This window comes from Sphingomonas sp. SP2 (assembly GCF_058313385.1).
In genome coordinates, this window is record NZ_JBZFLD010000001.1 from 1504467 (window position 1) to 1616395 (window position 111929).

The window sequence follows — 111929 nt, forward strand, 5'->3', positions numbered from 1 at the left end:
CGTCGGCGAGCGCCTTTACCAGCGGCGTTCCCGACTTGTAGTCGATCACCGCATCGGCCCCGAGCGACTTGACGAATTCGACCTTCTCGGGACCGCCGGCCGAGCCGATCACGGTCATGCCCTTGGCCTTGGCGATCTGCACCACCGCCGAACCGACCGCGCCGGCTGCCGCCGAGACGAAGACGATGTCGCCAGCTTTGGCCTGGGCCGCGTCGAGGAGGCCCCAATAGGCCGTGCCGCCCGTGAGGCCGAGATTGCCGAGAAAGGCCTGCGGCTCGACACCGGGGATCGTCGGAAGCTTGTTGAGGGCCGCGGCCGGAAGCACCGCTTCATCGCGCCAGCCCATCATGTGGAGCACGCGATCGCCCGGCTGGAAGTCGGGCGAGCGGCTCTCCACCACCTCGCCGACCGCGCCGCCTTCGAGCGGCTCGCCGACCTGGAACGGCGGGACGTAGCTCTTCACGTCATTCATCCGCCCGCGCATGTAGGGGTCGACGGAAAGCCACTGGTTGCGCACCCGCACCATGCCGTCCTCGAGCGCGGGGAGGGCGACCTCGCGATGCTCGAAATTCTCGCTGGTCGGCATGCCCGAGGGGCGGCTCTTGAGGTGCCAGGCGTGCGGCATAATTCCAGGTCTCCTGTCTCGTCCCGGCGCAAGGGCCGGAAACTGCCATCTTCAACATTGCGCATGTGAGGGAGCCGGACGCCGGGTCAAGTCCGTAGCGCGACAAAAGAGAAAGGCCCGGCCACCTTTCGGCAGCCGGGCCTTCCCGCATCGATCAAGCGCGCTGACGCTTACTTGGTCTCGCTGCTGTCCTCGTCGTAGGTGCCCGAGAAGCTCTTATCGAGCATGTGCGGGCCATCATCCTGCGTCGAGGACGCGCCGGTGGTCGAGGTCGCCGTGGTCGACATCGACGAGGCCGAGGCCTGCTGGCGCTGACGATCGTCATTCGAGCCGCCGAACAGGCCACCGCTGGCGCCATATCCGCGATCCTCGTCGCGCTCTTCCTGGAGACGCGAGCGAATGCTGTCCTTGGTGCCGGTCAGATAGACCTTCCCGTCCTCGACCCGGTCGAGCAGGCTGCAGGTGAAGCTGCGGTGGACGCCGCCAGCCTCGGGATCATTCTTGGTCAGGATGATCTTGTCGCCGCGGACCTTGTCGACGGTACCGATGCGCTGTCCGCTCTCGTCGACCACCTCGGCATGCTCGCTGATCTCGCCGAGCATCTGGCGCTTGGTCTGGCGGGTCGTGCGGAAGCTCGAGAATTCGTTCTCGAAACGGCTCTGATGCTCGCGGCGATATTCGTCATAGTCGCGGTCGAGATCCTCGATCTGGCGCTGGCGCCAGCTCGAATAATGATCGTCATGCGTGCCACGGCCCATGCTCGACTGACCCTGGCTTCCGCCAAACAGCGAGGAGCTGCTGCGCTGGCCATAGTCGCCGCCCTGGTCCTGGAAGCGATCCTGGCGACCGAACTGCTGCTGGCCATAATCCTGGCTGCCCATACCCGAGCCGCCCGAGGTGCCGCGACCATAGTCACCGGTCATCGGCCGATAGCGGTCGCCACCCTGGCTCTGATAACCACGGCTCTGCTGGTCGTCGCGGTTGCGGTCGATGCCCTGGTAAGAGCTGCTGCTCCCGCCGAGATCGCCATAATCCTGACCCTGGCGCGAATAATAGTCCTGGCCCTGGCTGCCATAGTCGCCACGGCCGAAGCCGCCGCTTTCGCCGCCGCCCTGGCCATATTGATTGCGATAGTCGCCCTGGTCACGGCCCCGGCCCATGCTCGACGACTGGCCGCCGCCGAAGAAGGCCGAGCGGTCGCTCCTGCCGAAGCGATCGTCCTCGCGGCCGGTGCGCTGGCGGCTTTCGCTTTCATCGTAGGCGCGCGGCTCGTAGCCACGGCTGTTGCTGCTGCCCCAGCCACCCTGGCCGGCGCGATAGCCGCTGTCGTTCGATCCGTAGCCGCGCGGCTGGTTGCTGCTCTGGCTCCCGTAGTGACGGCTGCTGTCGCGATGGGCATAGCGATCATCCTGGTCCCGGCGCGAGCCCGAGGATTCGTCGCCGAACCAGCTCGACACTTCGTCAGCCGCGCGCTGGAAAAAACCGCGTTCGTCACGTTCGCCGCTGCGATAATCGCGCTGGCGGTCGTCACGGTAGCCGCGGTTCTCGTCGCGGCTGTCGTACCGATCGTAAGCCATGAATACTCCTCCATCTGCATCCGCCAAGGGGGAGGGCGGGATGCGACTAACAAACGTCAGGAGAAGGGTGGCGTTCCGGGACCGAAGGGCCAGGGCCGGCATCGCAGAGCCGAAACGAGGTGCGTACGAGGTCAGGTGAAAAGCGCGTTGCGCTTCGTCTTAAGCGCGGCTAGGAGGCGCCTCGCAACCGGTGCGGGGCTGTAGCTCAGATGGGAGAGCGCTGCAATCGCACTGCAGAGGTCAGGGGTTCGATTCCCCTCAGCTCCACCAGCCGCACCGGTGCAGATCCCCGACATTCCTGACGCAAGCTGACCGGCCCTTTGGCCCGTTGGAACAGACGTGGTCCCGGGGCCGTTCGTCTCGCAACCACCTTTTCTTGCGAGCAACATCATGGCGACGCGTTTCCAGTCGGCCCTTTCAGGGTCGCAATTCTACAATGAAGTCTTCCAGCGGGCGCTAAGCCACTGGAACCGCGAACGGCTCGCGCCGTCATTCCCCGGCGGCGACAGCGCGTCTCGGATCGATCGCGACGCACGGATGCAGCGGCTCGAGCTTGGCTTCCTCGAAGACCTGCGCGCCGAGGTACGGGACGAGGCAGCGCTCGCCCCGACCGACGCCGAGGGCTTCATCGAATGGTTCGAGGCGCTCGAGAAGACGGGTCCGGGGCAGCATGACCGCCTGTTCAACTGGCTCGAAAGCGACGCCGACATCGATGCGCTGAAGCTGTTCCTGACCCAGGAAGCGGCGGGCGAGGCCGGGTTCGACGACCTCGTCGCGCTGACGCAGGTAAAGCTGCCCGACCGGCCGAAGATGGAGCTTGCCCGCAACTATTGGGACGAGATGGGCCGCGGCAACATGAAGGGCATGCACGGTCCGATGCTCGACTATGTGGTCGAGACGCTCGGGCTAAAGCCCAGCATTGCCACCACCTGCTGGGAAAGCCTTGCGCTCGCCAATGCGATGACCGGAATGGCCGCGAACCGCGATTATGCCTGGCACAGCGTCGGTGCGCTGGGCGCGATCGAGCTGACCGCCCCGGCCCGCTCGGCGGCCGTATCCAAGACGATGCGCCGGCTCGGCTTCGAGGCGCGCCTCCGCCGCTATTTCGACCTCCATGCCGTGCTGGACATCAAGCATAGCGAGGAATGGAACAAGGAAGCGATCCGGCCGCTCGTCGAGGATCCCGATCAGGGCCCGGCGCGCGCGACCGCCATGGCCGAGGGCGCGCTGATGCGCCTGAAGTGCGGCGAGCGCTGCTTCGAGCGCTATCGCGACATGCTCGGCGTCGACTGACGCTTCGACCGGCGAAGGCAGTGCTTGGCGCTCCCTTCGCCAGCGGCTACCCGCCCCCGATGACTTTCCAATCCGAACCGCTCGCTGCGCTCCTCCAGGAACTGGACAATGAAGGCTATGCCTTCACCACCGTCACTCCGGCGACCCATGCAAGGGTCATCGGGCGGCGGCGCGGGGAGCAGGCGCAGGACATTCGCGACGCGCTTGGCTGGAGCCTGCCCTTCGTCCCTGACCTGTTGCCGCACGACCTTGTCGAGATGCTCGAGGAGGGCGGGGCCCTGGTCCGCGCCAACGGGCTGTGCCGAAGCCTGGTCCGCGTCTCGTCCCTGAGCGGGCGGCTGTTTCTCCACTCGGCCTTTCCGACCGATGCGGAGGACAGCGTCTTCTTTGGTCCGGACACCTATCGCTTCGCGCGTTTCGTCGAGACGGAAGCCGCCGACCTCGAGCCTGTGAGGACGCTGGTCGATCTCGGCGCCGGGAGCGGCGTTGGCGGGATCAGCGCGGCGGGCCTGCTCGAGCCCGAGCGGCTGGTTCTTGCCGACATCAACGAGGCGGCGCTGATCCTTGCCGAAGCCAATGCGCTCGCGGCCGGGATGAAGGCCGAAATCGTCAATGGCGGTCTCGATGCCGTGCAGGGGGAAGTCGACCTCATCATCGCCAACCCGCCCTTCATCGCCGACGCCAAGAAGCGCGACTATCGTGACGGTGGCGAAATGCTGGGTGCGGGTCTGTCGCTCGACTGGGCACGGCAGGCGCTGAAGCGCCTCTGCCCCGGCGGGACGATGCTGATGTATACCGGTAGCCCGATCATCGGCGGCGACGATGCGCTCCTGTCGGCCCTCGCCGAAGTCGCCGAGGAGGCCGATGCGTCGCTTCGCTACGAGGAACTGGATCCCGACATCTTCGGCGAGGAACTCGACCAGCCGGCCTATGCCGAGGCCGGAGCCGAGCGGATCGCGGCGGTCGGCGTCGTGATTCGCTGCCCTCAGGCAGGCTGAAGCGGAAGCTCGAGCCGGGCGAGGGTGCCGCTTGCGCCCGCCGAAGCGAGGGTGAAACGACCGCCGAGCTGACCGGCGAGCATGGTGGCGATGCGAAGGCCGAGGCTTTCGCTGCCATCGAGGGTGAAGCCGGCGGGCAGGCCGTGGCCATTGTCCTCGATCTCGACCGCAAGACCGCGATTGGTCATCGGCTCGACCCGGATCATCAGCTCGGGGTCCGCGCGGCCGCCGCTGAAGCCGTGCTCGATCGCGTTGGCGATGGATTCGGCAACCACCAGCGCCAGCGGGATTGCGGCTTCGGGGGCGAGCGACATGCTGCTGTGACCGCTGACCGAGTGGCGCACGGGCACGTCGCTGCTGGTCTCGATCACGTCGCGGGCCAGCTGATCGAGGAACATCCGGAGGTCGAGCCCCGAGCCTGACGGATCGTAGAGCTGGCGGCTGATCCGACCCACGGTCTGGAGCCGGCGCGCGGCTTCATCGAGCGCCGCGCGGGCGTTGACGTCGGACAGCTGGCGGCGCTGCACCGTCAGCAAGGCGGCGACCATCTGCAGGTTGTTCGAGACCCGGTGCTGGAGCTCGCGAAACAGCAGCTCACGGGTTTCCGCGAGCCGGGCATTGGCTTCGCGCTCGACCATCAGCAGGCGATTGGCGCGCTGCATCCAGTGGACCAGAGCGATCTCGGTCGCGGTGATGAAGACGTAGAAGGCCATCGCGATCTGGCCGTTATGCTCGAGCGCGAAGCTCTTCGCCGGGGGCACGAACCAGTACCAGGACGCCAGGCCGGACGAGATTGCGGTGAGGATCCCGGCCCGCGTTCCGAAGATGAAGGCGGCGAGGATCACAACCGGAAAATAGGTTAGGAACGGGAAGCCCGGCGGAAGCTGGCTGTCGATGAGCGTCCGCAGCACGGTCGCGAGGCCCGAGCCCGCGAGTGCGACGAGGATGTCGCCGACAAGACCGATACGGGCGAGGGGATAACGTTCGGTCCAGCGACCCTTGTTCGTAGAAGCTGGCAAATCCGTCACGATAATCGTCCTAACGTTCCGGTCGCGAAAAGGAAGCAAGACCGCGAAAAAGGCCTCGCAGGTCACCCTACGAGGCCTTTTCCGACCATAAGCTTAACCGCTTTCGCGGGAGCCGCTGGTTAGTCGTCGCTGCCGCCGGTCAGGAAGGCCGGGGCGAATTCGGGCGCGGGACCGTCGTCGCGGTTGCCGCCACCGTCGCGGTCGCGGCGGGGGCCACGATCGCCGCGGTCGCCACGATCACCGCGCGGGCCGCGATCACGGTCGCCGCCTTCACGGCGGGGGCCACGGCCCTCGCGGCGGCGGTCGCCACCACGATCGCCACGATCACCACGGGGGCCACGGTCGCCACCTTCACGCGGCTCGCGCGGGGGACGGGTGTCCTCCAGCTCTTCGCCGGTTTCCTGGTCGACGACGCGCATCGACAGGCGGACCTTTCCGCGATTGTCGACTTCGAGCAGCTTGACCTTCACTTCCTGGCCTTCGGTCAGGATGTCGCGGACGTTCTCGACGCGCTCGTTCTTGATCTCCGAGACGTGAACCAGGCCATCCTTGCCCGGCATGAAAGTCACGAAGGCGCCAAAATCGACGATCGAGGCGACCTTGCCGGTGTAGATGGTGCCCGGCTCGGGCTCCTGGGTGATACCCTGGATCCACTTCCGGGCTGCTTCGATCTGCGACAGGTCCGACGAGCTGATCTTGATCAGGCCCTCGTCGTCGATGTCGACCTTGGCGCCGGTGGTGGCGACGATCTCGCGGATCACCTTGCCGCCGGTGCCGATCACTTCGCGGATCTTGTCCTTCGGGATCTGCATGGTCTCGATGCGCGGCGCGTGAGCGCTGAGCTCGGTGCGGGTGCTGTCGAGCGCCTTGGCCATCTCGCCGAGGATGTGCGCGCGGCCGTCCTTCGCCTGGGCGAGGGCGACCTGCATGATCTCCTTGGTGATGCCGGCAACCTTGATGTCCATCTGCATCGTGGTGATGCCCTGGTCGGTGCCGGCGACCTTGAAGTCCATGTCGCCGAGGTGATCCTCGTCGCCGAGGATGTCGCTGATGACCGCGAACTTCTCACCCTCGAGGATGAGGCCCATGGCGATGCCGGCGACCGGACGCTTCAGCGGAACGCCCGCGTCCATCATCGACAGCGAGCCGCCGCAGACGGTGGCCATCGACGACGAGCCGTTGCTCTCGGTGATGTCCGAGAGAACGCGGATCGTGTAGGGGAATTCCTCGCTGGTCGGCAGCATCGGGTGAAGCGCGCGCCAGGCGAGCTTGCCGTGACCGACTTCGCGGCGACCCGGCGCACCGAAGCGGCCCACTTCACCGACCGAATAAGGCGGGAAGTTGTAGTGCAGCATGAAGCGCGAATAGCTGAGGCCGTCGAGGCCGTCGATCATCTGCTCGGCGTCCTTGGTGCCGAGCGTGGTGGTGCAGATCGCCTGCGTCTCGCCGCGGGTGAACAGCGCCGAACCGTGCGTGCGCGGAAGGAAGCCGACCATCGCCTCGATCGGACGGACGGTCTTGGTGTCGCGACCGTCGATGCGGCGGCCTTCCTCGAGGATGGCGGTACGGACGATGTCCGCTTCCAGCACCTTGACGAGCTTGGCGGCGACGAGCTGCTCCTGCGGCTCCGCCTCGGCGAAGGCTTCCTTGGCCTTGGCGCGGGCGGCGTTCAGGAGGTCCGAACGCTCGGCCTTGGCAGTGACCTTATAGGCGGCCGCAATGTCGGCGCCGATGAGGTCCTTGAGCTTGGCCTTGGTCGCAGCCTTGTCGTCGGCCTGCTTGAGATCCCACGGATCCTTGGCGGCCTTCTCGGCCAGGTCGCAGATCGCGTTGACGACCTTCTTGGCAGCTTCGTGCGCGAACACGACGGCGCCGAGCATGACCTCTTCCGACAGCTCCTTGGCTTCGGACTCGACCATCATCACGGCGTTGCCGGTGGCGGCGACGACGAGGTCGAGGTCACCTTCCTTGGTCTGCTCAGGGGTCGGGTTGAGGATGTATTCGCCGTCCTGGTAGCCGACGCGGGCGGCGCCGATCGGGCCCATGAAGGGAACGCCCGACAGGGTCAGGGCAGCCGAAGCGGCGCACATGGCGACGATGTCGGGCTCGTTCTCGCCGTCGTAGGAGAGGACCTGCGCGATCACGAGGACTTCGTTGTAGAAGCCTTCCGGGAACAGCGGGCGGATCGGACGGTCGATCAGGCGGCTGGTCAGCGTTTCCTTTTCGGTCGCGCCGCGCTCACGCTTGAAGAAGCCGCCCGGGATGCGCCCGGCAGCGGAGAACTTCTCCTGATAGTGAACCGTCAGCGGGAAGAAGTCCTGGCCCGGCTTGACGCTCTTGGCCGCGGTGACGGCGCAGAGGACGACGGTTTCGCCCATGGTGGCAAGCACGGCGCCGTCGGCCTGACGGGCAATGCGGCCGGTCTCGAGCTTCAGCGTCTTGCCGCCAAGATCGACTTCTACGGTGTTGATATTGAACATGTTGATTCCTTTGTCCCGCCGCCGGATGCGGACGGGTGCAGCTTGGCCGACAAGCCGGTCGGCCAACGGTCGGGGCGTTGATGGTTCAGCCCCAGAACGCCCCGCCGGATTGCGGGAAGTCCATGTAAGCGAAGGGCGCCGCGTGGGCGCCCTTCGTGAAACTGGTTACTTGCGGAGGCCGAGGCGCCCGATCAGGTCGGTGTAGCGCTGGGCATCTTCCTTCTTGAGGTAGGCCAGCAGGCTACGCCGCTTGTTGACCATCATCAGCAGCCCGCGGCGGCTGTGATTGTCCTTGGCGTGGCTCTTGAAGTGGTCCGTCAGCGTCTGGATACGGCTGGTAAGGATCGCAACCTGAACCTCGGGCGAACCCGTGTCGGTCTCGTCGCGGCGGTATTCCTTGATCAGCTCGGCCTTGCGCTCGGCAGTGATCGACATCGTCCATTCTCCTGTATCAAAGGTTGAACCCGCGCACGACACGATCCCCTTCGACCAAGGCGACGGGGGTCTGACCCTCGACGGCAAGGTGGAGACCGCTTGTGGGCGGAACCCGCGAAAGTCGCTGACCATGTCGGATCAGGCGCGCTTCCTCGGGGGTGACGGGAAAGGCCGGGATGTCGTCCAGCCCTGCTTGCAATGGCAGTAAAGCCCCGTCGAGCGAGCGCGCCTTAGCGCAATCGTCCAGAAAGTCCAGTGATATCGCCTGTGCGAGGGAGAAGGGACCGGCCTTGGTCCGCCGCAGCATGGTGACGTGCCCGACCGTGCCGAGCGCAAGCGCGATGTCGCGCGCGAGGCTCCGGATATAGGTGCCCTTGGAGACGGTCGCGGCGAGGGTGGCAGAGCTTTCGTCCGCGGCGAGGAGGTCAAGCGCGTGGATCGTCACGGCGCGACGCTTCAGCTCCACCTCCTCGCCAGCGCGGGCGAGGTCGTAGGCCCGCTGGCCGTCGACCTTCAGCGCCGAATAGGCGGGGGGCACCTGCTCGATCGGGCCGGTGAAGCGCGGAAGTATTGCCGCGACCTCGGCAGGCGAGGGGCGGACCTTGCTGGTGACAATGACCTTGCCTTCGAGATCGAGCGTGTCGGTCTGCTCACCGAAACGGACGGTGAAGTCATAGGCCTTGGTCGCATCGAGCATGCGCCCGGCAAGCTTGGTCGCCTCGCCCAGCGCGATCGGAAGCACCCCGCTCGCCAGCGGGTCCAGGGTGCCGCCATGGCCGACCTTGGTCTTCGCTTCGCCCGCCTGGCGAAGCGCGCGCTTGACCGCGCTCACCGCCTGGGTCGAGCCGAGGCCGAGCGGCTTGTCGAGGATGATCCAGCCCGAACGGTGGACGAGAGGCGATGCGGAGGCCATATGGTCGCGCGTTAGCGCAGGCGGACCGGGAAACAAGGCACAGTGCTGAAGCGGGCGATCACCCATCCCCTCGTCCGCCGCCTGACGGTCCGCGAATATGTGCCCCTCGGCGCCTGGCTCGGAACCTGGGCGATGCTCGGGCTTGCCATCGGCCATGCCGACGCCGTCCGAATGTTCGCCGCCAACACCTTCGTCCAGGCGATCCGCAATCTTTGCGCGATGGAGATGACCGCGACGCTTGCCCGGCGCGTGGGGTTGCCGGCGCTGTTCGGCCCCTCCTTCCGGCGCGCGCTTCGGATCGACGGCTTCGTCCTCCTCGGCTGCCTGACCGTCGTCGGGCTCTTGGCTGGCTTTCTCTGGTGGCGCGGCATGACTGTCGCGGCCGGGTCGCTGGCGCTGATCGCGGCCGGGATCCCGGCCCGCAATCCCGGCGGCATCCTCGTGATCCGAAAGGACCGCGAAATCCCGTGGCGGCTCGGTGCCTCGGCCATGTCGGTGCTCGGCATGCTGCTTGTCTGGCAGCTCGGCGGAAGCTGGTGGGAGGCGGCGCTGGTCATTGCCGCGCGCGACTGGGCCGGGCTGCTCGCTACGGCGCTCTTCGCACGGCCCCGCCAGCCAGCGGTGGAGCCCGCCACCGAAGTCCTGCAATTTGCCGAAGTGGCTGCCCGGACCGAGGCCGCCGCGCGCAAGCGGCTCACCTACCGGATGGCAAAGTCGGTGCTCGGCGGACTGCTCGGACCGTTCGGGACCGTCCTCGCGCGGACGGGCAGGGGTGCCCGGATCGATGCCCGGATCAGCCGGATGATCCCGCGCCACCGAGGTGGAATGATCGTCCTCACCCTCGTCAGCAGCGGAATCGCGCTCTTCTTCCTGGTCGTGGCGCGCGAGCCCTCGACCCTTGTGCTCGCCTCGGCAGCGGCGCGCATCGGCGCTTCGGGCGGAAGCGCGCTCCTGTGGTGGAACTATGCCGCGGCGGTGACCGACGACGAGGACGACGACGACGATTGAGCTTCCTCGGCGGCACGGAGCCGCGCGAAGAAGTGACGTCGGCACATGGCGACATAGCGGTCGTTGCCGCCGATCTCGGTCTGCTGGCCCTGCGCCACGGCCCGGCCCTCCTGATCGAAACGAAGGTTCATTGTCGCCTTGCGCCCGCATTCGCAGACGGCCTTGAGCTCGACGAGCGCGTCGGCCAGCGCAAGCAGCGCGGCGCTGCCCGGGAACAGGACGCCCTGGAAATCGGTGCGAAGCCCGTAGCAGAGAACGGGTAGATCTAGCTCGTCCGCGAGGCGGCAGAGCTGGAGCACCTGCGCTTCGGTCAGGAACTGGGCCTCGTCGACCAGGATGCAGTGCACTCGGCGGCGGGTCAGCTCCGACCCCACCGCCTCGAACAGGTCGGTGGCCGCGTCGAACGAGGTCGCATCGGCTCCGATGTCGAGCCGCGACGCGATGCGACCCGCGCCGGCGCGGTCGTCGAGCGCGGCCGTCCACAGCATCGTCTCCATGCCGCGTTCGCGATAGTTGAAGTCGGCCTGGAGCAGGGTGGTGGATTTCCCCGCATTCATCGCCGCATAGTAGAAATAGAGCTTGGCCATGGCCCGCTTGTACCCCGGCCAAGGCCGGGGTCCAGTTCACTTCTTGGCAGCAGCCTTTCCGCCCTTCTTGCCAAGCTCGGCCTGCGCGGCCGAAGAGTTGCGGGGGTTCTTCTTTCCCTCGTGGGCGGCCTTGGCATTGGCCTTCTGCGCGGTCGCGCTCCCGTGGCCCTTCTTCTCAGTCATGAGCATGTTCCTCGATTGATTCGGGATGCTCAACGAAGAAGCGGGAGCCTCGCCCCTACCGACCTTCGGCCAGCCATTCCTCGCGCAGGATGGAGAAGACCACGGTGTCGCGGACATGGCCTGTCCAGGTGATACGCTCGGCCCGGAGAACGCCTTCGCGGATCGCGCCAAGCTTGGCGACCGCCGCCTGGCTGCGGCCGTTGCGGCTGTCGACGCGAAGCTCGACCCGGCGGTATCCGCAGCCAAAAGCGCGGGCGAGCATCATGTCCTTGACCCGGCGGTTGAACCCGGTGCCGCGGACGGCCGGGCGAAGGTAGGTTCCCCCGATCTCGAGCGCCCCGCGCTGTTCGTCGATGGCCAGAAAGCTCGACATGCCGGCGAGGGCATCGCCGTCGAACAGGACGAAGGTGACCATGTCCGGCCGCGCGAGAAAGCCGTCGAGGCTGGCGTCGAAGCGGTCGGGAGCAAAGCTCATCGGGTAGAGCTGCCAGATGTCGCGGTCCTCGGCGCAAACCGCCTTGAGCCCGGCTCGAAGATCCTCGGTGAAGGGCAGGGCGGAGCAGCGGTCACCCCGCATCGGGGCGCCGAGCGCGCTCACTCCTCGCCGAGGTCCTGGCTGACGTGCGGGCTGCGGAGAAGAGAGTCGATTTTGCCGCCCTCGTCGAAGCTTTCGTCGGCGAGGAACTTGAGCTTCGCGGCATATTTGGTGTTCACCCGCCGCGCGACTTCGCCCTGGAGATAGGCGGTGTTGGTGCGAAGCGCCTTCAGCACCACCTCTTCATCCTGTCCGAGCAACGGTTTCACGAACACGGTCGCATGACGCAGGTCAGGGCTCATCCGTACCTCGGTGACGCTGACGAGATGGCTCTGCAGCGTTGCGTCATGGACGTCGCCACGTGCCAGCACTTCGCTGAGCACGTGGCGAACCTGCTCGCCGACCCGCAGGAGCCGGACCGAGCGCCCTTCCGAGGACTCGTTGCGCTTCATGGCCTAGAGGGTACGCGCCCGCTCTTCGACCTCGAACACTTCAAGGTTGTCGCCAGCCTTGATGTCGTTGGTGTCGGCCAGGAGCACACCGCACTCGAGGCCGGCAATGACCTGGGCCACGTCGTCCTTGAAGCGCCGCAGCGAGCTGATCGTCGTCTTGGAGACGATGACGTCGTCGCGGGTGAGGCGGGCATGGAGACCCTTGCGGATCGCACCCTCGAGGACGAGCAGACCGGCGGCCTTGTCGCGCTTGCCGGCCGGGAAGACTTCCTGGACCCGGGCGCGGCCGACGACGGTCTCGATGATCTCGGGACCGAGGTTGCCGGCCATGGCTTCCTTGGCCCAGTCGGTGAGGTGATAGATGACGTCATAGTAGCGCAGCTCGGTCTTGTTCCGCGCCGCGACCTCGCGCGCCTTGGCGTTCGGACGAACGTTGAAACCGATGATCGGCGCGCCCGTCGCGCTCGCCAGAGTGACGTCGCTCTCGGTGATCGCACCCACGCCGGAGGACAGGATGCGGACCTTGATCTCGTCGGTCGAGATGCGGTTCAGCGCATTGACGATCGCCTCGGCCGAACCCTGCACGTCGGCCTTGATCACCAGCGGGAATTCGATGGTGGTCGAAGCCTTGTTGGCGAACATGTTCTCGAGACTCATCGGCGCAGCGGTGGTCCGCTTGCGATCGAGCACGCCCTGGCGATAGGCCGCGACCTCACGGGCACGGGCCTCGTTCTCGACCACGGTCAGCTGGTCGCCCGCACTCGGCACCGAGCTGAGGCCAAGGACCTCGACCGGCATCGACGGACCGGCGGTCTTCACCTGGCGACCATGATCGTCGATCATCGCCCGGACCTTGCCGCTGGCGGCACCGACCACGACGACATCGCCGACCTTGAGCGTGCCGCGCTGGACCAGCACGGTCGCCAGCGAACCGCGGCCCTTGTCGAGCTTTGCCTCGATCACGGTGCCCTCGGCAGCGCGATCGGGATTGGCCTTGAGCTCGAGGATTTCGGCCTGGAGCGCGATGGCATCAAGCAGGCCGTCAAGGTTGGTGCCCTTGAGCGCCGACACTTCGACATCCTGCACGTCACCGCCGAGCTGCTCGACCACGATCTCGTGCTGGAGAAGCTCTTCGCGGACGCGCTGCGGCTTGGCGTCGGGCTTGTCGATCTTGTTGATCGCAACGATCATCGGCACGCCGGCGGCCTTGGTGTGGTTGATCGCCTCGATCGACTGCGGCTTGAGGCCATCGTCGGCGGCGACCACCAGCACCACGATGTCGGTGACGTTGGCGCCACGGGCGCGCATCTCCGAGAAGGCTTCGTGGCCCGGGGTGTCGAGGAAGGTGACTTCGCTCCCGCTCGGCACCTTCACCTGATAGGCGCCGATATGCTGGGTGATGCCGCCGGCCTCGCCCGAGACCACGTTGGCGCCGCGGATCGCGTCGAGCAGCGAGGTCTTGCCGTGGTCGACGTGGCCCATGATGGTCACCACTGGGGGACGGGGGAGCAGGGTCGCATCGTCATCGACGTCGGCCGCGGTGTCGATGTCGACATCGCTCTCGCTGACGCGCTTGATGTTGTGGCCGAACTCGGTGACCAGCAGCTCCGCCGTATCCTGGTCGATGACCTGGTTGACGGTGACCGGGGTGCCCATCTTGAACAGGGCCTTCACCAGATCCGCGGCCTTCTCGGCCATGCGGTTGGCGAGCTCGCCGACGGTGATGCCTTCCGGCACGACCACGTCACGGACCTGCTTCTCGCGCGGGCCCGACTGGGCGTAGCTGCGCTTTTCCTTCTCGCGGGCGCGGCGAAGCGCGGCGAGGCTGCGGGCACGGTCGTTGTCGCCGGCAAGCGCACGGCTGACGGTCAGCTTGCCCGAGTGACGGCGATCATCGCCGCGCTGTCCCGGCCGGGCCGGACGCGCAGGCTCGGGCCGGCGCGGGCTCGACGACGCACCGCCGCCCGAAGGCGCGGACGACGAGGACTGCGACGCCTGCGGCTGGGTCTGGGGCGCAGCGGGCTGCGGCTTGGGCGCGGGCGGCGGGGGACGCCGCACCGGCTGGAACATCTGGCCACCCGGACGCACCTGAACGGTCCGCGGCGCGGGCTCGGGGGCGGGAGCAGGGGCTTCGGGCTCGGCCGGGGCGGCGGCAGCAGCGGCCGCGGCAGCATCGGCGGCCTCGGCCGCGCGGGCCTGCTCCTCGATCCGGCGCTTGGCGTCTTCCTCAGCCTTGCGCGCGGCCTCTTCCTCGGCCTTGCGATTCTCTTCGGCGCGACGCTTCTGGTCCTCGGTCGCATTGACCTTGGCCTGCTCCTCGCGGCGGCGCGCATCCTCGAGCGCGGCCATGCGGGCTTCCTCCGCCTCGCGGAGGAGGCGGGCCTGCATTTCCTTGCGCGCGGCAATGTCGTCGGCCGACGAGCGGCGCGGCGCAGCCGGCGCGGGGGCCGGGGCAGGGGCGCGTTCGGGTGCCGGGGCCGGGGCGGCGGCCTGGGCCTCGGGTTCAGGGGCAGCAGCCGGCGCTTCCCCGGGGCGACCAAGGATTCGGCGCTTCTTCACCTCGACCACGACGGTATTCGACCGCCCGTGGCTGAAGCTCTGCTTGACCTTGCCAGTCTCCACCGTGCGCTTGATGCCCAGCGGCGGCCGGGTACCCAGCTTCGGCTTGTCGGTCTGGTCGCTCATAAAGTCCTTTGTCTACTCAATCGTCAGCCGAGCGTGTGCCCGCAGCGTCGTCGCCGCGGCCTAGCCCAGCAGGTCCTACAATGAAAGCGCGCCAGCGGTTCAGCGCTTGGGCAACGCGGCTGGCAGCTCCCGGGTCGGTCAGCGCGACATGTACCACATTTTCGCGGCCCAACGCCATGCTCAACATGGTGCGCGGGACCGGGATTTCCAACCCGTGGCGGTGACCAAGTTCCTCGGCGCCGCCGACCCGCCATGCCTGGTCGAGCTTGCGGCGGCCGTCAGCGCCCGCATCCTGCGCGTAGAGAAGCAGCCGGACCTTGCCCATCCGCGCCGCTTGCTCGACCCGGTCGGCGCCGTTGATCAGCGTTCCCGACCGGGCTTCCATGCCGAGCCGATCGAGAGTCGCGCGGGCCAGCGCCTGCTCGATCTTCTCGGGAAGGTCGGGTGAAATCGCGACGCCTTGCGTCCGGAAGGCCCGGCTAAGCGCGCCCTTCAATTTCCCCTTGGCGATCGCGGTCTCAAGCTCGGCCCGGCCGACCCCGATCCACGCGCCCCGGCCCGGCGCCTTGGCGCGGACGTCGGGATGGACTTGGCCGTCGGGCCCGAGGACGAGCCGGATCAGCTCCTCGCGCGACGCCGTGCGGCGGGTGAGGACACAGCTGCGCTCAGGATCATTCCCCTCCCGCTCGCGGGAGGGGTTAGGGGAGGGCATGTCCTCGTCCGAAGGAGTGCCGACAGGCCCTCCCCCGGCCCCTCCCGCAGGCGGGAGGGGAGAAGAAGGGTCCGCTAGCGCGTCATTGCGAGGAATCCGCATCGGCGGCCTCCTCGGTCTGCGGCGCGTCGCCCGACGGCGATGCGGCCTGATCCTCGTCCTCGAACCAGTGGGCACGGGCAGCCATGATGATCTCGTTGCCCTGCTCTTCGTTCAAGCCATATTCGGCCAGAATCCCGCCCTTGTCCTGCTCGCGCTGCGGCGCGTTCTCGGCACGGCGACGCGGCTCCGGCCGCTTCTTCTGGATCAGCTCGTCGGTGGCGAGATCGGCGAGGTCGTCGAGCGTCTTGATACCCGCCTTGCCCAGCGTCACCAGCATCTGCTCGGTGAGGTGCGGAAGGTCGGCCAGCGCGTCCTCGACGCCGAGGCCCTGACGCTCCTCGCGGGCCGCCGCCTCACGCCGCTCGAGCGCTTCGCCGGCGCGGCTCTGGAGTTCGCCCGCGATGTCGTCGTCGAGACCCTCGATCAAGGCGATCTCGTCGGCTTCGACGTAAGCGACTTCCTCGAGGCTGGTGAAACCTTCGGCGACCAGCAGCTGAGCGAGCGTCTCGTCGACGTCGAGCTCGTTCTGGAACATCTCCGAGCGCTCGATGAATTCCTTCTGGCGCTTCTCGCTGGCATCGGCCTCGGTGAGGATGTCGATCTGCGAGCTGGTCAGCTGGCTGGCGAGACGCACGTTCTGGCCGCGACGGCCGATCGCAAGGCTCAGCTGGTCGTCGGGAACGACCACCTCGATCCGGCTCTCCTCCTCGTCGATCACGACGCGGGCGACGGTCGCCGGCTGCAGCGCGTTGACGACGAAGGTCGCGGTGTCCTCGCTCCACGGAATGATGTCGATCTTCTCGCCCTGCATCTCCTGCACGACGGCCTGCACGCGGCTGCCCTTCATGCCGACGCAGGCGCCGACCGGATCGATCGAACTGTCGTAGCTGATGACGCCGATCTTGGCGCGGCTGCCCGGGTCGCGGGCGGCGGCCTTGATCTCGATGATGCCGTCGTAGATTTCGGGCACTTCCTGCGCGAACAGCTTCTTCATGAAGTCCGGGTGCGCGCGGCTGAGGAAGATCTGCGGGCCGCGGGTCTCGCGCGCAACGCGCAGGATGAGGCTGCGGACGCGGTCGCCGACGCGGTGCATTTCGCGCGGAATCTGCGCGTCGCGGCGGATGACGCCTTCGGCGCGGCCGAGGTCGACCACCACGTGGCCGAACTCGACCCGCTTGACGACGCCCGTGATGACTTCGCCGACGCGGTCCTTGAATTCTTCATACTGGCGCTCGCGCTCGGCGTCGCGGACCTTCTGGAAGATGACCTGCTTGGCGGCCTGGGCGGCGATGCGGCCGAACTCGATCGGGGGCAGCGGATCGACGATGAAGTCGCCGACCGCGGCATCACCCTTGAGCTTCTGCGCGCCCTTGAGGTCGATCTGCTTGTAATAATCCTCGACGTCGCCCTCGACCACTTCGAGAACCCGCCACAGGCGCAGGTCGCCCGACTGCGGGTCGAGCTTGGCGCGGATGTCGTTCTCGGCGCCGTAGCGGGCGCGGGCGGCGCGCTGGATCGCGTCCTCCATCGCCTCGATGACGATGCCGCGATCGATCAGCTTCTCGCGCGCGACGCTGTCGGCGATGGCGAGCAGCTCGGCCTTGTTGGCCGTGGGCGCGGAGGGAGCGGCGGTAGCCATGATGGTCAGTCTTCCTCTTGGGTCAAAAGTTCGTCGGCGCCCTCGCCGGGCGATTCGATGATGTCGTCGGCGCCCTGCGCGGACAGCGGCATGGTGGCGGCGATCAGCCGGTCGGTCAGCAGCAGCTTGGCCGAGTCGATCGCCTCGAACGGGATCGGGCGCGTGCCCCGCGAGCCCGAGATCAGCACGGTCTCGCCCTCGACGCCCTCGATGTCGCCGGTGACCTGCTTCGCCCCGTCGACCTCGCGTGCCAGCCGCAGCCGTGCCTCATGGCCCTGCCAGTCGGTGTAATCCTTGAGCCGGGTCAGCGGCCGGTCGATCCCCGGCGAGCTCACCTCGAGCCGGTAGGCGCCTTCGATCGGGTCCTTGCCCGCTTCTTCAAGCGCATCGAGCTTCTCCGAGATCCGGCGCGACAGGGCTTCGCAGTCGGCAAGGTCGAGCTGCCGCGTGTCGGGCCGCTCGGCCATGACCTGAAGCGTCGGATCGGACTTGCCGCCGATCATCGCGACTCGCACGAGGTCGAAGCCGAGCGCCCTAGCTTCGGTTTCGATCAATGCGGTCAGTGCGGCGTCCATGCGGGTCCTATCAGGTCAAACCCCCTCGGACCGCCGCGGAAACCCGGGCAGCCTCGCCAGCATCAGCGATGTGAGGAGGAAGCCTGCATATAGGCAAGTGCTGCGAGGGAAGCAACCTCGCGCAGGGTCGAAGTCAGTGGGCGCGAAACACCCAGTATCGGTTCAACAGAAAACTCAAACACGGTGTTGCTACCATCATCAACGGTACGGGGGCGATGGCTGGGAGACCCATGCGGCTGACAAGCAGCCAAATCCACAAATTGTTGATTGCGAATGCGATCGTCGCCGCCACGAGGAAGCGGGAAAGCTGAAGTGCCTCGCTATCCTTGCGCCCACCGCGAAAGCTCCAGCGGCTGTGTATGACATAGCCGGCGATAAGGCCGCACGCCGTACTGCTGATATTGCTGACATATGGATTGAGGCTTTGCAGCACGAGCGTCGAATAGATGGTGGCAGCGAATTGCGTTACGAGAAGGCCTGCAAGGGCGTAGCGGATCAACTGCCTGACCGCCGGCTGAGCGAGCAAGGCCTCCAACCTGCGCCGAATGGTGGAGCGGAGCGCGGATCGGATCATGAGACAGCGATGTCGGCCGCTTCCAGCAGAGTGCGATGCCGGCCCCCATTCAACGCATCACTACGGAGGCAGTCCTCGCTCCTGAACAATGGCGACTTCGACCACCCCATCTTGTTGAGACGGAACAATAGCGCGGTCCACAGGACACCGAAGCCATAGGTGCAGCTTCGGCGAAAGTTGATGCTTGAAGCTTCCTCGAAATACCGGGTTGGGCAGCTGATCTCCCCGATCTGCAATCCCTTCCACATGGTCTGGGCAATCATCTGATTGTCAAAGACAAAATCGTCCGAGCAAGTGCGCAGCGGAAGCAGCTCGAGCGCGCGCCTGCTCCAGGCTCGATATCCCGTATGATACTCACTGAGCTTGGCGCCCATCAGGAGATTCTGAATGGCAGTGAGGATCCGGTTGGCGACATATTTGTAAAGGGGCATGCCCCCTTCAAGGGCGCCATTGCCGAGGATGCGCGAAGCGAAGACGGCATCATAGTGACCGGACGCGATCATTCCTGCCATCGCCGGGAGCAATTTCGGACTGTATTGATAATCGGGATGCAGCATGACGACGATGTCAGCGCCGCGATCCAGAGCTAGCTGGTAGCAGGTCTTCTGATTTCCACCGTAGCCGCGGTTCTCGGGATGCTCGGCTGTGTAGATGCCGAGCCTTCGCGCAATGGCGGAGGTCCCGTCCCGACTCCCGTCGTCGACAAGGATGACATCGTCGACAATCGTGAAGTCGATTTCAGCATATGTGCGCTCGAGCGTTCTTCCGGCGTTATACGCCGGCAGTACGACCGCAATCTTTTGCCCGTTGATCACCAGCATGTCCCCCTGGTGGTGCGAGTCTTCACGTCGCAACGGTCATTTATCTAACGTTTAAAGCCCTCTATGCAAAGCGCGATAAATGGGCACTAATCCCGATCTGGATCAGTGCGGGGGACGATGACGCGCTTCCTAAAGTCTTTGGCCGGCCAACCCTTGCTGCTGCAACGATCTGAAGCACCATCGGCTCGCGCGAGGGCCAGCCTATTCCTGCTCTGGCTCATGGCGACCTTCTGGCTCGCGGCGCATCATGTTCCGTGGCGGGACGAAGCGCGAGCCTGGGCCCTGATGAAGATGGCGAGGGGCTGGACCGACCTTTTCGCCGTCGTCCAAGGGGAGGGCCATCCGTTCCTCTGGTACATCATGTTGCGGGCGGGCCACCTGCTTAGTGACAGCAAAATGGTGCTGCCTGCCGTCGGATTGCTGGTCGGCATTGCCGCTGTTGCGGTGCTTGTGTTCCGTTCGCCGTTCCGCCTGCTTGCCTTGGCGATCATGATCTTCAGCCTGTCGCTTGGGTACGAATATGTCGTTGTTAGCCGTAACTACGGAATCACGGCGCTGATCATCTTCGCGCTGGCGGCGAGTTGGCAAAGGACACGCGATAGTTGGTTGCTGGGGCTGGGCCTGCTGCTACTATGCAATACGAACGTTCCGAGCCTCTTTCTTGCTGGCTCCCTGTATCTCTATCGAACGCTCGAATTGCGAGCTGAGCGAGTCCCTCTGTGGTCGGGGCCTTGGCGCAGATGGCTCTTGAACGGATTTCTTCTCGGCCTTGGCGCACTCCTCTGTTTTGTCGCGGTCTACCCTCCAGCGCATGATGCCGCCGTTTCGGAGATGGGAAAGGAGCTCAACGCTACCAATTTGTTCATGGCGTTGATCAGCAGCAGGCGGGCGTTCATCGATTTCGGGCTGGGGCAGAGCGCACCTTGGAACCTGCCGATCCTCCTTGTCAGCCTACTGATCTTCGCACGGCAGCCTAAGGCCCTTGTCGCGGCCCTGACCTGCCTGCTCGGGCTGAAACTCTTTTTCTACTTCATCTATCCCGGCTACTATCGACACTCCTCCCTATTCTTCCTGCTCATGATTTCGCTGGTGTGGATCGAAGCATCAAAACGAGGTCGAGAGGGCACTGAACCAGCCAAATCCCCGCTTGCGATTGGAAGCTGGGCATTCCTGTTCCTTCTCAGTCTTCAGACGGCGCTCTACGTGCGAAAGCCAGTTTACGGCGCGCTTACAGGTGTACCCCTGAGCCGGGCCGCAGACTTCGCCGAGCTGCTCAAGCGGCCCGACCTCCGCGACGCGATCGTCATGGTCGACCCCGACACGCTGGGAGAATCAATTGCCTACCAGATTGATAGCCCGGTGTGGCTGCTTCGCCAACAGCGCCTCGGCACGGTGTCGCCTCTGTCCTCGGCCGGCATAGAGGTCCTGACGCTCGATACGATTCTTGCGCAGGCAAAGCGACTTCATGATCGAACGGGCAAGCCGGTCGTGATCGCGCTCATGCTGCCAATCGACTATGTAAAGACCCCGAGGAAGTGGGATCTCATCTTTGGCAAATCCACACTGATCACAAAGGATGGCGTCATCCGCTTCAATCGCGAGACCCGGCGCATTGCAACGCTGCGTAGGGCGGCGATTGACGAAGTCTACGACGTTTACGTCTTTCCGCGCTAACCGCCGAGGCCGCGTTCCTCGGCGCGGATGCGGATGGTGAGGGCGAGGGCGTTGAGCAGGGTGAAGATCAGCGCCACCTGCCATAGTCCGAAGACCAGCGGCAGCACGGCGATCTCGCCAATCACGACCAGATAGTTGGGGTGGCGCACGAAGCGGAAGGGGCCGCCGGTAACGAGGGGGGCGCCGGGCAGGACGATGATCCGCGTGGTCCAGCGCGGGCCGAGCGTGCGCAGCACCCACAGGCGGCCGAGCTGAAGCAGAACGAACACCCCGAACAAGAGCCAGTGGATCGGCTGACCCGGTGCGAGCCAGAACAGGCTTGCGAGCCAGCCTGCATGAACCGCGACGATCAGCGGGTAATGCCCCGGGGCGACCTCATAGGCGCCGGCGGCAAGCAGCCGCGCGGTGTTGCCCCTCGCGATGACCAGTTCGGAAAGGCGCTGGAGAAGGACGAAGAAAAGGATCGCGAGCTGCGGCCAGTGCGGGGTCATGCGCGCTCCAGGGTCAGCGCGGCGCAGGTGAAACCGGGGCCGAAGGCGGTGAGCAGGGTGCGGGGAGGAAGGCCCCGGGCAAGGAGGCGCTCGAGCACGAACAGGACGGTCGGCGCGCTCATGTTGCCATGGTCGCGGAGCACCTCGCGCTCGAGGTCGAGCGTTCCCTCGGGGAGGGCGAGCGCTTCCTCGATCGCGGTAATGACCTTGGCGCCGCCCGGATGCGAGCAGAGCCGGTCGATGTCGCCGCGATGAAGGCCAAGGTCGCCAAGGATGGAATCGACCGCGTCGGCCAGCTCGGCGGTGACGAAAGGCGGAATGGCCCGGTCGAAGACCACCGCCAGCCCGGGATCCTCGACCCGCCAGCCCATGATCCCGAGCGTGTCAGGCCATTGCCGCTCGCCCGCCCCGGTGATGGTGGCGAGCCCGGCGCCTTCGGTGGAGACGACCGCTGCCGCGGCGCCATCGCCGAACAGAGCGGTGGCGACCAGGGCCGCCGGATCGTCGGTGTCGAGGCGGATCGAGATGGAACAGGTCTCGACCGTCACGAAGAGATAGCGCTTGCCGGGTTCGGCCGCCGCGAGACGTCCGGCTAACGCGAGCCCGCTGACCCCGCCGGCACAGCCCAGACCGAAGACAGGGATACGCCGGACGTCGGCGCGAAGGCCGAGCCGCGGTCCGACCCGGGCTTCGAGGCTGGGAGTGGCAATGCCGGTCGTGGAGACCGTGACGACCCCGTCGATGTCCGACGGGTCCAGCCCCGCATTGGCGATCGCCTTTGCGGCAGCCTCCTCGAACAAACGTTCGGCGGCATCGAGGTAGAGCGCATTGCGCGACATCCACCCCTGTTCCTCGCCATACCATTCGACCGGCGCGACGATCGCGCGTTCGGCGATCCCGGCATTGTCAAATACGCCAGACAGGCGATCGAACAGGGCCTTGCGACCGGCAAAGAGCTCCCGCCCGAGCGCCTTGGCTTGGTGCTGGGTCACTCGAAAGGGGGGAAGGGCAGTGGCGAGACTGAGGATTTTGGCGGGCTGCACCGGGCGGATTGCTTCCTATATGGACGGCGATGGTCGGACGCCCGATCACGATAACCGTTGGAGATACGTAAGGATGCTGTTCAAGGCTTCGCAAGCGGTATTGGGATTTGGTCTAGCACTGGCCTCCTGCGGTTCCGCAGCGCTTCCGACCGAGGATCGCCCGGCAACTGGGGGCAAGCCCTTCCAGGTCGCCGCGGTGGCGAGTTTCGACACGCCCTGGGCGATGACCTTCCTTCCCGGCACCAAGACGGCGCTGGTCAGCGAAAAGGATGGTCGCCTGTGGACCGTCGATACCGCAAGCGGCGCCAAGACCGCGGTGGCAGGCGTTCCGACCGTCAAGGTCGCCGGCCAGGGCGGGCTCGGTGACGTGGTGATCGGTCCCGAGGGTCGTATCTATCTGAGCTTCGTCGAGGCGGGCGCGGGCGGTACCAGCGGTGCCGCGGTCGGCTACGGCCGTCTCGATCGCGACGCGGCCAAGGGCAGTTACAGCATCGCCGACTTCAGGGTGATCTGGCGCCAGGACCCCAAGGTCAGCGGCGGCGGGCACTTCTCGCACCGGATCGCCTTTGGCCCCGACGGGGCGATGTACCTGACGTCGGGCGAGCGGCAGAAGGGCACGCCGGCGCAGGACTTCGACAAGAACCTCGGCAAGGTGCTCCGCCTGACTCCGGAGGGCCAGCCCTTCCCGGGCAATCCCTGGGCGAGCAAGGGCGGCGTCGCGGCGCAATTCTGGAGCATGGGGCACCGGAACCTGCTCGGGATCGCCTTCGCGCCGGACGGCAAGCTGTGGGAGCATGAGATGGGGCCGCAGGGCGGGGACGAGGTCAATCTCATCCTGCCGGGCAAGAATTATGGCTGGCCCTTGGTCTCGAACGGGTCGGACTATGGCGGCGGCGACATCCCCGACCATCCGACTCGCCCCGAGTTCGAACAGCCGAAGGTCTGGTGGAACCCGAGCATCTCGCCGGCCGGGCTGGTGGTCTACACCGGCGACCTTTTCAAAGACTGGAAAGGCGATCTGCTGCTCGGCGCCCTTTCGGGACAGTCGCTGATCCGGGTCGATGTGACCGGCGATCAGGCGAAGAAGGCGGAGCGCTGGGACATGGGTGCCCGGATTCGTGAAGTGGAGCAGGGGCCGGGCGGCGAAATCTACCTGCTCGAGGACAATGGTCGGATGCTTCGGCTGACGCCGGCCTGAATCGAAAGCCCCTCTCCCGGTGGCGGGAGAGGGGCCGAAAGGCGACTTAGTAGGTCTTCTTGCCGCGCAGCGTGTTGAGGATGGCGAGGCCGATGACTCCGGCTGCCGCGGCAGTGGCGATCGGCTGCTTCATCGCAATGTCGCGAACCTGGCCGATGCCCTTGCGAACGGTTCCGGCGACCTGGTCGGCGATGCCGTCCTGCTGCAGGGCCGGATCGTTGGTGGCCTGGCCGAGGCCTTCCTTGATCTGACCCTTGAGCTGGGTACCCGAGCCCGAAAGCGTGTCGACGTTCATGCTTGCTGTTCCTTCTGGAAGTTGAGTTCGGGGAAGAAACGCAGCGATCGCCGGTCAGGTCCGTCGATAGCGCAAGTAGTAGGGTCGGCGGCCTTCGCGGCGGCTCTTTGCGCCATAGCGCGTCTCGATCCAGCCCGACGGCGGATCGAGGAAATCGGATGGCTTCTCGGCCAGCCAGTCGAAGGTTTCGCCGTGCCGCTGCATCACCGTCAGCGCCCATTCGAGATAGACCGGATGGTCGGTCGCGATCCTCAGCTCGCCGCCCGGGCGAAGCTTGTCCGCGAAGAGGCCGACCGGGCCGTCATTGACCATCCGCCGCTTGGCATGACGCGCCTTGGGCCAAGGGTCGGGGTGCAGAAGATAGAGCATGAACAGGCTGCCGTCGGGCACACGGCGAAGCACCTCGAGCGCATCGCCCATGTGCAGCCGAACGTTGCGCAGCGGCCCGTCGCGGACATGGCCGAGCGCGGTCGCGACCCCATTCAGGAAGGGCTCGGCCCCGACGAAGCCATGATCCGGCAGGAGGTCGGCGCGATGGGCGAGATGCTCGCCCGAGCCGAAGCCGATCTCGAAATGAAGCGGCCGGTCGTCGCCGAACAGGATGCGCGAGGTGATCGGTCCCTCGGCGGGAACGTCGATCTGCGGAAGAAGAGTGTCGATGAGCTCCTGCTGGCCCTGGCGAAGCTTGTGTCCGCTCGAGCGGCCGTACAAGCGATTGAGGGTCAGCGGGTCACCGGACTTGAAGGCTGTCATGGGATACGCCTTTAAGAGCCTGCGTTGCGTCTTCAACAGGTGAGGGAATCAGTTTTCATGTCCGGCGATCATCCGCGCTCCACCGCCCAGGTCGGCGGACACCCGCTCCACCCCCTGCTGATCCCCTTTCCGATCGTCAGCTTCATCGGCGTCCTCGTCACCGACATCATCTTCCTGTCCGCCCGGCAGGACGGGTGGGCGACGGCCGGTGACTGGCTGCTCGGAATCGGCTTGGTCACCGCGCTCATCGCGGCAAGCGCGGGCTATGCCGATTATCGCGGGGACGAACGCATCCGGCGGATCGGGCAGGCGACCCGGCACATGATTGCCAATATCGTCGTCGTCACGCTCGAGGCAGTGAACCTTGCGGTCCGGCTGACCGGCGGGAATGAGCAGGTGTCGAGCCTCGGCATCTGGCTCAGCGCGATCTCGGTCGCCGTGCTCGCTTATTCGGGGTGGCTTGGCGGCGAGCTCGTCTACCGGCACGGGATCGGCGTTCGTAACCCCGAGCAGTCGGCTGAGGCGAGCCCGGGCAACAAGTTCAGCCGCGATCGCCGCTGACGGGACTAAAGCACTAGCAACCGGGGGCTGGGGCGGACCGTTTCCGCCCCATGTCCTTTACCCAACTCGATCCGCAGCTCCCGCTCCATATCGTCGATCGCGGCAAGGGAGTCGCCGTCGCCGTCATCGATTACGGGCCGGAGTTCGACCTGCTCTGGGTCGTTGCCATGGATGATGGCGGCGAAATCTGGTGCGTGCCCAATCCGCAGGTCCGGATGCAGGCCAACTGGTCGATGGGGCGGCGCGCCGCGCCCGCGACCGGCAGTGGCAAGATCGCCAAGCTGCCGGTCGCTGCGACGGTTTAGGCCGAGGCCAGCGCCTTCAGCTCGTCGACGAGGTCGGTCCGCTCCCACGGGAACAGCTCGCCCTCGGCCTTGCGCCCGAAGTGGCCATAGGCGGCCGTCGGCTGATAGATCGGCTTGTTGAGGCCGAGCAGGGTACGGATACCGCGCGGCGTCAGGCGGCCGAGACGGTCGATGCCGCTGATCGCCTGCTCGAGCCGGTCGTCGCCGACGGTGCCGGTGCCGTGCGTGTCGACATAGAGCGAGAGCGGCTCGCTGACGCCGATCGCATAGCTCAGCTGGATGGTGCAGCGCGTGGCAAGGCCGGCCGCGACGATATTCTTGGCGAGGTAGCGCGAGGCATAGGCCGCCGAACGGTCGACCTTGGTCGGATCCTTGCCCGAGAAGGCGCCGCCGCCGTGGGGTGCCGCGCCGCCGTAGGTGTCGACGATGATCTTGCGGCCGGTAAGGCCGGTGTCGCCATCGGGGCCGCCGATCTCGAAGCTGCCGGTCGGATTGATGTGATAGACGGTCTCGTCCGACAGGAGGTCGGCCGGAATGACCTCGGCGATCGCCTTCTTCACATAGGCCTTGAGCTCGGCCTCGTTGGCGCCTTCGTCATAGCCCTTCTTGTGCTGGGTCGAGACCACGATCGCCGTCGCGGCGACCGGGCGGCCGTTGGCGAAGCGAAGCGTGACCTGGCTCTTGGCGTCGGGCTCTAGGAACGGCGCCACGCCAGAGTGGCGGTCGTCCGCCAGCTTCTCGAGGATCTTGTGGCTGTAATAGAGGGTCGCCGGCATGAGGTCCGGGGTCTCGTCGCAGGCGAAACCGAACATGATGCCCTGGTCGCCCGCGCCCTCGTCCTTGTCGGTGCCGGCATCGACACCCTGCGCGATGTGCGCGGACTGCGGGTGGAGGTTGTTCTCGAAGCGGAAGGTGTCCCAGTGGAAGCCGTTCTGCTCGTAGCCGATCCGCTTCACGGTGCCGCGAACCGCAGCCTCGATCTCTTCCTTGACGCCATCGGCCCAGTTGCCGGCTTCGTCCATGATGCCCTTGCCGCGGATTTCACCGGCGAGGACGACGAGGTCGGTGGTGCAGAGCGTCTCGCAGGCGACGCGCGCTTCCGGGTCCTTCGAGAGGAACAGGTCGACGACGGCATCGCTGATCTGGTCAGCAACCTTGTCGGGATGGCCTTCGGACACGGATTCGGAGGTGAAGAGGTACGAGTTGCGCATGGGTCTCCAGGTCGCCGAGAGGCGGAATCGGGATATAAAGAAAGCTTTATATGTGGCGCCTGTAGCGGCCTCGGGCGTCGATGCCAACCGCGATTGCGAGCAGCAGGAAGGCCAGCGCGAGCGGGATGACATTGCCGTGCCGACTGAAGAAGGTGGGGGCCGCCGGAGCGGGCAGCTCGGTGTCGATGACGCCAGCGGTGCGCCACGGAAGCGAGTTCAGCAGGCGGCCGTGGGCATCGACCACCGCGCTGATCCCGGTCGGGGTCGAGCGGATGATCGGAAGACCTTCCTCGGTCGCACGAAGCCGAGCCTGGACGAGATGTTGCGGCGGCCCCCACCGGCCGAACCAGGCATCGTTTGACGGATTGAACAGGAAATCGGGGCGATTTGTGCGATCGACAACCTCACCCGAGAAGATGATCTCGTAGCAGACCTGAAGGCCCATCTGTCCCCAGCCCGCGAGGTCGAGCGTCCGCGGCCCCGGACCGGGAAGCGTGTCGCCGACCCCGGGCGCGAGCTGGGACAGGCCGATCGCGCTGAGGAGCGGCCGCATTGGCAGATATTCGCCATAAGGCACGAGATGTGCCTTGTCGTAGCGCCCGAGGATCCGGCCCTGCGGATCGATCGGCATGACGCTGTTTGTGCTGCCGGTGACCCGTCCCTGCCCGTCGACCGTCAGCGCAAAGGCGCCGGTAACGAGGAGATCGCCTGGCCGGAGCAGGCTCGCCGCCCGCGCCGCCGGCGGGAGCGCGATCGCCATCAGGCGCGGATCGGTCGGTGCGGCCTGGAAGGGGACCGGTACGGCGACCTCCGGCCAGAACAGAAGGCGCGGAGAGGTGCCGCCGTCCGACAGCTTGGCCAGGCGCTGGAAGGCTTCCTCGTCGAGCCCTTCGCGCCACTTGTCCTCCTGCCCGATATTGGGTTGGACGACCCGGATCGGGCGGACCGTGGCCTTGCGGCCTGACCCGTCGAAATTCGTCAGCGGCTCGTTGATTGGTGCAGCCGGGAGCGCCAGCAGGAGGAGGCTGGGAACCGCGAAGGCGAGGGCATTCGCGCTTCGCCGCTGCATCGCGAGGAGAAGCGCACCGCCGAGAATGACGACCAGCGCCGACAGCCCGTAGGTGCCGATGAAGACGCTGCTCTTGCGCCAATAAGTGTCGACCAGGGTCGCGCCGACCGGATTCCACGCGAAACCCGTGAACATGGTCGCGCGCAGCCATTCGGTGATCGCGAAAGCGCCGGCCGCGGCGAGGACGAGCGCCGGAAGCGACCGTTGCCCGAACCGCCACGTCACGCCCGCGGCGATCGCCGGATAGACGGCAAGATAGAAGCTGAGGAGGACCACCGCGATCCATCCGAGCCAGGGTGGCATCGCCGCCTGGTAGGTGAAGGCGGTGGCGATCCAGTTGAGGCCGAGCACGAACTGCCCGAGGCCGAACAGCCAACCGGTCAGCAGCGCCCCGCGCAGGCTCGACGCCCGGCTTAGCAGCCAGAGCAGCCCGGCAAAGGCAAGCGGCATCAGCGGCCACCAGCCGACCGGCTGGAAGGCGAAGGCCGAGCCGAGGCCGAGCAGCAATGCGGCGAGCGCGCGCGGGCCTGGCCGCGCCATCAGGTCAGTGCCGGCCAAGGTGCGTCAGGCTTCCTGTTCGACCACGCCCTCGGGGGCGTGGAGGCGGAGCCGGGTCATCTTGCGCTCGTCGGCCTCGACCGATTCGAGACGCCAGCCGCTCGGATGGGCGATGCTCTCGCCGGGCGAGAGGATTCGGCCGGCCAGCAGGAAGGCGAGGCCGCCCAGCGTGTCGACCTCGTCGTCCTCGGCCACGAGCCGTGCGTCGACTGCCTCGGCAAGATCGTCGAGTTCGAGCCGCGCGTCGGCCTCCCACAGGCCGTCGTCGAGACGGGCGAGCAGGGGCTGTTCTTCCTCGTCATGCTCGTCGGCAATGTCCCCGACGATCTCCTCGACCACGTCCTCGATGGTGACGAGACCTTCGGTGCCGCCGAACTCGTCGATCACGATCGCGAGATGGACTCGCTCGGCGCGCATCCGGGCAAGGAGGTCGAGCACCCCCATGCTCTCGGGCACGAACAGGGGCGTGCGGATGATCTCGTCGACGCTCTTGCGCTCGGTCGCGTCGAAGTAGGCGTTGAAGACGTCCTTGATGTGGACCATCCCGACGATCTCATCGAGACTTTCCCCGGTGATCGGCAGGCGGCTGTGCCCGGCTTCCGCGAAGATGGCGGCGAGTGACTCCATCGAACTGCTGTGCGGCGCCGAGATGATCTCGCCGCGCGTGACGCAGATATCGCCCGCGGTCCGGTCGCCGAAGTGCAGCAAATTCTTAAGCATCTGCCGCTCGAGCGGACTGAGGTCGCCCTTGCGCGGCTGCTCATCCTCGGCGTCGTCGATCGCTTCCTCGATCTGGTCGCGAAGGGTCGGCTCGCTGTCTTCGCCGAACATCAGGCTCCGAAGACCGCGCCACAGGCGCGAGCCATTGTCAGGCTGCGAGGCCATCAGGCGGCCTCCTCATAGGGGTTGCCGATGCCAAGCCGGGCAAGGGCGCGGGTCTCGCGCGCCTCCATATCCTCGGCGCTGTCGTCCTCGAGATGGTCGTAGCCGAGCAAGTGAAGCGTTCCGTGAACCATCAGGTGGGCGGCATGATCCTTGAGAGGGAGCGCCTTCTCGGCCGCCTCCCGAGTGCAGGTCTCGAGCGCGAGCACGATGTCGCCGAGCATCAACTCGGGACCCGGACCCGCGGCATTTTCGAGTTCCTCGGCTTCAGCCTGAGGGAATGAGAGGACGTTGGTCGGCTTGTCCTTGCCCCGCCATTCGGCATTCAGCGCATGAACTTCGGCGTCGCTAGTGAGGACGACCGACAGTTCGACCCGCCTTTCGATCTCGACCAGCCTGGGATAGGCGCTTTCCGCGATCGCCGCGCATGCGGCAGCCTCGGCCAACGCCGCCCAGTCGGTGCTACTGTCCCATTCCTCGTCGGCATCGAGCATCAGGTCGAGGGTCATGCGGACGGCCCTTCATAGGCTTCGACGATCCGGCCCACGAGCGGGTGGCGGACGACGTCGGCCGCGCCGAAGCGGACCATGGCGAGGCGCGGGATGCCCTCGAGCTTGTGGACGGCGTCGGCAAGGCCCGATTCGACCCCGCGGGGAAGGTCGGTCTGATTGGGGTCGCCGCAGATCACCATCCGGCTGCGCATGCCGAAGCGGGTCAGGAACATCTTCATCTGCTGCGGCGTGGTATTCTGCGCCTCGTCGAGGATGATGAAGGCATCGGAGAGCGTGCGACCGCGCATGAAGGCGATCGGTGCGATCTCGATCTCGCCGCTGGCGATCCGCCGCTCGACCTGCTCGGTCGGGAGCATGTCGTAGAGCGCATCGTACAGAGGCCGGAGATAGGGATCGACCTTCTCCTTCATGTCGCCGGGAAGGAAGCCCAGGCGCTCACCCGCCTCGACGGCCGGGCGGCTGAGAATCAGGCGGTCGACCTGCCCGCCGATCAGCATCGACACGGCCTGCGCGACCGCAAGGTAGGTCTTGCCCGTACCCGCCGGCCCGAGCGCGAAGATCATGTCGTCGCGGGCCAGCGCTTCCATGTAATGGGTCTGAATGGTCGAACGCGGGACGATCGTCTTCTTGCGCGTCCGGATCATCACCCGGTTCGGATTGCCGACCGGCGCGTCCGCATCGGGCATGATCCCGTCGAGCTGGCGCTGGGCGCCCATGCCGATCACGCTTTCGACCACCGCAAGGTCGACATCCTGCCCAGCATCGAGCCGACTGTAGAGATCGACCAGCACTTCCTTGGCGCGGGCGGCGCTGTCGGGTTCGCCTTCGATCTGCACGCGGCTGCCGCGCGCGGCGATGTTCACGCCGAGGCGATCCTCGATGGCGACCAGGTGACGGTCATAGTCGCCGAAGAGGGGCCCGAGCAGATAGGGCTGCTCGAACTCGATCTCGAGGCGGGCGCGGGTGGGGTCGTCCACGGCGTGGAGGTCGGGGCGCTTTGGCATCTAGAGGCGCGAAGCCTTGGGAGCTTTCATTGTTCCCATATGTAATCGGTCATCGCGCAGAGTCACGCGGCCTCTTGCTGCGGATCCGTGACAAGTTCACCGGCGAGGCTGTTGGGAAGCGCCTCGGTCAGGCGAACGTCGAGCATGGTGCCGATGGGCGCGTCGCTGTCGACGAAGACCGACTGCAGCCAGGGCGACTTGCCGATCATCTGTCCCGGCTTGCGACCGGTGCGGTCGAGGAGGATTCGGGTGGTGACCCCGACCTTCGACGCGTTGAAGGCGCGGCTCTGCTCGGCGACCAGCGCCTGAAGCCGCTGCAGCCGCTCGTCCTTCACCGGCTCCGCGACCTGGCCGTCCATGGTCGCCGCCGGGGTTCCGGGCCGCGCGCTATATTTGAAGGTGAAGGCGCTGGCGTAGCCGACTTCGCGGACGATGTTCAGCGTGGCTTTGAAATCCTCCTCGGTCTCGCCCGGGAAACCGACAATGAAGTCGCCCGAGATGGCGATGTCAGGCCGAGCCGCACGGACACGGTCCAGCGCACGCAGATAATCGGCGGCGGTGTGATGGCGGTTCATCGCCTTCAGGATGCGGTCGCTTCCGGCCTGCACCGGCAGATGCAGATAGGGCATCAGCTTGGCGCAATCGCGGTGCGCGGCGACCAGCGCATCGCTCATGTTGATCGGATGCGAGGTCGTATAGCGGATCCGCTCAAGCTTCGGCAGTTCGGCCAACCGGTGGATGAGCGTCGCGAGATTGTCGCTGCCATCTTCCCACGCATTCACATTCTGGCCGAGGAGAGTCAGTTCGCGGGTGCCGCCCTCGACCAGTTGCGCGGCCTCTTCGAGCAGGTCGCCGAGCGGTCGGCTGATTTCGGCGCCGCGGGTGTAGGGCACGACGCAATAGGTGCAAAATTTGTCGCAGCCTTCCTGCACTGAGAGAAAGGCCGAGATCCCGCTCTTCCGGCGCTTTGGCAAGGCGGCGAACTTGTCGAGCAGGGGCAGGTCGGTGTCGACCGGACGGCCGCCGCCCTCGACCGTGCGAAGCATCTCGGGAAGGCGGTGATAGGCCTGCGGGCCGACCACGAGGTCGATCGCTGGCGAACGCCGCCGCGCTTCTTCGCCTTCCGCCTGAGCGACGCAGCCAGCGAGCGCGATCACCGGTTTGCTGCCGTCCTCGCGGCGTAGCCGGCCGACCTCGGAATAAGCCTTCTCCGCCGCCTTCTCGCGGATGTGGCAGGTGTTGAGGACGACGAGGTCGGCCTCGTCGCCGGCGGCGGCCGGGGAAAGTCCCTCCGCAGCCAGCAACTCGGCCATGCGCTCGCCGTCATAGACATTCATCTGGCAGCCGAAGGACTTGATCTGGAAGGTCTTGGTCATGGTCGAGCGCGCCTATACGCCCGCGGGAAGCACGCCGCTAGGCGCGAGCGCGGCAGCGATTGCGTCGTGGCTTTCGCGCGCCATCTGCTTGCGGTCGCGGCCCGGCGCCAGCGGAGCGAGGAAGTGAAGGGTCACCGCGACCGTGCCGCGCCGGCCGAGCAGGCGAAGGAAATTGGCCTGGCCCGTTTCTCCCTGCGGCCAGCCATATTCCGGACCCGCTCCGCCATAGTCGATGGCGACCGGCTGGACGATGAGTGGCGCCGGGGGGTTCTCGGCCAGTTTGAGCAGCGACGACCGGAAGGGAAGGAGGCGCCCGCCGTCGCTGACGGTCCCTTCCGGAAAGAGGGTGAGCGGCTTGTGGCTCCGCAGCGCTCTTTCCATGTCGCTGAGCTGATCGCCGACACTGGCCTTGCGATCGCGATCGACGAAGACGGTGCCGTTCTGCTCGCACAGCCAGCGCATCAGCGGATGCCCCTTCAGCCCGTCCTTGGCGACGAAGGCGCAGTCGGTCGCACCGGCCAGCATCGGAATGTCGAGCCAGCTCACATGATTGGCGACGATCAGGGTCCGGCTTTCCGGTCGCGGCCCGTCGCTGCGGACCCTCGCCCCCGCAATCCAGCCGACCCCGCGCAGCAGGCGGCGCGGCCAGGGGGAAGGTGTGAAGCGGCGGACGATCAGGTGGGCCGACGCGCAGACGACGAACAGCGCCGCCATGGCGGCCAGCCGGCCCGCCGCCCGAACCTTTGAGGATGATCTAGCGGTCGCGACCAAGCGGGACGCCGTACAGCTCCAGGCGATGGTCGACGAGGCGGAAGCCAAGCCGCTCGGCGACGCGGCGCTTCAGCTCTTCCAGTTCCTCGTCGTGGAATTCGACGACCTTGCCGGTCTCGACGTCGATAAGGTGGTCATGATGCTCGTCCGACACCGCCTCATAGCGCGAGCGGCCGTTGCCGAACTCGTGTCGCTCGAGGATGCCCGCTTCCTCGAACAGGCGGACGGTCCGGTAGACCGTGGCGATCGAGATATTGGGATCGACCGCGCTCGCCCGCTCGTGGAGAGTCTCGACGTCGGGATGGTCCTCGGATTCGCCGATGATGCGCGCGATGGTGCGGCGCTGCTCGGTGATCCGGAGCCCCTTTTCGGCGCACAGCGCCTCAATATCGATCGTGCGATGCATCGACGCTCACCTAGGGGAGGTGCGCCGGGGCGTCTAGGCCCGAGCGGCCGGCCGCCGCAGCGAAATCGCGTCCAAGGAACGATCTCGCCGCAGTCGGCCGGCGCGGGTTACTTGGCGGTGCGGCCGCCGCGCTTGCGCTTGGTGCCAAGGCCGATCGACTTGGCAAGGGTGCGGCGCTGTTCGGCATAGTTGGGCGCGACCATCGGATAGTCGGCGGCAAGTCCCCACTTCTGGCGATATTGATCCGGGGTCATGCTGTAATGCGTCATCAGGTGGCGCTTCAGCATCTTCAGCTTCTTCCCATCCTCGAGGCAGACGAGATAGTCGGGCTTGACCGACGAGCGGATCGGAACCTTGGGCTCGGGCTTCGCTTCGGGCGCGGCCGGCCGGCTGCCCAGCGCCGCGAGCGCGCCGTGAACGTTCTGGATAAGTTGCGGCAAGTCGTTGACCGCGACGCTATTGTTGCTGACGTGGGCAGCAACGATATCGGCGGTCAAGGTGATCAGTGTTTCGGCACTTTGGTCGTTGTCGTTCATGGCTTGAACCTTATGGAAAGCAGAAACGCCTACTGACGCTCCGAGCAGCGCTCTTGAGCCTTACATTCTGAATAGAACAGAAATCAACGATTGTTTCTTGACCTAAACATACGTCAATTTCTTAGATTGATTTGACCATGGTCAGGGCGTCGAAGTGTTCGCCGTCAGTACCACGATAATATTTGCTTCTGCGTCCAGCGATGTCGAAACCGCGGCTCCGGTAGAGGGACACTGCCGGATTGCCGTCACGCACTTCGAGGTGGAGGTGATGAGAGCCCGCCGCGCGATGATCCTCGATGAAGCTGTCGACCAGCCGCCCGCCGACGCCACGCCCGGACGCCTCGGGGCTGACCGCGATCAGGAGGAGTTCGGCCTCGTCGAGCGCCTTGCGCGAGAGGCTGAAGCCGACCGTCCGCTCGTCCTCGCGGGCGACCAGCAAGGTCACGCCGTGCATCGGCAGGATCCCGGCGACCTGCGCCCGGGTCCAGGCTTCGCCGAAGCGGCGGTCGAAGCTTGTCGTCATGATTTCCATGACATCATCGAGATCACTGCCGCTGCCACGGGCGATGATGATCCCGGGGGCTGCCTCGCGGCTCATGCGGCCTTCGGCTTTGCGTCGGGTTCGCGGGCGTAGATGGGCTTGGGGGGAAGCGATCGAAGGGAGAGGGGCAGCCGAAGCGCCGCCGCCGCAGTTGGAAGAGCGTCGAGCGCTTCGCCCCAACCCCGGGCCTCGACCAGCGCCGTCGCCCCCGGGCCGGCGACAAGATCCGTCTCCAGCGCGGCTGCGGCGGCGGCTGGCGTTAGGCTGGCGAGGTCGCTCGTCCCGGCGAAGGGCTGGCGTTCGAAGGCCTGGACGAAGAGTTCGCCATGGCCCCCGTTGAGCGCCGCGACGACGGGCGTGTCCCCCGGGACGGACGCCGCCAGCAGGGCGAGGGTCGACATGCCGTGGAGCGGAACGCCCCAGCCAAGCGCAAGGCCATGCGCGGCGGCAATCCCCACGCGAAGCCCGGTGAAGCTTCCCGGGCCGCAGCCGACGAGAACGGCCGTCGCCCTGCGCCCGGCGAGCAGCTGGTCGAGCAGCGGCATCAGCCGTTCGGCATGGCCCCGCGACATCACCACGTCGACCCGGTCGAGCAGGCGGCCATCGTCATCGAAGAGGGCGGCGGTGCAGGCCGGGGTGGCGGTGTCGATCGCAAGCAGCATGGTTCACTCGATTGGGCCACGAAACGGCGGGCAGGGCAAGAAAAAGCTTGGTTTTTCGCGTGAAACGTCAGGGAATGAGGAGGATCGACCCCTGTGTTTCTCTGGCCTCGAGGCGACGATGGGCCTCGGCGGCTTCAGTCAGCGGAAGGCGCCCGCCGATCGTGACCCTGAGCACGCCTGACCGGACCATCTCCCAGACCCGCGCGACGCCTGCCTGACGCTCCGCCGGCGTGGCGTAATAATCGAACAGGGTGGGGCGGGTGACCATCAGCGAGCCCTTCTGGGCCAGCGTGCCCAGCGCGACCCCGGTCACCGGCGCCGAGGCGTTGCCGAAGCTAATAATCAGCCCGCGCCGTGCCGTCGAATCGAGGCTGGCCTGCCACGTATCCTGGCCGACGCCGTCAAAGATCACCCGGCAGCCCTTGTCCCCGGTCTCCTCGCGAACGCGCTGGGCGACGTCCTCATGATCGTAGCGGATGATGGCCGCGGCTCCGGCCTCCAGGGCAAGGCTCGCCTTGGCCTCAGTCGAGACGGTGCCGATGACCCGGGCGCCAAGATGATTGAGCCACTGGACAAGCAAGAGCCCGACACCGCCCGCGGCGGCGTGGACGAGAACGTCGTCCCCCGCCCGGACGCGGCCGCAGCGCTCGACGAGGAATTCGGCCGTGCAGCCCTTCAGCAGGACCGCCGCGGCAAGGTCGCTCGGAATGTCGTCGGGAACGGGCAGAAGATGCTCGGCCCTGGCAATCCGCGCGGTTGAGTAAGCGCCGCGCTCCGGCCCGAAGGTCGCGACCCGATCGCCCTCCCGCAACGCGGTGCCCGGTCCCGCGGCGAGCACGCGGCCCGCGGCTTCCATCCCCAGCGCGGCGGGGAAGGCAACGGGATAGACGCCGCTTCGATGATAGGTGTCGATGAAATTGAGCCCGATCGCCTCGTTCGCCATCAGCACTTCGCCGGGTCCCGGCGACGGAAGCGTGGCCTCCTCCCATTCGATCACGTCGGGACCGCCGGAGCGGTGGAGGATGGCGCGGAGGGCTTTCATCGCTGCTGCCCTAGCGCTCCCTTGTTGCACCGACAAATGCAGCTAGGCTCTGGCGCATGGGCGATGGGCCGCGAAAAAGTGATGGAGACGCGCAGAGCGTGCGCGTCGATTTCTACGGGCGCCTCGCCGCCGTCGCGGGCCGTTCGGTACGCATCGATCTGGCCGAGGGCATGACGATCGCTTCGCTTCGCGCACAGCTTGCCGGCCAGCGCCCGGAATTTCGCGGCCTGCTGCCTTCGACCTCGGTCCGCGCGCTCGTCGACGACCAACTCGCCGAGGAAACGACGCCGGTCGTGCCGGGGTCGATTGTCGGCTTCTTCCCACCGGTGTCGGGTGGCTGAGCCCCTCGTCACGGCCGAGCTGCTCGCGGACGACTTCGACCCGGCCGAACGCCTCCGCGCCTTCACGCGCACCTTGGCCGGGCAGTCGGGCGCGGTTGCGACGTTCACGGGCCTCGTGCGCGGCGAGAATGCGTCCGGCCAGCCGGTGGCCCGGCTCCGCCTCGACCATCATCCCGTGCTGACCGCGCAGACGCTCGATGCCATCGCTGCGTCGGCGGTCGGGCGCTTCGCGCTCGATGCGGTGGAGGTCGCCCATCGCTGCGGGACCATCGCCGCCGGTGAGCCGATTGTCTGGGTCGCCGTCGCCGCCCGCCATCGCCGCGCGGCCTTCGAAGCGGTGGACTTTCTGATGGATCGCCTCAAGACCGAGGCCATGTTCTGGAAATGCGAAGAAGGCCCGGCCGGCGAAACCTGGATCGAGCCGACGGCTGACGACCACGCCGCCCGGTCGCGTTGGGGCACGGTTTCATGAGCGGCATCGACGAGGCGCTGTCCTTCCATCCGTTGCGGATCGCGGTGCTGACCGTGTCCGACACGCGCACCGAGGCGAACGATACGTCCGGGGCGCTGCTCGCGTCGCGCCTTCGTGAGGCAGGGCACGAACTTGCCGATCGGGCGATCGTCCCGGACGATGTTGATGCGATCCGCAATTGTGTCCGGCAGTGGGCCGAGGCAAGCGACATCGACGTGATCCTGACCACCGGGGGGACCGGCTTTGCTCCCCGCGACGTCACGCCCGAAGCCGTGCGTCCGCTCTTCCGCCGCGAGATGGAAGGCTTCGCGATCCTGTTTCACCAGGCGAGCGCGACCACGGTCGGCCTTTCGACCATGCAGTCGCGCGCGGTCGCGGGGCAGATCGGCGATACCTTCATCTTCTGCCTGCCCGGCTCTACCGGCGCCTGCCGCGACGCCTGGGACCTTGTGCTCGGGCAGGCGCTCGACAGCCGCTACCGGCCCTGCTCGGTCGCGTCCAACATTCCCCGGCTTCGCGAGCGCTGAGGATGAGCGACCTCAGTCATGTTGGGGGCGACGGGCGAGCGGCGATGGTCGATGTCTCGGCGAAGACCGCGACCCAGCGCACCGCTGTCGCGCGCGGCCAGCTTCGCTGCTTAACAGCGACCCTCGACCGGGTCGCCGAGGGGAGTGCCCCCAAGGGCGCAGTGATTCAGACCGCCGAGCTGGCGGGGATCATGGCGGCCAAGCGGACGGCCGACCTCATCCCCCTTTGCCATCCGCTGGCGCTGACAAAGGTCGCGGTGCGGATCGAGCCCGACGCTGCGCTTCCCGGCTTTAGGGTCGAGGCGGAGGTCCGGACGACCGGCAAAACCGGCGTCGAGATGGAGGCACTGACCGCGGTCTCGGTCGCCTGCCTTACCCTGTTCGACATGCTCAAGGCGATCGACCGGTCGATGGTCATCGAGGCGATTTCCATTGTCTCTAAGACCGGCGGCAAGTCGGGATTGTGGGAGCGATGATCCGCTTCGAGGAAGCGCTCGACCTCCTCATCGGACAAATTGCGCCACTTGCCGGCGAATCGGTCCGGCTCGCCGACGCTCATGGCCGAACCCTGGCAGCGCCAGTCCGAGCGGCGATCGACTCCCCGCGCGCGGACGTCTCCGTGATGGATGGTTATGCGGTGCGGACCGCCGAACTCGGGGAAGGGGGAGCGGCCCTGCCGGTACGCGGGGAATCGCGTCCGGGGCTTCCGCCAGAACCGCTTCCCGCGGCCTCCTGCATGCGCATCTTCACCGGAGCGCCCATTCCGCCGGGGGCTGATCGGGTCGTGATGCAGGAGGAGGTCGAGCGCGACGGCGACTTGGCCATATTCAAGGCGCCGGGCGCCTCGCGCTTCATCAGGTTCGCCGGATCGGATTTCCGGATCGGCGAGCTGCTTCTCCCCGCCGGGCGTCCGCTGACACCAGCGGCACTTGTCGCCGCCGCGGCGGCGGACGTCGGTGAGCTCCTGGTTCATCGCCGACCCCGTGTGCGGCTTATCGCAACCGGGGACGAATTGGTGGAAGCGGGATCAGCGCGCGCAAATACCTCTGTCATCCCCGACAGCGTCAGCCACGCGGTCGCCGCGCTTGCCCACGAGCAGGGCGCCGAGGTGCTGGGAATCGATCGGCTCGGGGACGAGCTCGATACGCTTCGCAAAGCTGCCGCCAGCGCGCTGCTCGATGCCGACGTGATCGTGGTGAGCGGCGGCGCCTCGGTCGGCGAGCGCGACTTTGCCCGCGCCATGTTCGCCGATGCCGAGCCGCGGTCCATCTTCTCGAAGGTCGCCATGAAGCCAGGCAAGCCAGTCTGGCTGGCGCGCGCGGGAAGCACGCTCATCCTCGGACTTCCGGGCAATCCCGCCTCGGCGATGGTCACGGCGCGTCTCTATCTTGCCCCGTTGCTCCGCGGCCTTGGTGGGAGCGACCCCCGGTCGGCGCTCCGCTGGCGGAGCATGACGCTCGCCGCCGCGCTTCCCCCCACGGGCCCTCGCGAGACCTTCGCGCGCGGGCATGAGGAGGGCGGATGCGCCAACTTGTTCTCGCACCAGGACAGCAATGGCCAGAAGGGGTTCGCCGAAACCACCCTGCTGATCAGATTGCCGCCGGGCGATCTGCCGATTGTCGAAGGAAGCCCGGTCGAGGTGCTCGATTTCTGAACGTCAGCCACCAAGCACCAGCTTCAGTCCGGCGACGAGCAGCACAAGGCCAAGGGCCTTCAACACCAGCGGTGCCTGCAGCCTGATGCCGAGGGTCGTTCCCAGCAGCGCTCCGGAAAGCACGGCCGCCGCGTAGAGCGGAAGGTCTGGCGGGAGCACGCTCACGGACGCCAGATTGCCAAGCAGTCCGGCGGCCGAGTTGCACAGGATGAAGGCGGCGGCCACGCCCGAGGTCGGCTTGGGCCGGCTCCAGGCGAGGAACAGCAGCAGGGGCGAGAGGAAGATGCCGCCGCCGGTCCCGGTGAGGCCAGACAGGAGCCCGATCCCACAGCCGAGCAGGATTCCGAGCCACACCGGCGGGTCGCGGACCTCTTGCTCGGCCCGCCTATCGCCCGGCCACAGCAGCCTTGCCGCGGAGAGCAGGAGGACCAAGCCGACCAGCGGCTTGTAGACCGCGCCGGACAGCGGAATGCTCCCGCCGAGCACTGCAAACGGCATGGCGCCGACGAGGAACGGCCAGAGGGTCCGCCAGCGGAACTGGCCGGCGCGCAGGTATCGAATCGAGCCCAGCGCCGCGACAATGAGGTTGAGCACGAGCGCGGTCGGCTTCATTACCGCGGGTGGCAGGCCGAACAGCGCCATCAGCGCGAGATAGGCCGAGGCGCCGCCGTGGCCGACGCTCGAATAGAGCAGGGCGCCGACGAACATGCACAGGGCGAGCAGCCATTCCGGCGCCAAGCTCAGCCCCCGGTCACGCTCATGTGGCGGGCGACGGCCGGGGCCGGGGCATCGATCCGGAAATCATGCCTGGCGGGCTTGCCGGCGATGAGGCGGTCGAGCGCCTCCTCGAGCGCGTCATGGTCACCGGCCCGGAGCAGATCGCGGGTCTCGATTTTCTGGTCATGCCCGAGGCAGCCGAAGATCGTGCCGGTCGCCGCCACCCGGACCCGGTTGCAGCCGCCGCAGAAATTGTCGGTCAGCGGCGTGATGAGGCCAAGCCTGCAAGCCGTTCCGTCGACCCGGAAATAGCTGGCCGGTCCGGCCGTGCGCTCGAGCGTCGGGACGAGCGCGAATTCTGCTTCGAGCTCGCGCTTCACGCGGTCGAGCGGAAGGTAGTGACGCGTCCGGTCCTCTTCGACCGCGCCCAAAGGCATCGTCTCGATCAGCGCCAGGTCATGCCCCTCTGCCACGCACCAGCGGAGCATCGCCGCAATCTCGTCCTCGTTGACGCCCGCAAGCGCCACCATGTTAGCCCGGATCCGTAGCCCCGCCGCCTTCGCGGTGGCGATCCCGTCAAGCACGCGGCCCACGTCGCCCCCACGGGTGATGGCGCTGAACCGATCGGGGTCGCGGCTATCGAGGCTGACATTGACCCGGCGTACCCCGGCGCGGACCAGCCTCGCGGCGGCCGCTGCCAGCCGATTGCCGTTGGTCGTCAGGGTCAGTTCGTCGAGCCCGTTGCCGAGCCGCCGACCGATCGCATCGACCAGATCGAGGACGTCACGCCGAACCAGCGGCTCCCCGCCGGTGAGCCGTATGCGCCGGACCCCGCGGGCGATGAAGAGGTCTGCGAGTTGCTTCAGCTCGCCCAGTGTCAGCAGATCCTCGCGGGGGAGGAAGGTCATCCGCTCGGCCATGCAGTAGCGGCAGCGAAGGTCGCAGCGATCGGTGACCGACAGGCGGACATAGTCGATCCGACGCCCGAAGCGGTCAATCATCGCCGGCCTGTCCGCCATCTCCACGCTTCTGTCTCCTCGCCGAAGGGGCATCCTCCCGCTGCGCCGCCAGCCTCGCCCGCCAACCGCCATCGGGCAAGTCACTATCGGCGAACGCCTTCCTCCGACGCGTGAAGACATGGCGGCCCTCCGGCGATATGCGCGTCCCCGATGGCCCGGCTGCTACTCTTCAACAAACCGTACGGGGTCGTGTCGCAATTCACCGACCGGGGGTCGCCGACGACCCGCGCGACCCTATCGGACTTCATTGCGGTGAAGGGCGTCTATCCGGCCGGTCGGCTCGACCGCGACAGCGAGGGCCTGCTGCTGCTCTGCGACGACGGCCGGCTTCAGGCGCGCATTGCCGACCCGCGCTTCAAGCTGCCCAAGACCTATCTCGTGCAGGTGGAGGGGGACCCGCAGGAGGCGGCGCTCGACGCCTTGCGCAAGGGCGTCCTGCTGAACGACGGCATGACCCGGCCCGCCGACATCGAGCATATCGATGATCCGGCCCTCTGGCTACGCGACCCGCCCATCCGCGTGCGCAAGTCCGTTCCTGACAGCTGGCTCAAAATCACCATCCGCGAGGGGCGCAACCGGCAGGTGCGTCGGATGACCGCGGCGGTCGGCCTGCCAACGCTTCGCCTCGTCCGCTGGGCAGTAGGAGCATGGACGGTCGCGGGCATCGCTCCCGGCCATTATGAAGAACTGGCCGTCTAGGCGCTCCGGCCGAGCCGCTTATAGGAACCGCCAAAGATCTCGGAATTTCGATGAACTATCGTCACGCCTTTCACGCTGGAAACAGCGCCGATGTCGTCAAGCACAGCCTGCTGATCGCGCTCGTCCGCGCTCTTCAGCAGAAGCCTGGCGCCCTGACCCTGATCGACACCCATTCGGGCTGCGGGCTCTACGATCTCGACGACGACAAGGCCCAGCGCACCCTCGAGGCCGAACAGGGCGTGATGCGGGTAATGGACGACACCAACCCGCTGCTCGACGACTATCGTGCCTCCGTGACGGCGGTGAATGAGGGGGGAGAGGGCAATCTCTATCCGGGCTCGCCGCAGTTCCTGGCCCAGCTCTTGCGTCCGCAGGACGTACTGATCCTCAACGAAAAGCACCCCGAGGATGCGGCGGCGCTGCGCAGCGCCATGCGCGGGACTCCTGCCGCCGTGCATGAGCGCGACGCCTACGAGCTCTGGCTGGCCCTGCTGCCGACCAGGACTCCGCGCGGTGTGGTGGTGGTCGACCCTCCCTACGAGCAGACCGACGAGCGGGCCCGGATCACCGCGACGCTTGCCGCCGCCACGCGCAAATGGGCGCATGGCGTGACGGTCATCTGGTATCCGCTGAAGGACCGCGAGACGCACGAAAGGTGGAAGCAGCAGCTGCGCCGCCTCGGCATCCCCAAATTCATGACGATCGAGCACTGGCTGTTCGATGCCGAGCAGCCCGGCGTCTACAACGGTGCCGGCCTGTTCGTCGTCAATCCGCCCTATGCCTTCACGCAGGCGCTGCCACCCTTGCTCGAAGCGCTGCGCACTGCGCTTGCCCCCGATGGGCACCGGGGCAGGATCTTCGCGGAATGGCTGAACGCCTGAGGTGCGCGGGCGCTGCGGCATCGCAGCGGCGTCATGGAGGCCCGAGCCGGAATCGAACCGGCGTGCAAGGATTTGCAGTCCTCTGCGTCACCACTCCGCCATCGGGCCTCGAAGCGTGGGTTGCGGCTCCTAAGCCGAACCGCGCCCGGGCTGTCAATCTTTACCCGACGCCTTTGCGACCGGTGCCCCGCCCGCAGGCGGGATGACCGAAAGGAGCGGATTGCCCTTCACGACACGGATCTTCACCGCCTTGGAAGCGAGAAGGTAGCGTTTTGCCGCGGCCTGCAGCTGCGCCGGGGTCACCGCCTCATAATCGGCCTTCTGGGTCAGGATCGTCTCGAGCGTGAACGGGTCTCGGCCGAGGTCCTCGAGCGCGGTCAGCCAGTAGGCGTTGCCGTCGCGGGCGCGGTCGATCGAGGCGACGAGCGGCTTCCTCGCGCGATCGAGCTCATCCTGGTCGATTGGCTTGGCGGCAAGCGCCGCGGCAATCTCCTGCGCTTCGCCGAAGAAGGCGTCGAGCTTCTCCGGCGGGGCTTCGATCTGCGCCGCGAGATAGCCATAGTCGCCCCAGGTCGAGGAGGCGGCATGACCCGCGCTCGGCGAATAGCTGACGCCTTCCTGTTCGCGCAGCTGCTCGGTGAGGCGCAGCTGGAAGACCGAGCCGAGCAGGCTCAGCATCCGGGCTTCCTTGCGGGTCTTGGGTGCGTAGCCGGTGGTCGGCCAGGCGATGAAGCCCGAGGCCTGGTCGTCGCGGCCCTTGTGGAACAGCGTGATCGGGCCGGACGGAGGAGCTGCCGGGAAGCGCATTGCGCCCACGGGCAACTTTGTCTCGGTCCTGGGGGCAAGCGCACCGAAGGTCGCGGCGGTTTCGGCAATGGCGCGGTCGACATCGATGTCTCCGACCACGATGACCTCGATTGCCCCGGTCTTGAGCGCGGGGTCGAGCAGGGCTCGTCCGTCGGCGATGCTGCTCGCACGCATGGCGGCGCGGCCGGGAATTGCCCAGCGCTTGTCGCCGCTGCGCAGGATCAGCCCGAGCTCGCGGCCGAGCAAGCCGCCGGGCGAACTTTCGAAGCGGTCGTGGATCGAACCCGCGGTCGACTTCAGCCGCTCCCAGCCGAGCGGACGCCAAGCCGCATCGGTCAGGAAGGCCGCAAGCAATTGCATTTCGGTCCGGAAATCGGCCGGACGGGTTCCGCCGCCGAGGATGAAGCGCTCGTCCTCGACCGCGAAGTTGGCGGCGACCAGCTTGCCGGTGGTGGCGCGGTTGATCGAATCGGCGTCGAGCTTGCCTGTCCCGCCAAAGATCAGGCCCGGGCTGAGCGCCCACTCCGGGCTGAGCCGCGCAGGATCCATCGCCAGTCGGCCGTTACCGAAGCGGACCGTGACGAGGATCTGCTCCTTGCGGCTGCTGCTCGGCCGGACGGTCAGGCGGACCCCATTGGCGAAGCGGACCTGCGTGGTGCCGATGTCGGCGAAGGTCTTGCGCTCGGCGACTGAGCCCGGGGTCCCGAACTGGTCGTAGGGCCAGGCCACCTTGGCCTGCGCCAATGGTGCCGTCACCGCGACCTTGCGGCTCTGCTCGTAGGCGGCCAGCAGGGTTTCGCGGGTGGCGACCGGACGGGGAAGCGTCAGGTAGAGGAGGGGGCCCGAGCCGGCGAACAGGCGGCGCACGGCGCCGTGGATCCGGTCGGTGGTGAGGCTTGGCTCGATCGTTCGGAAAAAGGCGAGCCGGTCGGCGGGCGAGGTCACGACCGTGTCGCGATTGACCGCCCCGACGAGCGTCTCGGCGAGCGCGTTGCTGGCCCGCGTGGGGGCCGCCGCCACCGACGCTTCGAGCGCGGCGCGGGCGCCGGTGAGCTCCCGTTCGAGTTCGTCGGGGGTGACCCCGAATTCGACCAGCCGGCGCTGCTCCTCGTCGAGCGCGGCCAGCGCGGCGCGCCAGTTGCCGAGCCGGGCTTCGGCGACGAGACTGGTCGTCTCGGCGGTGCGCTGGTTGTCGCCGACGGACAGGCGTGCGCTGACGAAGGGCGGGTTGGTGTCGCGCTGCGCCAGCTTCTCGAGGCGCCGATTGAGGATCGCCACGGCGATTTGATTTTCAAGGTCGGCCTGACGCTTGGCCGCGCTGTCGGGTTCGAGATCGGGCGGTCGCACCCAGTTCAGCGACGGGGACGCCGCGATGGCGGAATCGACGAAGACGCGCGCGTCGGTGGCGCGGGTGCCGGGCTTGCCCTCGTCGGCCGGGACGCCGGCGGGACCGACCCCGCGCCAGTCGCCGAATTGCTCGCGGATGCGGCGTTCGATGTCGCCCGGATCGATGTCACCGGCAATGATCAGGGTCGCCCGCTCGGGCCGGTACCAGGCCCGGTAGAAATCGAGCAGCCGCTGGCGGGGCGCGGTGCGGATGACCTCGGTCGTGCCGATCGGAAGCCGGTTCGGCAGGAGCTGGCCGGGATAGAGCCAGGCTAGCTGGTCGACGGCCTGGCGATAGCCCGGGCTGGCGCGGACCCGCTCCTCGGACAGGATGATTCCCCGCTCTCGGTCGATCGCCGCGCTGTCGAGCTTGGCTTTGCCAGCAATCTCGCGGAGCAGGAATAACGCCTCGTCGAGGGTTGGCTTGTCGGTCTGCGGAAGGTCGAGCTTGAACACCGTCTGGCCGAAATCGGTCGAGGCGTTGGTGTCTGGGCCGAAGCGCAGGCCGTGGCGCTCAAGCCGCCGGACGAACTCGCCCTCCGGGACATTCTCGGTCCCGTTCAGCACCATATGTTCGAGGAAATGCGCGAGCCCACGCTGGTCGTCGGCCTCGTTCAGCGAGCCCGTGTCGATCCGCAGCCGCACGGAAGCGAGGCCCGGCGGAGTCCGGTTCTGGCGGATGATGTAGCGCATCCCGTTCGGAAGCGTCCCGAGTTTCAGCTCCGGGTCCACACGCAGGCCGTCCCCCTTCATCCACGAGGACTCGGTCGTGGCAGCCGGCCCTTGAGCGACGAGCGGGGCGGCGGTCGAAAGCAGGAAAAGGGCGGCGGGAACGGCTGACCAACGCATCGAATTCACGAACTCCCGCCAGAATCACAGAGACTTGAGACCCGCCTTGTAGAGCCGAGCCGACGCGTGATGCCAAGCATCGAAGCTGCATGGCTCGACCTCGTGGCCGCAGGCTTCGACGAACGGCGGTCGCGTTGCTTGGCGCGCGATGCGGAGACGGGTACATGGGCGGTTGAACTTCTAGTGTCTTAGTGACATAAGACAGCTGTGATCAAGAGGATAGACATGGACTTTGCCGCTGCCCGTCGCGCGATGGTCGACAGCCAGCTTCGCCCGCAGGCGGTCACCGATCCGCTGGTGGTGAACGCCATGGCGAGCGTTCCGCGCGAGCGCTTCGTGCCGGAAGACTCGGCCGCGATCGCCTATATCGACCGCATGGTTCCCCTCGGCGGTGGCCGCATGATGAGCCCGCCCGCGAGCCTTGGCCGGATGCTGACCGAACTGGCCTGCCGCCCCGGCGAGCGCGCGCTCGTGATCGGCGCGGCGACCGGCTATGCGGCGGCGGTGCTTGCCGAGATGGGTCTCAAGGTCGTGGCGCTCGAAAGCGACGCCGACCTAGCGGCCGGCTCGGTCGCAGGCGAGGGCGTCACCGCAGTCTCCGGACCGCTCGAGCAGGGCGCGCCGTCGCAGGCGCCCTTCGACGTCATCCTGATCGACGGCCAGATCGAGGAATTGCCGGAGGCGCTGGTCCAGCAGTTGAAGGTCGGCGGTCGCCTCGCCACCTGTCTTGTCGAAGGCGGCGTGCCCCGGCTGATGGTCGGCACCCGCTCCGTTCACGGGTTTGGGCTCAAGTCGATTGCCGACGCTAGCATGGCCCCCCTGCCGGGATTCGCCCGGGCCGAAGTCTTTACCTTCTAGGACCGGGAGAATTCCCATCTTGCCACGTCTTCTCGCCTGCTGCGCGACCGCAGCGCTGGCGCTGTCCAGCCCCGCTGCGGCGGATACGCTGCGCGAGGCGCTCGTCTCCACCTATCGCACCAACCCGACGCTGAACGCGCAGCGCGAGGCGCTTCGTTCGACCGACGCCGGCGTCGCGATCGCACGGGCCGCTGGCCGGCCGCAGGTCAGTGGCGTCGTCGGGGTCAACCGCGACCTCACCCGCTCGGGCATTCTCGATACCGGCGGATCCAAGGGGCCGACCGTGTCGGGCGGCGTCGATCTCAGTCTTCCGCTTTTCACCGGCGGCCGGGTCCGCAATTCGGTCGCCGCGGCCCAGACCCGCGTGGCGGCGGGCCGGGCGACCCTCCGAGCGGTCGAGGGCGACGTCTTCACTGATGCTGTCGCGGCCTACATGGACGTGATCCGCGACCGCGCCATCGTCGAGCTGAACCAGAACCAGATCCGGGTTCTGTCGACCAATCTCGAGGCCACCCGCGACCGTTTCGAGATCGGCGACGTGACCCGCACCGACGTGGCGCAGAGCGAATCGCGTCTCAGCCTGCAGCGCTCGCAGCTGGCCAATGCGCAGGCCCGGCTTGCCGCCAGCGAGGAGAATTACCGCCGCATCGTGGGCCGCGCGCCCACGACCCTGTCCTCGCCGCCGCCGCTTCCGCCGCTTCCGGCGAGCGCCGACGAGGCCGTACGGATCGCCATTGCGCAGAACCCGGACGTCATCGCCGTGGTTCGCCAGGCCGAGGCCGCCGGGCTCGATGTCCGTACGGTTCGGGCAGACCGCCTGCCGACCGTCTCGGGCGTGCTCAGCGGCGACTATCTCAATCGTGTCGGTGGGGATTCGGGCGGGCTTCCGCGCTCGGGCACGCAAACGACCATTGGCGTCAACGCGCGCATCCCGCTCTACCAGGGCGGCTTGCCGTCGGCCCGCATCCGCCAGGCGCAGGCGCTCGAAGGGCAGTTGCTCGAGCAGGTGATCGGTACTGAGCGGCTGGTCGTCGCCAATACCCGTTCCGCCTTTGCGTCCTACGAAGCCGCCAACCGCGCGATCCAGTCGAACGAGGTTGCGGTGTCGGCTGCCAGCCTTGCGCTCGAAGGCGCCCGCGCGGAGCGCAGCGTCGGCACGCGGACCGTGATCGAGGTGCTTAATGCCGAGCAGGAACTGCTCAACGCGCAGGTCCAGCTCGTGACCGCGCGCCGCGACCAATATGTCGCCGGCTTCCAGCTCCTGAACGCCATGGGTCAGGCCGAAGCCGATGACCTCGGTCTCGAGGGCGGCGCGCTCTACGATCCGACCGGCAATTACCGGAAGGTTTCGGGCAGCTGGAACGACTGGGCGGGCGAGGGGCGGCATGATCCGCAGTCGACGCGCACGGTGACTGCGGCCGAAACGCCGGTGGCTGGACCGCCCGTGGGGGTGACAACGCCGCAGCGTTGAGGCAGCTAGGCGCGATGGCTGGCCGCGAACCTTCGATGGAAGACATCCTGGCGTCGATCAAGAAGGTGATCGCCGAGGAGAAGGAGCTGCGTTCGGGCGGCACGGTGACCGTGCCTGCGCCCGAGGCCGAGCCATTGGTCGATGCGACGCCCGAAGCGACTGCCCCCGAAGTGCTCGAACTCGACGAACCGATGGTCGAGGAAGTGGTGCTCCCGCCGGTTGACCTCGGGCCGCCGCTGGTCAGCGAGGATGCGGCGGAGGCGAGCCGGGCCAAATTGGTCGCGCTTCAGGAAGTCGCCGCGACCGCGCCGCCGCCGCCGACGGTCAATCCGCTCGAGCAGGTGGTGCGCGACATGCTTCGGCCGATTCTCAAGGACTGGCTCGACCAGCACCTGCCCGCGATCGTCGACGAGCATGTGAAGCGCGAGATCGGCCGCATCACCGGGCAGCCGCTCTAAGAAAACGCGCACTTGCGGTTCATCGCCGCGCTGCTACGCCCTGCCGCCATGACCAAGCGTATGCTGCTGCTGGCGGCCGTTGCCGCCCTTGTCGCCCCGACCGTGGTGGAAGCCCGGCCGATGACCGCCACCGACATGCACATGATGCGTCGCCTCGGCAGTCCTGATGTCTCTCCCGACGGCCGCTATGCCGTCTTCAGCCTGTCGACCACCGACCTTGCGAAGAACAAGCGCAACAATGTTCTCCACCTGCTCGACCTGACGAAGCGGGGCGCCGCGCCGCAGCCGATCTCCGGGGCCGAAGGTGGCCATGACGCGGTGTTCGGGCCCGACGGCGCACTCTATTTCCTCAAGGCGGTGGGCGACCGCGACCAGCTTCACCGCATGCCGCTCGGCGGCCAGGCCGCTGTGATGAGCGACTTCGGCGCCGACATCTCGGGCTTCAAGCTTTCGCCGCGCGGCGATTCGGTGCTCGTCTGGGCCGATCAGCGCGACTGCCCCGACCTCGCCTGCGCCGCGACCACCTTCGCAGCCAAGGAGCCCGGCTCGGGCCGAGTCTACGATCAGTTGTTCGTGCGCCACTGGGACACCTGGGCCGAGCCCGGCACCAAGAGCCGCATCTACACCTTCCCGATCGCGAACGGCCGGCTTCAAGGCTTCGGCACGCGCGTGACCGGAAGCCTCGTCGGCGACACGCCGTCGAAGCCTTTCGGTGGCGGCGAGGAGATCGACTGGTCGAAGGATGGCCGTACGGTCTTCTTCGCACTGCGCGAGGCCGGGCGGATCGAGCCCACCTCGACCAATCTCGACGTCTTCGCGGCGCCGGCAGATGGATCGGGCGAGCCGACCAACCTCACGCCCGACAATGACGGCACCGACACGCTCCCGACCGTCTCCCCCGACGGTCGGACCCTGGCCTACGTCTCGATGGCCCGCGCCGGCTACGAGGCCGATCGCCAGGTCCTCAAGCTGCGCGACCTCGCCAGCGGCCAAGTGCGCGCGCTGACGCAAGGGTGGGACCGTTCGGTCGGCTCGATCGCCTGGGCCCCCGATGGCAAGTCGATCCTGGTCACCGCCGACGACACGCTCGAAGGACCGATCTTCCGGGTCGACGTCGCTAGCGGCAAGGTCGCGCGGCTGACCGCCGAGGGGCATGCCGGCAACGTCCACGCCCTTCCCAACGGCGCCGTCCTCTACACCTCGAACAGCATCCAGGCGCCCGACGACCTCTATCTTCTCCGTGGCAAGGCCAAGCCGGTCCAGCTGACCGCGGTCAACAAGACGCTGCTCGCCGAGCTCGATCCCGTCACCGTCGATCGCTTCAGCTTCGCCGGTGCCAATGGCGACAAGGTCTGGGGCATCAAGATCAAGCCCGTGACCAGCGCCACCCTTCCGGTCGCCTTCGTGGTTCACGGTGGGCCGCAGGGCAGCTTCGGCAATGGCTGGTCCTATCGCTGGAATCCGCGCGTCATGGCGTCGATGGGGATGGGCGTCGTCAGCGTCGATTTCCACGGGAGCACGGGCTACGGCCAGGCCTTCACCGACAGCATCCGCAACAACTGGGGCGGCTGGCCGCTCGAGGACCTGCAGAAGGGGCTTGCCTACGCCACCGCGCAGGACAAGCAGCTCCAGGCCGACAACGCCTGCGCGCTCGGTGCCAGCTACGGCGGCTACATGATGAACTGGATCGCGGGGAACTGGCCGGACCGGTTCAAGTGCCTCGTCCAGCATGACGGCGTGTTCGACGCCCGCGCCATGGCCTACGAAACCGAGGAGCTGTGGTTCGACGAGTGGGAGCATGGCGGCAAGACCTATTATGAGGATCCGGCCGCGTTCGAGCGCTGGAACCCGGTCAACCATGTCGCCAAGTGGAAGACCCCGATGCTGGTCATCACCGGCGAGAAAGACTTCCGCATCCCCTACACGCAGGGGATCGCTTCCTTCACCGCGCTTCAGCGGCGCAACATTCCGTCCAAGCTGGTGGTCTTCCCCGACGAGAACCACTGGGTGCTTAAGCCGCAGAACTCGATCCAGTGGTATCGCGAGGTCGAGCGCTGGCTGAAGCAGTGGACGGGTAGCGCGCAATAACGCCGCTCCTCTTAAGGGGAGCTGTCAGCGCAGCTGACTGAGGGGTTCTCCGAGCATCGCGGGAACCCCTCCGTCGCCTTCGGCGACGCCTCCCCTGAAGGGGAGGGGCGGGTTGTGCAGTGCAACAACCCTGCGCTAACCGCATCCCATGACCGAACTGCCGAAGACCTTCGAACCGGGCCCGATCGAAGCCCGCTGGTATGATCACTGGGAGGGTTCCGGCCAGTTCCGCCCCGAGCGGAAGGACGCCGAGCCCTTCACCATCGTCATGCCGCCGCCCAACGTCACCGGCAGCCTCCACATTGGGCATGCGCTCGACAATACGTTGCAGGACATCCTGACGCGCCGCGCCCGTATGCAGGGCAAGGACGCGCTCTGGGTCGTCGGCACCGACCATGCCGGCATCGCCACGCAGATGGTGGTCGAGCGGCAGATGGCCGAGCGCCAGCAGAAGCGCACCGACTTCGCCCGCGACGACTTCGTCGCCAAGGTCTGGGAATGGAAGGAAGAGAGCGGCGGCCAGATCACCCTCCAGCTCCGCCGCCTCGGCGCCTCGTGCGACTGGTCGAACGAGCGCTTCACCATGGACCCGGGCTTCTCGAAGGCCGTGCTCAAGGTGTTCGTCGAGCTCCACAAGCGCGGCCGCATCTACCGCGACAAGCGCCTGGTGAACTGGGACCCGAGGTTCGGCACCGCCATCTCGGATCTCGAGGTCGAGACCAAGGACGTCCCGGGCAAGTTCTGGACGCTCCGCTACCCACTCGCCGACGGCAGCGGCCACATCGAGGTCGCCACCACCCGCCCCGAGACGATGCTCGCCGACATGGCGGTTGCCGTGCACCCGGAAGATGCGCGCTACACCGCGCTGGTCGGCAAGCAGATCAGGCTCCCGATCACCGGCCGCCTGATCCCGATCGTCACTGACGAACATGCCGATCCCGAGCTCGGCTCGGGTGCGGTCAAGATTACCCCGGGCCACGATTTCAACGACTTCGAGGTCGGGCGCCGCGCCGGGATCAGGGCCGGCGACATGCTCAACATGCTCGATGCCGCCGCCAACGTCTGCCAGACGCAGGACGGCCTCGTGCCCGAAGAATTGCTCGGCCGCGAGCGCTTTGACGCGCGCCGCCGAGTGGTGGAACTGCTGGACGAGGCGGGCGCGCTGGTGAAGGTCGAGGACCGCACCATCGCCACTCCGTTCGGCGACCGCTCGGGCGTCGTGATCGAGCCCTGGCTGACCGACCAATGGTATGTCGACGTCAAGCCGCTCGCCGAGCGGGCCGCCGCGGCGACCCGCTCGGGCGAGATCAAGATCGTGCCGGAGACCTGGTCGAAGACCTGGTTCAATTGGCTCGAGGGCATCCAGCCCTGGTGCGTTTCGCGCCAGCTCTGGTGGGGTCACCAGATTCCGGCCTGGTACGACGCCGACGGCACGCCCTTCGTGGCAGAGACCGAGGAAGAGGCGCGCGCGCTGGCCGGCGACGATCGCGAACTGACCCGCGACCCCGACGTCCTCGACACCTGGTTCAGTTCGGCGCTGTGGCCCTTCGCCACGCTCGGCTGGCCCGAGGAGACCGCGGACCTCAAGCGCCATTACCCCAACGACGTCCTCATCTCCGGCTTCGACATCCTGTTCTTCTGGGACGCCCGGATGGCGATGCAGGGCCTCGAGTTCATGGACGAGGTGCCGTGGCGCACCCTCTACCTCCACGGGCTCGTCCGCGACGCCCAGGGGCAGAAGATGTCCAAGTCCAAGGGCAACACGGTCGATCCGCTTGGCCTCATCGACCAATATGGCGCTGACGCGCTGCGCTTCACGCTTGCCGCGATGGAAAGCCAGGGCCGTGACATCAAGCTCGATGAGAAGCGGGTCGAGGGCTATCGCAATTTCGCGACCAAGCTGTGGAACGCTGCCCGCTTCCTCCAGATGAACGGGGTGGGGGCTTCCACCTCGATCGAAGCACCGTCGGCGACTCTTCCGGTCAATCGCTGGATCATCGGCGAGGTGGTAGAGACGCTCGATCGCCTCAACCGCGCCTTCGACGAACTCCGCTTCGACGGCATGGCCGACGCCATCTACCACTTCACCTGGGGCACCTTCTGCGACTGGTATGTCGAGCTGGTGAAGGGGTCGTGGGACGAGGAGACCAAGGCCGTCGCCGCCTGGGCGTTCGACCAGATTCTTGTCATGCTCCACCCGTTCATGCCCTTCGTCACCGAAGAATTGTGGCATGCGATGGGGAGCCGGCCCTACGACCTCATCGTCGCCAGGTGGCCTGCGCCGCAGGCGTCGGTCGACCTCTCGGCCAAGGCCGAGATCGACAGCCTGATCGACGTTGTCGCGGGTGTCCGGACACTTCGCGCCGAGCTCAACATCCCCTGGACCGCGAGCTTGGTGCCGCACGTACTCGGCGGTGTGCCCGAGACCCTGGAGCGGCTGAACAAGGGCGCCTCGATCCTCGCTCGCATGGTCAAGGTCGAAGCCCCGGTCGAAGCCGACGCGCCCCCGCCGGGCTCGGCGCAGATTCTCGCCGCCGGCGCCACCGTCGCCTTCCCCCTCGGCGACGCGATCGACCTCGAAGCCGAGAAGGCCCGTCTCGCCAAGGCGATTGAGGCTGCCGCCAAGGATCGTGACAGTCTTGCCGCGAGGCTCGCCAACCCGGCTTTCGCCGAGCGCGCCAAGCCCGAAGCGGTGGCCAAGGCACGGGCTGACCATGAGGCCAGGTCGGCCGAAGCCGAGCGTCTTTCCGCCGCCTTGTCGCGTTTGGGGTGAATGGCCGACGCCGACGCTCCTCCGGTGCCCACGAAGGGCAGCCCCAATCGCCGTGACCTGACGCAGGGTCCGATCGCCCGGACCCTGCTCGCCTTTGCGCTGCCGACCCTCGGCTCGTCGATCATCCAGTCCCTGAACGGGTCGATCAACGCGGCCTGGGTCGGGCGGCTGATCGGCGAGGATGCGCTCGCCGCGACCGCGAACGCCAACATGACGGTGTTCGTCCTGACGGCCTTCACCTTCGGATTCTCGATGGCCTCGAGCATCCTCATCGGCCAGGCCTTCGGGCGCCGCGACGTGGATGCCGCGCGTCGTGCCTTCGGGACCGCGGTCGGCTTCTTCGCCATCCTCGGGACCTTGGTCGCGATCGCCGGCTGGTTTCTCAGCCCGCACATCCTCGGCCTGCTGGGCACCCCGCGCGAGGCGGTCCCGCTCGCCGACGCCTATCTGCGTGTCATCTTCCTCGGCATGCCGCCGACGATCCTCCTCGTCATGTCGATGATGGCGCTACGCGGCTCGGGCGACAGCCTGACACCCTTGTGGTTCATGATCCTCGCGGTGATTCTCGACAGCGGTCTGAACCCGCTGCTGATCGCCGGAATCGGGCCCTTTCCGCGCATGGGCATCGCCGGTTCGGCGACCGCGACCGTGATCGCCAACTGGGTCGCGCTCTTCGGGCTGGTCGCCTACATCTACGCCAAGGACCTCGTCCTTCGACTGCGCGGCGCCGAACTTGCCTATCTCAAGCCCGCCGGGGGCTGCCTCAAGACCATCGTCTTCAAGGGCCTGCCCATGGGCCTGCAGATGATCGTCATCTCGGTCTCGAGCCTGCTGCTCGTCGGCCTGGTCAACCGCGAGGGTGTCCACATCACCGCGGCCTATGGCGTCACCATGCAGCTGTGGACCTACATCCAGATGCCCGCGATGGCCTTCGGCGCCGCCGTCAGCGCGATGACCGCGCAGAACATAGGGGCCGGGCGGTGGGACCGGGTGGCGCAGATCACCCGCACCGCGATCGTCCAGACGCTGATCATCACCGCCAGCCTGATCGGCCTGTTCCTGCTCTTCGAGAAGCCCGCCCTCAGCCTCTTCCTCGGCATGGACAGCCCGGCGCTCCCCATCGCGATGCATATCCAGTGGATCGCCACCTGGAGCTTCCTCCTGTTCGGGATCACCCTCGTCCTATTCGGCACCGTCCGCGCCAATGGTGCGGTGATCGGCCCCCTGGTGATCCTTGCGGTGGGCCTCTTGCCGGTGCGGATCGGCTTCGCCTGGCTGGCGGAGCCATGGCTGGGCGCTGATGCCCTGTGGTGGAGCTTCCCGGTGTCGACCCTCGTCAACCTGACGCTGGCGATTCTCTACTATCGTTCGGGCCACTGGCGCGAAGCGCGGATGGCCGCGGGCCGGACTCAGCCGGCGGCGATCTGAGCCTCGCGCGGCGCGGCGACCCACACCGCGGCCCGCGCGACCTTCACCACCGCCGGGGTCTTTCCGGACAGTTCGCCGTCGATCGAGATGCGCTGGCTGGGCTTGGCGCTGATCTTGAATTCGCGCCCGCGATATTCGGTCATCGTCTGCTTGCGCGCGCGGAGCTTGAAGAGGGTGGCAAACCAGCTCCAGGCGAGGTGGACGAGGCTCCGCCCGGTCACCGCCTGGATGACGATCTCGCCGGATTGGAGGTCGGCATCCTCGATCAGCTCGATCCCGCCATGGAAGCGCCCGTTGGCGATCCGCGCCTCGGTCGCCCAGTGCTTGTGGATGGTCTTGCCGTCGTCGATCCGCAGCCGGAAGGGGCGGAACTTCACCGCCACCCGCAGCGCCCACAGCATATAGCCGACCATGCCGAGGTAGCGCTTGAGGTTGTGCGGCACGGTCTCGGCGATCATCGGCGACAGGCCCATGGCCGAGGCGTTGACGAAATAATCCCCGTCGATCGCGCCGAGGTCCATCTTCATCTTGCGCCCGTCGACGATGGTGTCGATCGCCGCTTCGAGGTTGGGACCCATGCCGAGCGTGCGCGAGAAGCTGTTCGCGGTCCCCAGAGGAAGAATGGCGAACACCGTGTCGGTGCCGAGGAAATCGTCGACCGTCGACGACAGGCTCCCGTCGCCGCCACCGACGATCACCATCGGCGGCTTCTTGGCCAGCGCCTCGCGCACGGTGCGCTGCATCTTCTCGGGATCGGTCACCGCCTGCGCGTCGATTAGTTCGACCCCGCGCTGCTGCAGCAGTTCGCGGGCCTTTTCGAACGCGTCGGCCCCATTGCGGCTCTTGGCGTTGACGATCAGGACGGCATGTTTCGGAAGCGTATCGTCGGTCATCCCCGCACAATGCTTGGAAGAGGAGGGTGGTGCCGCCATAACCGGTCCATGACCGCAACTTTTCCTGCCCTGCGCCTTCGCCGCGGCCGTTCGGCACCGTGGATCCGTTCGCTCCTTGCCGAGCATCGCCTCCATCCGAGCGACTTCATCCTCCCGCTCTTCATCTGCGAGGGGCAGGGCTGCGAGGAGCCGATCAAGGCCCTTCCGGGGGTCAGCCGCTGGACGGTCGACCGGATCGGCGCCCGCGCCCGTCAGGCCTGGAAACTGGGTATTCCCTGTGTCGCGCTTTTCCCCAACACGCCCAGTCACCTGCGGACCGACGGGGCCGAGGAAGCGCTCAATCCCGACAATCTCATCTGCCGCGCGGTCAAGGCGGTGAAGGATGCCTGCCCCGAGATCGGCGTCCTCACCGACGTCGCGCTCGATCCCTATACCGCGCACGGCCACGACGGCCTGACCGACAATTCCGGCTACGTCCTTAATGACGAGACCAGCGACATGCTGACGCGGCAGGCGCTGGTCCAGGCCGAGGCGGGCGCCGACATCGTCGCGCCCTCGGACATGATGGACGGCCGGGTTGCCGCCATCCGCGCAGCGCTCGAATCGGGTGGGCACCGCAACACCGCGATCATGGCCTATGCCGCCAAATATGCCTCGGCCTTCTATGGCCCCTTCCGCGATGCCGTCGGCAGTCTCGGCCGACTCAAGGGCGACAAGCGCACCTACCAGATGGACCCCGCCAATCGCTCCGAAGCGCTGCGGGAGGTCGCGCTCGACCTCGCCGAGGGCGCCGACATGGTGATGGTGAAGCCGGGCCTTCCCTATCTCGACATCGTCTCGGCAGTGCGCGAGCGGTTCGAGGTCCCGACCTTCGCCTATCAGGTGAGCGGCGAATATGCGATGATCGAGCATATGGCCGCTGCCGGGGGAGGCGAGCGCGACGCGCTGATCGTCGAAACCCTGCTCGCCTTCAAGCGGGCGGGCGCGAGCGGAATCCTCACTTACCACGCGATCGATGCCGCGCGCCTGCTCAATGCCTGACGTGATCGCCGAGACCGATCGCCTGCGCCTCCGCGAATGGGGGGAGGGCGACGAACAGCTTTTCTACGCAGTGATGAACAATCCGGTGGTGATGCGCTGGCTCGGCGGCGTCCAGACCCCCGAGCAATGGCACGATGTCGTCGAGCGGCTGCTCGGCTACCAGCGCGACTTCGGCTTCACCTTCTGGATCGTCGAGGAGCGCGCGACCGGCGAGATCCTCGGCTGGTGCGGCCTCAAGCGGATCAACTATCCGGGCGCGCCCAACCCGGGCGAGATGGAGATCGGCTGGCGCTTCCGGGAATCTGCGTGGGGCCGGGGAATCGCCAAGGAGGCCGCGATCGCGTGCCTCGACCTCGCGTTCGGGCGCTGGGCGAGCCCGTCGGTGATCGCCGTCACCTTCCAGCAGAACGAGGCAAGCTGGGGCCTGATGGAGCGGCTGGGGATGGTCTACGATCCCGCGCTCGACTTCGTCGACCCGCGCTATGCCGACGTCGGCCCTACCAAACAGTGGCGCCTGCTTGCGGAGCAATGGCCAGCCGCGCGGGCGGCCGCGCTGGAACGCCGGGCGTCCTAGCGGCGGAGCTGCCGTTCGAGGGCGTCGAGTTCGCTTCCCTGCCGCCGGTCGAGCGCGGCAAGGTCGGCCGCCACCGAACGGGCGATCTCGAGGTCACGGGGCACGAGCCGGCTGCCGCGCTGGATGCGCTCCGAGATGAGGCGGTCGAAATCGCCTAGTGCCTTGGTGAAGGGCGCCCGCGCCGCGACCGCCACCGATAGCAATTGCTGTGCGGCGATCCAGCTCTCGCTGCCCTTGGCGCCCGCTCCGGCTGCCGCCGCGCGGGCCGAAGCGATGGCAGGATCGACCTGCCGTGCCGCTTCGGCAGCCGTGCGGCGGGCGTCCGCGAGCGCCGCAGCCAATGCCGGGTCGGCGGGCAGTTCGCCCGAACGGTCGACAATCGGCAGTCGCGGATCGATCTTCTCGGCCGCGCGCGGGGCGAGCGACGGCGGCTCCTTGCCCCCCGAGGCGCAGCCGCCAGCAAGGACCAGCAGGGCGAGGGGGAAAGCGGATCGGAACGACATGTTCTTTCCTCTACCAGCGACAAGCCGTGCAACAAGGGGTTGCGCCCCGGCCAACCTCCTTCTAGATGCCCCCTCGGCAGGCGCCCGTAGCTCAGCTGGATAGAGCATCAGACTACGAATCTGAGGGTCGGACGTTCGAATCGTTCCGGGCGCGCCATTTGCAGACGGGGTCTTCCGCGAGGAGGGCCCCGTTTCTGTTTCGACGGCAAGCGACCGTTCGTTTCATCCCGAAAATCCTGGTTTTGCGCGTCCGTCTTCAGGAGTAGCCTTGTCGCGACAATCGTGATGAGGACTGACGCAATGGCCGATGCCGATCCTGCCATGCCCCCGTCGAAGGAGCTCGCCGCCATGCGAGGCTTGTTCGACCTCCAGCATCGCGCCTCGCGCCGTGAGCCGCCGGCCGACCTCGCGCAGCGCCGCGACCGGCTCGAGCGGCTGAAGATCATGGTCAAGGCGCGTGCCGACGCCTTCGCCGACGCGATCGCCGACGACTTCGGGACCCGGGCGAGGATCGAGACCGAGCTCATGGAACTCGTTCCGACGCTCTCGGCCATCGACCACGCCGCCAGGAACCTCGCGCGCTGGATGAGGCCCGAAAAGCGCAAGGTGGGTCTCAACTTCATGCCCGGGCGGGCCTTCGTCCAATATGAGCCGCTTGGCGTGATCGGCATCATCAGCCCTTGGAACTACCCGCTCAACCTCGCGCTGTCGCCGCTGGTCGACGCGCTTGCGGCCGGCAATCGCGTCCTCATCAAGCCGTCCGAGCTGACCCCGGCGTTCAGCGAGCAGCTTCGCGCGGCCATCGCCGAGGCTTTCGACCCCGAGGAAGTCGCGGTCGTGACCGGCGGGGTCGAGGTGGGGCGGGGCTTCTCCTCGCTCCCGTTCGACCATCTCCTCTTCACCGGTTCGACCGCGGTGGGGCGCGAAGTCTACAAGGCCGCTGCCGCCAACCTCGTCCCGGTCACCCTCGAACTTGGCGGCAAGTCGCCCGTCATCCTGTGCGACGACTATCCGCTCGCCAAGGCGGCGCGCTCCATTGCCTTCGGCAAGTTCCTCAATGCCGGCCAGACCTGCATCGCGCCCGATTATGTCCTCGTTCCCGAACGCCAGGCCGGAGCCTTGGCCGAGGCCCTGCTCGACGAGGTGCGGCGCTCCTATCCCGATCCGGCGCGCGACCCCGATTATTCGGGGATCATCAGCGACCGCCACCGCCAGCGCCTGCTCGATGCCGTCGATGCCGCGCGCAAAGCGGGAGCCACCGTGATGACCCACGGCGACGAGGCAGCCGAGGGCAAGGTCGTCCCGACCCTGGTCCTCGGCGCACCCGAGGAGACGATCCTCGCCTCGGAAGAGATCTTCGGACCCTTGCTGCCGATCATTCCCTACCGCCGGCTCGAGGACGCGATCGACTTCGTCAACGGCCGCGACCGTCCGCTGGCGCTCTACTGCTTCAGCAAGAGCGCGGAACGGCAGGCGCATGTGCTTCGCAACACCGTCTCGGGTGGAGCGACGGTCAACGGCACCTTGCTGCACATCGCGCAGGAGCATCTGCCGTTCGGTGGCGTCGGGCCGAGCGGGATCGGCGCCTACCACGGGGTCGAGGGTTTCAAGCGGTTCAGCCATGCCCGCGGCGTCTTCCGGGCCGGGCCGTTCATCGCCTTCGAGCGGCTGGGGCCGCCGTGGGGCAATCTCGCCCGCAAGATGGCAAAGGCGATGCTGAAGCGCTGAGCGCTCCTGGTCAGCCGCCGGGAGAGGCGGCCGAGCCGGCGAGGAGCCCGCCGTCGAGCGTCAGTTCCGCGCCCGTCATGTAGCACGCTTCGTCCGAGGCAAGCATGACCGCCAGTGCCGCCACTTCCGCCGGCGTGCCAAAGCGGCGAAGCGGCGTGTCGGCGACGAATGCCGCCATCCGCTGCTCGCGATCGGGGCCGTCACCGATCAGCGCGTCCCACATCGGTGTCAGGATCGCGGCCGGGTGGATGCTGTTGGCGCGAATCCGCCAGCCCTTGGCCGCGCAATAGAGCGCGACCGACTTGGTGTGGTTGCGGATCGCGGCCTTGGACGAGGCATAGGCCGCAGCGAAGGGGATGCCGACGAGGCCCGAGCGCGACGAGATGTTGATGATCGATCCCTCGCCCTTGGCGGCCATCGCGCCGATGGCGTAGCGGCAGCCGAGGAAAGTGCCGTCGAGATTGACCGCATGCACCCTCCGCCATTCCTCGAGGCTGGTATGCTGGGGATCGTGCTGCGCTGGCCCGTCCTCGAAGCCGGTGATGCCGGCATTGTTCACCAGCACGTCGATCGCCGGATAGTGCTCGGCGAAGGCGAGCCAGTCCGCCTCGCTTGCGACGTCGAGCGTCTCGAAGGCGCAGCCGAGCGCCTCGGCCGCGGCGCGACCGGCCGGCGCATCCTTGTCGGTCATGATGACCCTGGCGCCCTCGGCCACGAAGGCAGCGGAAATCGCCAGGCCAATGCCGCGCGCAGCGCCGGTGACGACGCAGGTCTTTCCGGAAAGGCGCATGGATGGATCCTACTGCTTGCGGCGGTCGCCGTCGATCACTCGATCCTGAAGTCGGTGATGACAAGGCGGGCGGGCGCGCTGGCCTCGACTCCGTGGCCGAAGCCGTCGCCGCCGCCCAGCACCACGCCGACCGCGCTCGCATCGGCCAGCGCCGCGCGAAACTCCGCCGGCCGGGTCCGCGCGCTCGAGGTCATCACCGCGGTCCAGTTCGCGGACAGCGGGGCGACCATCACCTGTTCGACGCCCGGCCGCAGGCTCTGGGTCGCGAAGGTCGCGTACCAGCGATAGGTCTCGAACGGACCGCGCGCTGACCAGTCGTCGCCGCGGCGCTGGATGAAGAGCGTGATGATGCCGGGAGAGCGCTGGTCGCTGCTTGCGAGAATGGCGGTACCGGGAGCCGCCTCGACCCGGTAGCGGACGACGATCCGGCGCTTCGCTGCCAGGCTTCCCGGCGCGAAGGTCAGGCCATGAAGGCTGGCCGGGGCAGGCGGGATGGCGACCGCGATGGCGCCGCCGGGCGCGCGCTGGGGGCGCAGCGGAAGGCCGGGCGACCGACTGATGCCATAGACGATCGGCCCGACGGTCCACGCCGACGGCGGGGGCGGGGCGGCGACGGCGGCTGCGCCGAGGGGGAGCGCCAGCAAGGCGGCAAGGGAGGCGATACGCATGGCCGCCTCCCTAGCCGTTCTGGGCGACACCCTTGCTGAACGGATCAGCGCCGCCAGTCGCGATCGATGTCGCGGGCGCCGGCCCCGCGCTGACGCTGGCGGCGTTCGAGGGTGTAGCGGACGTCCTCGCCGGTGAAGTCGACGAGATAGCCACCCCGTCCTTCGTCATAGCGAAGCTCGTCCCACTGCACGGGAAAAAGCTGCTCGTCGAAGCCGAGGAAGCCGGCGCCATGGGCGAGCACGGCATAACGAATGGTGCCCCGGACCTTGTCGATCATCAACGTCTTGATCGTGCCGAGACGATTCCCGTCGCGTCCATAGACCGCGGTCCCTTCGACCTTGCGCGAGGCGATGAGGTCGCGGGTCTCGTCGGTAGGAATGGGGGCGCGGCGATCGTCGCGCTGAGAACCGCGACGGCTGGCGAGATCGCGGTCATCGCGGCCCGAGCGGAAGAAGCCGCGGTCGGATTCGCGGTCTTCGGAAAAGCGGTCGTCTTGAAAACGGCCTTCGTCGCGGGACCGCAGGTCGTGATCGCGATAGTGGTCGTAAGCCATGGTCTTCTCCTCCTCTGGCAAGAAAGCCGGGGAGGGCGGGCACGTTCCATGCCGGTCGAGCGGTCCGGCGCGGGCGCGATACAGATTGGCGAGTTTGAGATTGGGATCGTCGGTCGCCCCGGCGAAAGCGGAGACCTCAAGGCACCCGCGGCCTCTATCAGAGGTCCCCGCCTTCGCTGCGGCGACGGGATGGCGCGCGCGCTCAGCCCTTCGTCAGCCAGCCGCCGCTTCCCCCTTCCCGCGAAGGGAGGCGCCCCTGCATCAGTGATAGCGGCGGATCAGTCCCGCGAGCTTGCCCTGGATCTTCACCCGGCGCGGATCGTAGCGCTGCGGTTCGTGGCTGCGATTGGCGGGATCGAGCCGGACCATCTGTCCTTCGCGGCGGAAGGTCTTCAGCGTCGCCTCGGCATCGTCGATCAGCGCGACCACGATCTCGCCCTCGCGCGCGGTCTCCGACTTGCGGATCAGCACATAGTCGCCATCGAGGATGCCCTCGTCGACCATCGAATCGCCCGACACCTCGAGCGCATAATGTTCGCCCGGGCCGAGCAAAGCCGCGGGAACGGGAAAGCTGTCCGAGCCCTGCAGCGCCTCAATCGGTGTACCCGCCGCGATGCGCCCGGCGAGCGGAAGCTCGATCGTGTCGTTGGCCGGGACCACCGGACGCGCGGACGGAGCCGGGGCAGGGGCCGGGCCGCCGACCGCTTCGGGCAGGCGAACCACTTCGAGCGCACGCGCGCGATTGGGCAGGCGGCGAATGAACTGCCGCTCCTCGAGCGCCGAAATCAGGCGGTGAACCCCCGACTTGCTCTTAAGGTCGAGCGCCTCGCGCATCTCGTCGAAGCTTGGCGACACGCCCGACGCCTTCAGGCGCTGATCGATATAGGTAAGAAGTTCGCGTTGCTTCGAGGTCAGCATGGGCCCGGCAGCCTTCAAGTGAACAGACGGGGAACGAGTAAGGAACGTTTCGGGGGCCGTCAAGTGGCCGTAGCAAGGAAGTTCGCGAGCAGGCCGAGGCCGTGCGCGCTCGCAACGCTCTCGGGATGGAACTGGACCCCGTGCACGGGCGCGGCGGCGTGGCGAAGCCCCTGGATCGTCCCGTCGCCTCCGGTGGCATTGGCAACAAGAGCCTCGGGCAGGCCGGTCGCGACGAGGCTGTGATAGCGGGTCATGGAGAGCGGGCTCGGAAGTCCGGCGAATATGCCGCTTCCATCATGGGCGATGGCGTCGGTCTTGCCATGCACCGGGTCGGCCCGCACCACCGCGGCGCCGGCGGCGAGCGCGATCGCCTGGTGCCCGAGGCAGACGCCGAGCAGGGGCTTGGCCGCCGCGATGCAGGCCGCGGCAATGGGCACCGAAATGCCCGCATCCACGGGATGGCCCGGGCCCGGGCTGACGAGGAGCGGGCCGGGGAAGCTCATCGCCTCCGCGACCGTCAGCGCGTCGGAGCGGCGTACCGCCACCTCGGCGCCGAGCTGGCGCAGATAATCAACGAGAGTGAAGGTGAAGCTGTCGACATTGTCGATGACGAGCAGGCGGATCATCGCCGACCTATCCGTCCCAGCCTCGCCTCAATCCGCTCCCGCGATCAGCTGGCGGGCGCACCAAGGATGCGCTGGCGAGCCGCCTTGATCGCATCCTCGTTGCGGCTGACCTTCAGCTCCTTCTGCGCGGCGGTAAGCCACTGCAGGGCAAGCTCCTCGCTTGCGCTGCGCTGCAGGCCGGTCAGTTCCTGCGCGATCAGCGTCGGATTGGTCGCGGCATTGCCCGGGACGATTCGGTCCACCTTGACGAGATAGATGCCCGACGGACCGGCGGCGCGCTGCGCCTTGCCCGGCGCGAGGGTGAAGAAGATCCGCAGCGGCGGCGGCACTTCCTGGCCCTGCTGCGCGAACTGCGCGAGAGCGCCGCGGCGAAGGTCGATGGCCTCGGGCGGACGGACGCCGGCCTGCTTCAGGGCAGCCAGGGCCTCCGCCAGCGGCGTTCCGCGATTGACGGCGGCGAGCACCTGATTGGCGGCCGCGGCAGCGCGGTCGTTGGCGCGGCGGGCGACGAAGTCCTTGCGCACCTGATCGGCGATCTTGGCCAGCGGCGCCGGGGTCGCGGGCACCACGTCGGTCACGTCGAGGAGGGCATAGCCAGCCTCGTTCGGAAGCGTCTCGACCACGGGGTCGTCGTCGGCGCCGATATCGAACGCCTGTCCCGGCAGCTGCACGAATTCGGCCGGCAGGCGGAAGCCCGGCTGGTCGAAGGTGCCGCCGGCACGGGTCACCGGCGGCGTGACGGTGATCGGAAGCTTGTTGGCGGTCGCCACTTCCTCGAAGGTCTGGCCATCGGCGATCGCGTCCTCGACCTTGCCGACGAGATCGGCGAGCGCGCCCTTGCGCTTGTCCGCGGTCAGCTTGGCGACAATCTCGGCGCGCACCTGGTCGAGGCCGCGGCCCGAGGCCGACTGGATGCTCTCGACCTTGATCGCATCGAACCCGGTCGACGACTGGACCGGACCGATCACCGAGCCCGCGGGGGCGGAGAAGACCTGCGCGGCAACCGCTTCGCCGGCCTTGGCGGCAAGCTCGGCGCGGGTCTGCGGCCCGAGGCTGACGTCGGCGGCAGAGAAGCCGGCCGGGGTGGCGGCGGCGGCGAAAGTCCCGCCGGCCTTGGCGCGATTGGCGATGGCGGCGACGGCGTTGCGGTCCGGCAGGGTGGCGCGGCTCAGCACGCGCTTCTCGACGCCGCCATAGGTCGCCTGGTTCTGCTGATAGTAAGCCGCGATCTCCTGCTCGGTCGGCGCGACATTGCCGAGCTGCTCAGGGGTGATGCGCGCGACGCGGAGCGCGCGGCGCTCGGGGATCGTGTAGCGTGCGACATTCTGGCGATAGAAAGCCTGAAGCTCGGCGTCGGTCGGGGCTGCGCCGCCGGTGAAGGCGGCAAAGGGCAGGAGGGCCAGGCTTCCGACGCGCTGCTCGAGCAGGCTGTCGGCATAGGGCTTGGCGAGGCCCTGCGACATGCGGACATTGGCGGCCACCGGGGTCAGGACCAGGCGCTGGAGGAGCGCGGTCTCGATCTCGCGGCGGACCTGGCTGTCGGTCAGGCGCTGCTGCTGCAGGAACTGGCGGTAGGCGGCGTCGCTGAAGCGGCCGTCGAGCCCCTGAACGCCCGGCAGCTTCACGATCTCGGCATCGACCAGCTTCTTCGACACGGTGAAGCCGTGCTTGCGGGCATAAGCCCACAACGTCCGCTCTTGAATCAGCGAGTCGACGATGGCGTCGAACTCGGGCGCGAGGTCCGCATAGGTCGCTTGCGGGTTCTGCTGGCGAAGCACGGTCAGCCGGCGCTGCATCGCGCTGTCGAGCTCGGCCGTCGTCAGGTCGACCGAGCCGACCTTGGCGAGCGTCCCCTGCGGCAGGCTTCCGCCCTGGCGCAGGTTGGTGATGTCCGCGATGGCGAAGCTGGCGAGGATGGCGATCAGGAAGAGGATGCCGATGAGGGTGCCGCCCTTGGACTTGCTGAGCCGGCGGAAGAAGGAGAGCATGGGGCGGTATCGGTCCTGATTGTGGAAACGAAGATGTGCGGGGCAGGGCTCTAAGGCTTGGCCAAGCTTCCTTCAAGCGGAGCGGCTTGCTAGGCGCCCCCGGCAATAGCGCGTTGGGACGGGAGTGACATGGTCAAGCTGATTGCCGGCAACTGGAAAATGCATGGGACGTCCGCCGACCTCGGCGAGGTCCGGGCCATCGCCGAGCGCGCCGCCGCGCTCGCCGGCAAGGTCGATGTCGCGCTGTGCCTGCCCGCGACCCTCATCCATCGCGCAGCCGAGACCGTGCCGGGCTTCGCGATCGGGGCGCAGGACATGCACTGCAATCCCCAGGGCGCGCATACCGGCGACATCGCGGCCGCGATGCTCCACGATGCCGGCGCGAGCCTCGTCATCGTCGGCCACAGCGAGCGCCGCGACGCGCACCGCGAAGCCGATGCCGACGTGAAGGCCAAGGCCGAAGCGGGTCTTGCCGCCGGACTCGTCGTCATTCTCTGCGTCGGCGAAAGCCTCGAGGAGCGCGAGGCCGGGCGTGCCATTGCGACCGTGTCGGCGCAGGTCGACGCGTCGCTGCCCGCGGGCCCAATCGACGCGGCAAGCTTCAGCGTCGCCTATGAGCCCATCTGGGCGATCGGTACCGGCCGGGTCGCCGAATGCGCCGACATCGGGGAGATGCACGCCGCCATCCGCGTCCGCCTGTTCGAAGCCTATGGCGCGGCGGGCGAGAAGATCCGGATCCTTTACGGCGGGTCGGTCAAGGCCGGGAACGCCGCCGAGATCTTTGCGACCCCAGAGGTCGGCGGGGCGCTCGTCGGGGGCGCAAGCCTCACCGCTGGCGATTTCCTCCCGATCGTCGAGGCCGGCGCCGCCTGAGTAAGCGAACCGCCGACACGTTGAAACTTCGGCCGGTCACGGCTAAGTGCCCGGCCGAACTTCCTGCATTCGAAAGTCCCCATGTTCACCTTCCTCCTGATCGTCCAGACGATCGTCGCTGTCTCGCTCTGCGTCGTCATCCTCCTTCAGCGCTCTGAAGGTGGCGGCCTTGGCGTCGGCGGCTCGAGCGCCGGCTTCATGACGGCGCGTGGTGCGGCGGACTTCCTCAGCCGTGCGACGGCGTGGCTTGGTGGGGCCTTCATCATTCTCTGCATCGCGCTTGCCGCGATCGCCGGGACCCGCGGCGATTCGCAGAAGATCGACGCCTCGATCGCCAACCAGCCGATCCAGCAGCAGGCCCCGACCGGCCCGCTGACCGATCCGGCCACCAGCCCGGCCCCGGCGACCAGCACGGTCAAGCCGAACAATGCCCCGCCGGCCGACAACGGCGCGGTGCCGCTGGCCCAGTAAACATTCTCTCCTGCGAAACGCAGGAGGAGAATGCCTTTTCACGGGCGGCAATGAGGTCACTGGTCCCCTGCTTTTGCGGGGACGCAGAAATATTCTCCTTGCCCCTTTTCGATTCTCTTCCCTAAGGCCCGACTCCCATGGCGCGGTTTGTTTTCGTTACCGGCGGCGTGGTCTCCAGCCTCGGCAAAGGTCTCCTCTCGGCTAGTCTTGCAGCACTGCTGCAGGCGCGCGGCTACGCATGCCGCATCCGCAAGTTCGACCCCTATCTGAACGTCGATCCGGGGACGATGAGCCCCTATCAGCATGGCGAAGTCTATGTGACCGACGACGGCGCCGAGACCGATCTCGACCTCGGCCATTACGAGCGCTTCACCGGCGTCTCGGCGCGCCAGTCGGACAATGTGACCACCGGCCGCATCTACCGCGACATCATCGCCCGCGAGCGGCGCGGCGACTATCTCGGCGCGACCGTGCAGGTCATCCCGCACGTCACCAACGCGATCAAGGAGTTCGCGCTGGCCGATACCGACGGCCTCGACTTCGTCATCTGCGAGATCGGCGGCACCGTCGGCGACATCGAGAGCCTGCCCTACATCGAGGCGCTCCGTCAGCTCCGCAACGACCTCGGGCGCGGCCAGACCGTCAGCGTCCACACCACGCTCGTCCCGTGGATCAAGGTCGCGGGCGAATTGAAGACCAAGCCGACCCAGCACAGCGTGCGCGAGATTTCCTCGCTCGGCGTCCAGCCCGACGTGCTGCTCTGCCGCTGCGAAATGCCGATCCCCGAGGCCGAGCGGGCCAAGATCGCGCAATTCTGCAATGTGCCCAAGAGCGCGGTCATCCAGGCCTTGGACGCGCGCTCGATCTACGACGTGCCGCTGCAATATCATCGCGAAGGCCTCGACGACGAGGTGCTGAAGGCGTTCGGCATGCCGACCGACCCGCGCCCCGACCTCACCCGCTGGGAAGGCGTGATGGACGCGGTCGATCATCCCGAGGGCGAGGTGACGATCGGCGTCGTCGGCAAATATGTCGGCCTCCCCGACGCCTACAAGTCGCTCCGCGAGGCCCTTGTCCACGGCGGCATCGCCAACCGGGTCAAGGTCAACATCAAGTGGCTCGACGCGGAAATGTTCGAGAAGGGCGAGGACAGCCTCGCCGGTGAGCTCGAGCCCATGCACGCGATCCTCGTGCCCGGCGGCTTCGGCGAGCGCGGCACCGAGGGCAAGATCGCCAGCGTCCGCTTTGCCAAGGAGCGGAAGGTGCCCTTCTTCGGCATCTGCCTCGGCATGCAAATGGCCTGCATCGAAGGCGCCCGCGCGGCCGGCGTCGAAGGCGCATCCTCGACCGAGTTCGGCGAGACCAGCGAGCCGGTGGTCGGCATGATCACCGAGTGGATGAGCGAAGAAGGCCTGCAGGAGCGCCGCGCCGGGGGCGACCTTGGCGGGACCATGCGGCTCGGCGCTTATGAAGCGACGCTCGGCGGCAACAGCCATGTCGCGGCGATCTACGGCACGACCACGATCAGCGAGCGGCACCGCCACCGCTACGAGGTCAATGCCCATTACAAGCCCGCGCTGGAGCAGGGCGGGCTGGTCTTCAGCGGCCTGTCGCCCGACGGCCGCCTGCCCGAGATCGTCGAGCGGCCCGACCATCCCTGGTTCGTCGGCGTGCAATTCCATCCGGAATATAAGAGCCGGCCGTTCGACCCGCATCCGCTGTTCGCCAGCTTCATCGCCGCCGCCGTCAAGCAGTCGCGACTGGTCTGAGCCTCGGCTACACAGGCGTTCGACTCACGAGGATTGTCGCCGATGTTCGCACTGTTGCTTGCCGCCACCATGTCGTTCCCGGCGCCCGATGCCGCCGCGCAGCCGCAGCCGGCCGAGGCCGGGAAGATGAAGGACGCGGATTGCCCGATGGAATGCTGCAAGGGCGAGAAGAAGATGCCCTGCTGCGACAAGATGAAGAAGGCCGACGCCCCCGCCGCCGATGGGCATGGCGAGCACGACCACGCGCACTAAGTAGGAAGCCATGAGCGAGACCATTCACAGCCGCATGATCGTGCTGGGCTCCGGCCCGGCCGGCCTGACCGCCGCCATCTATGCCGCGCGCGCCGGCCTTCAGCCGATCGTGATCCAGGGCATCCAGCCGGGCGGCCAGCTGACCACGACCACCGACGTCGAGAATTATCCCGGCTTCCGCGATGTCATCCAGGGCCCCTGGCTGATGGAGGAGATGCAGGCGCAGGCCGAGCATGTCGGCACGCGGATGATGTGGGACCATATCGACCGGGTCGAGCTGAACGGCCGTCCGTTTCGCCTGATCGGCGACAGCGGCACCACCTATCTTGCCGACACGCTCGTCATCGCGACCGGAGCGCAGGCCAAGTGGCTCGGCCTTCCAAGCGAGGAGCGGATGAAGGGCAAGGGCGCGAGCGCCTGCGCGACCTGCGACGGCTTCTTCTATCGCGGCAAGAAGGTCGCGGTCATCGGCGGCGGCAACACTGCGGTCGAGGAAGCCCTTTATCTCACCAACCACAGCGACGACGTGACCCTGATCCATCGTCGCGACAGCCTGCGCGCCGAGAAAATCCTTCAGGACCGCCTGTTCGCGCACAAGTCGGTGAAGGTCATCTGGAACAGCGAAGTCGACGAGTTCCTGTCGGGCGGCGAACCCGAGGCACTGGTCGGGCTTCGTCTCAAGAACCGCCTCACAGGCGAGCTGAGCGAACTTGCGGTCGACGGCGCCTTCGTCGCGATCGGGCACAAGCCCGCGACCGACCTCTTCGCCGGTCAGCTCGATCTTGACGAGGACGGCTACCTCGCGGTCGAGACCGGCTCGACCCGAACCAACATCCCCGGCGTGTTCGCCTGCGGCGATGTCATGGACAAGACCTACCGCCAGGCCGTCACCGCAGCCGGCACCGGCTGCATGGCCGCGCTCGACGCCGAGCGCTTCCTCGCGGCGGAAGAGTTTGCGGAGCTTCAGGCCGCGGAATGAGCGCGCCCGGGCTTCAGGCCGGGGCCCGTCGGCTCAGGCGGTCAGCTGCGCGACGAAGGCTTTCAGCGACCCGAAGGTAAGGAAGTCCTCGGCCTCGACGTCGCCATCCTCGATCAGCAGGTCGAACTTCTCCTCGATCCCGGTGAGGAGGTTGGCGACCGCCATCGAATCGAACTCGGGCAAAGCGCCGAACAATTCGGTATCGGCGTCGAATGCGGCGACGCGCGCCGGGGTCAGGCCGAGCGTCTCGGCGAGCAGGGCGCGGAGGACCGCATCGAGGTCGTGCGCGGCGTCGGGCAGGGGCTTGGCGGCCATGGTGCGCGCGCCCTAGGCGAGGGCTGGCCAAGGCGCAAGTTAAGCGGCATCTGACCTCCCGCGATGACCGGCCCGGACCCCACGCCCTTTCCGCTCGACCATCTGACGCTGCGCGGTGCCCCGGGCGCGTCGGCGCTGTCCGTGGGATCGACGCGGCTCACGTACGCCGAGCTCGACCAGTCGGTCGGGCGTATGGCCGCGCGGTTCCTGGCGCTCGGCCTCGCGCCCGGCGATCGTGTCGCCACCTGGATGGGCAAGACCGTCCTCGCCTGTCTCGCTCCGCTGGCATGTGCCCGGGCCGGATTGATCCATGTGCCGATCAACCCCGTCCTTCGCCGCGCTCAGGCCGAGCATATCATGGCCGACAGCGGCGCGCGGCTGCTGGTCGCGAACCGCGCCCGGCTCGAGACGCTGGAGCAGCGCCCGGCCCAAGCTGTTGCGCTCGAGGAGTGGGTCGACAGCGAGGAGGCGCTTCCGCCCTCGGCCAACGCCCCCGCGTCGCTCGCAGCCCTGCTCTACACCTCGGGCTCGACCGGGCGGCCCAAGGGCGTGATGCTGAGCCATGCCAATCTCTGGCTGGGGGCGGTCAGCGTCGCGCATTATCTCGGGCTCGGTCCCGCCGACCGCACGCTCTGCGTCCTTCCGCTCGCGTTCGACTATGGCCAGAACCAGCTTCTCTCGACTTGGCATGCGGGCGGAGAGGCCATCGCCTTCGACTATCTCCTCCCGCGCGACGTGGTCCGTGCGGTCGAGCGGACCGGTGCGACCGTGCTCGCCGGCGTCCCGCCGCTGTGGATCCAGCTCGCCGAACAGCAATGGGGCGGGGCGGGGGATAGCCTTCGAACGCTGACCAATTCGGGCGGGCACATGCCCGAAGCGCTGGTCCGGCGATTGCGCGCCCTCTTCCCCGAGGCCAGGCTGCACCTCATGTACGGCCTCACGGAAGCCTTTCGCTCGGCAAGCCTCGACCCCGGCCTCGTCGACGCGAAGCCCGACAGCGTCGGCACCGCCATTCCCTTCGCCGAACTGTCGATCCGGCGTGCCGACGGAAGCCAGGCCGCGCCCGGCGAGGAAGGCGAGCTGGTCCATGCCGGCCCCCTGGTTGCGCAGGGCTATTGGAACGATCCCGAGCGCACGGTCCAGCGCTTTCGCGGCGGCGAGGTCTGGTCGGGTGATCGAGCGACGGTCGGCGCCGATGGCCTGCTCCGCATCCGCGGTCGCGACGACGCGATGATCAAGGTCAGCGGCAACCGGGTCAGCCCGAGCGAGGTCGAGGAAGCCGCAATCGCCAGCGGCGCCGTCAGCGATGCCGCCGCCTTCGGCATCAAGGACGAGAGGCTTGGGCAGCGGATCCTGCTGGTCGCAATCGCCCGCGGCGACGACGCGGAGGATCGCCTCCAGCGCTGGTTCGCCGCGGAATTGCCCGCGCACCTGCGGCCGAGCGAGATCCGCTGGGTCGAGGCCCTGCCCATCTCGCCCAACGGCAAGATCGACCGGGCTGCGCTGGGAACGGAGGTGGGTGCGTGAAGGCCTTCGGACCTATCCCCGCAGGCTTTGCCGCCGATCCGGAGGGCGTGCTGACGATTGGCGGCCGCAGTGCGCTCGAGCTGCTTGAGGCCGAGGGGGCGCCCCTCTTCGTCTATGATCGCCTTGGCATCGAGCGGCAGGTCGCCCGCTTCCGCCGCGCGTTCGGCGACGTCGGCCTCCATTATGCCGTGAAGGCCAATCCCTATCCGCCGTTGCTCGAAAATATGGCCGGGCTGGTCGACGGCTTTGACCTCGCCTCGGCGGGCGAGCTGGCTATCCTCGATCGGGCCGGGCTGGTCGATCGTGATTTGCCCTTGAGCTTTGCCGGACCCGGCAAGGGTGATGGCGACCTTGCCGAAGCGGTGCTTCGCGGCGTCTGCGTCCATGTCGAAAGCGAGGGCGAACTTGAGCGGCTGCTCGGCATCGCCACCACGATGGAGCGGCGGCCTCGGATCGGGGTGCGGGTCAATCCGCCGTTCGGGCTCAAGGGCTCGGGGATGAAGATGGGAGGGCTCGCGAGCCAGTTCGGGATCGATCACGAGCGCGTGCCTGCAGCGGTCCGCCGTATCCTGGCCGCCGGTGCCGAATGGCGCGGACTCCACGTCTATGCAGGGTCGCAGTCGCTGTCGGCCGACGCGCTCATCGAAAGCCAGCGCGAGACGGTGGCGCTTGCGGGCCAGATCGCGGCCGAAATCGGCGCGACCCCGGCCGAAGCCAATCTCGGCGGCGGCTTCGGCATCCCCTATTTCGCGGGCGATACCCCGCTCGACATCGATGCGATCGGGGCGACGCTCGAGACGACGTTGCGCAGTGTGCACCCGCTTCTGCGCGACACGCGCTTCGTCATCGAGCTCGGCCGCTGGCTGGTGGGGGAGGCGGGCGTTTATCTGACCCGGGTGGTCGACCGGAAAATGAGCCGCGGCAAAACCTTCCTCGTGGTCGACGGAGGGCTCCACCACATGCTCGCCGCGAGCGGGAATTTCGGGCAGCTCCTCCGGCGCAATTATCCGGTGGCGGTGGCAAACCGCTTCGGGGCCGAGCCGGAGGAAGAGGTGACGGTCGTCGGATGCCTGTGCACCCCGCTCGACCTCTTGGCCGATGAGGTGATGCTGCCGCGCGCCGAGGTGGGCGACGTGATCGCGATCTTCTGCGCGGGTGCCTACGGGCTGAGCGCCAGTCCGCAGGCCTTCCTCAGCCAGGGGGCTGCGGGAGAAGTGCTTGTGTAGCCGTCCTCCTGCGAAAGCAGGAGCCCAGTGCCTCCGCGAACGGAAGGTCACCGGGCCCCTGCCGCCTCAGGATATTAGCTCAGTTCGTCAGCGGGATCGCGCTGGCGCTGGTGTCCGCGGTGGTGCCGCGGCTCTCGCGGGTCAGGAACTCGACCACGTCCTTGCAGAAGCGCTCCTTGTCGGTCTCGAAGATGCCGTGCGGGCTGCCGTCATATTCGATCAGCGTCGCATGCGGCAGCGCCTCGGCGGCCTTGCGGCCGGTACCCTCGATCGGCACGTTCTTGTCGCTGGTCCCGTGGAGGATCAACGTTGGCACGCCCTCGAACGACGGGAGGTCGGGACGGAAGTCGGTCCCGGCCCAGGCCGCGGCGGCGGCATAAAACGGACGCGCGCCGCTCATCATGCCCTGCTGGAAGCCGGCGTCGAGCACGCCCTGGCTGACCGGGCGCTCAATGAAGCCGATGCCGTAGAACTGCTTGATGAAGGTCTGCAGGAAGCCCGCGCGATCTTCCTTCATCTGCTTGGTGATGTCGTCGAGCGTCGACTGCGGCACGCCGTCGGGATAATCGTCGCTCTGCGCGACCTTGGGGACGACCGAGCTCGCCAGCACCGCCGCGCTGACCCGACCCTTGCCCTGCTTGGTCAGGAAGCGCGCGACTTCGCCGCCGCCCATCGAGAAGCCGACCAGCGCGACTGGCTGACTGATCTTGGCGTCCTCGAGGATCGCAGCGACGTCGTCGGCATAGGTGTCATAGTCATGCCCGTCCCAGGGCTGGTCCGACCGGCCGAAGCCGCGGCGATCGGGGATGATGCAGCGCTTGCCATTCTCGACCAGCTTGATGGCGAGGTCATCGAACGTGTCGCCGGTCAGCGGCCAGCCGTGCATGAGGACGACGGGATCGCCGGTGCCCCAGTCCTTGTAGTAGAGCATCGTGCCATCCTTGGCCTTGGCGTAGGGCATGTAATTCTCCTTGGGGTGTAAGTTGCTGATCAACACCCAAGAGGCAGGAACGTTGCTTTGCGTTCCGCTTCTGTTCTAAGCTTTTGCCATGGCCAAGACCAAAGCCCGTTATGTCTGCCAGGCCTGCGGGTCGGTGAGTTCCCGCTGGCAGGGCCAGTGCGTCGATTGCGCTGAATGGAACACGCTGATCCAGGAGAGCGCCGCGCCGACCGTCTTCAGCCAGAAGCATGATCTCCAGACCGGAGGCCGCGCGTTCAAGCTGGTCGGGCTCGACGCCGAGGTCGCACTTCCGGTGAGGGTGCAGACCGGCATCGCCGAGTTCGACCGGGCGGTCGGCGGCGGGATCGTGCCCGGCTCGGCGATGTTGCTCGCGGGGGACCCCGGGATCGGGAAGTCGACCCTTCTGCTCCAGGTCGCCGCGGCGATCGCGCGGTCCGGCAAGGGCGCGGTCTATGTCTCGGGCGAGGAAGCGGTCGATCAGGTGCGCCTTCGCGCCCTTCGCCTCGGGCTTGGTACTGCGCCGGTGCGGCTGGCGAGCGTCACCAGCGTCCGGGACATACTGACCACGCTCGGGTCCGAAAGCCCGCCCGCCTTGCTCGTCATCGACAGCGTCCAGACCATGCATTCCGACCTGATCGAGGGCGCCCCCGGGACGGTCAGCCAGGTCCGCGCCAGCGCGCAGGAACTGATCCGCTTCGCCAAGGAGCGCGGTACCGCACTGATCCTCGTCGGCCATGTCACCAAGGACGGCAGCATCGCCGGCCCCCGCGTGCTCGAGCATATGGTCGATGCGGTACTAGGCTTCGAAGGAGAGCGCAGCCACCAGTATCGCATCCTGCGGGCGGTCAAGAACCGCTTCGGCGGGACCGACGAGATCGGCGTTTTCGCAATGGAAGGGGCCGGGCTCGCCGAAGTCCCCAATCCCAGCGCCCTCTTCCTCACCCGCCGTGACGATCCCGTCAGCGGGACCGCCATCTTTCCGGCGCTCGAAGGCACCCGGCCGGTGCTGGTCGAGATCCAGGCCCTCACTGTCCGGCTCGCGAGCGGAGCGACCCCGCGGCGCTCGGCGGTCGGCTGGGACAGCAGCCGCCTCGCCATGCTCCTTGCGGTGCTCGAGGCACGGTGCGGGGTCAGCTTCGCGACTGCCGAAGTCTATCTCAACATCGCCGGCGGCTACCGGCTGAACGACCCCGCCGCTGACCTCGCCGTCGCCGCCGCCCTCGTTTCCGCGCTGAGCGAACGGCCGGTCCCGGCCGAGGCGGTGGTCATGGGCGAGGTCGCCCTGTCGGGCGAAATCCGTCCGGCCGCGCATACTGCGCTTCGCCTGAAGGAGTCCGCCAAGCTCGGTTTCGAGGAAGCCTGGGTCCCCGGCGGCGTCGATGCGAACGGGATCAAGGTCGCCCGCTTCGGTCAGTTGCGCCAGCTCGTCGAGAAGGTAGTCGGGCGCTAAGGCCATCTAGCCACGCAGAGGCTCCTCAACTAACGCTGCGCTGCACCATGACCGCGCTCGACATCTTCGTTCTCCTGCTCCTCGGCGGCGGCGCGCTGGTCGGCTTCGTGCGCGGCTTCGTGCAGGAGGCGCTGGTCCTCGCGGCCTGGGCGGCGGGCGTCGTCGCGCTGGTCCTCTTCCATGCCCCGGTGGCCGAAGCCGTCAGCGGCATCGCCAAGGGCAGCGCGGGTGCCGCGGCCCTTGCCTTCGTCATTCTCTTCCTGCCCTCCTACCTCCTGATGCGCTTTCTCGCGCAGCGGCTGGGGCGGCAGGCGCGCAGCTCGATGCTCGGCCCGCTCGACCGGCTGCTCGGCGGCGGGTTCGGCATGCTCAAAGGGCTGATCGGCGCGACCCTCTTCTTCCTGCTCGCCAATCTCGGCACCGACATCGTCTACGGCGCCAAGGCCGAGCGCCCCGAGTGGATGCGCGACAGCCACACCTATCCCCTGCTCGATGCCAGCGGCCGGGCCATGCTCGCGACCTGGAACGAGACAAGACTGAAGCGAAACCAACTGTGATGATCCGCCTTTACGACACCGCCACCCGCGACAAACGCGAATTCACGCCCCGCGAAGGCCAGCCCATCACCATCTACGTCTGCGGCCCGACCGTTTACGGCCGCGCCCACATCGGCAACGCCCGTCCGCCGGTGGTATTCGACGTCCTCCGCCGCCTGCTCGAGCATGCCTATCCCGAGCATGGCGTGACCTTCGCGCGCAACATCACCGACGTCGACGACAAGATCATCGCCGCCGCTGCCGATGAGGGCGTGGAGCCCTCGATCATCACCAAGCGGTTCGAGCAACATTATCTCGAGGACATGCGCGCGCTCGGGGTGCGCGATCCCGACATCGCGCCCCATGCCACTGCCGAGATCGGGCCGATGGTCGCGATGATCGCCGACCTCATCGCCAAGGGTCATGCCTACGCCGCCGAGGGGCATGTCCTGTTCGATGTCGCTTCCGATCCCGACTATGGCGCGCTCTCCCGCCGTGACCGCGAGGCGATGCTTGCCGGCGCGCGGGTCGAGGTCGCGCCCTACAAAAAGGCGCCGGGCGACTTCGTCCTGTGGAAGCCAAGCGCCGACGACATGATCGGCTGGGACTCCCCCTGGGGTCGTGGCCGCCCGGGCTGGCACATCGAATGCTCGGCGATGATCCGCGCGCATCTGGGCGAAACGATCGACATCCACGGCGGCGGGATCGACCTCGTCTTCCCGCACCACGAGAATGAAGCCGCGCAGAGCCGCTGCGCCCACGGCGGCGCACCGCTCGCCCGCTACTGGCTGCACAACGGCTTCGTCGACATGGGCGCCGAGAAGATGAGCAAGAGCCTCGGCAATGTCGTGACTCCGGGCGAACTGCTCGCGGCCGGTCACAAGGGCGAGGTGCTGCGCCTCGCGCTGCTCAGTGCCCATTATCGCTCGCCGCTGCCCTGGACCGAGGCGCTGCTCGCGCAAAGCAAGGCGACGCTCGACGGTCTCTACCGGCGGATCGGAAACAGCGCCGCAGGAACGGCCGACCCGGCCGTCATCGAGGCGCTCTCCGACGATCTTAACAGCGCGCTCGCGATCACCCGTCTCGGCCAGATCGAGGATCCGGCGACGCTGAAGGCGAGCGCCGCGCTGCTTGGCCTCCTCGGCGAGACCGAGGACCAGTGGTTCCGCGGGGACGGCGACGCGGCGATCGACGCCCGCATCGCCGAGCGGACCGCCGCCAAGGCCGCCCGCGACTTCGCCACCTCCGACCGCATCCGCGACGAACTCAAGGCCGAGGGCATCCTGCTCGAGGACGGGCCGCAAGGGACCAGCTGGCGGCGGGCATGAACCGGGAGCCGCCCTATACGCTCGAGATCCTCCGGCTGGCGGCATCGCTGCCGCTCGCGACCGGGCTCGAGGGGGCGGACGGGGTGGGAGAGGCCCGCTCGGCGACCTGCGGCTCCACCCTCACATCATCGGTGCGCTTCGCTGACGGCCGGATCGTCGACCTCGCCCAGAAGGTCACCGCCTGCGCCTACGGGCAGGCGAGCGCGGCGCTGGTCCAGCGCTGGGCACCGGGGCGGCTCAAGGCCGAGATCATCGTGATGCGGGCGGCGCTCAAGGCCTGGCTCGAAGGACGCGGCGACGTTCCACCCGACTTTGCTGACCTCTCACCCGTGCAGGGGCGGGCAGGGCGCCATGGCGCGGTACTGCTGCCGTTCGACGCCTTGCTCGCCGCACTGAAGGACAAGGCATGACCGGCATTCTCGTCTGGATGACAGGCCTGTTGTTCGCGGCCCTGCTGTTTGTCGGCCTGTTCCGCCGCCTCGGGCTCGGCGCGACCCTCGGCTACATCGTCGGCGGGATCGTCGTCGGGCCGTCGGTGCTGAACATCGGCGGCGACGCAGCGGCGATCAATCAGGTCAGCGAGATCGGCATCGCGCTCCTGCTGTTCCTCGTCGGCCTCGAGCTTCAGCCTTCGCGCCTGTGGCGCCTCAAGAAGGAAATCTTCGGCCTCGGACTCGCGCAACTGCTCGGCGCCGGCGCGGTGCTCGCGATCCTGGTCAAGTTCGTGCTCGGCCTCGGCTGGGGGCCGGCGATCGCCATCGGCCTCGCGCTCGGCCTTTCCTCGACCGCGCAGGTGCTGCCGATGCTTCGCTCGACCGGGGAACTCAACACCCCTTATGGCGAGCGCGCCTTCTCGATCCTGCTCCTTCAGGACCTCGCCCTCATCCCGCTCATCACGCTCACCGCGGCCTTGAGCGTCGGCAAGGATCCGGGCACGCCCTCGGGCTGGGCGATGACCGGAATGACCGTCGCCGCGGTGATCGGCCTTGTGCTCGCCGGCCGTTTCCTCATCGCGCCGCTCTACCGCCTCATCGGGCGCCTCGGCGAACGCGAGCTGTTCGTCGTCGCCGGCCTCGCCACGGTGATCGGGTCGGCGGCGCTGATGCATTCGCTGCACCTGTCGGTCGCGCTCGGGGCCTTCGTCGCCGGCGTGATGCTCGCCGAAAGCCCCTATCGTCACGAGCTCGAAAGCGACGTCGAGCCCTTCCGCTCGATCCTCCTCGGCCTCTTCTTCATGTCGGTCGGCATGCTTCTCGACCTGTCGGTGGTCGCCGCGCAGCCGCTCACCGTCCTCGGCCTCGCGGTCGCGGTGATCGCTCTGAAGACGCTCGTCCTCTACCCCTTCGCACGCTTCTTCGGGAGCAAGCCGGGCCGTGCGATCACCATGGCGATGCTGCTAAGCCAGGCCGGCGAATTCGGTTTCGTCCTGTTCGCGAGCGCCGCCTCGGGCGAGGTCATCAGCCGCGAGCAGGCGAGCCTCCTCGGCGCGGTCGTCACGGCCTCGATGGTCGCGACGCCATTCCTGATGCGGCTCATCGGCTGGCTCCAGCAGCGCCAGCCGCAGAAGCATGTCGACCTCGACGGCCCCGAATTCAGTCCCGAAACCAATGTCATCGTGGTCGGCTACGGCCGCTTCGGCCAGACCGTCTCGCAGATGCTCATGGCCAAGCGCATCCCGGTCACCCTGATCGACCTCAAGGCCTCGCAGATCGAGCTCGCGGGCGAATTCGGAACCAAGGTCTATTACGGCGACGGCACGCGGATCGACCTGCTGCGCACAGCAGGCGGGGAGGAGGCGGAAGCCATCCTCTTCTGTCACGACGACGGCGTTTTCGGCCGCGAGCAGCTCGAGGCGATCACCGAGGCCTTCCCCAAGGCGGTGATCATGGTCCGCGTGTTCGACCGCCGGCAGGCGCTCGCGCTCGAAGGCCTCAACGTCCGGCTGCTCCAGCGCGAAGTCTATGAAAGCGCCGTCTCGATGGGTCGCTCGGCGCTGAAGGCCCTGGGCATCGCCGAGCGCGAGGCGCTGCGGGTCGAGACCGCCTATCGCACCCGCGACCGCGAGCGGCTGCGGGTCCAGGCGGCGACCGGCGACCTCCGGACGGGCATCGAGAAGAGCTTCACCCACAGCCCCCTCGATGACGAGGCCCCTGCGCCCGAGCCTGCCCGCGAAGGCTAGGCGGTGCGGGCGAGGAAGTCGGCGACGACCGCTTCCTCGACGCCCTCGCTGAGGAAGGCGTCGCCGATCCCGCGGGTCAGCACGAGCCGAAGCGCGCCGCCGTCATTCTTCTTGTCGCCGCGCATCAGGGGGATCAGCGCATCGCGCGCCACGCCGGTTTCCGCGAGCGTCGTCGGAAGCCCGACCGAAGCCAGGTGATCGCGCACCCGCCGCGCATCCTCGTGCGGGCAAAGGCCGAGATCGGCCGACAGCGCGAAGGCGAGCACCATGCCGACCGCGACCGCCTCGCCGTGCAGCATCGTGCCCAGCCCGGCCGCGCTCTCAAGCGCATGGGCGAAGGTATGCCCGAAATTGAGCAGCGCCCGCGCCCCATTGCGATCGGTGATGTCCGCCTCGACCGTCCGGGCCTTGGCGGCGACGCTCTGCCAGACGGCTTCCTCGCGATATTCGCGGTGCCCGGCGAGGAGGGCGGCGCCATGGTCCTCGAGCCAGTGGAACAGCGCCTCGTGGCGGATCAGCCCATATTTGACGACCTCGGCATAGCCGCCGCGAAGCTGACGCGGGTCGAGCGTGTCGAGCAGGCTGACGTCGGCGATAACCAGGCAGGGCTGGTGGAACATGCCGACGAGATTCTTCTGCCCGAGCGCGTCGATCGCGGTCTTGCCGCCGACCGCGCTGTCGGCCTGGGCAAGAAGGGTGGTCGGCAGATGGACCAGCGGAATGCCCCGCTTGAACAGCCCCGCGGCAAGCCCCGCGAGATCGCCGACCGAGCCGCCGCCAAAGGCGGCGATGGTGGTGCTCCGATCGAGGTTCCGCTCGGCGAAGGTCCCGATGAGGTCGCGCAGATGCGGCCAGTCCTTGGCCTCCTCGCCCTCCGGTACAAGGATCGGGTCGCACGGAAGGATTGCCTGCAGCCGCTCGCCGTGAAGTCCCCAGACCTTCGGCTCGGTGACGAGGGTCATCGGCTTGCCCTTCGACAGGCTCAGCAGGCGGCTGCGGCAATCCTCGAGCCGCCCGACCAGCACGTCATAGCGCTCGTCACCGGCATCGACCGTCAGGTTCTTCACGTCTTGTCCTTCAGATGTTCGTCGAGCGCCGCGACGATCCGCTCCACCACCTGGTGGTGCGCGCCGGCGGCGCTCGGAATACGGATATGCGCCTCGGCATAGGCCGGCGCACGCTCGTCGATCAGCCGTGCCAGAGTCTCGGCGCGATCGCCGTCCTTCAGCATCGGGCGCGTTTCCGGGCGCCGGGCGGTCCGCTCGGCGAGGAGATCGACCGGCGCGTCGAGCCAGACGGTGATGCACTTGGCATTGAGAAGGTCGCGCGTCGCCGGATTGACGAACGCCCCGCCGCCGGTCGCGATCACCCGCACCGGCCCGCTCGCCAGCCGCGCCACCACCCGCCGCTCGCCATCGCGAAAGTCATGCTCGCCGAATCGCTGAAAGACTTCGCCCGCGCTGAGGCCTGCCGCGTCCTCGATCTCGCTGTCGCTGTCGACGAACGGCAGCCCGAGCCGGCGCGCCAGCCGCCGCCCGACGGTCGACTTGCCAGCCCCCATGAGGCCGACGAGCACCACCGACCGGTCAAGTCTGCCATCGAAGGGGAGAGTGCGCCGCGCCATGTGCGCCGGGGCTATACAGCGGGCGTGCCAGTCGGCAAAAGCCCGCCTCATGGCGATACGACGCAAGCCCCCGCACCCCGCGCGCGGGCTCATCATCTGGCTCATCATCCTGGCGATCCTCGTGGCGGCCGCCATCTGGCTCGCGGGCAGCGCGAAGGAAGTTCCAACGCGCCCGATCGAGGTGGACGTTGCCCGTCCGGCCTAAGCAACGCTGGTGGCTCGGCGTCGGCGTCGCCGCGCTGGTCCTGCCGGCCTTTGCGGTGGCGCAGGAGAGCCTGCTTCCGCCCGGCTTCAACGACACCGCTCCACCGCCCGAGACGTCGAGCCCGGCGAACGGCCAGGCCCCCGACAGCGCGCCCAGTGACGCGCGGCGCCCGCGCCCGAGCGGCAGCAGCGAAGGAGGCGCGGTCGTCGAGAGCGAGACGCTCAGCATTGCTGACCTCGCCAAGGTGCCGGTCGCAGCGCCGCCCATCGAAATCCCGTCATCCTCGGCCCGCGATCCACGCCAGGTCGGTGCGATTGATCCCGTCGCCTGGGGCATGGGCGCCTCTCCTTGGGGCGGCGCCAACGGGACCTTCCTGTCGCAGCTGATGAGGCGGCTCGACACGCCGCTTCCCAATCGCTGGCTCCACATCACGTTGCGCAATGCGCTTCTTGCCCGAAGCGAAGCGCCGCCTGCCGTGCATCCGGTCGACTGGGTCGCCGAGCGGGCCTGGCTCCTCCTCCGCATGGGCGAGGCCGATGCCGCCGCTCTGCTGGTCGAAGGCGTCGACGTCACCGACTTCACGCCCAAGATGACCCAGGTCGCGGTCCAGAGCGCGCTCGCCAATTCCGATCCCGGCGCGCTCTGCCCGCTGCGCGAGAAGATGAACAAGGTCGAGAGCCGCGTTCTGGCGCTGACCGAGGCCATGTGCGCCTCGCTCGCCGGTGAGGCCGGAAGCGCCGCCACCCGGATCGAGCAGGCGCGCCGGCGTGGCCCGATCACCGGCATCGACCATGTACTGGCCGACAAGGTCGTCGGGGCAGGGGCCGATACCGGCCGTGCGGCGACGGTCGAATGGGAGGGCGTCCAGGGCCTCACCGCCTGGCGTTTCGGCCTGGCGAGCGCGACCGGCCTCGTTCCCCCCAACAATCTCATCGACCGGGCACCGCTTCGCCTTCGCGCCTGGCAGGCCCGGGCGCCGATGCTGAGCGCCGAGCAGCGCCTGCTCTCGGCCCGGATCGCGACCGGCCTCGGGGTCTTCTCCTCGGCCGCCCTCGTCGACCTTTATTCGCAGATCTACGACGCGACCGATCCATCGGACCTCAGCGGGACCGACGCCTGGCAGCTTCGCCTGGCCTTCGCCGCCAAGGAGCCGGGCGACAAGCTCGGCGCGATGCGCAAATTGTGGGGGCAGGGGGACGATCCCGTCCAGCGCCTCGCCGGCCAGGCCCTGGTCTCGCTTGCCGCCTCGCGGGTCCGCCCCGATGCCAGCCTCGGCGCCGACGTCCCCAAGCTCATCGCCTCGATGCTTGCCGGCGGCTATGATCGCGCCGCGGCGCGCTGGGCGACCGTCATTGGCGACCTCGACGAAACGGCCGACGAGGATCGCGCCTGGGCGCTGCTGGCGCTCGGCACCGATGCCAATGTCGACCGCTCCGAGGACCGGATCGAAAGCTTCATCGACCGCGATGAGAGCAGCGGCAAGGCGCGCTCCAAACTGCTCGTCGCCGGGCTCGCCGGGCTCGGCGAGATCGACTCGGAGACGGCCACCCGCCTCAACCGGAGCCACAGTCTCGGGCTCGGCCGCGAGAATGGCTGGACCCGGATCGTCACGCAGGCCGGCGAGCGCCGCCAGGCCGGCAGCGCGGTGCTCCTCGCCGCGATCGGGATGCAGGCGCAGCAGGCCGAGCGGATCCCCGCCGCCCACCTGTTCCGCTCGCTGACCGCGATGCGCAGCGCCGGGCTCGGTTTTTCCGCGCGGATGATCGCCGCCGAGATGCTCGCTCGGACGTGACACCGGCCGACCGCGCGCTGGTCGACCGCTTTGCGGACGCGCTGGCGGCGGAGCGCGGCGCAGCGCGCAACACCTTGCTCGCCTATCGCAGCGACCTTGCCGCCGCGGCCGACGTGCTGGGCGAGGTCGGGACCGCGGCGCCCGCCGCCCTTGCCGACCTTGCGGTCGCCTGGGCGTCGCTCAGCCCGGCAACGCTCGCCCGCCGCTCGGCCGCGCTCCGCCGCTTCTACGGCTTCCTCGCCGACGAGGGGCTTCGCGCCGACGACCCGTCCGACGCGCTGCCCCGGCCGCGCACCGTTCGTCCGCTGCCGCGCGTGCTCGAGCCCGCCGAAGTCGATCGCATCTTCGCCGAAGCCGAGGATCGCGCCGCCAGCGGCGAACCGCTTCGCCTGCGCAATCTCGCCCTTCTTGAGCTGCTCTACGGGTCCGGGCTTCGCGCGACCGAGCTCGTCAGCCTTCCGGTCCGGGCGCTGGCCCGCCCGGAGCCCTACCTGATCCTCGCCGGCAAGGGCGGGAAGGAGCGGCTGGTGCCCATCTCCGACCGTGCCCGCGCCGCGGTCGCCCATTGGCGAGAAACACTTCCGAAGGACGGCCTCTGGCTCTTTCCCGGCGGCAAGGCGCACATCAGCCGGGTCCGCCTGTTCCAGCTCGTTCGAGCCATGGCCGCCGACGCCGGGATTGCCCCCGACCGGGTCAGCCCGCACGTCCTCCGCCACGCCTTCGCGACCCACCTCCTCGCCAACGGCGCCGACCTCCGCGTTCTCCAGGCCTTGCTCGGCCATGCCGACATCGCGACCACGCAAATCTACACCCATGTCGACAGCAAGCGGCTGGTCGAGCTGGTGAATCGCGTCCACCCGCTGGCCGGGGGAGTGCTTGCCAAGGCGCGGACATCGGCCTAGCCCGCGGCCCGATATGCTGACCTATCTCGATTTCGAAAAGCCGATCGCCGAGCTGGAGACCCGCGTCGCCGAGCTCAAGGATACCGCCCGTGGCGGCGACCTCGACCTCGATCCCGAGATCGAGAAGCTCGAGGCCAAGAGCAGCAAGCTGCTCAAGGAAACCTATGCGAAGCTGACCCCGTGGCAGAAGACGCAGGTCGCCCGTCATCCCGAGCGGCCGCATTTCCGCGACTATGTCGCCGGCCTCGCCGACGAATTCATTCCGCTCGCCGGCGACCGCGCCTTTGCCGACGACCAGGCGATCATCGGCGGCCTTGCCCGGATCGACGGGCGCAAGGTCGTGCTGATGGGACATGAAAAGGGCGCCGATACCCAGACCCGGCTCCGCCACAATTTCGGCATGGCCAAGCCCGAGGGCTATCGCAAGGCGATCCGCCTGATGGACCTCGCCGACCGTTTCGGGCTTCCGCTCGTCAGCCTGGTCGACACGCCGGGGGCCTTCCCGGGTGTCCAGGCCGAGGAGCGCGGCCAGGCCGAGGCCATCGCCCGCTCGACCGAGCGCGGGCTTGCGCTGACCGTTCCTTCGATCGCTGCAATCGTCGGCGAGGGCGGTTCGGGCGGCGCGGTCGCCATTGCCGCCGCCAACCGCGTCCTGATGTTCGAGCATGCCGTCTATTCGGTGATCAGCCCCGAAGGCTGCGCCTCGATCCTGTGGCGAACCGCCGACAAGGCCGCCGATGCGGCCGAGGCGATGAAGATCACCGCGGCCGACCTCCTCGGCCTCAAGGTCATCGACCGGATCGTCGCCGAACCCCTCGGCGGCGCCCATCGCGACCCCAGCGACGCGATCGCCAACCTCAAGCAGGCGATCACCGAGGAGCTCGACCAGCTGGCCGGCCGCTCGCCTGATGAGCTGCGGAAAATGCGCCGCGAAAAGTTTCTCGCCATCGCCTGAGGCTTTTGCCTTGCGCAGGGGAAAACCCCCCGCTAGAGGCCCGTTCCAGCGTGGGCGTGTAGCTCAGTGGTAGAGCACTGTGTTGACATCGCAGGGGTCGCAAGTTCAATCCTTGCCACGCCCACCATTTCTTCCCCATTCATGATGTCAGCGCCGGCCAACCGGTATTGATTGCCGGCGGCGGCCGTCGCTCAGGCGGTGCCGGTCAGCAGGTCGCGCTTGGCGAGGACGTGCGCGCCGAGGAAGTCGAGGAAGGCGCGGACGTGCGGCTCGGACTTCAGCCGTTCGTGATAGACGAGGAACACGGGCGGCCGGATCTCGGGCAGGTCGAAGCAGCGCCGAAGCTCGGGTTCGACGTCGCCGACGATGCAGGGGAGGCCGCCGATCCCCGACCCCGCCCTCAGCATCGCCGCGAGATTCGGGAGGGAATTGCTCCGGCAGGCAATTTCGGCGCCCGGCGCGATCGCCGCGACCCAGTCCGCCGCTGCCGCTTCCGACGTCACCAGGGCATGGCCCGCAAGGTCGCCGGCGCCGCTCGGCGTCCCATATTCCGCGGCATAGTCGTGGCTGCAATAGGTCGCCCAGGCGGCGTGGGTGAGGGGGCGCACGACAAGGCACGGATCGGTCGGCCTTGATCCCACGCGAAGCGCGACGTCGGCCTCCCCGCGCGCAATGTCGAGCTTGTGATCACCGACCGTCATTTCCACCCTGACCCGCGGATAGGCGACGCGAAAATCGCGCACCGCGCGCGCCGCCACCGCATTGGCGAGGGGTTCATTGGTGGTCATCCGGATGGTGCCCGACAGGCGCCGCTCGGTCCCCGCGACCGTATCGAGGAACGCCTTCACCTCGGCTTCGACCCGCTCGGCCGCCGCGACCAGCGGCGTGGCCCGTTCCGACAGTCGATATCCCTCGCGGCCACGCTCGAACAGGGTGAAGCCGAGCTCTTCCTCGAGCGCCGCGATGCGCCGCGCACAGGTGGTCTGGTTGACCCCGAGCTCGCGCGCCGCGCCGAGCGTGCTGCCATGCCGCGCGACCGCAAGGAAATGACGCAGGTCGCTCCAGTCCAACGCCATGACAATTCCCCCCGCCTGGCCCGCGGCCATTCTGCATCCATGCAGACCAGTCGCGCAATAGTTCGGATTTCGGCGGTTTTCGGCGAAGAGTAGAAGCGCGGCAAGACACAGGAACTGCCGCGTCATGAAGCTCTACCTCGATCCCATTTCCACCACCTCCAGGCCGCTTCTCATGTTCGCCGAGGAGCATGACCTGCCGATCGAGGTCGTCCACGTCAGCCTGTTCGAGGGCGAGCATCGCACGCCGGAATTCCTTGCGATCAATCCCAACGGCTGCGTTCCGGTGCTGGTCGACGGCGGCTTCGTGCTCGGCGAGTCCAACAGCATCCTGCGCTATCTCGCCGATCTCGCGAAATCGCCCGCCTATCCGGCCGAGCTTCGCGCCCGCGCCCGGGTCAATGCCGCGCTCGACTGGCTGGTGACCAATTTCCACACGGCGGTCGGGGTGCAGCTCGCCTATCCAACGCTGTTCCCGGCCTTCCAGCCTTATTCAACGGGCGCCCGGGCCGAGGTGATCGCGACCGGCCTTGCCGCGACGCATCGCTGGCTCGCGGTCCTCGACCAGCACATGATCGGGCCGCGCCGCAATTATGTCGCCGGCGAGGAGCTGACCATCGCCGATTATGTCGGCGGCTCGCTCCTCGTCCTCGCCGAAGCGGTCGATGTCGACCTTGGCGACACGCCCAACATCCGCCGCTGGCTCGGAACCCTCAAGGCCCGACCCAGCTGGGATCCGACCTACGCTGCCTTCAACGGATTTCTCAGCGCCATCCGTCCGGCGGCCTGACCCGCGTCACGCATCGAACACACAGGGGAAAACTCGCATGATCTACCATCTTTCGATCGCCGCCCGCGACCCGGCGCGCGTCGCCGCCGTCCTTGCCGAACTATGGAAGGGCGAAGTCATGCCCTTTCCGCCCATCGCCACAAGCAGCCTCGTCGTGCTTGCCGGCGACGATCGCAATTCGCTGATCGAAGTCTATCCGCACGGTACCGAGCTCGTTCCCGCCGAGGGCGATGCGGACTGTGTCAGTACGCACAATCCCGCCGCCAGCCCGCGCTCGGCGACCCACGCCGCCATCGCCACGCCGCTCAGCCGCGAGCAGGTGCTGGCAATCGCCGCGCGCGAAGGCTGGCTCGCCAAATATCGCAAGCGGGGCGGGGCCTTCGGAGTGATCGAGCTGTGGCTCGAGAACAGCTGCATGATGGAGCTGCTGACCACCGACATGGCCGGCGAATATCTCGACACGATGACCCCGGCCGGGTGGCGCCAGGCGCTCCAGGCCGCGGCGCCCGCCAGTTAAGTGGGAGAGGCGGTCATGACCCATCGTCCGACCCTTCGCGCGCTCGCCCTCTCGGCGGCGGTCCTGCAGGCGGCCTCGCTCGGCGCCCTGTCCTTTGCGCTGTCGCTGCCGACCGCACGCGCCGAGGCCGTCGCAAGCCCCCTTGCGCCCTTCGTCGGCGGCCTTCCGAGCCGCCCCTGAACCTCATCTTGCCAGGAGTGACCATCATGACGCTCAAGCCTGCACTGACCGCAGCCACCGCCATTGTGGCCGTCGCCACCCTCGCCGCTGCCGCGCCGCCGCAGCGCAGCGCGCCCGAAACCCGCTACTGGATGAGCGCCGAGACCGTCTCGGGCATGGCGACCGGCATGCCGGGAGGACAGGCCAGGCGGCTCCAGCTTCAGCTCGCGTCGCCGACGAGTGTCGCCGCGCCCGCCGCCGAACACCTGCCCCCGGCGCTGCTCAAGGCGGGAACCAGTCTCCCGCTGACCAGCCCGCGCGATGCCGGGCAGCCGGGGCCGCGTGTGCCCGGAGCCCGGCCCGAGGCCATGCCCAAGACCCGTATGCTGCTCTACTGGGGCTGCGGCGAGAAGGCCGGGCCCGGTCAGCCGATGGTGATCGAATTCGGGAGCGCCGCCGCGGCTAAGGTCATGGCGAGCCTCACGCCGAGCTTCTCGCCGATGCTGCCGCCCGGTCCGCATGCCGGGGCGACCTACGGCGAATGGCCCAATGCCTCGGGGCGGACCAGCGTCCCGGCGTCGGGATCCCTCGTCGGGGACCATCGCGTCCGCGGCAATTACCTGCCCGACATCGGTTTCGCGCTGACCGCGGCCAACGACTTCCTCGCCCCGCTCGCGCCGCGCAGCAGCAAGCTTGCCTCGGGAGCGATGCAGGTCGACTGGCCCGCAGTCCCATATGCCCGCGCCTATTTCGCCGGAGTGATGGGCGCGCGGCCCGACGGGACCATGTTCCTGTGGAGCTCCAGCGCGACCCGTGTCGCGAGCATGCTCATGCCCGATTACCTCGCGCCGGCCGACCTGTCGCGACTGGTCGCGTCCAAGGTGCTGATGGCGCCTGACACCAACCGTTGCACCGTTCCCGCCGAGGTGGTCCAGGGAAGCGAAGGGGCGGCGCTGCAGATGACCGCCTACGGTCCGGAAGCCAACTTTCACAGCGCGCCCGGCCAGCGCCCCTGGGCGGTCAAGCTCCGCACCCGTTCGACCCATATGGGACTGCTCGGCATGCCCGAGGGGATGGACGCCGCTTTGGGCGGGACGGAGCGTCCGGCAACGCCCGACGCCCAGCGCCCCAACCGCAAGCGCCAGCTCCTTCGCGGGCTGGGGTCGCTGATCGGCGGGCATCGCTGAGATGGCGGCTCCCTTCGCGCTCGCCGCCGCCGCCCTGATCGCCGCCGCCCAGCCCAGTCCGGACATGAGCACCGTCATCCGCCAGATGCGGGAAACGGCCGAGCGGATGCGCGGACAGCTTCCGCCCGAGGACATTGCCGAGATGCTCCGCAACGCCGACGAGCTCGAGCGGGAAAATCGCAAGGGCAGCTTTGCCGCGCCTGTCCGGCCAGCCTCGGCCACGCCCGCCATCGTCGCGCATCTCGAGCAAGACCATGGCGCGATCTTCGACTGGCTCGCCCGGACGACGACCTGCGCCGGCTACCAGTGGGAGACGTGGCGGCGGTTCAGCATCACGACCGGCACGCAGGTCGCCGAGCGCAACGCCGGCTGCCGCAAGGCCTTCGCCATTTACGAGCGCTATTTCTATGCCGAGCGCGGCGGCAGCAACACAGAGGCGCTCAAGTTGCTCGCCGACTATGACCGAGCCGCCCACGAGGTCGTGGACGCCTATCCGCAATAAGCTGGGGCCGGCCGGCTCAGTTGCGCTCGCGCACCGCGGTAAAGGCGATGCCGGGCCAATCCTGCTGCAGCCGGCCGAATTCCCAGGCGTTGCGCATGAGGAGGACCGGGACGTCGTCCTGGTCCTCGGCCATCGCCGAGCGGTGGGTTTCGATCAGCTTCTTCAGCAGCGCGGGGTCGTCGGACTTCACCCAGCGTGCGACCTCGTAGGGCGAGGGCTCAAATTCAAGCGCGACGCCATATTCCTGGTCGAGGCGCGTCTGGAGGACGTCGAGCTGGAGCTCGCCGATCACGCCCACGATCCACTGCGAGCCGATCACCGGCTTGAACAGGCGGATGACGCCTTCCTCGGCGAGGTCCGAGAGGCCGCGGCGCATCTGCTTGACCTTCATCGGGTCGCCGAGCCGGACCCGGCGGAGGATTTCCGGCGCGAAGTCGGGCAGGCCGGTGAAGGTGACGTCGCCCTTCTCGGTCAACGTGTCGCCGACCCTCAGCGTGCCGTGATTGGGAATGCCGACGATGTCCCCGGCGACCGCGCCATGCGCAAGCTCGCGGTCGCGGGCGAAGAAGGTGATCGGATTGTGCAGCGCCATCGCCTTGCCGAGGCGGCTGTTCTGGACCTTCATCCCGCGCTCGAGCTTGCCCGAGCAGATCCGGACGAACGCCACCCGGTCGCGATGGTTGGGGTCCATGTTGGCCTGGACCTTGAACACGAAGCCGGTCAGCCGCGGTTCGTCCGGAGAGACCGGCGCGGGCCGGGCGGGCTGGGCCTGCGGGGGAGGGCCGTCGTCGGCGAGGATGTCGAGCAATTGCTCGACCCCGAAGCCTTTCAGCGCGCTGCCAAAGATGACGGGCGTGAGGTCGCCCTGCCGGAAGGATTCTAGATCGAAGGCCGGATAGGATTCGAGCGCCAGCCCGCCATCCTCGCTGAGGCTGTCGGCGGCGTCGGCGGGGATGGCCGCGGCGATCGCCGGATCGTCGATGCTCGTGGTGTCGATCCAGCGCCCGGGCACGATGCCGTCGCTGCGGTCGGCGACCAGCAACTGCCCGCGGCGAAGGTCGTAGAGGCCGTGGAACAGCCCGCCGATCCCGGTCGGCCAGTTCTGCGGGCTGACGTCGAGCTGCAGCACCTCGGCGATCTCGTCGAGCAGCGCGAAGGGGCTGAGACCTTCCCGGTCGACCTTGTTGACGAAGGTGATGATCGGCACGTTGCGCAGGCGGCAGACCTCGAACAGCTTGCGCGTCTGCGGTTCGATCCCCTTGGCCGCGTCGATCACCATGATCGCGCAGTCGACCGCGGTCAGAGTCCGATAGGTATCTTCCGAAAAGTCCTGGTGCCCTGGCGTGTCGAGCAGGTTGAACAGAACGTCCCCGCGCTGGAAGGTCATCACCGAGCTCGTCACCGAGATGCCGCGCTGCTGCTCGATCTTCATCCAGTCCGAGCGGGCCCGGCGACGGTCGCCGCGCGCCTTGACCTCACCCGCCTCGTGAACCGCGCCCGCGGCCTGCAGCAGGCTTTCGGTCAGGGTGGTCTTGCCCGCGTCCGGGTGCGAGATGATCGCGAAGGTACGCCGCGACAGCGTGCTGAAATTGACCGGATCGGCCGACGGCGTGTCCCGGCCCGGGCGAGCGGCGGCGCTGGGCGCGGTGGATTCAAGCGACAAGGGGAATGCTCCTGCGCGGCGATGCTGGCACCGCCGATTCTTTTGCCGCCCGCTTAGGCCAAGCGGCGCGCGAAGCGAAGTCTTGGCGCAACGCCCGCCTTCCTTCCGCAACGACGCGAATGTTGCAGCGCAACCAATCGCTCGCCCCGCGCATTGCGCAGGGGAAAAGGGCGATCCTTGGCGAAGCGAAACGATTCCTCTGCGGCGGTGGCCGACCCCTATGAGTTCAAGCCTCACGAGCGTCCCTTCATGCCCGGGTCGCCGGCGACGCCCGAGCATCCGATGCCGCGGCGGATCGGCTATTTCCTCATCGGCGTGCTGATCTCGATCAGTGCCGGCCTCGCCAACGGAATCCTCATCGCCAACCTGCCGCAGATCCAGGGCGATCTCGGCCTGAGCCCGGTCGAGGGCGGCTGGATCGCGGCCGCTTATTCGATGACCAACGTTTGCACGAGCTTCCTCCTGATCAAGTTCCGGCAGGAATTCGGGCTGCAGCGGATCACCCGCGTCTTCCTCGTCGGCTTCGTCCTGCTGACCGGCATGCAGTTACTGGTGCATGGCTTCTGGACCGAAATCGCCGTGCGCGCCGCGGCCGGGGTCATCGCCGCCGGCTTCAGTCCGCTGGGCTTCTTCTACATCATGCAGGCGATGCCGCCCGCGGCGCGGCTCGGCGGCATGATCATGGGCATTGGCCTCGGTCAGATCGCGCTCCCGCTCGCCCGCTTTCTGTCGCCGCTCCTGCTCGTCAACGGCGACATCCAGAACCTCTACTGGTTCGAGTTCGGCCTTGCCTTGCTCTGCTTCGGGAGCGTCGCCTTGCTTCGCCTGCCGCCGAGCGAGCGCACGCCCGTGTTCGAAAAGCTCGACGTCCTCTCCTTTGCGCTGTTCGCCCCCGGGATCGCGCTCCTCACCGCCGTCCTCGTCCAGGGCCGCATCGTCTGGTGGTCGACCGCCTGGATCGGCTACGCGCTCGCCGCCTCGGTGGTGCTGATCGGCGCGGCGATGCTGATCGAGCACAATCGCGCCAATCCGATGCTCAACACGCGCTGGATCGCCAGCCGCGCGATCATCCGCTTCGCCGCCATCGCCGCGGTGATGCGTGTGCTCCTGAGCGAGCAGGGCTATGGCTCGATCGGCCTTCTCACCCTGCTCGGCATGGGGCAGGACCAGCTGGTCAATTTCTACCTCGTCGTGACCCTCGCCAGCCTCGCCGGGCTAATCGTCAGCCTTGCGACCATGAAGCCGACCGATCTCCTCCGTCCCATCGTCGTCGCGATCGCACTGATCGGGGTGGCGGCTTGGATGGATTCGGACGCCTCCAACCTCACCCGCCCGGGCAATCTCCTCCTCAGCCAGGCGATGATCGCCTTCGCGACTATCCTGTTCATCGGACCGACGATGATGGCCGGGGTGCTTCGCGCGCTCGCCAAGGGGCCGAGCCACATGGTCAGCTTCTCCGCCGTCTTCGGCGTGTCGCAGACCATCGGCGGCCTCGGCGGCACGGCCCTGCTCGGCACCTTCCAGATCGTCCGGCAGAAATATCACAGCCACGAACTCGCCCAGTCGATCACCGCCATCGATCCGCTGGTCACCCAGCGCCTGCAGCAGCTCGGCGGGGCCTACGGCCGGGTGGTGGGCGATCCCATCCTTCGCCAGGCGCAGGGCGCCGCGACGCTCACCGGGCAGGTCAGCCGCGAGGCTGCCGTGCTCGCGTTCAACGACGTCTTCCTCCTCATCACCTGGCTCTCCGCGCTCGCCTTCCTGTGGCTCGGCGGGCGCTGGCTGTACCTGCGTATTCGTGGCGTAAACCCCCTCGCGGCCGACCTGGCTGCCCTTCAGAAGATGCTTGCGAACCGCTGATGGCCGACAACACCACCAAAAAAGTCTCCACGCCCGTCGCCGATCCGATCGGGACCAACGATCCGCGCCAGCCTGGCCCCGCGCCAACGGCGGAGCCGCACGAGCGCCTCGAGGACCCGATCGAGGCCAACACGCCGCCGGCCGAGGCCCGTTCCCGTGGCTGGGCGCCGCCGCGCTCGGGCCTCAAGGGCACGCTCCTGTTTGTCGCCATCCTCATCGCGGGAGCGCTGCTGGTCCTCTATGCGTGGAGCCTGCCGCCCTTCGCCTCGACCGTGCAGACCACCGACAATGCCTATGTCCGCGGGCAGACCACGGTGATCGCGCCGCAGGTCAACGGCTATGTCACGCAGGTGCTGGTCCAGGACTTCCAGCAGGTGAAGGCCGGTCAGCCGCTAGCCCGGATCGACGACCGCATCTATCGCCAGCGGGTCGAGCAGGCCCAGGCCGCGATCCAGACCCAGCAGGCCAACCTCGCCAATTCGCAGCAGAGCCGTCGCTCGAGCGAAGCGCAGGTCGCCGGCCAGTCGGCCGCCGTCGCCAGCGCCCGCGCTCAGCTCGCCCGTGCCCAGGCCGATATGCGCCGCGTGAACGAGCTCGTCGCCGAACGCTCGCTTTCGCTGCGCGAACGCGACCAGACCCTTGCCGCGCTCCGCCAGGCGCAGGCCGCGGTGCTTCAGGCCGAGGCCCAGCGCTCGGTCGCGCAGGAGCAGGTTCGCACAGTCACCGTCGGTCGCGGCGGGCTCGAGGCCGGCGTCGCCAATGCCCAGGCCCAGCTCCGCCTCGCCCAGATCGACCTTGCCAATACGATCATCCGCGCGCCGCAGGACGGGCAGGTGAGCGAGCTCGGAGTCCGCCTCGGCCAATATGTCACCGCCGGCAGCCAGATGATGTTCCTGGTGCCGAAGACCGTCTGGGTGGTCGCCAACTTCAAGGAGGCGCAGACCGCGCGGATCGTCCCGGGGCAGAAGGCACGGATCCGGGTCGATGCGCTCGGCGGCGAGGAGCTGACCGGTACCGTCCAGCAGCTTGCGCCCGCGGCGGGAAGCGAATTCAGCGTTATCCGCCCCGACAATGCCACGGGCAACTTCGTCAAGGTCGCGCAGCGGATCGCGGTCCGGATCGCGATCGATCCCGGCCAGCGGCTCGCCGAGCGACTTCGCCCCGGCATGTCGGTCGAGGCGCGGATCGACACCAAGGGGGTCAAGTGAAGCGCGTCGCCGCGGTCGCGGCGCTGGGCGGCCTTCTTGCCGCCTGCGTTCCCGCCACCCCGCCGCTTCCCGAAGGGGTGGGGGTCGTGCCGAATGAAGGCTGGCGGACCCCGCTCGCCGCGACCGCGCCGCTCGACCGCGCGTGGTGGAACGGCTTTGGCGATCCGATCCTCACCAACCTCGTCGAGACCGCGCTCGCCAACAACAGCGACATCGCCATCGCCGCCGCCCGGGTTCGCGAGGCCCGCGCGCAGGAACAGATCGCAAGGGCCGCGCTCTTCCCGACGCTCGATGCCGGGGTGGGGGTGCAGGAAGCCCGCACCGTCAGCCCGTTCGGAACCGCGACCACCAACACCTCGGCTCAGCCGATCATCCAGGCTGCCTATGAAGTCGACCTGTTCGGGCGGGTCCGCGAGACCGTCTCGGCGGCGCGCTCGGCCTATCTCGCCAGCCAGGCCGCGCGCGATGCCGCCGCGCTCAGCGTCGCTGCCGCGACCGCCAGTGGCTACATCACCCTTCGCGGCCTCGACGCCCGGCTCGCCATCGCCCAGCAGACCGTCAGCAGCCGGACCGAAGCACTCCGCATCGCCCGCAACCGGGCCCGCGTCGGTTACACCAGCGACCTCGAGCTTCGCCAGGCCGAGGCCGAATATCGTTCGACCACCCAGCTCGTGCCCCAGCTCCAGCTCGCCATCGCGCGGCAGGAGAATGGCTTGGCGCTGCTCCTCGGGACGACGCCTCGCGACGTCATCCGCGGGCGCAGCCTCGCCGAGCTTGCGCCGCTGCCGGTTCCTGCCGTCCTTCCCTCGGACCTCCTCCGGCGCCGGCCCGACATCGCGCAGGCCGAGCTGACCGTCGCCGCGAGCGACGCGACCCTCGCCGCCAGCCGCGCGCAATTCCTTCCGCGCCTGAACCTCGCCGGAAGCGCCGGGCTGGTCCTCTCGAGCGCGCTCGGCAATCCGGTCACCATCTGGTCGCTCGGCGCCAGCGTCCTTGCGCCCTTGTTCCAGGGCGGGCGCCTGACCGGTCAGCTCAACGCCAATGCCGCGCGCCGCGACCAGGCCCTGTTCGCCTATCGCAAGACCACGCTCACCGCCTTCCGCGAGGTCGACGACAGCCTCGCCGCGCTGCGTCGCTTCGGTGAACAGCGCCGCGAGCTCGCGCTCCAGCGCGCCGCGCTCGCCGACGCGCTTCGCCACGCCACCAACCGCTACGAGGCGGGCTACACCTCCTATCTCGAGCAGCTCGACGCCCAGCGCGCTCTCTTCGGGGCCGAGCTGAGCCTCGCGCAGGCGCGCACCGACGAATTGACCGCGACCGTCTCGCTCTACCAGGCGATGGGCGGCGGCTGGACCGGTCTCACCCCGCAATAAGCGGGTCTAGATCCCGTCGCCCCCGAGCGCGCGATAGAGCGCGACGCCGTTGCGGGCCTGGGCGAGCCGGGCCGCGGCGAGGTTGCGCTCGGCGGCATAGGCCGAACGCTGCGCATCAAGGGTGGTGAGGAAGGGATCGATCCCTTCGCGGTAGCGGGCCTGAACGAGCGTCACCGTCTGCCGGGCCGCGGCGACATTGCGCTGGTTCGCCGCCACCCGGTCCCCGATCGTGCCCTTGTCCGCGAGCGCATCGGCGACTTCGCGGAAAGCGGTCTGGATCGCCTGCTCGTAGCGCGCCACCGCGGCGTCGCGCTCGGCCTCGCGCAATCGCACCGTCGCCCGCCGCGTCCCGCCCGAGAAGATCGACTGGCGCGCGTCGGCCGCGGCGGAGAAAGCGAAGGCGCCCCCGCTGAACAGGCCGGTCAGCGTGTCGCTCGCAAGCCCAAGCAGCCCGGTCAGCGAGATGGACGGGAACAGCGCCGCGCGTGCCGCGCCGATCTCGGCATTGGCCGCCCGCAGCTGATATTCGGCCTCGATGATGTCGGGCCGGCGAAGGAGGATTCGGCTGTCGAGGCCGGCCGGCAGGCTGGCGACGCTGCCCGCAACCGAATCCAGCGACGTCGGCAGCAGCGACGGCGCGACCGGCGCCCCGACCAGCAATTGCAGCAGGTTGAGGTCCTGCGCCCGGAGCGCTCGCTGCTGGGCGAGGTCGGCCCGCGCGGTCTCCAGAATCTGCTGCGCCTGGAGGAGGTCGGTGCGCGGCGCGATCCCGCCCTTCAGCCGCGCCTCGGTCAGCGCCCGGCTGCGCTCGGCCGAGCGGACCGTGTCCTCGGCAATGGCGAGAAGGCTGCTGTCGAAGGCATAGCTTAGCCACGCGTCGGCGATGTCGCCAATCAGCGCGACCCGCACCCCGCGCTCGGCCGCGCCGGTCGCAAGCAGCCGGGCCTGGTCGGCGCGGGTCAGCGAGGCGAGCCGCCCGAACAGGTCGAGCTCGAACGAGGGAAGGAGGCTCGCCGATCCGCCGATCCACACCCCGTTGATGTCGCCGTCGGCGTTGCGGCGCGGTGTGACCTCGACCCCGGCGGCGGCATCGAGCTGCGGCAGCTGCGCCCCGCGCGTGATCCGTACCTGCGCCCGCGCCGCGGCGATGTTGGCGGCGGCGACGCGAAGGTCGCGGTTGTTCTGGAGCGCCTGCGCGATCAGCGTCTGCAACCGCACGTCGCGGAAAACGTCGCGGTGACCGAAGGCCGGCAGGGCAGGGGCCTCTGCCCGATAGGGATCGCCTACCGGCCAGACCGACGGCACCGGCGCGGCGGGCGTCTGGTAGGCCGGATCCATCGAGCGGCAGCCCGCCAGCAGGATCGCGGCGCCGGCGGCGCCAAGGGTCAGCTTCTTCATGCGGTCGCCTCGTCGCTGGCGGGGGCAGGCCGGCGCCGCGTCAGTCGGGTCCGGATATAGGTCAGCCCTTCCTTGGCCCCGCGCCGGACCAGCACGAAGAAGAGCGGGATATAGAAGAGCGCGAGGAGGGTCGCGGTCAGCATCCCGCCGATCACCGCAGTTCCGATCGCGATCCGGCTGTTGGCGCCGGCACCGGTCGACAGCGCCAGCGGAAGCACGCCGAAGATGAAGGCGAAGCTGGTCATCAGGATCGGCCGCAGCCGGATCCGCGCCGCCTCGAGCGCGGCTTCCATCACCGGCTTGCCGGCGCGCTCGGCCTGTTCGGCGAACTCGATCATCAGGATCGCATTCTTGGCCGCCAGCCCCATAGTCGTCAGCAGGCCGATCTGCAGATAGACGTCATTCTCGAGCCCACGCAGAGTCACGGCGAAGACCGCGCCGACCAGCCCCAGCGGGATGACCAGCAGCACCGCGACGGGGATCGACCAGCTTTCGTAGAGCGCCGCAAGGCAGAGGAAGACGACCAGCAGCGACAGGCCGTAAAGCAAGGGCGCCTGGCCCGACGACAGCCGTTCCTGGAAGGACGCGCCCGACCAGGCGACGCTCGTCCCAGGGATCTGCGAGGCCAGTTCCTCCATCCGCATCATCGCCTCGCCCGAGCTGACGCCCGGCGCCGGCGTGCCCTGGAGTTCGAACGAAGGCACGCCCTGGAAGCGCGACAGGCTGCTCGGCCCGGTGCTCCAGCCGGTCTGCGCGAAGGAGGAGAAGGGCGTCATCTGCCCGTCCGACGAGCGCACATACCATTGGCCGAGGTCCGACGGGTCGGCGCGATAGGGCGCGTCGCCCTGGACGTAGACACGCTTCACCCGGCCATTGTCGATGAAGTCGTTGACGTAGCGCCCGCCCCAGGCGGTCGCGAGCGTGTTGTTCACGTCGGCGGAGTTGAGGCCGTAGGCGGTCAGTCGCTGCGGATCGACGTCGACCTTGAGGTTGGCGACATCGGGGAGGTCGCTCTGGCGAACCGAGGCGAGCAGCGGATCCTGGCTTGCCTCGGCGATCAGGCGGTCGCGCGCGGCCTGGAACTGCTCGCGGCTAAGCCCGCCGCGGTTCTGAAGCTGCATGTTGAAGCCGCTGGTCTGGCCGAGCCCGCGGATCGCGCCCGGTACCAGCGCGAAGACCTGCGCGTCGCGGAATCCGCGGAAGGCGCCCGACGCCCGCTCGACGATCGCGTCGGCGCTGTTTTCCTTGCCCTTGCGCTCGTCCCACGGCGCGAGGTTGATGAAGCCCTGACCCGTATTCTGGCCGGTCGCGCCGCCGCCGCCACCCCCGCCCGCGACGGTGAAGACCGTGGCCAAATTCTTGGCTTCGTAGCGCTGGAGATATTGCTCGATCTGGCGCTGCACCTCGAGCGTCCGCTGCTGCGTCGCGCCGGCGGGCAGGCGGAACTGGATGCTCGCCGCTCCCTGGTCCTCGGTCGGCAGGAAGCTGGTGGGCAGGCGGCCGAAGAGGAGAATGAGGATCAGGCAGATCGCGCCGTAGATCAGCAGGAACAGCTTCTTGCGGTCGATGACGCTGGTCACCGCGCCCGTATAGCGCGCTACCCCGCGGTCGAAGGTCCGGTTGAACCCGTCCTGGAAGCGGTGGGCAAAACGCTGGAAGGCGTTGCGGTCCTCGCGCTCGGCAAGCTCCTGGTCGTGCGGCTTGCGCGCCTTCAGCAAGGTCGCGGTGATCGCCGGGCTGAGGATCAGCGCGACCAGCACCGACAGCACCATGCAGCTGATGATGGTGATCGAGAATTGCTGGTAGATGACGCCGGTCGAGCCGCCGAAGAAGGCCATCGGCAGGAACACCGCCGACAGGACCACGGCGATCGCCACCAGCGCGACTTGGATCTCCTTCATCGAGATCTCGGTCGCCTCGCGCGGGCTCATGCCCGGATTTTCCTCCATCAGCCGCTCGACATTCTCGACCACCACGATCGCGTCATCGACGAGGAGACCGATCGCCAGCACCAGGCCGAACAGGGTCAGCGTGTTGATCGAGAAGCCGAGCAGGTAGAAGACCGCGAAGGTGCCGAGCAGGACGACCGGGACGGCAATCGCCGGAACGAGGGTCGCCCGCCAGCTCTGCAGGAAGACGAACATCACGATGACGACCAGCACGACCGCCTCGAGCAGGGTCTTCACCACCTCGTCGACCGACAGCTTGATGAAGGCCGTGGTGTCGTTGGCGTAGGCGACCTTGAGGCCTTCGGGGAAACTCTCCTGGAGCTCGCCGACCCGTTCCTTGATGAGTTCGGCGGTCTTGAGCGCGTCGGCGCCCGGAGCGAGGCTGATCGCCATGCCCGCGCCCGGATGGCCGTTGACCCGGCTGATCGCATTGTAGCTTTCGGCGCCGAGTTCGACCCGCGCGACGTCGGCGACCCGCACGGTCGCGCCGCTCGGCTCAGTCTTGAGGACGATATTCTCGAACTGCTCGGGGGTGCGAAGCCGCGACTGGGCGGTGACCGTGGCGTTGAGCAGCTGGTCGGCGGGGGCGGGGAGGCTCCCGACCTCGCCCGCGGCAACCTCAGTATTCTGGTTCTGGATGGCGGTGACCACGTCGCCCGGCATCAATCCGACCGCGGCCAGCCGCTGCGGGTTGAGCCAGATCCGCATCGCCCGCGACGAACCGAACACGTTGACGTCGCCGACACCCTCGACCCGCGACAGCGAGTCCTGGATGTTCGAGGTCAGATAGTCCGACACGTCGATGTTCGATCGCTGGTCGGTCTGGTCGTAGACGGCGACGATCAGCAGGAAGTCGGGGTTCGACTTGGTCACCCGGACGCCCTGCTGCTGGACCTGCTGCGGAAGGCGCGAGACCGCCTGCTGGACCTGGTTCTGGACCTGCACTTGCGCGGTGTCGGGATCGGTCCCCTTGGCGAACACCGCCGAGATGCTGACCGACCCGCGCGACGAGGAGGTCGAGGAGAAATAGAGCAGCCCGTCGATCCCGGTCAGCTGCTGCTCGAGGATCTGCGTGACGCTGTTCTCGACCGTCTCCGCCGAGGCGCCGGGATAGGTGGCGCGGATATTGACCTGCGGCGGGGCGACGTCGGGATATTGCTCGACCGGCAATTGCGTGATGGCGCCGATCCCGGCGAGCATCACGATGATCGCCAGCACCCAGGCGAAGATCGGGCGGTTGATGAAGAGCTGCGACACTGTGGCTTAGCGCCCCCGTCCGGACGCAGCCGGCCCGCCGCCGCCGCCCTCGCCCGCCGGGCGCGGCGCGATCTTCTGCGGCGCGCTTGCCGGAACGGGCTTGATCGGTGCCCCGTCCTTGAGGTTGGCGAGCCCTTGCGTGATGACCTTGTCACCCGCCTTGATCCCGCCGGTGATGACCCAGTCGGACCCGTAGGTCCGGTCGGCCATGACCTTGCGCCGCTCCGCCTTGTTGTTGGCGCCGACGACGAACACGAACGCGTCGCCCCCGATATCGCGCTGCACCGCGCTCTGCGGGAGGAGGATCGCGTTGGGCGTCACCGCCTGCGCGAACACCGCCTTCACGAACGAACCCGGAAGCAGGGTCCCCTGTGGGTTGGGGAAGCGCGCCCGGAGCGTCACCGTCCCCGTGCTCTCGTTCACGACCACTTCGGAAAACTGGACGGTGCCGGTGAAGCCGTAATCGCTGCCGTCGTCGAGCTTGAGGCGAACCTGCGTGCTTCCCGGGGTGACCCCGCCGCTCGCCAGCGCCCGGCGCAGCGCGGTGAGGTCCGCGGCCGACTGCTGGATGTCGACATAGATGGGATCGGTGCGCTGGATCACCGCCAGCGGCTCGGTCTGGTTCTGGTTGACAAGCGCGCCCTGGGTGAAGAGCGAGCGTCCGATCCGCCCGCTGATCGGCGCACGGATGGTGGTGAAGCGAAGGTTGATCCGGGCCGTGTCGAGCGCCGCATTATTCTGCGCCACCGCGGCCGTCGCCTGCCGCGCCTGCGCCGCCGCGTCGGTATATTCCTGCTGGCTGACCGCCTCGATCTGCGCCAGCGGGCGATAGCGATTGGCCTTGGCCTGCGCTGCCTGCGCCGCCGCTCGGGCGCTCGCGACATTGGCATTCGCCTGGTTCACCGCCGCCCGGTAGAGGCTCGGATCGACCTGGTAGAGCGGCTGGCCCTGGCGGACGACGCTGCCCTCGCTGAACAGCCGACGCTGGATGAGGCCGCTGACCTGTGGCCGGACCTCCGACGTTTCGAACGCTACCGCGCGCCCGCCAAGCTCGCTCACCACCGGCACCGAGGTGATCGCCGCCGTGACGAAGCCGACCTGCGTCGGACCGCGCGCACCCGCGCCACCACGCTGCTGCTGCGCGGTCGATGAATCGGAGCAGCCCGCAAGGCCGCCGATCATCAGGCCGGCGACCATCAGGGCAGTGGACACATGAAGACGGTGGTGCGACGGGCGAAGCGTCGTGAACTTCATCAAGTTTATTATCCTGTGCAGCGCTCGCGCTGGTGCCGGAACGACAGCCACGCCACAAGTGTCCGGTCACTGGTCGAAAGGCGGTAATCGATGAACGGAAGGGGAATGGGCCCGGAAATCGCGTCGTGTCGCTTCAGCAACAGTCGGGCGGCGAAGCGCGCGTCGCAGGAACGAAGCGTCCGCAGCGCGTTTTCAAGCGCTATCGACCGCCGGAGCCACCGGCGCCCCCGTGCATGCTGAAGGACAAGCTTTTCTGACCCGCGTTTCTCCTTCGGGCACCTGCAACCGGATTGCCGCGCTCCATCGCTCGCTCCTTGCGGGAGTCGCTGGCCTGTTCCTCTTCGCAAGTCCCGCCGCGGCCCAGGTCCGCGCGCCGGCGCCCGAACGCCCGCTCTGTCCGCCCGAGACGCCCATCGTCGCGCCGCCGCCCGCCGGGGCCGCCCTGCCGACGGTCGAGCCGATCGTCTGCCGAGAGGAAGTCGAGAAGGACGCGCCGCCGCTCGGCGCGGACGATCCCGCCCTCCAGCAGCCGCTCGAAAGCGTCGCCGAATTCGAGGCGAAGCTGCGTGCCGGCGAGAGCGCGACCGGCGAAGTCGCGCCGAGCAGCGATCCCGAGCTTGCCCGACCGCTTGCCCCGCTCGACCAGTTCGACGTCCGCGAAGTCGAGCTTGCGCAGCCCGATCCCGACCAGCCCGCGGCCGACTTCCGCTACACCGTCCGCCTCGACGGCCTCGACGCGGCCGACGACATCAGCGCCGCTGCGCTGAAGAGCGAGTTCAACGATCTCTCGGCGCTTCGCGACGGAGACGGCAAGGCCGCCAACGAGGCGCAGCTCTCGGCCCGGCTCGAAGAGGACAGCAAGCTCGTCCAGCGCATTCTCCAGGCCGAGGGCTGGTATGACGCGACCGTCCAGACCCGCGTCGACCGCAATGCTGCCGCGCCCGCCGAGCCCGCGACCGCGATCCTCACCGTCTCGCCCGGCACGCGCTACACGATTGCCACGATCAAGGTCGAAGCCGATCCCACCGTCCCGGCCGATCTCATCGCCACCAACCTTCCGCTCAAGATCGGCGAGCCCATCGTCGCCCAGCGGATCCAGGGTGCCGAGGCGAATGTCGCGCTTGCGCTTCCCCAGAACGGCTATCCCTTCGCCACCGTTGGCCAACGTGACGTCCTGCTCGACCAGGATACCAAGCTCGGCGACTACACGCTTCCCGTCACGGTCGGTCCGCGCGGCCGCTTCGGCGGCTTCCGCACCGAGGGCGACCTTGCCTTCGGCGTCCCCCATGTCGCGACGCTGGCCCGGTTCAAGCGCGGCGAGCTCTACGACAGCCGCGACGTCGACGACCTCCGCCAGGCCTTGGTCGCAACCGGCCTCTTTTCAACCGTCGCCGTCGCGCCCGAGCGCAGCGGGCAGGTCAATCCCGACGGAACCGAGGACATCACGCTCCTCGTGACGCAGGACGCCGGGCCGCCGCGGACACTCGCCGCAAGCGCGGGCTATGGCACCGGTCAGGGCCTTCGGGTCGAGGGAAGCTGGACCCACCGCAACCTCTTCCCGCCCGAAGGCGCGCTCGTCACCAGCATCGTCGCGGGCACGCAGGAGCAGGGCGCGAGCGCGATCTTCCGCCGCTCCAACGCCGGTCGCCGCGACCGCACCTTCCAGGCCGGAATTGAGGCGCGCCGCAGCCGCTTCGACGCCTTCGATGCCCTGACCGGCCGCTTGTTCGCGCGGCTCAGCTACGACAGCACGCCGATCTGGCGGAAGACGATCACCTGGGGCCTTGGCGCCGAGATCGTCGGGACGGTGGAGAAGGATTCGCTCATCGCCCGCGAGGGCCGGGCCGACCGAAAGTTCCTGATCGGCGCCCTCATCGGCCAGCTCGGGTTCGACCGCACCGACAGCCTGCTCGATCCGACCAAGGGCTTCCGGGCCCAGATCCTGGTCCAGCCCGAAGGGGCGCTCAGCGACGGCTTCCGGCCCTATCTGCGCAGCCAGCTCGACGGCAGCGGCTATTATCCCTTCGGCGATAATCTGGTCGTCGCCGGACGAGCCCGGATCGGGACCACGCTCGGGATCGACCGCTTCGACCTCGCGCCCTCGCGCCGTTTCTATGCCGGCGGCGGCGGTTCGGTCCGCGGCTTCGGCTACCAGCAATTGGGGCCGAAGGACCCCGACAATAATCCGCTCGGCGGGCTCAGCCTGGTCGAGGCGGCGGGCGAGGTCCGCTATCGCTTCGGCGATTATGGCGTCGCCGGCTTTGTCGACGTCGGCCAGGTCTATGACCGCCGGGTCCCGACCTTCAAGGATCTGCGCGCGGGCGTCGGCATCGGCGCGCGTTACTATACCAGCTTCGGTCCGCTCCGGGTCGATGTTGCGACCCCGCTTGGCCGCCGGCCGGGCGAGAGCCGCTTCAATGTCTACATCTCGATCGGCCAGGCCTTCTGATGACCGCCGCTACCGCCGCCGACCCGGTCGAGGTCCACGAACGGGTCCTCGTCCGCCGCAAGCCCTGGCCCGTGCGCATCGCTTCATGGCTCCTCGGGCTGCTGCTCGTCCTCCTGCTCCTTGCCGGCCTCGTCGTCGTCGGGATCAATACCGATCCTGGCCGGCGCTTTGTCGCCGACCGGATCGAGCGGCTCGAATTCGCCAACGGAATGAAGATCGGCATCGGCCGGATCGAGGGCTCGCTCTATGGTGACCTCACCATCCGCCGCTTCACCTTGTCCGATCCCAAGGGGGTCTTCTTCTCCTCGCCCCTGGTCCGGCTCGACTGGCGTCCGCTCGAATATTTCAACAACAGGGTCGTCGTCCGCGGGCTGACCGCCAACACCGCGACCCTTGCGCGGCTGCCCGAATTCCGCGCCTCGCCGCCGAGCGACGGGCCGATCCTTCCCGATCTCGACATCGAACTGTCCCGCCTGAAGATCGACCGGCTGGTGATCGAACCGGCCGTCACCGGCGAGCGGCGGGTCGGCTTCGTCGACGGCTGGGCGAAGATCGCCGACCGGCGCGCGCAGGTGAAGCTCGACGCGGCGGTGATCGGTGGCGAGGGGAGGGCCGGGGGCGACCGCCTCGCGCTCCGGCTCGACGCCGTTCCCGACGATAACAGGCTTGCGCTCGACGCCTTCGTCAGCGCCCCGGCCGACGGGCTCCTCGTCAAGCTCGCCGGCCTTTCCGCGCCGCTTCAGGTCAAGCTGCAGGGGAGGGGCGACTGGCGGCAGTGGAACGGCAACCTCCTTGCCGACCTCGACCGCGTGCCCTTCGCCCGGCTGGCGCTGACCGCGCGCAACGGCACCTTCGGCGTGCGCGGCCCGACCCGGGTTGCCCGCCTGTTCGAAGGCCCGACCGCCGCTTTGCTCGGCCCGATCACCACCATCGCGCTCCAGTCGACCTGGGAAGATCGCCGCGCCGACCTCTCCGGCACGGCCTCGAGCGACGCCTTCAAGCTCGTTGCCAATGGCGTCGCCGACCTTGGCCGCAATCGCTTCGAAGGCATGAAGGTCGACTTCGGCCTGCTCAAACCCGCGGTGCTTGCGCCCAACCTTGCGGGACGCGACCTGCGCGCGGTCGCCACGCTCGACGGCGATCTTGCCCGCCCGACGGTCGACTACCGCGTGACCGCGACCACGCTCGCCTTCAACGACATCGGCCTCCAGGCGCTCGACGCCCGCGGCAAGGCCCGCTTCGACCGCAGCCAGATGATCGTGCCCGTCGCCGCCACCGCACGCGCGATCACCGGGCTCGACGTCGCCGCCGGCGGGACCATCCGCAACGTCCGCCTCGACGGCGACCTGGCGGTCGACTGGCCGCGGATCGTGTCGGACAATTTGCGCCTCCGCGCCGACCGGATCGACGCCGAGGCCATCGTCCTCGCCGACGTCGCCAAGGGGCTCTACACCGGCGCGATCGAGGGCCGGGTCAACAACTACCGGATCGACAGCCTCGGCATCTTCTCGATCGCCACCACCGCCGACGTGAAGACCCTCGCCAACGGCGGCTTCGCCCTCGTCGGAAAGGTCCGCGCCCAGTCGACCCGCCTGTTCAACGACGGCCTGCGCGAATTCCTCGGCGGCAATCTCACTGCGTCGAGCAACGTCGCCTACGGTACCGACGGGATCATCCGTTTCTCGAGCCTTCGCCTCCGCTCGCCCGAGCTCCGGGTCGACGACGGGCGGGGAAGCTATTCGCCCGACGGCCGGATCGCACTGGTCGCCCGCGGCGTCTCGCGGCCTTATGGCCCGGTCGGGGTCGAAGTCGCCGGGACCGTCTCCAGCCCGCGTGCGATCGTCACGGCCGCGCGCCCCGGCTTCGGGCTCGGGATCGCCGGCCTCCGCGCCGAGATCCGCAGCGTCGGCAACGCCTATCAGGTGAATGCCGCCGGCCGCAGCGATTATGGTCCGTTCACCGCCGATGTCGCGGTCGCGACCGCCGCGGGCCCGCTGACCATCGACATTCGCCGCGCGACCCTCGCCGGGATCACCGCCAGCGGCCGCGTCCGCCAGACCGCCGCCGGGCCCTTCGCGGGCCAGCTCGACGCGCGCGGACAGGGACTTGCCGGCCTTGTCCGGCTCGCCGCCGCGGGCCGCTACCAGCAGGCGCTGATCAATCTCCGCGCCCAGGATGCGCTGCTCCCGGCCCCCGCCAACATCGCGGTCGGGGCCGCGATCGTCGACGCGCAGGTCACGCTCTACGACCAGCCCGAGATCATCGCCGACGCGCAGTTTGCCCGCGCGCGCTTCGGCTCGACCGACATTTCGGCGCTCCGGACCATCATCAACTATCGCGGCGGGCGCGGCTTCGCCCGCGGCATCGCCGAAGGCAATTCGGGCGTGCCCTTCCGGCTGGCCTTCAACAGCGAGCTAGCACCCGACCTCTGGCGCGCCGCGCTCAAGGGCCGGGTCAACGGCGTCGACGTCCGCACCGACAGCCCCGCCCGGATCGTCCCGCGCCAGGGAAGCTACGAGCTCCTCCCGACTCGGATCGTGCTCGACCAGGGCAGTGCCCGCCTGTCGGGCACCTACGGTCGCGGGCTGCGCCTCCAGAGCCGGATCGACGGGGTCGACATGACCCTCGTCAACCTCTTCACCCCGGGCCTCGGGATTGGTGGCCGGGCGACCGGGAGCATCGACTTCGCGCAGGTCGGGAACGGCTTCCCGACGCTCGATGCCAGCCTTGCCATCCGCGGCTTCACCCGCACCACCGCCGCGGCGGTCAGCCGCCCCCTCGACGTCAACCTCGTCGCGCGGCTCGCGCCCGGCACGGGCACGCTCAACGCCGTGATGCGGACCCGCGGCACGGTCGTCGGCCGCGTCCAGGCGGCGATCACCCCCGTTCGCGGCGGCAGCTGGACCGAGCAGATCGCCCGCGCGCCGCTGCGGGGCGGGATCCGCTACACCGGGCCCGCCGACGCTCTTTTCTCGCTCGCCGGTCTTTCCGACCAGAGCCTCAGCGGACCGCTCGGGGTCGCCGCCGATTTCTCCGGCCGGGTCGAGCAGCCTTCGCTCCAGGGCATCGTCCGCGGCCGCAACCTCACCTACGCCAACGCCACCTACGGCACGCGCCTGACCGAGCTCGCGCTGCAGGGTCGCTTCACCGGCGAGCGGCTGCAGGTCGACCAGCTCACCGCGCGCGCCGGCGGCGGCACGGTCCGGGGCAGCGGCTATGTCAGCCTCGCCGCCGCCAGTGGCTATCCGGCCGACTTGGACCTCACCCTCAACGACGCCCGTCTCGCCAACAGCGAGTCGCTGCGGGTCGAGGCGACCGGCAACGTCCGCCTGCTCAAGCCCGCCAACCAGCCGCCGGTGCTGAGCGGGACCGTGCGCCTGCCCGCGACCCGCTACCAGATCGTCCGCCAGGGCGCGGCGCAGGTGCCCGAGCTGACCGGGGTCCGCTTCAAGCCGCCGCGGGGCCGTCCGCGGGTCACCGGCGATGCACCGCCGCCCTCGGCCGCCGCGTCCTTCGGCGACGTCCGCCTCGACCTCGCCATCGTCGCTCCCGGTCAATTGTTCGTCTCGGGCATGGGCCTCGAATCCGAATGGCGCGCCAACCTCAAGGTGACCGGAAGCAGCCAGGCCCCGCGCATCGCCGGAACGGTCGACCTCGTCCGCGGCACCTTGGGTTTTGCCGGCCGCTCCTTCGCGCTTCAGGAAGGGCAGATCCGCTTCAACGGCGGGACCACCGGCGATGCCACCGTCGCGCTTAGCGCCACCGAGACGATCGAGGATGTCGACGTCACGGTGAACGTCACCGGCGCCGCGCTCGACCCCAGGATCAGCTTCACCAGCTCGCCCGGCCTGCCCCAGGACGAGATCGTCTCGCGCATCCTCTTCGGCAATTCGGTCGGCCAGTTGTCGGCGATCCAGGCGGTCCAGCTCGCCGCTTCGCTCAACAGCCTGCGCGGCTCGGGCGGCGGCCTCAATCCGCTCGGCAAGCTGCGCCAGGTCGCGGGCATCGACCGGCTTCGGATCCTCGGCCCCGACGATACGATCGGCCGCGGCACCGCGCTCGCCGCCGGCAAGTATATCGGCGACGACATCTATCTCGAAGTCGTGACCGACGCGCGCGGCTTCACCGCCACTCAGCTCGAGGTGACGCTCAGCCGCTCGCTCTCGATCCTCAGCCAGGCCGGCGGCTCAGGCAGCACCAACGTCAGCGTGCGGTATCGCAAGACCTATTGATGCGCGGGCTGCTCCTCCTCGCCGCGCTGGCCGCGCTCGCCGCCTGCAAGGACCGGCGCAGCTTCGACGAGCGCTATTCGGACACCGAGGCAAAGCTCGAGGCCAAGGCGCGGGAACTGGACCAGAATCTTGCCGCGGCCGACAATGAGATGGAGACCGACGGCAACACCGTCCGGCGCTAGTCCGCCCTAGATGCCCGCATACCAGGCATAATCTGCGCGATCCTCCCAGAAGCCGCCCTTGCCGCCGTAGAGATCGTCGAGCCGCTCGCGCGCCTCGATCCGCATGACGAACTTAGCCTGCTTGTAGCCGAGCTGCCGTTCGACCCGCAGCCGGACCGGCGCGCCATGCGGGATGCTCAGCCGCCCGCCGTTCATGTGCGTCGCGAGGATCGTCTGCGGATGAAAGGCATCCACCAGGTCGATCGATTCATAATAAGGCTGCCCGCCGCTGTCGTCGGCGCAGTGGAAGACGATGAACTTCGCCCGGCTCGACATGCCGGCGGCGCGCAGGAGGGGGCCGAGCAAGGGGCCCTGCCATTCGCCGATCGCGCTCCATCCCTCGACGCAGTCGTGGCGCGTGATCTGCCGCCGCTGCGGCGCCGCGGCGAGCTGCGCGAGATTGAGCCGGAGCGGGCGGGCGACCAGCCCGTCGATCACCAGCCGCCAGTCGGCGAACTGGCTTTCCGCCTGCGCCTGATAGAGGCTCGAAGCGGGCATGCTGTTGCCGTTGACCCGGAACACCGGCGACATGTCGAGCCGGCTATACTCCCGGGCGAGCGCGTCGCGCCCCGCGACCAGCCGCTGGGCCCGGTAATGAAGCTGCTCCCCGCCCCGCAGCAGCTCGCGAAACTGCGGCGCGCTGTTGAGCCGGTCGCAGGCCCCGACCGTCAGCCCGCCCGCGGTCAGCGCCAGCCCGCGAAGGAGGTTGCGGCGATCGAACGGGGTCTGGCTCACGCCGCGTCCCTTTCCTTGGGCAGGCGGTAGCGTCCGGTGATCATCGAGCGGACTTCGTTATACGGCCCGGCCAGCACCACCATCGCGATGTGCACGAGGAAGAAGAGCACCAGCAGGAAGGCGGCGATGAAATGAAGCGAGCGGGCCGACTGCCGCCCGCCGAACAGGTCGATCAGGAAGGACCAGCCCGAGGTCATCGCCGGGCTCATGGTAAGGCCGGTGAAGATGACCAGCGGCAGGAGCAGGAACAGGACCCCGGCATAGGCCAGCTTCTGGAGGATGTTGTAGTCGAGGGCGGCCGGTCCGGTCGGAAAGCGCAGCCGGGCATGCTGCTTGATGTCCGCCCACAGATGCCCCGGCGCGACTTCCGCCGCGCGGATCCGGAGGTCCTTCTGGAAATGGCGGTTCCACAGCGACACGATCATGTAGACGAGCAGGCCGACGGAGAGGATCCAGGCGAAGGCGAGATGCCACAGCCGCGCATCGGCGAGGCTGTAGCTCGACGGGATGGTCGCCCAGTGCGGAAAGGCCCGGCGCTGGATCGATCCGTCGGGTGCCTTCCAGTAACCGATGACGCCCGTCGTCTCGAGCCGGACCGGCCCGACGGTCACGTAGCCGTTGGTCGTCGTGCTGCTGACTTCGAGCCAGGCCTTGTCGGGATTGGCGCCATATTGCCCCCAGTAGAGCCGGGGATGGGCGTTGAAGATCATCAGCCCGCTCATCAGCATGACGAGCAGGGTCACCGCATTCACCCAGTGCCAGAGGCGCGTCGAGAGGCGATGCCGCTTGACGAGGTCGCCGCCCTTCGGCGTCGCCGGCTCGAGTTCTTCGGACGAAGTGTCGGGCGTGGCATCGGGTGCCGGCGAAGCGAGCACCGTCGACATCTCAGCGAGTGCCGTCGCGGGGCAGGGGCGTGGCGTCGGAGCAGCCGATCATCGCCTCAGTCTACGTTCGCCGCCCGAGTCTGGCAATCACCGCCACGTGACCGTCACGCCGCGACCAGCGCCCGTTCCTCTTCGCTCCGTTCCGCCTCCCAGCGCAGTGCGCCCGAATAGCGATGCCGACTTCCGTCCTCGCCAAGCGCGAACAGATGCAGCCAGCCATTGTCGAACAGCGCCCGAACGCCCTCGTGCCGGGCAAGGATGTCGCTGATGGCCTCGCGCGGCGCCGCCACGATCACCGATAGCCGCAGCGGCTCGTGGATGAGCCGCTCGCCGTCGCTGACCGACTGGAGCGGCAGCCCGCCGCGCAGCAGTCCGCCATTGCCTTCGACCACGCCAAGCCCGCCGATGACATTGTGCAGCAACTTGTTGCCTGCCCCGAACAACGCGGGCGCGACGGTCGAGCCATAATATTGAAGGCTGATCCAGCTCGCGACGACCACCGGCGCGGTCAGGATGAGTTCGAGGATCCGGAAACCCTCGTCCGCCTGCCAGCGATAATCATGGAGGAAGGCGCGTCCGCCAAGGTCGCGCCCGGCGGTGCTGGCGCGCGGCGCGGCAATGAACGCCTGGCAGCCCGCCAGCGCCCATTCGGGCCGGAGCTCGGCCCAGTTGCGTGCCCGGGCGGCGACGTCCCCGGCATCGCTGGCGCGGGGCAGGCGAAGCGCCCGCTCGGTCGCCGCCAGCCGCCGCGCCTGCGCCAGCCAGCCTTCCGCTTCGCGGATCGACGCGTCATGATTGCCGGCCGGCTGGTCGCCCGTGAACAGGGTCACGGCGTCGGTCGTCGTATCGTGCAGCGCCGCCAGAAAGAGGGTGTCGTCCGGCACCATGATGTCCCGCGCGGCAAGGCCGGTGCGAACGTCGGCCCGGTTGAGCAGGCTGGCCAGCAGCCGCGCATTCACCTCGCCCGAATAGCCGCCGCACGCCCCGCAATGGAGCGCGCTCGCATGGGGGTTGTTGACCGTGTTCGCGCCATGCCCCGCAATCAGCACCAGCGGCGCGAAGTCGCGGGTCAGCGACATGGCGCGAAGGATCGTCTCGGCCGTTGCGACCGCCGTGTCGGTGGGGAGGGGCGGGGTGAAGGCCGGTGCGGGATCGGGCTCCTTCGCCGTCACGCGGCCGAGCGCCTCGCGGACCAGCTTGGCAAGGTAGATCGGCCCGGCCGCCTCGACGAACGCGAAGGAGGACACGGCGGCCAGCTTGAACCGTCCCCATGCGCGCCTGGCCCGGGCGGCGATCCGGGCCGGTCCCGACGTCCCTTCGGCGACAGACTGGAGACCTGGGTTGAGCAGTACCGGGAGCCGCCGCTCCACCACGTCGCTGGCAAAGCGCCGATGCGCCGTGCCGAGCCCGAAGAAGCCGGCAAAGCCGAGCGTCTGGATCGCCGGATCGACGCTTTCCAGCGCACGCCGGAAGACTTCGGATCGAACGTCGATGCAGAAGGCCGCCTGGAGCCGGGGCCGGTCGCTTCCGGTCTTCGCGCCCGGCTGGTCGAGGGTCGCAAACAGCCGCCGCTGCGCAGCCCGTTCGCTCGCCTCCTGGAGCATGGCGTCGATCGCGTCGTCGCTGCTCGGCCCGATCGGCGCGCCATGCGCCGCGACCGCTGCTACCCAGTCGCCGCCGACCGCCGCGCGATAGCAGTCGAGCAGGGCCGCTTCCCACACCAACGCGATGGCGAGGAGGTCGCGCAGCGTCTCGTCGCTCCTGCCCTCGAGCCCGGCCTGCCAGCCCCGATAGCGCGCCACCTGCGCCCAGCCGCCGAGATCGGCAAGCAGCCGCAGCAAATAGCCGTCGAGCGCATCCCTGGAGAGGCCGAGCGCCGTCGCGGCCGCGACCAGGGCCTCGCCGCCCGTCACCGGCATTCTCGCCACATGATCGGCAAAGCCCTCGAGCCCGGCGATCTCGGGCGTGAGGTCGTGGAGCGCGGTCAGCCGCCACCCGGCATAGGCCGTCTCGCCCCGCCGGACCGGCCACAGCGCCTGGCCCTCGTCGAAATAGCCGGCCGCCCAATGGCCGATCCGGTTCCGCACTAGCCCCGGCCAGTCGATCCCGCTCGCCTCGGCCGCAAGCTCGGCCACCGTCGCGGGCGCGGTGACGGTCGTGCGCGGCAGGGATGCCGCTTGCCTGAGGTCGGAAGGGGTCAGCGCGCTTCCCGCCGCCTGCACCGCGCCGGCAAGATCCTCCTCCTCGATCAGACCCTCCGCCAGCCGCTCCGCGAACCACGCGCGGGGCATCACCACCGCCGTGCTCGCCGCTCGCTGCCACCGCGCCGAGGCCATCGCCAGCGGCTCGCCGGCCTGGCCGAGGAAGGGATTGACCGCCACGCTCGCCGCAAGCGGCCACAGCGGCGGGACATGCTCTCCTGCGCGCTCGGCGGCGGCGAGGATCTGATCTCGATCGGACGTCGTCATCGCAGTCATCCTTTGGGAAATGGATCGTCGCTCAGCCCGCCCGCCGCGCCGTCCAGTTGCCGAGCAACCGGTCGACCAGCGCGTTGACGTAAAGGCCGTTCGAAAGATGAACCCGCAGCCCCGCCGCGGCCGGATGCGTCGCCCACAAGGGGAACAGCGCCTGCGCGATCGCGACCAGCCCGAAGCTCAGCACCGCGAGGACGAGCAGCGCCCATTCGAGCGGGCCGGGGAGGGGCGTAGGCGGAAGCGTCCCGCGGGTCAGCCATTCGGCTGCCGTCTGCAGCGCGAAATAGCCAAGGGTCGCCGCCGCCGCATAACCGGCGGTGATCCGCGTCAGCGCGCGCGGCGCCGCGTCGGCGAACCCTTGCGCGATCAGATAGGCCACCCCGAACACCAGGATCGCGCCCAGCGTCAGCGCCTGCGGCGACTTGTGTTCGAAGCCGACCACGGCCCCGAACATCATGCCCACCGCCGCATAGATACCGATCGCGACGAGGAAGGCCCGCCCGACCGCCGTCCCGCTCGGCACCGCCACCGGCCCGGGGCGCCGGATCGCCGCCACCTGCTCGACCGCCCCGCCCGA

106 protein-coding genes and 4 tRNA genes (2 of these 110 cut by a window edge) are annotated in these 111929 nt (G+C 68.1%); 53 read left to right on the forward strand and 57 right to left on the reverse strand.

What is annotated here, in order from left to right; translation table 11 throughout:
• Together AC4GYU_RS07705 and AC4GYU_RS07710 are read right to left on the reverse strand one after the other, a co-directional pair.
• Positions 1–625: the 5' portion of an NADP-dependent oxidoreductase gene (locus tag AC4GYU_RS07705; protein WP_491086303.1), read on the reverse strand. 368 nt of this gene lie to the left of the window's left edge; only the first 625 of its 993 coding nucleotides appear in the window; it begins with the start codon at positions 623–625; its stop codon lies beyond the left edge, outside the window.
• A gap of 170 nt (positions 626–795) precedes the next feature.
• Positions 796–2202, reverse strand: a complete 1407-nt coding sequence (locus tag AC4GYU_RS07710) for a DUF2171 domain-containing protein (RefSeq protein WP_491086304.1) — start codon at positions 2200–2202, stop codon at positions 796–798.
• A gap of 194 nt (positions 2203–2396) precedes the next feature.
• On the opposite strand from AC4GYU_RS07710, the gene AC4GYU_RS07715 reads away from it, so the two are divergent.
• The 3 genes from AC4GYU_RS07715 to AC4GYU_RS07725 all read left to right on the forward strand — a co-directional run bounded on the left by AC4GYU_RS07715 (position 2397) and on the right by AC4GYU_RS07725 (position 4493).
• Positions 2397–2472, forward strand: a tRNA-Ala gene (locus AC4GYU_RS07715).
• Positions 2473–2592: 120 nt separating this feature from the next.
• Entirely contained in the window at positions 2593–3495 is a 903-nt protein-coding gene (locus AC4GYU_RS07720) for an iron-containing redox enzyme family protein (RefSeq protein ID WP_491086305.1), read from the forward strand.
• A gap of 59 nt (positions 3496–3554) precedes the next feature.
• Positions 3555–4493 carry a methyltransferase gene (locus AC4GYU_RS07725; RefSeq protein WP_491086306.1) on the forward strand — a complete coding sequence of 313 codons (939 nt, stop codon included), beginning with the start codon at positions 3555–3557 and terminating at the stop codon, positions 4491–4493.
• On the opposite strand, the gene AC4GYU_RS07730 is transcribed toward AC4GYU_RS07725, so the two are convergent.
• From AC4GYU_RS07730 to truB, 4 genes are all read right to left on the reverse strand, one after another.
• Positions 4481–5521, reverse strand: a complete 1041-nt coding sequence (locus AC4GYU_RS07730; RefSeq protein ID WP_491086307.1) for a sensor histidine kinase — start codon at positions 5519–5521, stop codon at positions 4481–4483. The two genes, AC4GYU_RS07725 and AC4GYU_RS07730, sit on opposite strands and share 13 nt — an antisense overlap.
• 119 nt (positions 5522–5640) lie before the next feature.
• The gene (gene pnp, locus AC4GYU_RS07735; protein WP_491086308.1) at positions 5641–8001 is read right to left on the reverse strand and encodes a polyribonucleotide nucleotidyltransferase; all 2361 of its coding nucleotides are present in this window, start codon (positions 7999–8001) and stop codon (positions 5641–5643) included.
• A 165-nt stretch (positions 8002–8166) separates the two neighbouring features.
• Positions 8167–8436: a 30S ribosomal protein S15 gene (gene rpsO, locus AC4GYU_RS07740; protein WP_491086309.1), complete on the reverse strand. Its 270-nt coding sequence runs from the start codon at positions 8434–8436 to the stop codon at positions 8167–8169.
• A gap of 16 nt (positions 8437–8452) precedes the next feature.
• Positions 8453–9349 carry a tRNA pseudouridine(55) synthase TruB gene (truB, locus tag AC4GYU_RS07745; protein ID WP_491086310.1) on the reverse strand — a complete coding sequence of 299 codons (897 nt, stop codon included), beginning with the start codon at positions 9347–9349 and terminating at the stop codon, positions 8453–8455.
• 42 nt (positions 9350–9391) lie between these two features.
• Between truB and AC4GYU_RS07750 the strand changes: the two genes are divergently transcribed.
• The gene (locus AC4GYU_RS07750) at positions 9392–10357 is read left to right on the forward strand and encodes a hypothetical protein (RefSeq protein ID WP_491086311.1); all 966 of its coding nucleotides are present in this window, start codon (positions 9392–9394) and stop codon (positions 10355–10357) included.
• Here AC4GYU_RS07750 and AC4GYU_RS07755 read toward each other — a convergent pair.
• The 10 genes from AC4GYU_RS07755 to AC4GYU_RS07800 all read right to left on the reverse strand — a co-directional run bounded on the left by AC4GYU_RS07755 (position 10312) and on the right by AC4GYU_RS07800 (position 19222).
• A complete protein-coding gene (locus tag AC4GYU_RS07755) occupies positions 10312–10944 on the reverse strand; it encodes a thymidine kinase (protein ID WP_491086312.1) in 633 nt (210 codons plus the stop codon). The two genes, AC4GYU_RS07750 and AC4GYU_RS07755, sit on opposite strands and share 46 nt — an antisense overlap.
• Positions 10945–10980: 36 nt before the next feature.
• Positions 10981–11127, reverse strand: coding sequence for a hypothetical protein (locus tag AC4GYU_RS07760; protein ID WP_491086313.1), 147 nt, complete (start codon positions 11125–11127; stop codon positions 10981–10983).
• A 55-nt stretch (positions 11128–11182) separates the two neighbouring features.
• Positions 11183–11725: a GNAT family N-acetyltransferase gene (locus AC4GYU_RS07765; protein WP_491086314.1), complete on the reverse strand. Its 543-nt coding sequence runs from the start codon at positions 11723–11725 to the stop codon at positions 11183–11185.
• The gene (gene rbfA / locus AC4GYU_RS07770; RefSeq protein WP_491086315.1) at positions 11722–12114 is read right to left on the reverse strand and encodes a 30S ribosome-binding factor RbfA; all 393 of its coding nucleotides are present in this window, start codon (positions 12112–12114) and stop codon (positions 11722–11724) included. The genes AC4GYU_RS07765 and rbfA overlap by 4 nt, the downstream gene beginning before the upstream one ends.
• 3 nt (positions 12115–12117) lie before the next feature.
• Positions 12118–14799: a translation initiation factor IF-2 gene (gene infB / locus AC4GYU_RS07775; protein ID WP_491086316.1), complete on the reverse strand. Its 2682-nt coding sequence runs from the start codon at positions 14797–14799 to the stop codon at positions 12118–12120.
• 16 nt (positions 14800–14815) lie between these two features.
• Positions 14816–15511 (reverse strand): DUF448 domain-containing protein, encoded by a 696-nt coding sequence (locus AC4GYU_RS07780; RefSeq protein WP_491086317.1) that lies wholly within the window; start codon positions 15509–15511, stop codon positions 14816–14818.
• A gap of 82 nt (positions 15512–15593) precedes the next feature.
• Complete coding sequence (gene nusA, locus AC4GYU_RS07785; RefSeq protein WP_491086318.1) at positions 15594–17252, reverse strand: transcription termination factor NusA; 1659 nt, start codon at positions 17250–17252, stop codon at positions 15594–15596.
• A 5-nt stretch (positions 17253–17257) separates the two neighbouring features.
• Positions 17258–17827 (reverse strand): ribosome maturation protein RimP, encoded by a 570-nt coding sequence (rimP, locus tag AC4GYU_RS07790; RefSeq protein ID WP_491086319.1) that lies wholly within the window; start codon positions 17825–17827, stop codon positions 17258–17260.
• Between the two features lie 133 nt (positions 17828–17960).
• Entirely contained in the window at positions 17961–18401 is a 441-nt protein-coding gene (locus tag AC4GYU_RS07795; RefSeq protein ID WP_491086320.1) for a GtrA family protein, read from the reverse strand.
• Positions 18398–19222 carry a glycosyltransferase family 2 protein gene (locus AC4GYU_RS07800; protein WP_491086321.1) on the reverse strand — a complete coding sequence of 275 codons (825 nt, stop codon included), beginning with the start codon at positions 19220–19222 and terminating at the stop codon, positions 18398–18400. The genes AC4GYU_RS07795 and AC4GYU_RS07800 overlap by 4 nt, the downstream gene beginning before the upstream one ends.
• A gap of 219 nt (positions 19223–19441) precedes the next feature.
• Between AC4GYU_RS07800 and AC4GYU_RS07805 the strand changes: the two genes are divergently transcribed.
• The gene (locus tag AC4GYU_RS07805) at positions 19442–20896 is read left to right on the forward strand and encodes a hypothetical protein (protein ID WP_491086322.1); all 1455 of its coding nucleotides are present in this window, start codon (positions 19442–19444) and stop codon (positions 20894–20896) included.
• On the opposite strand, the gene AC4GYU_RS07810 is transcribed toward AC4GYU_RS07805, so the two are convergent.
• Complete coding sequence (locus AC4GYU_RS07810; protein WP_491086323.1) at positions 20893–21387, reverse strand: isoprenylcysteine carboxyl methyltransferase family protein; 495 nt, start codon at positions 21385–21387, stop codon at positions 20893–20895. The genes AC4GYU_RS07805 and AC4GYU_RS07810 overlap by 4 nt on opposite strands.
• Positions 21384–22379 (reverse strand): type III polyketide synthase, encoded by a 996-nt coding sequence (locus tag AC4GYU_RS07815; protein WP_491086324.1) that lies wholly within the window; start codon positions 22377–22379, stop codon positions 21384–21386. The genes AC4GYU_RS07810 and AC4GYU_RS07815 overlap by 4 nt, the downstream gene beginning before the upstream one ends.
• A 124-nt stretch (positions 22380–22503) precedes the next feature.
• Here AC4GYU_RS07815 and AC4GYU_RS07820 point away from each other — a divergent pair, with 124 nt between their 5' ends.
• A complete protein-coding gene (locus AC4GYU_RS07820; RefSeq protein ID WP_491086325.1) occupies positions 22504–23628 on the forward strand; it encodes a PQQ-dependent sugar dehydrogenase in 1125 nt (374 codons plus the stop codon).
• A 46-nt stretch (positions 23629–23674) separates the two neighbouring features.
• Here the strand turns inward: AC4GYU_RS07820 and AC4GYU_RS07825 are convergent, their stop codons facing one another.
• A complete protein-coding gene (locus AC4GYU_RS07825; RefSeq protein ID WP_491086326.1) occupies positions 23675–23923 on the reverse strand; it encodes a CsbD family protein in 249 nt (82 codons plus the stop codon).
• Between the two features lie 54 nt (positions 23924–23977).
• Positions 23978–24676, reverse strand: a complete 699-nt coding sequence (gene trmB, locus AC4GYU_RS07830; protein ID WP_491086327.1) for a tRNA (guanine(46)-N(7))-methyltransferase TrmB — start codon at positions 24674–24676, stop codon at positions 23978–23980.
• A gap of 57 nt (positions 24677–24733) precedes the next feature.
• On the opposite strand from trmB, the gene AC4GYU_RS07835 reads away from it, so the two are divergent.
• Both AC4GYU_RS07835 and AC4GYU_RS07840 read left to right on the forward strand, forming a co-directional pair.
• Positions 24734–25237 (forward strand): DUF2231 domain-containing protein, encoded by a 504-nt coding sequence (locus tag AC4GYU_RS07835; protein WP_491086328.1) that lies wholly within the window; start codon positions 24734–24736, stop codon positions 25235–25237.
• Positions 25238–25287: 50 nt separating this feature from the next.
• The gene (locus AC4GYU_RS07840; RefSeq protein WP_491086329.1) at positions 25288–25542 is read left to right on the forward strand and encodes a hypothetical protein; all 255 of its coding nucleotides are present in this window, start codon (positions 25288–25290) and stop codon (positions 25540–25542) included.
• Here AC4GYU_RS07840 and metK read toward each other — a convergent pair.
• From metK to AC4GYU_RS07900, 12 genes are all read right to left on the reverse strand, one after another.
• Entirely contained in the window at positions 25539–26753 is a 1215-nt protein-coding gene (gene metK / locus AC4GYU_RS07845; RefSeq protein WP_491086330.1) for a methionine adenosyltransferase, read from the reverse strand. The two genes, AC4GYU_RS07840 and metK, sit on opposite strands and share 4 nt — an antisense overlap.
• A 46-nt stretch (positions 26754–26799) precedes the next feature.
• Positions 26800–28380 carry an apolipoprotein N-acyltransferase gene (lnt, locus tag AC4GYU_RS07850; protein WP_491086331.1) on the reverse strand — a complete coding sequence of 527 codons (1581 nt, stop codon included), beginning with the start codon at positions 28378–28380 and terminating at the stop codon, positions 26800–26802.
• Between the two features lie 6 nt (positions 28381–28386).
• The gene (locus AC4GYU_RS07855; protein WP_491086332.1) at positions 28387–29265 is read right to left on the reverse strand and encodes a hemolysin family protein; all 879 of its coding nucleotides are present in this window, start codon (positions 29263–29265) and stop codon (positions 28387–28389) included.
• Positions 29265–29771 carry an rRNA maturation RNase YbeY gene (gene ybeY, locus AC4GYU_RS07860; protein ID WP_491086333.1) on the reverse strand — a complete coding sequence of 169 codons (507 nt, stop codon included), beginning with the start codon at positions 29769–29771 and terminating at the stop codon, positions 29265–29267. The genes AC4GYU_RS07855 and ybeY overlap by 1 nt, the downstream gene beginning before the upstream one ends.
• Positions 29768–30778, reverse strand: a complete 1011-nt coding sequence (locus AC4GYU_RS07865; RefSeq protein WP_491086334.1) for a PhoH family protein — start codon at positions 30776–30778, stop codon at positions 29768–29770. The genes ybeY and AC4GYU_RS07865 overlap by 4 nt, the downstream gene beginning before the upstream one ends.
• A gap of 62 nt (positions 30779–30840) precedes the next feature.
• Positions 30841–32154, reverse strand: coding sequence for a tRNA (N6-isopentenyl adenosine(37)-C2)-methylthiotransferase MiaB (gene miaB / locus AC4GYU_RS07870; RefSeq protein ID WP_491086335.1), 1314 nt, complete (start codon positions 32152–32154; stop codon positions 30841–30843).
• 12 nt (positions 32155–32166) lie between these two features.
• On the reverse strand, positions 32167–32868 hold the full coding sequence (locus AC4GYU_RS07875; protein ID WP_491086336.1) for a lysophospholipid acyltransferase family protein: 702 nt from the start codon (positions 32866–32868) through the stop codon (positions 32167–32169).
• A gap of 40 nt (positions 32869–32908) precedes the next feature.
• A complete protein-coding gene (locus AC4GYU_RS07880; RefSeq protein WP_491086337.1) occupies positions 32909–33331 on the reverse strand; it encodes a Fur family transcriptional regulator in 423 nt (140 codons plus the stop codon).
• A gap of 107 nt (positions 33332–33438) precedes the next feature.
• The gene (locus AC4GYU_RS07885; RefSeq protein WP_491086338.1) at positions 33439–33867 is read right to left on the reverse strand and encodes a Ros/MucR family transcriptional regulator; all 429 of its coding nucleotides are present in this window, start codon (positions 33865–33867) and stop codon (positions 33439–33441) included.
• A 121-nt stretch (positions 33868–33988) separates the two neighbouring features.
• Entirely contained in the window at positions 33989–34465 is a 477-nt protein-coding gene (gene rimI, locus AC4GYU_RS07890; RefSeq protein WP_491086339.1) for a ribosomal protein S18-alanine N-acetyltransferase, read from the reverse strand.
• Positions 34462–35070, reverse strand: a complete 609-nt coding sequence (gene tsaB, locus AC4GYU_RS07895) for a tRNA (adenosine(37)-N6)-threonylcarbamoyltransferase complex dimerization subunit type 1 TsaB (RefSeq protein ID WP_491086340.1) — start codon at positions 35068–35070, stop codon at positions 34462–34464. Before tsaB ends, rimI begins: the two co-directional genes overlap by 4 nt.
• 67 nt (positions 35071–35137) lie before the next feature.
• Positions 35138–36112 carry a quinone oxidoreductase family protein gene (locus tag AC4GYU_RS07900; protein WP_491086341.1) on the reverse strand — a complete coding sequence of 325 codons (975 nt, stop codon included), beginning with the start codon at positions 36110–36112 and terminating at the stop codon, positions 35138–35140.
• Between the two features lie 98 nt (positions 36113–36210).
• On the opposite strand from AC4GYU_RS07900, the gene AC4GYU_RS07905 reads away from it, so the two are divergent.
• Genes AC4GYU_RS07905 through AC4GYU_RS07925 form a run of 5 tightly spaced genes read left to right on the forward strand, consistent with a single transcriptional unit; the run spans position 36211 to position 39106 of the window.
• Positions 36211–36453 carry a MoaD/ThiS family protein gene (locus AC4GYU_RS07905; RefSeq protein WP_491086342.1) on the forward strand — a complete coding sequence of 81 codons (243 nt, stop codon included), beginning with the start codon at positions 36211–36213 and terminating at the stop codon, positions 36451–36453.
• Positions 36446–36925, forward strand: a complete 480-nt coding sequence (locus AC4GYU_RS07910) for a molybdenum cofactor biosynthesis protein MoaE (protein ID WP_491086343.1) — start codon at positions 36446–36448, stop codon at positions 36923–36925. The genes AC4GYU_RS07905 and AC4GYU_RS07910 overlap by 8 nt, the downstream gene beginning before the upstream one ends.
• Entirely contained in the window at positions 36922–37452 is a 531-nt protein-coding gene (gene moaB, locus AC4GYU_RS07915; protein ID WP_491086344.1) for a molybdenum cofactor biosynthesis protein B, read from the forward strand. Before AC4GYU_RS07910 ends, moaB begins: the two co-directional genes overlap by 4 nt.
• 2 nt (positions 37453–37454) lie before the next feature.
• Complete coding sequence (moaC, locus tag AC4GYU_RS07920; protein ID WP_491086345.1) at positions 37455–37928, forward strand: cyclic pyranopterin monophosphate synthase MoaC; 474 nt, start codon at positions 37455–37457, stop codon at positions 37926–37928.
• Complete coding sequence (locus tag AC4GYU_RS07925; protein WP_491086901.1) at positions 37925–39106, forward strand: molybdopterin molybdotransferase MoeA; 1182 nt, start codon at positions 37925–37927, stop codon at positions 39104–39106. The genes moaC and AC4GYU_RS07925 overlap by 4 nt, the downstream gene beginning before the upstream one ends.
• 3 nt (positions 39107–39109) lie before the next feature.
• On the opposite strand, the gene AC4GYU_RS07930 is transcribed toward AC4GYU_RS07925, so the two are convergent.
• Both AC4GYU_RS07930 and moaA read right to left on the reverse strand, forming a co-directional pair.
• A complete protein-coding gene (locus AC4GYU_RS07930) occupies positions 39110–39844 on the reverse strand; it encodes a sulfite exporter TauE/SafE family protein (protein WP_491086346.1) in 735 nt (244 codons plus the stop codon).
• A 2-nt stretch (positions 39845–39846) separates the two neighbouring features.
• Positions 39847–40842, reverse strand: a complete 996-nt coding sequence (gene moaA, locus AC4GYU_RS07935; RefSeq protein ID WP_491086347.1) for a GTP 3',8-cyclase MoaA — start codon at positions 40840–40842, stop codon at positions 39847–39849.
• A 150-nt stretch (positions 40843–40992) separates the two neighbouring features.
• On the opposite strand from moaA, the gene AC4GYU_RS07940 reads away from it, so the two are divergent.
• The gene (locus tag AC4GYU_RS07940) at positions 40993–41541 is read left to right on the forward strand and encodes a pseudouridine synthase (RefSeq protein WP_491086348.1); all 549 of its coding nucleotides are present in this window, start codon (positions 40993–40995) and stop codon (positions 41539–41541) included.
• Positions 41542–41591: 50 nt separating this feature from the next.
• Positions 41592–42422: a 23S rRNA (adenine(2030)-N(6))-methyltransferase RlmJ gene (locus AC4GYU_RS07945; protein WP_491086349.1), complete on the forward strand. Its 831-nt coding sequence runs from the start codon at positions 41592–41594 to the stop codon at positions 42420–42422.
• 34 nt (positions 42423–42456) lie between these two features.
• Here the strand turns inward: AC4GYU_RS07945 and AC4GYU_RS07950 are convergent.
• Positions 42457–42530 (reverse strand) — tRNA-Cys (locus tag AC4GYU_RS07950).
• A 45-nt stretch (positions 42531–42575) separates the two neighbouring features.
• Complete coding sequence (locus AC4GYU_RS07955) at positions 42576–45347, reverse strand: M16 family metallopeptidase (protein ID WP_491086350.1); 2772 nt, start codon at positions 45345–45347, stop codon at positions 42576–42578.
• Between the two features lie 324 nt (positions 45348–45671).
• On the opposite strand from AC4GYU_RS07955, the gene AC4GYU_RS07960 reads away from it, so the two are divergent.
• The 6 genes from AC4GYU_RS07960 (at position 45672) to AC4GYU_RS07985 (ending at position 54540) form a co-directional block, all read left to right on the forward strand.
• Entirely contained in the window at positions 45672–46322 is a 651-nt protein-coding gene (locus tag AC4GYU_RS07960; RefSeq protein WP_491086351.1) for a protein-L-isoaspartate O-methyltransferase family protein, read from the forward strand.
• A gap of 19 nt (positions 46323–46341) precedes the next feature.
• Positions 46342–47793: a TolC family outer membrane protein gene (locus AC4GYU_RS07965; protein ID WP_491086352.1), complete on the forward strand. Its 1452-nt coding sequence runs from the start codon at positions 46342–46344 to the stop codon at positions 47791–47793.
• Positions 47794–47828: 35 nt separating this feature from the next.
• Entirely contained in the window at positions 47829–48251 is a 423-nt protein-coding gene (locus tag AC4GYU_RS07970) for a DUF2497 domain-containing protein (protein ID WP_491086353.1), read from the forward strand.
• A 48-nt stretch (positions 48252–48299) separates the two neighbouring features.
• Complete coding sequence (locus AC4GYU_RS07975) at positions 48300–50339, forward strand: S9 family peptidase (protein WP_491086354.1); 2040 nt, start codon at positions 48300–48302, stop codon at positions 50337–50339.
• Positions 50340–50487: 148 nt separating this feature from the next.
• Positions 50488–53112 carry a valine--tRNA ligase gene (locus AC4GYU_RS07980; protein WP_491086355.1) on the forward strand — a complete coding sequence of 875 codons (2625 nt, stop codon included), beginning with the start codon at positions 50488–50490 and terminating at the stop codon, positions 53110–53112.
• The gene (locus AC4GYU_RS07985; RefSeq protein WP_491086356.1) at positions 53113–54540 is read left to right on the forward strand and encodes an MATE family efflux transporter; all 1428 of its coding nucleotides are present in this window, start codon (positions 53113–53115) and stop codon (positions 54538–54540) included.
• Here the strand turns inward: AC4GYU_RS07985 and AC4GYU_RS07990 are convergent.
• The gene (locus AC4GYU_RS07990; RefSeq protein WP_491086357.1) at positions 54522–55433 is read right to left on the reverse strand and encodes a diacylglycerol/lipid kinase family protein; all 912 of its coding nucleotides are present in this window, start codon (positions 55431–55433) and stop codon (positions 54522–54524) included. The two genes, AC4GYU_RS07985 and AC4GYU_RS07990, sit on opposite strands and share 19 nt — an antisense overlap.
• Positions 55434–55481: 48 nt before the next feature.
• On the opposite strand from AC4GYU_RS07990, the gene hemB reads away from it, so the two are divergent.
• A complete protein-coding gene (gene hemB / locus AC4GYU_RS07995) occupies positions 55482–56474 on the forward strand; it encodes a porphobilinogen synthase (RefSeq protein ID WP_491086358.1) in 993 nt (330 codons plus the stop codon).
• Positions 56467–57048, forward strand: coding sequence for a GNAT family N-acetyltransferase (locus tag AC4GYU_RS08000; RefSeq protein WP_491086359.1), 582 nt, complete (start codon positions 56467–56469; stop codon positions 57046–57048). Before hemB ends, AC4GYU_RS08000 begins: the two co-directional genes overlap by 8 nt.
• On the opposite strand, the gene AC4GYU_RS08005 is transcribed toward AC4GYU_RS08000, so the two are convergent.
• Complete coding sequence (locus tag AC4GYU_RS08005; protein WP_491086360.1) at positions 57045–57551, reverse strand: hypothetical protein; 507 nt, start codon at positions 57549–57551, stop codon at positions 57045–57047. The genes AC4GYU_RS08000 and AC4GYU_RS08005 overlap by 4 nt on opposite strands.
• Positions 57552–57631: 80 nt before the next feature.
• Between AC4GYU_RS08005 and AC4GYU_RS08010 the strand changes: the two genes are divergently transcribed.
• Both AC4GYU_RS08010 and AC4GYU_RS08015 read left to right on the forward strand, forming a co-directional pair.
• Positions 57632–57708, forward strand: a tRNA-Arg gene (locus AC4GYU_RS08010).
• A 128-nt stretch (positions 57709–57836) separates the two neighbouring features.
• Entirely contained in the window at positions 57837–59279 is a 1443-nt protein-coding gene (locus AC4GYU_RS08015; protein WP_491086361.1) for a coniferyl aldehyde dehydrogenase, read from the forward strand.
• A 10-nt stretch (positions 59280–59289) separates the two neighbouring features.
• Here the strand turns inward: AC4GYU_RS08015 and AC4GYU_RS08020 are convergent, their stop codons facing one another.
• The 6 genes from AC4GYU_RS08020 to AC4GYU_RS08045 all read right to left on the reverse strand — a co-directional run bounded on the left by AC4GYU_RS08020 (position 59290) and on the right by AC4GYU_RS08045 (position 64823).
• A complete protein-coding gene (locus tag AC4GYU_RS08020; protein ID WP_491086362.1) occupies positions 59290–60069 on the reverse strand; it encodes an SDR family oxidoreductase in 780 nt (259 codons plus the stop codon).
• Between the two features lie 35 nt (positions 60070–60104).
• Entirely contained in the window at positions 60105–60737 is a 633-nt protein-coding gene (locus tag AC4GYU_RS08025) for a hypothetical protein (protein ID WP_491086363.1), read from the reverse strand.
• Positions 60738–60781: 44 nt separating this feature from the next.
• Complete coding sequence (locus tag AC4GYU_RS08030; protein WP_491086364.1) at positions 60782–61291, reverse strand: PRC-barrel domain-containing protein; 510 nt, start codon at positions 61289–61291, stop codon at positions 60782–60784.
• A 261-nt stretch (positions 61292–61552) separates the two neighbouring features.
• The gene (gene lexA, locus AC4GYU_RS08035) at positions 61553–62209 is read right to left on the reverse strand and encodes a transcriptional repressor LexA (RefSeq protein WP_491086365.1); all 657 of its coding nucleotides are present in this window, start codon (positions 62207–62209) and stop codon (positions 61553–61555) included.
• A 59-nt stretch (positions 62210–62268) separates the two neighbouring features.
• Positions 62269–62835, reverse strand: coding sequence for an anthranilate synthase component II (locus AC4GYU_RS08040; protein WP_491086366.1), 567 nt, complete (start codon positions 62833–62835; stop codon positions 62269–62271).
• Positions 62836–62879: 44 nt separating this feature from the next.
• A complete protein-coding gene (locus AC4GYU_RS08045; protein ID WP_491086367.1) occupies positions 62880–64823 on the reverse strand; it encodes a peptidylprolyl isomerase in 1944 nt (647 codons plus the stop codon).
• 129 nt (positions 64824–64952) lie between these two features.
• Here AC4GYU_RS08045 and tpiA point away from each other — a divergent pair, with 129 nt between their 5' ends.
• The 5 genes from tpiA (at position 64953) to trxB (ending at position 69167) form a co-directional block, all read left to right on the forward strand.
• Positions 64953–65696: a triose-phosphate isomerase gene (tpiA, locus tag AC4GYU_RS08050; protein WP_491086368.1), complete on the forward strand. Its 744-nt coding sequence runs from the start codon at positions 64953–64955 to the stop codon at positions 65694–65696.
• Positions 65697–65777: 81 nt separating this feature from the next.
• The gene (gene secG / locus AC4GYU_RS08055; protein WP_491086369.1) at positions 65778–66167 is read left to right on the forward strand and encodes a preprotein translocase subunit SecG; all 390 of its coding nucleotides are present in this window, start codon (positions 65778–65780) and stop codon (positions 66165–66167) included.
• Between the two features lie 137 nt (positions 66168–66304).
• Positions 66305–67936 carry a CTP synthase gene (gene pyrG / locus AC4GYU_RS08060; protein ID WP_491086370.1) on the forward strand — a complete coding sequence of 544 codons (1632 nt, stop codon included), beginning with the start codon at positions 66305–66307 and terminating at the stop codon, positions 67934–67936.
• Positions 67937–67978: 42 nt separating this feature from the next.
• Entirely contained in the window at positions 67979–68188 is a 210-nt protein-coding gene (locus AC4GYU_RS08065; RefSeq protein WP_491086371.1) for a hypothetical protein, read from the forward strand.
• Between the two features lie 34 nt (positions 68189–68222).
• Positions 68223–69167 carry a thioredoxin-disulfide reductase gene (gene trxB, locus AC4GYU_RS08070; RefSeq protein ID WP_491086902.1) on the forward strand — a complete coding sequence of 315 codons (945 nt, stop codon included), beginning with the start codon at positions 68223–68225 and terminating at the stop codon, positions 69165–69167.
• Between the two features lie 33 nt (positions 69168–69200).
• On the opposite strand, the gene AC4GYU_RS08075 is transcribed toward trxB, so the two are convergent.
• Positions 69201–69482 carry an acyl carrier protein gene (locus AC4GYU_RS08075; RefSeq protein WP_491086372.1) on the reverse strand — a complete coding sequence of 94 codons (282 nt, stop codon included), beginning with the start codon at positions 69480–69482 and terminating at the stop codon, positions 69201–69203.
• A 63-nt stretch (positions 69483–69545) separates the two neighbouring features.
• Here AC4GYU_RS08075 and AC4GYU_RS08080 point away from each other — a divergent pair, with 63 nt between their 5' ends.
• Positions 69546–71009 carry an AMP-binding protein gene (locus tag AC4GYU_RS08080; protein WP_491086373.1) on the forward strand — a complete coding sequence of 488 codons (1464 nt, stop codon included), beginning with the start codon at positions 69546–69548 and terminating at the stop codon, positions 71007–71009.
• Positions 71006–72235, forward strand: coding sequence for a pyridoxal-dependent decarboxylase, exosortase A system-associated (locus AC4GYU_RS08085; RefSeq protein ID WP_491086374.1), 1230 nt, complete (start codon positions 71006–71008; stop codon positions 72233–72235). The genes AC4GYU_RS08080 and AC4GYU_RS08085 overlap by 4 nt, the downstream gene beginning before the upstream one ends.
• 79 nt (positions 72236–72314) lie before the next feature.
• Here AC4GYU_RS08085 and AC4GYU_RS08090 read toward each other — a convergent pair whose 3' ends face one another.
• Positions 72315–73196, reverse strand: a complete 882-nt coding sequence (locus tag AC4GYU_RS08090) for an alpha/beta fold hydrolase (protein WP_491086375.1) — start codon at positions 73194–73196, stop codon at positions 72315–72317.
• Between the two features lie 88 nt (positions 73197–73284).
• On the opposite strand from AC4GYU_RS08090, the gene radA reads away from it, so the two are divergent.
• The 5 genes from radA to AC4GYU_RS08115 are packed head-to-tail and all read left to right on the forward strand — an operon-like array spanning position 73285 to position 78689.
• Entirely contained in the window at positions 73285–74646 is a 1362-nt protein-coding gene (gene radA / locus AC4GYU_RS08095; RefSeq protein WP_491086376.1) for a DNA repair protein RadA, read from the forward strand.
• 47 nt (positions 74647–74693) lie between these two features.
• Positions 74694–75203 (forward strand): CvpA family protein, encoded by a 510-nt coding sequence (locus AC4GYU_RS08100; protein ID WP_491086377.1) that lies wholly within the window; start codon positions 74694–74696, stop codon positions 75201–75203.
• Positions 75203–76510: a cysteine--tRNA ligase gene (cysS, locus tag AC4GYU_RS08105; RefSeq protein ID WP_491086378.1), complete on the forward strand. Its 1308-nt coding sequence runs from the start codon at positions 75203–75205 to the stop codon at positions 76508–76510. Before AC4GYU_RS08100 ends, cysS begins: the two co-directional genes overlap by 1 nt.
• Complete coding sequence (locus tag AC4GYU_RS08110; protein WP_491086379.1) at positions 76507–76920, forward strand: iron-sulfur cluster assembly scaffold protein; 414 nt, start codon at positions 76507–76509, stop codon at positions 76918–76920. The genes cysS and AC4GYU_RS08110 overlap by 4 nt, the downstream gene beginning before the upstream one ends.
• A complete protein-coding gene (locus AC4GYU_RS08115) occupies positions 76917–78689 on the forward strand; it encodes a monovalent cation:proton antiporter-2 (CPA2) family protein (protein WP_491086380.1) in 1773 nt (590 codons plus the stop codon). The genes AC4GYU_RS08110 and AC4GYU_RS08115 overlap by 4 nt, the downstream gene beginning before the upstream one ends.
• On the opposite strand, the gene aroB is transcribed toward AC4GYU_RS08115, so the two are convergent.
• Both aroB and AC4GYU_RS08125 read right to left on the reverse strand, forming a co-directional pair.
• A complete protein-coding gene (gene aroB / locus AC4GYU_RS08120; RefSeq protein ID WP_491086381.1) occupies positions 78686–79756 on the reverse strand; it encodes a 3-dehydroquinate synthase in 1071 nt (356 codons plus the stop codon). The two genes, AC4GYU_RS08115 and aroB, sit on opposite strands and share 4 nt — an antisense overlap.
• Positions 79753–80313, reverse strand: a complete 561-nt coding sequence (locus tag AC4GYU_RS08125; RefSeq protein ID WP_491086382.1) for a shikimate kinase — start codon at positions 80311–80313, stop codon at positions 79753–79755. Before AC4GYU_RS08125 ends, aroB begins: the two co-directional genes overlap by 4 nt.
• 49 nt (positions 80314–80362) lie before the next feature.
• On the opposite strand from AC4GYU_RS08125, the gene AC4GYU_RS08130 reads away from it, so the two are divergent.
• The 5 genes from AC4GYU_RS08130 to AC4GYU_RS08150 all read left to right on the forward strand — a co-directional run bounded on the left by AC4GYU_RS08130 (position 80363) and on the right by AC4GYU_RS08150 (position 84294).
• Complete coding sequence (locus AC4GYU_RS08130) at positions 80363–80518, forward strand: hypothetical protein (protein ID WP_491086383.1); 156 nt, start codon at positions 80363–80365, stop codon at positions 80516–80518.
• Positions 80502–82310 carry a hypothetical protein gene (locus tag AC4GYU_RS08135; RefSeq protein WP_491086384.1) on the forward strand — a complete coding sequence of 603 codons (1809 nt, stop codon included), beginning with the start codon at positions 80502–80504 and terminating at the stop codon, positions 82308–82310. Before AC4GYU_RS08130 ends, AC4GYU_RS08135 begins: the two co-directional genes overlap by 17 nt.
• The gene (locus AC4GYU_RS08140) at positions 82307–83212 is read left to right on the forward strand and encodes a tyrosine recombinase (RefSeq protein ID WP_491086385.1); all 906 of its coding nucleotides are present in this window, start codon (positions 82307–82309) and stop codon (positions 83210–83212) included. Before AC4GYU_RS08135 ends, AC4GYU_RS08140 begins: the two co-directional genes overlap by 4 nt.
• A 13-nt stretch (positions 83213–83225) precedes the next feature.
• The gene (locus AC4GYU_RS08145) at positions 83226–84167 is read left to right on the forward strand and encodes an acetyl-CoA carboxylase carboxyltransferase subunit alpha (protein WP_491086386.1); all 942 of its coding nucleotides are present in this window, start codon (positions 83226–83228) and stop codon (positions 84165–84167) included.
• 52 nt (positions 84168–84219) lie between these two features.
• Positions 84220–84294: transfer RNA gene (locus AC4GYU_RS08150), tRNA-Val, on the forward strand.
• A 64-nt stretch (positions 84295–84358) separates the two neighbouring features.
• Here AC4GYU_RS08150 and AC4GYU_RS08155 read toward each other — a convergent pair.
• Positions 84359–85243 (reverse strand): LysR family transcriptional regulator, encoded by an 885-nt coding sequence (locus AC4GYU_RS08155; RefSeq protein WP_491086387.1) that lies wholly within the window; start codon positions 85241–85243, stop codon positions 84359–84361.
• A 124-nt stretch (positions 85244–85367) separates the two neighbouring features.
• Between AC4GYU_RS08155 and AC4GYU_RS08160 the strand changes: the two genes are divergently transcribed.
• Genes AC4GYU_RS08160 through AC4GYU_RS08180 form a run of 5 tightly spaced genes read left to right on the forward strand, consistent with a single transcriptional unit; the run spans position 85368 to position 88395 of the window.
• The gene (locus tag AC4GYU_RS08160; protein ID WP_491086388.1) at positions 85368–86030 is read left to right on the forward strand and encodes a glutathione S-transferase family protein; all 663 of its coding nucleotides are present in this window, start codon (positions 85368–85370) and stop codon (positions 86028–86030) included.
• Between the two features lie 37 nt (positions 86031–86067).
• Positions 86068–86547: a hypothetical protein gene (locus AC4GYU_RS08165; protein ID WP_491086389.1), complete on the forward strand. Its 480-nt coding sequence runs from the start codon at positions 86068–86070 to the stop codon at positions 86545–86547.
• 15 nt (positions 86548–86562) lie between these two features.
• Positions 86563–86727, forward strand: a complete 165-nt coding sequence (locus AC4GYU_RS08170; RefSeq protein ID WP_491086390.1) for a hypothetical protein — start codon at positions 86563–86565, stop codon at positions 86725–86727.
• Positions 86728–86753: 26 nt separating this feature from the next.
• Positions 86754–87893, forward strand: a complete 1140-nt coding sequence (locus tag AC4GYU_RS08175) for a hypothetical protein (RefSeq protein WP_491086391.1) — start codon at positions 86754–86756, stop codon at positions 87891–87893.
• Between the two features lies 1 nt (position 87894).
• Positions 87895–88395: a hypothetical protein gene (locus tag AC4GYU_RS08180; protein ID WP_491086392.1), complete on the forward strand. Its 501-nt coding sequence runs from the start codon at positions 87895–87897 to the stop codon at positions 88393–88395.
• 16 nt (positions 88396–88411) lie between these two features.
• On the opposite strand, the gene AC4GYU_RS08185 is transcribed toward AC4GYU_RS08180, so the two are convergent.
• Positions 88412–89974, reverse strand: a complete 1563-nt coding sequence (locus AC4GYU_RS08185) for a peptide chain release factor 3 (RefSeq protein WP_491086903.1) — start codon at positions 89972–89974, stop codon at positions 88412–88414.
• Between the two features lie 261 nt (positions 89975–90235).
• Here AC4GYU_RS08185 and AC4GYU_RS08190 point away from each other — a divergent pair, with 261 nt between their 5' ends.
• The 3 genes from AC4GYU_RS08190 to AC4GYU_RS08200 are packed head-to-tail and all read left to right on the forward strand — an operon-like array spanning position 90236 to position 94499.
• Positions 90236–91918, forward strand: coding sequence for an MFS transporter (locus tag AC4GYU_RS08190; RefSeq protein WP_491086393.1), 1683 nt, complete (start codon positions 90236–90238; stop codon positions 91916–91918).
• Positions 91918–93126: an HlyD family secretion protein gene (locus AC4GYU_RS08195; RefSeq protein ID WP_491086394.1), complete on the forward strand. Its 1209-nt coding sequence runs from the start codon at positions 91918–91920 to the stop codon at positions 93124–93126. The genes AC4GYU_RS08190 and AC4GYU_RS08195 overlap by 1 nt, the downstream gene beginning before the upstream one ends.
• A complete protein-coding gene (locus AC4GYU_RS08200) occupies positions 93123–94499 on the forward strand; it encodes an efflux transporter outer membrane subunit (protein ID WP_491086395.1) in 1377 nt (458 codons plus the stop codon). Before AC4GYU_RS08195 ends, AC4GYU_RS08200 begins: the two co-directional genes overlap by 4 nt.
• Positions 94500–94505: 6 nt before the next feature.
• Here AC4GYU_RS08200 and AC4GYU_RS08205 read toward each other — a convergent pair whose 3' ends face one another.
• Genes AC4GYU_RS08205 through AC4GYU_RS08215 form a run of 3 tightly spaced genes read right to left on the reverse strand, consistent with a single transcriptional unit; the run spans position 94506 to position 100300 of the window.
• Entirely contained in the window at positions 94506–95897 is a 1392-nt protein-coding gene (locus AC4GYU_RS08205; protein WP_491086396.1) for an efflux transporter outer membrane subunit, read from the reverse strand.
• Entirely contained in the window at positions 95894–99103 is a 3210-nt protein-coding gene (locus AC4GYU_RS08210; protein WP_491086397.1) for an efflux RND transporter permease subunit, read from the reverse strand. The genes AC4GYU_RS08205 and AC4GYU_RS08210 overlap by 4 nt, the downstream gene beginning before the upstream one ends.
• Positions 99104–99109: 6 nt before the next feature.
• Complete coding sequence (locus tag AC4GYU_RS08215) at positions 99110–100300, reverse strand: efflux RND transporter periplasmic adaptor subunit (RefSeq protein ID WP_491086904.1); 1191 nt, start codon at positions 100298–100300, stop codon at positions 99110–99112.
• Positions 100301–100586: 286 nt separating this feature from the next.
• On the opposite strand from AC4GYU_RS08215, the gene AC4GYU_RS08220 reads away from it, so the two are divergent.
• The 3 genes from AC4GYU_RS08220 to AC4GYU_RS08230 are packed head-to-tail and all read left to right on the forward strand — an operon-like array spanning position 100587 to position 107220.
• A complete protein-coding gene (locus AC4GYU_RS08220) occupies positions 100587–102806 on the forward strand; it encodes an autotransporter assembly complex protein TamA (RefSeq protein ID WP_491086398.1) in 2220 nt (739 codons plus the stop codon).
• Positions 102806–107038: a translocation/assembly module TamB domain-containing protein gene (locus AC4GYU_RS08225; RefSeq protein WP_491086399.1), complete on the forward strand. Its 4233-nt coding sequence runs from the start codon at positions 102806–102808 to the stop codon at positions 107036–107038. Before AC4GYU_RS08220 ends, AC4GYU_RS08225 begins: the two co-directional genes overlap by 1 nt.
• On the forward strand, positions 107038–107220 hold the full coding sequence (locus AC4GYU_RS08230; protein ID WP_491086400.1) for a hypothetical protein: 183 nt from the start codon (positions 107038–107040) through the stop codon (positions 107218–107220). The genes AC4GYU_RS08225 and AC4GYU_RS08230 overlap by 1 nt, the downstream gene beginning before the upstream one ends.
• Positions 107221–107226: 6 nt before the next feature.
• On the opposite strand, the gene AC4GYU_RS08235 is transcribed toward AC4GYU_RS08230, so the two are convergent.
• The 4 genes from AC4GYU_RS08235 to AC4GYU_RS08250 all read right to left on the reverse strand — a co-directional run.
• A complete protein-coding gene (locus AC4GYU_RS08235; protein ID WP_491086401.1) occupies positions 107227–107994 on the reverse strand; it encodes a molybdopterin-dependent oxidoreductase in 768 nt (255 codons plus the stop codon).
• Positions 107991–108878 carry a cytochrome b/b6 domain-containing protein gene (locus AC4GYU_RS08240; RefSeq protein WP_491086402.1) on the reverse strand — a complete coding sequence of 296 codons (888 nt, stop codon included), beginning with the start codon at positions 108876–108878 and terminating at the stop codon, positions 107991–107993. Before AC4GYU_RS08240 ends, AC4GYU_RS08235 begins: the two co-directional genes overlap by 4 nt.
• 104 nt (positions 108879–108982) lie before the next feature.
• Positions 108983–111346 carry a YbcC family protein gene (locus tag AC4GYU_RS08245; RefSeq protein ID WP_491086403.1) on the reverse strand — a complete coding sequence of 788 codons (2364 nt, stop codon included), beginning with the start codon at positions 111344–111346 and terminating at the stop codon, positions 108983–108985.
• 31 nt (positions 111347–111377) lie between these two features.
• Positions 111378–111929, reverse strand: the 3' end of a protein-coding gene (locus AC4GYU_RS08250) for a proton-conducting transporter transmembrane domain-containing protein (RefSeq protein ID WP_491086404.1). It continues 1020 nt past the right edge of the window; the window shows 552 of its 1572 coding nt (coding positions 1021–1572); its start codon lies off the right edge, out of view; its stop codon occupies positions 111378–111380.

Bases quoted from the DNA above. Each gene is read 5' to 3' on its own strand.
- AC4GYU_RS08230 (WP_491086400.1), top strand. From the start codon at position 107,038: ATGCGCGGGCTGCTCCTCCTCGCCGCGCTGGCCGCGCTCGCCGCCTGC.
- truB (WP_491086310.1), bottom strand. From the start codon at position 9,349: ATGGCCTCCGCATCGCCTCTCGTCCACCGTTCGGGCTGGATCATCCTC.
- radA (WP_491086376.1), top strand. From the start codon at position 73,285: ATGGCCAAGACCAAAGCCCGTTATGTCTGCCAGGCCTGCGGGTCGGTG.
- AC4GYU_RS07795 (WP_491086320.1), bottom strand. From the start codon at position 18,401: ATGATCCGATCCGCGCTCCGCTCCACCATTCGGCGCAGGTTGGAGGCC.
- AC4GYU_RS07880 (WP_491086337.1), bottom strand. From the start codon at position 33,331: ATGCATCGCACGATCGATATTGAGGCGCTGTGCGCCGAAAAGGGGCTC.
- miaB (WP_491086335.1), bottom strand. From the start codon at position 32,154: ATGACCAAGACCTTCCAGATCAAGTCCTTCGGCTGCCAGATGAATGTC.
- rpsO (WP_491086309.1), bottom strand. From the start codon at position 8,436: ATGTCGATCACTGCCGAGCGCAAGGCCGAGCTGATCAAGGAATACCGC.
- AC4GYU_RS08040 (WP_491086366.1), bottom strand. From the start codon at position 62,835: ATGATCCGCCTGCTCGTCATCGACAATGTCGACAGCTTCACCTTCACT.
- AC4GYU_RS07720 (WP_491086305.1), top strand. From the start codon at position 2,593: ATGGCGACGCGTTTCCAGTCGGCCCTTTCAGGGTCGCAATTCTACAAT.
- AC4GYU_RS07975 (WP_491086354.1), top strand. From the start codon at position 48,300: ATGACCAAGCGTATGCTGCTGCTGGCGGCCGTTGCCGCCCTTGTCGCC.
- AC4GYU_RS08160 (WP_491086388.1), top strand. From the start codon at position 85,368: ATGAAGCTCTACCTCGATCCCATTTCCACCACCTCCAGGCCGCTTCTC.
- AC4GYU_RS08110 (WP_491086379.1), top strand. From the start codon at position 76,507: ATGAACCGGGAGCCGCCCTATACGCTCGAGATCCTCCGGCTGGCGGCA.
- AC4GYU_RS07800 (WP_491086321.1), bottom strand. From the start codon at position 19,222: ATGCTGGTGATCAACGGGCAAAAGATTGCGGTCGTACTGCCGGCGTAT.
- AC4GYU_RS07925 (WP_491086901.1), top strand. From the start codon at position 37,925: ATGATCCGCTTCGAGGAAGCGCTCGACCTCCTCATCGGACAAATTGCG.
- AC4GYU_RS07780 (WP_491086317.1), bottom strand. From the start codon at position 15,511: ATGCCCTCCCCTAACCCCTCCCGCGAGCGGGAGGGGAATGATCCTGAG.
- hemB (WP_491086358.1), top strand. From the start codon at position 55,482: ATGACCGCAACTTTTCCTGCCCTGCGCCTTCGCCGCGGCCGTTCGGCA.
- AC4GYU_RS07810 (WP_491086323.1), bottom strand. From the start codon at position 21,387: ATGACCCCGCACTGGCCGCAGCTCGCGATCCTTTTCTTCGTCCTTCTC.
- AC4GYU_RS08180 (WP_491086392.1), top strand. From the start codon at position 87,895: ATGGCGGCTCCCTTCGCGCTCGCCGCCGCCGCCCTGATCGCCGCCGCC.
- AC4GYU_RS07940 (WP_491086348.1), top strand. From the start codon at position 40,993: ATGGCCCGGCTGCTACTCTTCAACAAACCGTACGGGGTCGTGTCGCAA.
- AC4GYU_RS08165 (WP_491086389.1), top strand. From the start codon at position 86,068: ATGATCTACCATCTTTCGATCGCCGCCCGCGACCCGGCGCGCGTCGCC.
- AC4GYU_RS08015 (WP_491086361.1), top strand. From the start codon at position 57,837: ATGAGGACTGACGCAATGGCCGATGCCGATCCTGCCATGCCCCCGTCG.
- AC4GYU_RS07820 (WP_491086325.1), top strand. From the start codon at position 22,504: ATGCTGTTCAAGGCTTCGCAAGCGGTATTGGGATTTGGTCTAGCACTG.
- AC4GYU_RS07835 (WP_491086328.1), top strand. From the start codon at position 24,734: ATGTCCGGCGATCATCCGCGCTCCACCGCCCAGGTCGGCGGACACCCG.
- AC4GYU_RS08245 (WP_491086403.1), bottom strand. From the start codon at position 111,346: ATGACGACGTCCGATCGAGATCAGATCCTCGCCGCCGCCGAGCGCGCA.
- nusA (WP_491086318.1), bottom strand. From the start codon at position 17,252: ATGGCTACCGCCGCTCCCTCCGCGCCCACGGCCAACAAGGCCGAGCTG.
- AC4GYU_RS08205 (WP_491086396.1), bottom strand. From the start codon at position 95,897: ATGAAGAAGCTGACCCTTGGCGCCGCCGGCGCCGCGATCCTGCTGGCG.
- metK (WP_491086330.1), bottom strand. From the start codon at position 26,753: ATGCGCAACTCGTACCTCTTCACCTCCGAATCCGTGTCCGAAGGCCAT.
- trxB (WP_491086902.1), top strand. From the start codon at position 68,223: ATGATCGTGCTGGGCTCCGGCCCGGCCGGCCTGACCGCCGCCATCTAT.
- AC4GYU_RS08130 (WP_491086383.1), top strand. From the start codon at position 80,363: ATGGCGATACGACGCAAGCCCCCGCACCCCGCGCGCGGGCTCATCATC.
- AC4GYU_RS08025 (WP_491086363.1), bottom strand. From the start codon at position 60,737: ATGCGTATCGCCTCCCTTGCCGCCTTGCTGGCGCTCCCCCTCGGCGCA.
- AC4GYU_RS07825 (WP_491086326.1), bottom strand. From the start codon at position 23,923: ATGAACGTCGACACGCTTTCGGGCTCGGGTACCCAGCTCAAGGGTCAG.
- AC4GYU_RS07945 (WP_491086349.1), top strand. From the start codon at position 41,592: ATGAACTATCGTCACGCCTTTCACGCTGGAAACAGCGCCGATGTCGTC.
- AC4GYU_RS08005 (WP_491086360.1), bottom strand. From the start codon at position 57,551: ATGTCGTTCCGATCCGCTTTCCCCCTCGCCCTGCTGGTCCTTGCTGGC.
- AC4GYU_RS08090 (WP_491086375.1), bottom strand. From the start codon at position 73,196: ATGCCCTACGCCAAGGCCAAGGATGGCACGATGCTCTACTACAAGGAC.
- AC4GYU_RS08080 (WP_491086373.1), top strand. From the start codon at position 69,546: ATGACCGGCCCGGACCCCACGCCCTTTCCGCTCGACCATCTGACGCTG.
- moaB (WP_491086344.1), top strand. From the start codon at position 36,922: ATGAGCGGCATCGACGAGGCGCTGTCCTTCCATCCGTTGCGGATCGCG.
- rimP (WP_491086319.1), bottom strand. From the start codon at position 17,827: ATGGACGCCGCACTGACCGCATTGATCGAAACCGAAGCTAGGGCGCTC.
- cysS (WP_491086378.1), top strand. From the start codon at position 75,203: ATGATCCGCCTTTACGACACCGCCACCCGCGACAAACGCGAATTCACG.
- AC4GYU_RS08065 (WP_491086371.1), top strand. From the start codon at position 67,979: ATGTTCGCACTGTTGCTTGCCGCCACCATGTCGTTCCCGGCGCCCGAT.
- AC4GYU_RS08100 (WP_491086377.1), top strand. From the start codon at position 74,694: ATGACCGCGCTCGACATCTTCGTTCTCCTGCTCCTCGGCGGCGGCGCG.
- rimI (WP_491086339.1), bottom strand. From the start codon at position 34,465: ATGAGCCGCGAGGCAGCCCCCGGGATCATCATCGCCCGTGGCAGCGGC.
- AC4GYU_RS07840 (WP_491086329.1), top strand. From the start codon at position 25,288: ATGTCCTTTACCCAACTCGATCCGCAGCTCCCGCTCCATATCGTCGAT.
- AC4GYU_RS07755 (WP_491086312.1), bottom strand. From the start codon at position 10,944: ATGGCCAAGCTCTATTTCTACTATGCGGCGATGAATGCGGGGAAATCC.
- AC4GYU_RS07875 (WP_491086336.1), bottom strand. From the start codon at position 32,868: ATGGCGGCGCTGTTCGTCGTCTGCGCGTCGGCCCACCTGATCGTCCGC.
- tsaB (WP_491086340.1), bottom strand. From the start codon at position 35,070: ATGCTGCTTGCGATCGACACCGCCACCCCGGCCTGCACCGCCGCCCTC.
- moaA (WP_491086347.1), bottom strand. From the start codon at position 40,842: ATGGCGGACAGGCCGGCGATGATTGACCGCTTCGGGCGTCGGATCGAC.
- infB (WP_491086316.1), bottom strand. From the start codon at position 14,799: ATGAGCGACCAGACCGACAAGCCGAAGCTGGGTACCCGGCCGCCGCTG.
- moaC (WP_491086345.1), top strand. From the start codon at position 37,455: ATGAGCGACCTCAGTCATGTTGGGGGCGACGGGCGAGCGGCGATGGTC.
- AC4GYU_RS07865 (WP_491086334.1), bottom strand. From the start codon at position 30,778: ATGCCAAAGCGCCCCGACCTCCACGCCGTGGACGACCCCACCCGCGCC.
- AC4GYU_RS08240 (WP_491086402.1), bottom strand. From the start codon at position 108,878: ATGTCGACGGTGCTCGCTTCGCCGGCACCCGATGCCACGCCCGACACT.
- ybeY (WP_491086333.1), bottom strand. From the start codon at position 29,771: ATGACCCTCGACCTGATGCTCGATGCCGACGAGGAATGGGACAGTAGC.
- pyrG (WP_491086370.1), top strand. From the start codon at position 66,305: ATGGCGCGGTTTGTTTTCGTTACCGGCGGCGTGGTCTCCAGCCTCGGC.
- AC4GYU_RS07760 (WP_491086313.1), bottom strand. From the start codon at position 11,127: ATGACTGAGAAGAAGGGCCACGGGAGCGCGACCGCGCAGAAGGCCAAT.
- AC4GYU_RS07725 (WP_491086306.1), top strand. From the start codon at position 3,555: ATGACTTTCCAATCCGAACCGCTCGCTGCGCTCCTCCAGGAACTGGAC.
- AC4GYU_RS07980 (WP_491086355.1), top strand. From the start codon at position 50,488: ATGACCGAACTGCCGAAGACCTTCGAACCGGGCCCGATCGAAGCCCGC.
- pnp (WP_491086308.1), bottom strand. From the start codon at position 8,001: ATGTTCAATATCAACACCGTAGAAGTCGATCTTGGCGGCAAGACGCTG.
- AC4GYU_RS07710 (WP_491086304.1), bottom strand. From the start codon at position 2,202: ATGGCTTACGATCGGTACGACAGCCGCGACGAGAACCGCGGCTACCGT.
- AC4GYU_RS07970 (WP_491086353.1), top strand. From the start codon at position 47,829: ATGGAAGACATCCTGGCGTCGATCAAGAAGGTGATCGCCGAGGAGAAG.
- AC4GYU_RS08175 (WP_491086391.1), top strand. From the start codon at position 86,754: ATGACGCTCAAGCCTGCACTGACCGCAGCCACCGCCATTGTGGCCGTC.
- AC4GYU_RS08155 (WP_491086387.1), bottom strand. From the start codon at position 85,243: ATGGCGTTGGACTGGAGCGACCTGCGTCATTTCCTTGCGGTCGCGCGG.
- AC4GYU_RS08115 (WP_491086380.1), top strand. From the start codon at position 76,917: ATGACCGGCATTCTCGTCTGGATGACAGGCCTGTTGTTCGCGGCCCTG.
- AC4GYU_RS08225 (WP_491086399.1), top strand. From the start codon at position 102,806: ATGACCGCCGCTACCGCCGCCGACCCGGTCGAGGTCCACGAACGGGTC.
- trmB (WP_491086327.1), bottom strand. From the start codon at position 24,676: ATGACAGCCTTCAAGTCCGGTGACCCGCTGACCCTCAATCGCTTGTAC.
- AC4GYU_RS08215 (WP_491086904.1), bottom strand. From the start codon at position 100,300: ATGGTCGCCGGCCTGATGATCGGCGGCCTTGCGGGCTGCTCCGATTCA.
- AC4GYU_RS07985 (WP_491086356.1), top strand. From the start codon at position 53,113: ATGGCCGACGCCGACGCTCCTCCGGTGCCCACGAAGGGCAGCCCCAAT.
- AC4GYU_RS08030 (WP_491086364.1), bottom strand. From the start codon at position 61,291: ATGGCTTACGACCACTATCGCGATCACGACCTGCGGTCCCGCGACGAA.
- tpiA (WP_491086368.1), top strand. From the start codon at position 64,953: ATGGTCAAGCTGATTGCCGGCAACTGGAAAATGCATGGGACGTCCGCC.
- rbfA (WP_491086315.1), bottom strand. From the start codon at position 12,114: ATGAAGCGCAACGAGTCCTCGGAAGGGCGCTCGGTCCGGCTCCTGCGG.
- AC4GYU_RS08145 (WP_491086386.1), top strand. From the start codon at position 83,226: ATGCTGACCTATCTCGATTTCGAAAAGCCGATCGCCGAGCTGGAGACC.
- AC4GYU_RS08125 (WP_491086382.1), bottom strand. From the start codon at position 80,313: ATGGCGCGGCGCACTCTCCCCTTCGATGGCAGACTTGACCGGTCGGTG.
- lexA (WP_491086365.1), bottom strand. From the start codon at position 62,209: ATGCTGACCTCGAAGCAACGCGAACTTCTTACCTATATCGATCAGCGC.
- AC4GYU_RS08170 (WP_491086390.1), top strand. From the start codon at position 86,563: ATGACCCATCGTCCGACCCTTCGCGCGCTCGCCCTCTCGGCGGCGGTC.
- AC4GYU_RS08000 (WP_491086359.1), top strand. From the start codon at position 56,467: ATGCCTGACGTGATCGCCGAGACCGATCGCCTGCGCCTCCGCGAATGG.
- AC4GYU_RS08045 (WP_491086367.1), bottom strand. From the start codon at position 64,823: ATGCTCTCCTTCTTCCGCCGGCTCAGCAAGTCCAAGGGCGGCACCCTC.
- AC4GYU_RS07900 (WP_491086341.1), bottom strand. From the start codon at position 36,112: ATGAAAGCCCTCCGCGCCATCCTCCACCGCTCCGGCGGTCCCGACGTG.
- secG (WP_491086369.1), top strand. From the start codon at position 65,778: ATGTTCACCTTCCTCCTGATCGTCCAGACGATCGTCGCTGTCTCGCTC.
- AC4GYU_RS07855 (WP_491086332.1), bottom strand. From the start codon at position 29,265: ATGGCCTCGCAGCCTGACAATGGCTCGCGCCTGTGGCGCGGTCTTCGG.
- AC4GYU_RS08195 (WP_491086394.1), top strand. From the start codon at position 91,918: ATGGCCGACAACACCACCAAAAAAGTCTCCACGCCCGTCGCCGATCCG.
- AC4GYU_RS07885 (WP_491086338.1), bottom strand. From the start codon at position 33,867: ATGAACGACAACGACCAAAGTGCCGAAACACTGATCACCTTGACCGCC.
- AC4GYU_RS08075 (WP_491086372.1), bottom strand. From the start codon at position 69,482: ATGGCCGCCAAGCCCCTGCCCGACGCCGCGCACGACCTCGATGCGGTC.
- AC4GYU_RS07805 (WP_491086322.1), top strand. From the start codon at position 19,442: ATGGCGACCTTCTGGCTCGCGGCGCATCATGTTCCGTGGCGGGACGAA.
- AC4GYU_RS07990 (WP_491086357.1), bottom strand. From the start codon at position 55,433: ATGACCGACGATACGCTTCCGAAACATGCCGTCCTGATCGTCAACGCC.
- AC4GYU_RS08020 (WP_491086362.1), bottom strand. From the start codon at position 60,069: ATGCGCCTTTCCGGAAAGACCTGCGTCGTCACCGGCGCTGCGCGCGGC.